The sequence below is a fragment of the Streptomyces aurantiogriseus genome, from assembly GCF_014649375.1.
In the GTDB taxonomy this organism is placed as follows: Bacteria; Actinomycetota; Actinomycetes; order Streptomycetales; family Streptomycetaceae; genus Streptomyces; species Streptomyces aurantiogriseus.
Map to the genome: position 1 here is coordinate 166,579 of NZ_BMSX01000003.1, position 113,499 is coordinate 280,077.

The window sequence follows — 113,499 nt, forward strand, 5'->3', positions numbered from 1 at the left end:
ACCAGGCCGAGCCAGAACAGCACGAGCGCGGTGTGCGCGAGCCAGGCCGCTCCCTCGGCCCGGGCAAGGGTCGCCCCCAGCACGGCCAGCCCCTGTGTGGCCACACAACACAGGAACACCGCCCCGGACATGCGCCGTCGCCAATGTCGCACGACGTCCACCAGCAGCACGGGCCACAGCACCGCCGCAAGCGCCAGCAGCGCCCCGGCGAGCTGCTGCCGGCCGAGCGCGGAGATCCGCGTGCCGAGCACAGTGGTCGCCGCGACGGCCGTGAGCGCCTCCGGCGTACCCGCCACGGTCCACCACCGCTCGCGCTCTCCCAGCAGCCGTACGACGAAGTCAGCCGCCAGCGCCACCCAGGCGGCGGCCGTCAGCGCCAGCGCGATGCGGGACAAAACCTCGTACCCCGCCAGATGCAGGCCGACCGACACGATGCCGCTCGCCAGGACAGCGGCCCCGGCCGCCGGCGTACGCCGCGCCCACCAGGTGCGAAAGGGGGAAGAGCCGGGCATACGGCCGATGCTAAGGAGCCCGGGACGGCTTGCGCGGGGGCACGCGCGCGGGGGTGAGGAAATACGCGCGGGCGCAGGACAGTGAAGAGGGCGTGGGGTGAGTGGTGTCAGCGGGGGCGGGGTGGAGTGCGCCGGTGCGGGCAGGAGCTGCAGGCGCCGGTGGTGCACTGCGGGGGCGGGCGCCGGGCGCGGGTGAGGGGCGCGTGGAGGGGGTGAGGGTGAGGGGCGCGTGGAGGGGGCGCGCGCCGCGCGCGGCAGCCCCTGCCGCACCGGAGCCACCCCGCCCACGCGCGCGCGTGCCCCTCCACCGACACGGCGCGACGACCGCCCGGCGCCGGCCGACCCTCAGGCCGGGCGCACCACGCTGTGGATCGACGACTCGCCGTCGTAGTACACCGACTCCTCGCGCACGTACGCGCCCGGCTTCGGGGCGTGGATCATCATGCCGTTGCCGATGTAGATGCCGACGTGGGTGACGTCGTCGTAGAAGAAGATCAGGTCGCCCGGGAGAGCGTCGGCGAGGGAGACGGTGGTGCCGGCGTTCACCTGGTCGTAGGTGGTGCGCGGGAGGGTGACGCCGGCGGCCTTCCAGGCGGCCTGGGTGAGGCCGGAGCAGTCGTAGGACTCGGGGCCGGTGGCGCCCCAGACGTACGGCTTGCCGATCTGCGCGCGGGCGAAGGCCAGCGCCTTCTCCGCCTTCGTGGTGTACGAGGTGTCCGTGGCGGGGGTGGACGAGGAGGGCGACGACGAGGACGTGTCCGCGCTCGAAGAGGTGCTGCTCTCCTGCTGCGCGGCCGCCGCCTGCGCAGCCTCCGCCGCCTGCTGCTGCTTCGCCAGTTCCGCCGCCTTGCGGGCGGCCTCCTGCTGCTTCTCCTTCTCGATGGCGGCGAGCCGCGCCTTCTCCTCCGCCGTCAGCTGCGACAGCAGCGTGCGTGCGGCGCTGAGCTTCTTCTGGACGGTGGCCTTGGCGGTCTTCAGGTCGTTCTGCGAGTCGGTGAGCGTCTCGAGGCTCTGCGTGGCCTCCTGGCGCTTCTTCATCGTCTCCGACTGCTCGGTGAAGTAGTCGTCGACCGCGCCCTTCTGGCGGTCCGTCAGACGCCCCATCAGCTGGGTCTGGTCGAAGTAGTCCTGCGGGGAGTCCGCGAGCAGGAAGGTCGCCGTGTCGGGCGCGGAGGCTCCGGTGCGGTACTGGGCGGCGGCGAAGGAACCCAGCTGCTCCCGTGCTTCGTTGAGCTTCTGGGCGCGCTGCGCGACGTTGTCGAGGAGGGCGTCGACGCGCTTGCGCTGCTTGGTCGTCTTCTCCTTGGCGGCGTTGTACTGCTCGGTCGCTGTCTCCGCCTGGCGATAGAGGTCGTCGACCTTCTTCTCGACCTCCTCCAGACTCGGCTTGTCGTCGGCGGAGGGCGCGGCGTTGGCCGTCTGGGAGAGCAGGGCCATCGAGGTGAGGGCGGCGGTGGCCAGGGCGGGCGTGCGTATGCCTGCTACGCGCGTACCCGAGGGGCGTGGCTTGCGGTGCTGCGACGCCAAGGGAGGCGACTCCTTCCATGTTCCGCCTACCGGGTTAGCTGTCGGGTTCGGGCGGGTGGTTCGGAAGGGTTGCCCTACGGCCTCGTCCCCGAAGGGGAGTCGGGCCGATTCACCCCAAGGTCTCGGTGGGTCCCCGGCTCCGGCTGCCGCGAGGGGGCGCGCCGGACTCGGCGGAGGCCGCGCGGCCCGGCGAGGTTCGCCGGTGGGGGTCGTACGGCCTGCCCGGCACGGTAGCCAACTGGTGTGGCCTCTGTGAAGGTTGATGGGTGATATGCCCGATACATTTTCGTGACCTTCGGTCAGGGCTTTGCGTACCGTTGCCGATCCGCAGCGATCTACGGCGATTTATGCGCGTTCGCCTGTGTGACGCCCTCTGCCCTCTTTCGGGGCTGTCGACTGGATCGTCCCCGACCATGACAAGCGCGACGCCGTGCAGGCCTCCCGTGCCCTCGGCCTCCACGGCGCGGTCCAGGTCCCGGCCCGGTCGGTCACGGCGCGCGACGGGCCGGTTCTGCACGGTGAGCGGACTCCGGGCGCCCGGCTCCGGAAGATCACCGGGTTCTGATCGGCCACTGAATCCGGGATGTTCTCGGGACGGCGGCGGGTTGTCAGTGAGGGCCCCTAGACTCGGAGAGCGATGAGCAGCCTCTTTGACGACAGCTTCCTGGCGGACCTCCAGGCCCCGCGTGGCCACGAGGAGGAACCTCCGCCGCCGCCCGAGGACGATCACGCTCCGGAGTCGCTTCCGGACGATCTGTTCGGCGGGAAGTTCGACGTGCCTCCGGACCGGGACGCCTACTACCGCGACGGCGCCCCGCGCCCGGCGATCGACCCGGCGGCGCTCCTGGAGGGGCTGAACGACAACCAGCGCGCCGCCGTCGTCCACTCCGGCGCCCCCCTGCTCATCGTCGCCGGCGCCGGCTCCGGCAAGACGCGCGTGCTCACCCACCGCATCGCCCACCTCCTCGCCGAGCGCCATGTCCACCCCGGCCAGATCCTCGCGATCACCTTCACCAACAAGGCCGCGGGCGAGATGAAGGAGCGCGTCGAGCAGCTCGTCGGCCCGCGCGCGAACGCGATGTGGGTGATGACCTTCCACAGCGCGTGCGTGCGCATCCTCCGGCGCGAGAGCAAGAAGCTCGGTTTCACGTCGTCGTTCTCGATCTACGACGCCGCCGACAGCAAGCGCCTCATGGCCCTGGTCTGCCGGGACCTGGACCTCGACCCCAAGCGCTTCCCGCCGAAGTCCTTCAGCGCCAAGATCAGCAACCTCAAGAACGAGCTGATCGACGAGGAGGACTTCGCCGCCCAGGCCGCCGACGGCTTCGAGAAGACCCTCGCCCAGGCCTACGCCCTGTACCAGTCGCGCCTGCGCGAGGCGAACGCCCTCGACTTCGACGACCTGATCATGACGACGGTCAACCTGCTGCGCGCGTTCCCCGACGTCGCCGAGCACTACCGCCGCCGCTTCCGGCACGTCCTGGTCGACGAGTACCAGGACACCAACCACGCCCAGTACGCCCTCGTCCGCGAGCTCGTCGGCACCTCCGAGCACCCCGTCGACGTACCGCCCGGCGAGGACGACGTCCCGCCGGCCGAGCTGTGCGTCGTGGGTGACGCCGACCAGTCGATCTACGCCTTCCGCGGCGCGACGATCCGCAACATCCTCCAGTTCGAGGAGGACTACCCGGACGCGACGACGATCCTGCTGGAGCAGAACTACCGCTCCACGCAGACGATCCTGTCCGCCGCCAACGCGGTCATCGAGCGCAACGAGTCCCGCCGCCCGAAGAACCTGTGGACCAACGCGGGCGCGGGCGCGCGCATCACCGGCTATGTCGCCGACACCGAGCACGACGAGGCGCAGTTCGTCGCCGACGAGATAGACCGCCTGACGGACGCGGGCGAGGCGAAGGCGGGCGACGTCGCCGTCTTCTACCGCACCAACGCCCAGTCCCGTGTCTTCGAAGAGGTCTTCATCCGCGTCGGCCTGCCCTACAAGGTCGTCGGCGGCGTCCGCTTCTACGAGCGCAAGGAGGTCCGGGACGTCCTGGCCTACCTGCGCGTCCTCGCCAACCCGGAGGACTCGGTCCCGCTGCGCCGCATCCTCAACGTGCCCAAGCGGGGCATCGGCGAGCGCGCCGAGGCGATGATCGACGCGCTCTCCCAGCGCGAGAAGATCAGCTTCCCGCAGGCCCTGAAGCGCGTGGACGAGGCGTACGGCATGGCGGCGCGGTCGACCAACGCCGTGAAGCGGTTCAACACGCTGATGGAGGAGCTGCGCACGATCGTCGAGTCGGGCGCCGGACCGGCGACGGTCCTGGAGGCGGTGCTCGAACGCACCGGTTACCTCGCCGAGCTGCAGGCCTCGACCGACCCGCAGGACGAGACCCGTATCGAGAACCTCCAGGAACTCGCCGCCGTGGCCCTGGAGTTCGAGCAGGAGTCGGGTGCGGGCGAGGCGTCCGGCTCGCTCTCCGACTTCCTGGAGCGGGTCGCGCTCGTCGCCGACTCCGACCAGATCCCCGACGAGGAGGAGGACGGCTCGGGCGTCATCACGCTCATGACCCTCCACACCGCCAAGGGCCTCGAGTTCCCGGTCGTGTTCCTGACCGGCATGGAGGACGGCGTCTTCCCGCACATGCGCGCCCTCGGCCAGACCAAGGAGCTGGAGGAGGAGCGCCGCCTGGCCTACGTCGGCATCACGCGCGCGCGGGAGCGGCTCTATCTGACGCGGTCCGCGATGCGCAGCGCGTGGGGGCAGCCGTCGTACAACCCGCCCTCGCGATTCCTGGAGGAGATCCCGGCGACGCATGTCGACTGGAAGCGGACGGGGGCGACCTCGCCCGTGTCCTCCGGTCCGGCGTCCGGGGTGGCGGCCTCGCTGTCCTCGTCCCGCTCGCGCTCCTCGGCGTCGGGTGCGTCCGGCTTCGCCACGCGGCGGACCTCGGAGAAGCCGGTCGTCTCGCTGGCCGTCGGCGACCGCGTCACACACGACCAGTTCGGGCTCGGCACGGTCGTCGCGGTGAAGGGCACGGGCGCCAACGCCGAGGCGACGATCGACTTCGGCGACACCAAGCCGAAGCGGCTGCTGCTGCGGTACGCGCCGGTGGAGAAGCTGTAGCACTCGGACGCCGAGGGCTCATGAAGAGCTCATGAGGTGCGGCCCGTGAAGTGAGCCCCCGCTCAACAGCGGGGGCTCGCGAGGGGATCGGGATCTACGTCGGGTCGAGACCGTGGCTGCGCAGCCACGACAGCGGGTCGATCGACGAGTTTCCGCCGGGCCGGACCTCGAAGTGCAGGTGCGGGCCGGTCGAGTTGCCGGAGTTCCCGGAGTACGCGATCGGCTCGCCGGCCTTCACCGTCGTACCGGAGGCGACGCGGTAGCTGGACAGGTGGCAGTACCAGGTCTCCGTGCCGTCCTTCGCCGTCACGATCATCATGTTGCCGTAGGCGCTGTTCCACTGCGTGCGGACGGTGCCGTCGGTCGCGGCCATGACCGTGGTTCCGTAGGAGACCGGGAAGTCGATGCCGGTGTGCGTGGACATCCAGTTGATGCCGGCCTGGCCGTAGTAGGCGCTGAGTCCGTGCGCGGCGACCGGCAGGGCGTACTTGGGGCGCAGTCGCTCCTTGCGGGCCGCCTCCGCCAGCGCCTTCTTCCTCTCGGCTTCCTGCTGCGCCTTGAGGTCGATACGTTCCTGCGTACGGCTGGCCCGGTCGGCGAAGTCGTCGGCCTCGGCGGTGAGGGTCTGGAGCTGGGCGTCCAGCTTGTTGTTGGCGGTGGACGGTTTCACCGCCTGCGCGTCCGAGGCGGTGGCCGAGGTGTCCTTGTCGTCGCCGGTCAGGGTGCCGACAGAGGCGGCGGCGATGCCGGCGACGCCCATGACGCAGGCCGAGGGCACGGCCACCGTCAGCAGCGCGGAGCGCCTCGCGGGCACGCGGCGCCGGGAGCGGTTCGCGTTGCGGGCGGCCACGCGCGAGGTGGGGGCCGGGGCGGCTTCCTCCTGGTCGTCGAGGAGGGGGAGCGGGGAGTCGGCGGCCGACTCACCGGTGGCGGCCGACTCGTCCTCGTCCGCGGAGTGTTCCTCGTACCCGCCGGGCTCGTCGTAGGCGGCCTGGTCGAACGTGGCCTGGTCGAAGACGACTTGCTCGAAGGTGGTGGTGGCCTGCTGGTCGAAGGGCAGCTCGGTCTGCTGCTGCGCGTACTCGTCCGAGCCGGGCGTGGCGGCGTCGCCGCCGTCGGAGTTCCACTGTGTGGCGTCGTAGGCCCCGGTGTCGAAGGCCTGCGTACCCCATTCCCACTGCTGCGTCTGGTCGGCGGCACCGCCGGACTGGTCGGGCTGCAGCCAGGCGCTCGCGTCCCACTGCCCGCTGGTGTCCATCACCGTGTTCTGGTGCGGAATGGCCGACAGTTGCTGGTGCTCCGCGGCCCAGGCGGTGGCGTCGTACGCGCCCGTGTCATAGGTGGCGTGGTGCTGGGCCGCGTACGGGTCGTAGTTCAGGGTCTGATGACCGTCCGTGGACCACTGCCCGGTGCCGTACGCACCCGTCGACGTGCCGTCGCCGGGGAGGTCGCCGAAGAGGGGGTCGGCCGTGAAGTGGTCGGTGGTGTGTGTGCCGGTGTCGTAGGCCGGGTACGTGGTGGAGTCGCCGTACGGGGCTTCCTGGGAGCCGTACGACGCGTAGTGCGCCGGTTCGGCGTCGGAAGCCGAGGTCGGGGTGGTCAGAGTCCCCGACGGGTGACGGTCGTTCACCAACTTCTCTCTCGCCTCGACAACAGGGGCTGCCAGAGCAGTGCGGTGACTGTACCCGGCGGTACGCGGGCACGACAATCTTCCGCAGGTTTCGTGCCCGCGGGAAAGGGGCATTCGGCCCTGTTTCGGGGGAGGGCGGGCGCGGGTTTTGGCCCTATGTTCGAAGAGTGTTCGATGGTGGAGGGCTGTCGAGGCGTTGTCGGGCCACTGTGGAGGCGCTGCGAGGACCGCTGTGCGGGCGGCGCACGTGGGGTCCGGTCGGGTCTCAGGCCACCGTCAGGTCGTCGGTGTGCGCGGCGGTACCCGCCCACTCGGCGTCGAGGGCCTGCCTTATACCGGTCGCGACGGTCGGGTGCACGGGCAGGGCGAGGTGGCCGATCCCGCTCACCTGCACGCTCTGTGCCATCAGGTCGGGGTGGTCGAGGCGGGCGGTCTCCAGCGGGTTCATCAGGTGGTCGAGGTCGCTCCAGAAGCTGACGAAGTGCGTACGGCAACCGGGTGCGGGCTGGGACAGCTCCTCGATGACCTCCGAGTCGGGGCGCATCTGGCGCACGATGGGGTGCGCGTTCGCCAGGGGGGCCACCCGGGTGCCCGCGTGCGGGGTGCCGAGCGTGACCAGCGTCCGTACGCGGGCGTCACCGCCCAGCCGCTGTACGTAGTACCGGGCGATCAGGCCGCCGAGGCTGTGCCCGACGACGTCGACCTGGGTGCTGCCGGTGCGCTCGCAGATCTCCTCGATGTGCCGGCCCAGCAGTTCGGCCGCGACGCGGATGTCGCAGATCAGCGGGGAGTAGTTGAGTGACTCCACTCGATGCCGGCCGTGCTGGGAGAGGCTGCGGCGCAGCAGGACGAAGACGGAACGGTTGTCGATGAAGCCGTGCAGCAGGACAACGGGGGGTGGGGCCTGCGTGGGCAGCTGCGCCGGGTCCTCGGTGCCGTCCGCGGCGGGGAGCGCGGGAACGGCCGGGCCGCGGCGCTCCTGGGCGATGCCGGAGGGATACAGGAGCAGGTGCCACGCGAGGATCGCGATGTCCAGGGCCGTCGCCTTCAGGAGGTTCACGGAGAGCCCGGCCAGCTTGGTTGGCAGCAGACGCTGACAGAACGGGAAGAAAGGCTGCAACATCCGCGTGACCTGCATGGCCGACCTCCTGTCGGCACGCCGGGGACGCCTCTGTCCCCCGTGTGCCCTCGTGGAAGTCGCGGCTGAGGAGGCCGGCTGCCTGTGCCGATGCGCCGCACCACCACGGCGCGCGGCCTGCGACGCGGCGGTGCGGCGACCTCGTTGCGGCTCCCGTTTGCGCGAGCTCCCCCCGAGTACCCCCTGTGGGGAGAAGGAACCGCGCGTGGTGAATGTGTCCCACTGTGTGATTTCCCCCTCGGTCCGCGCCGTAAAACTGCCGGTTGCGGGATGCTGGCGATAACGTTCGTTCACTTCCCCCGGCCGGTGTGGTGGTACCTCTCGGTACGCAGGGAATCGGTACGGATGGATGTAATCGCTTCATGGAGGCAGTGATGGGTGTGGCAGCCGGTCCGATCCGCGTGGTGGTGGCCAAGCCGGGGCTCGACGGCCACGATCGTGGGGCCAAGGTGATCGCGCGGGCGCTGCGCGACGCCGGCATGGAGGTCATCTACACGGGGCTTCACCAGACCCCCGAGCAGATCGTCGACACCGCGATCCAGGAGGACGCCGACGCGATCGGTCTGTCCATCCTCTCCGGGGCGCACAACACGCTCTTCGCCGCCGTGATCGAGCTCCTCAAGGAGCGGGACGCGGCGGACATCCTCGTCTTCGGCGGGGGGATCATCCCCGAGGCGGACATTCCGCCGCTGAAGGAGAAGGGGGTCGCGGAGATCTTCACCCCGGGGGCGACGACGGCTTCGATCGTGGAGTGGGTCCGGGCGAACGTACGGCAGCCTGCGGAGGCTTGAGCCGCGGGGCGTTGTGCGGGTGGTCTGGGGTGACCGGCCCCGGGGGCTCTGCCCCCAGACCCCCGTGCGGCCCTGAACGGGCCTCGTCCTCAAACGCCGGACGGGCTGGATCGCCCTGATCGGCGCTTGCAGGCAGCGGGATCTCCACCCACTGCTCCGAAGCCTGGTCCAGAAACGCGGTCCAGGGATGCCGGTCCGGAAAGACCGGTCTACGAAGCCCCCAGCTCCTCACTCATCACCGCCCGCAACCGCAGCGTCGTGCCCAGTCGCTGGAATGCCTCCGCCCAGTAGCCGCCGGCTCCGGGGGACGCGTCCTCCGGTTCGTCCGGTATCGCCAGCAGGGCGTCGAGGCGGCCTGCCTCGGCGGGGTCGAGGCAGCGTTCGGCCAGACCCATCACTCCGCTGAAGCTCCACGGGTAACTTCCCGCGTCCCGCGCGATGTTGAGCGCGTCGACCACGGACCGGCCGAGCGGCGGGGCCCACGGCACCGCGCACACCCCGAGCAGCTGGAACGCCTCCGACAGACCGTGGGCCGCGATGAACCCGGCCACCCACTCGGCCCGTTCGCCCGCCGGCAGCGTGCCGAGCAGCTTGGCCCGCTCGGCGAGGGAGACCGCGCCCGGGCCGCCCGCCTCGGGTGCCGACGGCACCCCGAGCAGCGCCCGCGACCAGTCGGCGTCCCGCTGCCGTACGGCGGCCCGGCACCAGGCCGCGTGCAGTTCGCTCAGCCAGTCGTCGGCCACCGGCAACGCGACGATCTCCTGCGGTGTACGGCCGCCCAGGCGCGCCTGCCAGCTTGCGAGCGGGGCCGCCTCCACCAACTGGCCGAACCACCACGACCGTTCGCCTCGACCGGACGGTGCCTTGGGCACCACGCCGTCGCGCTCCATGGCCGCGTCGCACTCGTGCGGCGCCTCCACGACGAGCGTCGGCGTGTCCTGTGTGTGGTCGACGGCCACGCACGCGCCGGCCCGCACCGCCATCCGCGCGGCGAGCGCCGAGCCGGGCAGCGCCGACAGCAACTCCGCCGCGGTGGCCCGGACGTTGCGGCTGCGGTCGGCCAGGGCCTGTTCCAGGAGCGGCTCGTCGCGGGGGCCGAGGCCGGTGCGTAGCGAGTCGAGGAACATCAGCCGGTCCTCGGCGCGCTCCGTCGGCCAAGTCGTCGCGAGCAGCTCGCGGGCGGCGTCAGGATCGCGGGACCGTACCGCCGCGAGCAGGGCGACCCGCTCGGCGAACAGACCCTCCTGCCAGAGCTGGTTGATCCGGTCGGTCTCCTCCGGGCCGGGCAGCACCGCGCCTCCGCCCGGGGTCGCGCGCAGGGCGAAACGCCAGTCCGGGTTGAGCCTGGCCAGCCACAGGGCGCGCGGGCCGGCGAACTCCAGCGCCGCCGGGCGCAGGTCCGTCCGTCCCCGGGCCGCGTCGAGCAGCGCGGGCAGGGCCTCGGCGGGCGCGGCGAAACCGCGGGAGTTCGCCGCCGCCAGCCACTGCGGCAGCAACTCCATGAGGTCCGGTGCGGTGCCCCTGCGGCCGCTTCCCCCGGAGCCGGGGCGGTCGGCCAGCAGCAGCCCGAGCCTGCGGACCGCGGCGGCGGGCAGAGCCGGGCGCGGGTCCTCGGGCGCCGGTTCCGGCCGGGGCGCCGCCCGCCCCGGGCGCAGACCGGCCCGACGCCGTACGGTCTCGGCGGCCGCCGCGTCCAGGAGGGCCGCCGGTGCGGTCCGGCCCGGGGGCGCTCCCGGGGGCGTACGCCGGTCCGTGCCGAGGAGGGCCGCGGTGACCAGGTCCTCCCAGGCGGGCGGCGGGGCGGCGGGGGGCGGGGTGCCGGTCATGAGGTTCCCTTCCGTCCCGTGGGGGCGTCTTCCGTCGGATGTGCCGGGGTGGGTGAGATGACGGCTCGGGCGGGCGCACGGGTGGGCGGGCAGGGCGCCGTCGCGGCCGTCGGCCGTGGGGCCGGTTGGACCGGTCGGGTTTCGTGTCGGGCGATCCGTGGGGCGGGTGAGCCGTCGCGGCCCGGCGCGGTCGGCATGGAGGAGGAACGGGCCCTCAGCACAGTCGTACCGCCTCTCCGGGGCCTGTGGGCCAGGCTGTGAGGGGGGTGAAGCCTCGGTGGCCGTGCTCGCCGAAGACCTTGATTGGGGTGCCGCCCGAGAGGGCGATCAGGCGCCACAGACCGGGGCGTGAGGTGGCGGTCGGGCTGAGGGGGAGGGCGGTGTCTTCTTCGGCGTCCGCCAGTTGCCAGGCGGTGCCGTCCGGGGTCGGTATGACGGCGTCCAGGGTGATGGGGACGGACTCCAGCCAGGGGTCCTCGCGGAGGGCGGCGCCGTAGCGGGCGGCCGCCTCGGTCGTCGTCACGCCCGGGGGGCGGGTGCTCGTGGGGGCGGGTGGGGCGAACTGCTCACCGAGGGAGGCCCGCTGCTGCCCGGCGCCCGGGTAGGCGGTCACCTCCGCGTCCAGGGTCAGGCCGACCGGGAGCGCGAGCTCGGGGGCGCGGCCGGCGGCGCCGTAGGAGAGGAGGAGAGCCGTGCGGCCGGAGGCCGTGCCGTGGAGCCAGATGCGGCGGGTCGTCAGTTTCGGGTCGGCCGTGTCGTACTGGGCGAGGACCAGCCAGTCGTCGCGCAGGGGCGGGCCGTCCGGTGACGTGGGCAGCCCGATGCGGGTGCGGACCGTCGCCGCCAGGGCGGGCGGCAGATGCTCGCGGTGCAGCCAGCCCTGGTCGAGGAGGTGGAGCAGCGCGCACTCCTCCAGCAGGCGCACCGGCCAGCCGGGGCCGGAGGACGGGATCGCCCCCAACTCCCGGACGCGGGCGGCCAGTCCGGGTGCCTGGGCGTCGACCATGCGGGCCGCCGTCTCCTCCCACAGTCCGTACCCCGCCTGCTCGGCCGTGGCCAGGCCGGACCGCAGGAGGTCGGCGAGACGCTGCTCCAGCTCCGTCGCTCCGGCTGTGACCCGCTCGGCGCGGCGCTCCGCTCTTCGGCGCGCCGCCTCCGGGTCAGCGGCCCCCGCACCCTGAGGGCCAGTCGTCTGCTTCTCCTGAGTCCGCCCGCGCCGTCCCGCGATCCACTGTTCGGCCCAGTCCGGTGCCTGTCCGGCCGGCACCGCCACCTCCCCGCCCGACCAGAGCAGCAGCAGCCCGAGCGCGTGCTTGCACGGGAACTTGCGGCTCGGACAACTGCACTTGTACGCCGGGCCCGAGGCGTCCGCGACGTCGACGACCGTCTGATACGGCTTGGTGCCGCTGCCCTTGCACAGCCCCCACACCGTCCCCTCGTCGGAACTCCCCGTCTCGGACCACGGACCGGCCGTGCCGAGTTTGCTTCCCGCTTTGCGTGACACGGCGTCAGGCGCCAGTGCCAGCACCTGGTCCGTGGTCCAGCGCACCCCCTGCTGAGTCATGTCGTCGACGGTAGATCCCCCCACTGACAATCGGCCCCGCGATCGCCGACGTGAGCACGTTTTCGCAGGTCAGAGTGGATTGTCAGTGGTGTGGTGCAGGGTGGACACCAGATCCGAACCGGCCGAGCTGGAGGGGGCCTCAGCCATGTCCGTCACCGCTGAACCGACGTCCGCCGAACCGAGCCAGCACCACTCCGCGCCCGCGAACGAGACGCCTGTGACCGAGTCGTCCGCGCAGGAGGCGCTGCGGCCGCACGCCGAGGACGCCTTCGCCGGCGAACTCGCCGCGCTGGCCGCCCAGGACGACCGCCCGCGCCCCGACCGCTGGAAGCTGTCGCCGTGGGCGGTCGCCACATACCTCCTCGGCGGAACCCTGCCGGACGGCACCGTGATCACGCCGAAGTACGTCGGCCCGCGCCGCATCGTCGAGGTCGCCGTCTCCACGCTCGCCACCGACCGTGCCCTGCTGCTGCTCGGCGTGCCCGGCACCGCCAAGACCTGGGTCTCCGAGCACCTGGCCGCGGCCGTCAGCGGTGACTCCACCCTGCTGGTGCAGGGCACGGCGGGCACACCGGAGGAGGCGATCCGCTACGGCTGGAACTACGCGCAGCTGCTCGCGCACGGGCCGAGCCGCGACGCGCTGGTGCCCAGCCCCGTCATGCGGGCCATGGCGCAGGGGATGACGGCGCGCGTCGAGGAGCTGACCCGTGTCCCGGCCGATGTGCAGGACACCCTCATCACCATCCTGTCGGAGAAGACGCTGCCGATACCGGAGTTGGGGCAGGAGGTACAGGCCGTCCGCGGCTTCAACCTGATCGCCACCGCCAACGATCGCGACCGCGGGGTCAACGAGCTGTCGAGCGCGCTGCGCCGCCGCTTCAACACGGTGGTGCTGCCGCTGCCGGAGAGCGTCGAGGCCGAGGTCGACATCGTCGCGCGGCGCGTCGACCAGATCGGCCGCTCCCTCGACCTGCCGGCCGGACCCGACGGCATCGACGAGATCCGCCGCGTCGTCACCGTCTTCCGTGAGCTCCGCGACGGGATCACGTCCGACGGCCGGACGAAGGTGAAGTCGCCGAGCGGCACGCTGTCGACGGCGGAGGCGATCTCCGTCGTCACCCACGGGCTCGCCCTGGCGGCGCACTTCGGCGACGGTGTGCTGCGGCCGGGCGACGTCGCGGCCGGAATCCTCGGCGCCGTCGTCCGGGACCCGGCCGCCGACCGGGTGGTGTGGCAGGAGTACCTGGAGGCGGTGGTCCGCGAGCGGGACGGCTGGACGGACTTCTACCGGGCCTGCCGGGAGGTGAGCGCGTGACCGGGGTCGAGGGCAACCAGGGGGAGTACGGGGCGGTGGCGCGCCGGGCACGGTACGCGCCGGGGGACGACGACACGACATGGACCCGTAGGCGAGGGGGGACGGGATGACCGACGGGGAGGTGAGTGGCGGCCTGAAGCCCGCCGTGCAGCAGCCGCTGCTGCTCGGCGTGCGGCATCACGGGCCGGGGTCGGCGCGGGCGGTGCGGGCGGCGTTGGAGGCGGCGCGGCCCCGGATCGTGCTGATCGAGGGGCCGCCGGAGGCCGACGTGCTCGTTCCGCTGGCCGCCGACGAGGACATGCGGCCGCCGGTCGCGCTCCTCGCCCACGCCGTGGACGAGCCGGGGAGGTCGGCGTTCTGGCCGATGGCCGAGTTCTCGCCGGAGTGGGTCGCCATCCGGTGGGCCTTGGAGCACGGGGTTCCGGTCCGCTTCATCGACCTGCCGGCCACGCACACGCTGGCGTGGGAAAGGGGCGAGAGCACGGGCGCCGAGGCGGAGCCGGCGGCCGGCGATCTCCGTGTCGATCCCCTCGCCGCGCTCGCCGGCGCCGCCGGTCACGACGACCCCGAGCGCTGGTGGGAGGACGTCGTCGAGCACCGGGGCGCGGGGCAGCGGGACCCGTTCGCGCCCTTCGCCGCGCTGGAGGAGGCGATGGGGGCCCTGCGGGAGACGTACGGCGACGCGGGCAGCGACCGCGACCCCGTGCGGGAGGCGTACATGCGGCTCCGGATGCGGGCGGCACAACGGGAGTTCGGGGACGCCGGCGTGGCCGTGGTGTGCGGGGCCTGGCATGTGCCCGCGCTGCGGCGCAGGACCGCTGTCGCGGCCGACCGGGCGCTGCTGAAAGGGCTGCCGAAGGTCAAGGCCGACCTGACGTGGGTGCCATGGACATACCGCAGGCTGGCGCGGGCCGGGGGGTACGGCGCCGGGATCGAGTCGCCGGGCTGGTACGGGCATCTGTTCGCCGCGCCGGACCGGCCGGTCGAGCGGTGGCTGACCAAGGTGGCGGGCCTGCTCCGCGAGGAGGACCGGATCGTGTCCTCGGCACACGTCATCGAGGCGGTACGGCTGGCCGAGACGCTCGCCGCACTGCGCGGGCGGCCACTGCCCGGCCTGGGTGAGACGACGGACGCCGTACGGGCGGTGCTGTGCGAGGGCTCGGACGTGCCGCTGGCGCTGGTGCACGACCGGCTGGTCGTCGGGGAGGTGCTGGGAGAGGTGCCGGCCACCGTGCCCGCGGTGCCGTTGCAGCGCGACCTCGACCGGCTGCAGCGCCGATTGCGGCTCAAACCGGAGGCGCTGGAGCGGGAAGTCGAGCTCGACCTGCGCAAGGAGAACGACGCCGAGCGCAGCAGGCTGCTGCACCGGCTGCGGCTGCTGCACGTCGAGTGGGGCGAACCGGTCGCCTCGCGCGGCAGCACGGGGACCTTCCGGGAGACATGGCGGCTGCGCTGGGAGCCGGAGCTGGCCGTGCGGGTGGCCGAGGCCGGCGTGTGGGGGACGACCGTGCTCGCCGCCGCGACCGCCAAGGCGGAGGCGGAGGCCGTCGCCGCGAGCGGCCTCGCCGAGGTGACCGCGCTCGCCGAGCGCTGCCTCCTGGCCGGCCTGCCGGACGCGCTGCCGACGGTGATGCGGGTCCTCGCCGACCGCGCGGCGCTCGACACCGACGTCGGCCATCTCGCCCAGGCCCTGCCCGCCCTGGTCCGCTCCCTGCGCTACGGCGACGTGCGCGGCACCGACACCGGCGCCCTCGCCGACGTCGCCGCGGGCCTCGCCGAGCGGGTCTTCGTCGGCCTGCCCCCGGCCTGCGCCGCGCTGGACGCCGACGCGGCCCAGGAGATGCGCGGCCATGTGGACGCGGTGCACGGGGCGGTGGGACTGCTGGAGGAGGCGGTCGGGCAGGGGGAGGAGGCGGTCGGGCAGAGGGAGGAGCAGCGGGGGGCGGGGGGCGTTTCCGGACAGGGAAGCGGAGATCTGGAAGACGGCGGTGGGGGTCCGGAAGCGGGGCGCGGAGATTGGGGGGAGGGAAGCGGAGATCTGGAAGAGGGGGGTGGGGGTCAGGAAGCGGGGCGCGGACATTCGGGGGAGGAGCGCGGGGATCCGGGCGACGGCAGCTCCGTACCGCAGCACGGTGATCTGCGGCACGGTGATCTGCGGGGGCGCTGGCGGGGCGTGCTGCGGGTGCTGTCCGTGCGGGACGCCGTGTCGGGTGTCATCCGGGGGCGGGCGGTGCGGTTGCTGCTGGACGAGGGGGAGCTGGACGGGGACGAGGCGGCGCGGCTCATGGGGCTCGCCTTGTCGCCCGGGACGCCGCCGGGGGACGCGGCCGCCTGGATCGAGGGCTTCGTCGGCGGCGGCGCCGGGGGCGGGCTGCTCCTCGTGCACGACGAACGGCTGCTCGGCTTGGTCGACGGGTGGCTGACGGGGGTGCCGGCGGAGGCGTTCACGGACGTACTGCCGCTGCTGCGGCGGACGTTCTCGGCGTACGAGACGGGGGTGCGCAGAACACTCGGGGAGCTGGTGCGACGGGGGCCCGGGGAGCGGGGGAGTGCGGCGGGGGCCGGTGCCGGGAGAGCCGGGTTCGCGGACGAACTGGACGCGGGGCGTGCCGACGCCGTTCTGCCCGTGGTGCGGCTGCTGCTGGGGCTCCACCCGGAAGGGGAGCGGCGGCCCGACTCCGACCCGCGGGACAACAGCGAGCGGCGTGACGACATCGACCGGCGAGACGACAACGACCTTGCGGGGGTGGGGAGATGACGACCGATCCGGCCGCGGCGACGGACCCGGCGCAGGAGCGGCTGCGGCGATGGCGGCTCGTGCTCGGGGGTGACGAGGCGGACGGCACCGGGTGTGCGCTGTCCGGGCAGGACGCCGCCATGGACGGGACGCTCGCCGCGCTCTACGGGAAGGGGGACAGAGCGCGGACGGGACGGGACCGTTCGGCGGGGCTCGGGGCGTCGGCGCCGTCGGTGGCGCGGTGGCTCGGGGACATCCGGACGTACTTCCCCTCCTCCGTCGTGCAGGTCATGCAGCGGGACGCCATCGACCGGCTCGGGCTGTCCACGCTGCTGCTGGAGCCGGAGATGCTGGAGGCGGTCGAGGCCGATGTGCACCTCGTCGGCACGTTGCTCTCGCTCAACAAGGCGATGCCGGAGACGACGAAGGAGACGGCACGGGCGGTTGTGCGCAAGGTCGTCGAGGACCTGGAGAAGCGGCTCGCCACCCGCACCCGGGCCACTCTCACCGGTGCTCTCGACCGCAGCGCGCGCATCTCCCGCCCCCGCCACCACGACATCGACTGGAACCGCACCATCGCCGCCAACCTCAAGCACTACCTGCCCGAGTACGGGACGGTCGTGCCGGAGCGGCTCGTCGGGTACGGGCGGGCGTCACAGTCGGTGAAGAAGGAGGTGATTCTCTGCATCGACCAGTCGGGGTCGATGGCGGCCTCGGTCGTCTACGCCTCCGTGTTCGGGGCGGTGCTGGCGTCGATGCGGTCGATCAGCACGCGACTCGTCGTCTTCGACACGGCGGTCGTCGACCTCACCGACCAGCTCGACGACCCGGTGGACGTCCTGTTCGGCACCCAACTCGGCGGCGGTACCGACATCAACCGGGCGCTCGCGTACTGCCAGTCGCAGATCACCCGGCCCGCGGAGACGGTGGTCGTGCTGATCAGCGACCTGTACGAGGGTGGCATACGGAACGAGATGCTGAAGCGGGTCGCGGCGATGAAGGCGTCGGGAGTGCAGTTCGTCACGCTGCTCGCGCTGTCGGACGAAGGGGCGCCCGCCTACGACCGGGAGCACGCGGCCGCGCTCGCGGCGCTGGACGCACCGGCGTTCGCCTGCACGCCCGATCTCTTTCCGGAGGTGATGGCGGCGGCGATCGAGAAACGTCCGCTTCCCATACCGGACAGGGATCGGTGAAACGGGACATGACTGCCCATCGGTAGTGGGGGGCTTGCGCAACCTCGGGACTCGCGTGCAAGGATCGACGCGCCTCGATTCGCCTTGTTCGTCGCACGGAGGTTCCTCCCTCTTGGCCTGGCCCGCCGCTCTTTCCGGTGCCGCTCTGCGCGTCCTGCGCACGGCGGCCGGGCGGCGTACGCTCCAAGGCGCGCTGCTGCTGGGCGGGTTGTTCGCGCTCGGGGTCCTCTTCGGAGGGCAGGCGCAGGCGGCGGACGGGGTGTCGACGTCCACGGCGACTTCCCTGTCGGCCCCAGCACCCGCATCGGCACCGGCCCCGGCCCCGGCATCGACGTCCGTGACCGCACCGGCATCGGAGTCCCTGACGGCACCGGCGTCCCGATCCGCAACCGCAACCGCAACGGAATCGACCTCCGCGTCCACACCGGCCTCGCAGTCACCCGCCGCCCCGGCCAAGTCGGCTCTCTCGGTTCCGCCGGCCTGGCAGGCTTCCGCGGTTCCCGTGGGTGACAAGGTCGTGCGGTCGGCCGGTGCGCTCGTGGAGACGGTGACCGAGGAGCGGGCGAAGGCTCAGGTGGATGCGCCGCCCGCGTCCTCGTTGCCGAGCCTCCCGACGCTGCCGTCGTGGTCCTCGCTGCCGGCCCTCCCGGGGCTGCCCGACGCTCCGTCCCTGCCGTTGCTGCCGACGCTCCCCGGGGACCAGCCGGCCAAGACGCTGACGGCGCCCGAGGCGGGCGCCGCTGTCACGCCGTCGGCGGACCCGCGCGGGTCCGCCGAGGCGTCGGCGCCCACGTCGTCGTACGGGCCGTGGGGTGCCGGGAGGCAGACCGGGGCAGGCGTGGCGGCGGACGGCGTCGGACACCGGGCCGCCGCGCAGGTCCGTCATGCGCCCGCGCATCGGGCGCCCGCCGGTGATCCGGACGGTGTGCTGGGCAACGCGCCGGTGGTGGACAGCGGAACGTCGCGGCACGGTGACGCGCACGCCGTGACGCCGTATCACCGGGTGCCGCTGTCGCTGATGCCCGGCAGTGCCGTGCGTACCGACGCGGCCGAGATCCAGGACAGGTACCGGGACATCCTCGTCTTCCCCGGCTAGGGCAGGCCTTCCCCCGCCAAGACCTGCCGCGCGGGGGCGGAGACAGGTCTGCCCGCCCGCCCCGGAGCCCCTTCCCCCTGCTCCGGCGCCGGGATGTCCCCAAGCCTTTCCGAAGTCTCGGAACCCTCAGGATCTGAAGGATCTGACGTACGCATGAACAAGAACCTCCGTCGTTCCATAGTCATAGCCGCCGGTGTCACGGGTGCGTGGGCACTCGGTTCGGCCGCGGCGAACGCCGACGAACTGCCCGCCTCGTCCCTCTCCCTGCCGGACGCGACCGCCGGGGCCGACGACACGCTCGGCACGGTCACCGACACCGTCTCCGACACCCTCGAGACCGCCGCCAAGACAGCTCAGACCGGCAAGGCCACCGCGACCACGGGCACCACCCAGGTCGCCGACACGGCGGGAGACACCGTGGACCAGGCCCGCGGCACGGCCGACGCCCAGGCCGACGTCCCGCAGGCCGCCTCCAGGATCCGGGGCGGGCAGGCCATCGAGGGTGCCCGTGCGGCACGGGCCGCCACCGCCGAGGTCAAGGCGAAGGTCCACGTCGAGGCCGCGTCCACGGCCCAGGCCGTGACCACGAAGGCCGACCGGACCACGGACACGGTGGCCACCGCCGTCTCCGGCACCACCACCCCGTCGGTTCCGACGGACGGCACCGCCGTCGACTACCTCTTCGGCCCGCTCTCCGTCTTCGCCCCGGAGCTGGAGCAGGCGCTCGCCGCCGCGCAGACGAAGCTCGCGGGCGTCCAGTCGGCGGCGCGCACGCAGGCGCAGGGCGTCGACGGTGTCGTACGGACGAAGGCCCGGCACGTGGTCGCGGGCGCGGGCCGTACGGCCGAGGGTGTGCGGGGGGCGGTGTCCGGCGTCGAGGGCCGGGCGGCCGACGCGGGTGCCACCGCCGTGGGCGTGGCCGGTGCCGGTGTGACCGCGGCTGACGCCGGTGTCTCCGCCGTGCCGAGCCATGTCCTCGGCACGGTCGCCGCCGTCCCCGGGACGGTCGCGCCGGTCGTGGACGAGACGGCCGCCGCGGTCGTTCCGCCGGTGGCCGGCTCCGCCGTGGACGGTGCGCTGCCGGTCGCCACCGGCGCGGTGCACGGGGTCACCCCGGTCGCCGGGCAGGCGGTGGCCGGTGTCACCCCCGCCGCCGAGCACGCCGTGGGCGCGACGACCGCGCTGGCCCAGGGGGCCGTCGCCGACGTCCGGACGGTCGCGGACGGGGCCGTGCAAGGCCTGCGGCCGGTCGTCGGGGGCGTCGTGGCCGACATACCGCCGTACGCCACCGGGCTGGCCGGCGAGGCCGCCCACGACACCACGGCGGCCGTCCTGCCGCCCGTCGCTCACACCGCCGTGCAGGGGGTCGTGCCGGTCGCCGGGCAGGCGGTGGCGGACGCCGGGGCGTTGGCGTACGGCGTCGGCGGCGACGCCGGCTCCTTCGCCCAGGACGTGACGGCCCCCTTCGGCCCCTTCGCCCACGGGGTGACCGGCCCGGTCGGCGGCCTCTCCCACGGCCTGACCGGCACCGTCGACGGCCTCGGCCACGACGTGAGCGGCACCGCTGTCGGTCTCACCCACGACCTGACCGGCACCACAGGCGGCTTCGCCCAGGACCTGACCGCTCCGGTCGCCCCGTTCGCGCAGGACGTCACGGCTCCGGTCGCCCCCTTCGCGCAGGAGGCGACGGCCCCGGTCGCCCCCTTCGTCCAGGAGGTCACGGCTCCGGTCGTCTCCCTCGCCCAGGACGTGACGGCTCCCGTGGGCCCCTTCGCCGAGGACGTGACCGGCACCGTGACGCCCTTCGCCCACGATGTGACCGGCACCGTCGCTCCCTTCGCCCACGGCGTGACCGGGACGGTCGCTCCCTTCGCCCACGGCGTGACCGGCACGGTCGACGGTCTCGGCCACGACGTGAGCGGCACCGCCGTCGGCTTCGCCCACGACGTGGCGGGCACCGCCGGTGGCTTCGCCCAGGGCCTGACCGCCCCCGTCACGCCCTTCGCGCAGGACCTGACCGGCTCGGCGGAGGGCTTCGCCCACGGCCTCACCGGCACCGTCGGAGCCACCGCCGAGCCGCTGGCCGGGCACGCCGTCACCGGAGTCGCGGGCGTCGCCGAGGCGGTCACCCCCGCCTACGCCCAGGACGCGGCGGACCCGGCGGGCGCGGCCGTACCCACGACGACCGCGACGGCCACGACGTACCGCATCTGAAGCCCGTCCCTGACTGAAGCAAGCTGCTCCCTTCGCCCGCGCACGCACTGAATGCGCGGGACCATGCCTCCGCGGGGCCGAACGACCCGGACGGCCGAAAGCCGTCGGTAGCGTCCGGGCGTACGCCCCGCGGATGGGGCCGGGTCGTCCTCATTGGGGTGAGGATGACCCGCCCTGAGCCCCTCCGGGGCTGTTCACGGGGTCTCACCGGGTCAACCCCAGCCCGGTGAGGCCCCTCACCCGCGGCACGGCGTGCCAGTGATCCCGGCATCATGTGACAGGTATCACCGCTCAGGTGTGACCCGCGATTTAGAGGGCCCCCGGAAGCAGCGATAACCTGCGAGACGGACATGCCGCGCGCTCGGACACCGTGTGCGCTTCCCTTGTGACACATGCGGTCGTCACGTTGCCCTTCGCGGCACGCCCACGCATCCAACGAACCGCGAGATCACTGATAGGGACGGAAGCGCGTGGACCTGTTCGAGTACCAGGCGAGGGACCTCTTCGCCAAGCACGATGTACCGGTGCTGGCCGGTGAAGTCATCGACACGCCTGAGGCGGCCCGCGCAGCCACCGAGCGCCTGGGTGGCAAGTCTGTCGTCAAGGCTCAGGTGAAGGTGGGCGGCCGTGGCAAGGCCGGTGGCGTGAAGCTCGCCGCCACCCCGGACGAGGCCGTCGCCCGCGCGACGGACATCCTCGGCATGGACATCAAGGGCCACACGGTCCACAAGGTGATGATCGCCGAGACCGCTCCGGAGATCGTCGAGGAGTACTACGTCTCCTTCCTCCTCGACCGTGCCAACCGCACCTTCCTCTCCATCGCCTCAGTCGAGGGCGGCATGGAGATCGAGGAGGTGGCGGCCACCCGTCCGGAGGCCGTCGCCAAGACGCCGATCGACGCCAACGAGGGTGTCACCCCGGAGAAGGCCCGCGAGATCGTCGCGGCCGCCAACTTCCCGGCCGAGGTCGCCGACAAGGTCGAGAACGTCCTGGTCAAGCTGTGGGACACCTTCATCAAGGAGGACGCTCTCCTGGTCGAGGTCAACCCGCTGGCCAAGGTCGCCTCCGGTGATGTCATCGCCCTGGACGGCAAGGTCTCCCTGGACGAGAACGCCGAGTTCCGCCAGCCGGAGCACGAGGCCCTCCACGACAAGGCCGCGGCCAACCCGCTCGAGGCCGCCGCCAAGGAGAAGAACCTCAACTACGTCAAGCTCGACGGTGAGGTCGGCATCATCGGCAACGGCGCGGGTCTCGTCATGAGCACCCTGGACGTCGTCGCCTACGCCGGTGAGAAGCACGGTGGCGTCAAGCCCGCCAACTTCCTCGACATCGGTGGTGGCGCCTCCGCCGCCGTCATGGCGAACGGCCTGGAGATCATCCTCGGCGACCCGGACGTCAAGTCCGTGTTCGTCAACGTCTTCGGTGGCATCACCGCCTGCGACGAGGTCGCCAACGGCATCGTGCAGGCGCTGAAGCTCCTCGAGGACCGCGGCGAGAACGTCACCAAGCCGCTGGTCGTGCGTCTGGACGGCAACAACGCCGAGCTGGGTCGTCAGATCCTCTCCGACGCCAACCACCCGCTGGTGCAGCGCGTGGACACCATGGACGGCGCGGCCGACAAGGCCGCCGAGCTCGCGGCTGCGAAGTAAGGGACGAGGGACACCACAGCCATGGCTATCTTCCTCAACAAGGACAGCAAGGTCATCGTCCAGGGCATGACCGGTGCCACGGGCATGAAGCACACCAAGCTCATGCTGGCCGACGGCACGAACATCGTCGGTGGCGTGAACCCCCGCAAGGCGGGTCAGTCGGTCGACATCGACGGCACCGAGATCCCGGTCTTCGGCACCGTCGCCGAGGCGATCGAGAAGACGGGCGCGAACGTATCCGTCCTCTTCGTACCGCCGGCCTTCGCCAAGGCCGCCGTGGTCGAGGCCATCGACGCCGAGATCCCGCTCGCGGTCGTCATCACCGAGGGCATCGCCGTCCACGACTCGGCCGCGTTCTACGCGTACGCCGTGTCGAAGGGCAACAAGACCCGGATCATCGGCCCGAACTGCCCCGGTCTCATCACCCCGGGCCAGTCGAACGCCGGCATCATCCCGGGCGACATCACCAAGCCGGGCCGTATCGGCCTGGTGTCGAAGTCCGGCACGCTGACGTACCAGATGATGTACGAGCTGCGGGACATCGGCTTCTCGTCGGCCGTCGGCATCGGTGGCGACCCGGTCATCGGTACGACCCACATCGACGCGCTCGCCGCGTTCGAGGCCGACCCCGACACCGACCTGATCGTGATGATCGGTGAGATCGGTGGCGACGCGGAGGAGCGGGCCGCGGCCTTCATCAAGGAGAACGTGAAGAAGCCGGTCGTCGGCTACGTCGCGGGCTTCACCGCGCCGGAGGGCAAGACCATGGGTCACGCCGGTGCGATCGTGTCCGGTTCTTCCGGTACGGCTGCTGCGAAGAAGGAGGCCCTCGAGGCCGCCGGCGTCAAGGTCGGCAAGACGCCGACCGAGACGGCGAAGCTGGCCCGTGAGATTCTGGCCGGCTGAGCGTTTGGCTGAGCCGTTCGGCTGAGCGTCGGTGGGCCCGTTCCCTTTGCTGGGGCGGGCCCACTGGCGTTTCTGAAGGTGCTGTTGCTCGAGACGGTGCCCTGCGCTGGTGGCTGTGCCCACCTTCCCCCGCTCTCGGTCGGGTGGTCACCGCGGTTCCGGGAGCAGTCTCTCCGGGCCGTGGGCTGTTGCCGAGCGGAGTTTGGACCGTAGGGAGAGTTCCGCGGCCGAGAGGGGGCCCGGGGCAGTTCGCGGGGGTACCCCCCGTACCGTTGCGCCCGGCGGGACCGGGGGCTCGTACTGGGCGGGGGCCGTACGCAGGGTCAGGGCGGTCGCGCCGATGAGGGCGAGCGTGAAGGCGATGGCCGCGCGGGTCCAGAAGCGGGCGCGGCGTTCGCTGTCCATGCGGACGGTGGGGGGTTTGGCGGCGTGGAGGCGTTCCGCGGAGGCCAGTTGCGCCAGCCGGCGGTGGAGTTCGGCGGGGTCGGCCAGGTGGGGGAGGCGGAGGGCGACGGCCGCGCGGGCGTGCAGCAGACGGTTCGCCGCCGCGGGTGTGCTCGCCTCCGTCTCCGCCGCGGTCTCCGGGAGGCCCAGGCCCACCCCGTCGTGCAGGAGCAGTGTGCGGCGGTAGGGCGGCGGAAGGGTCAGGAGTACGTCGAGCAGCGCGCGGCCGGCGGCGTCGGCGGGTGGGGGCTCGGGCTGCTGGAAGCGGGGGCGGAACTGGTGCCAGGGGGAGAGGGCGTACTCGTACGCCGTCGCCCGCACCCAGCCGGCCGGGTCGGGGTCGACGGCCACCTCGGGCCAGCGCTGCCAGGCGACCTGAAAGGCTCGTTCGACCGACTCGCGGGCGAGTTCGCGGCGTCCGGTGAGGAGGTAGGTCTGGCGTACGAGGGCGGGGGCGCAGAAGACGTAGAGGGCGTCGAAGGCCTGAGCGGGCGTCAGGAACGGGGAGCGACGGGGGCGTGAGGGCGGTGCGGGTCCGGCGGGGGGTGTGGGAGCGGTTGCGAGTGCGGGTTCGGTGGAGGGTGTGGGAGCGGTTGCAGGTGTGCGTTCGGTGGAGGGTGTGGGAGCGGTCGCGGGTGCGGGTTTCCGTGTTCGCTTCTCCGGACGGGCCGTCGCCTTCGGTTCTCCCGCCGCCGGGCGTGCCAGTGAGGTCAGCAGATGTGCGTACGCCTCCCGCTGCCGACCGCGCGGACTGGTGCGGCCGGTCTCCCACGCGCGGACCGTCGCCCGGCTGACTCCCAGCCGTTCGGCGAGCTGAGCCTGTGTCAGCGAGCCTGTCTCGCGCAGGCGTCGGCGCTCCTCGGGCGGGGGGAGCGGGGTGCCAGGAGCCTGAGTCACCGGACACCCCTCCGTACGGAAAGGTACATAAGCGTATATTGAGCGACACGGCGGAACTTCGCCTGTTACGGCCGAAAAGCGCGTGTCGTTGGGAGCATGACGGGCATGATCCGCATGACCGCTCGACGGCCGTCGCTGTCGCCCCTGCTCACCCGGATGCGCGACCGTTCGCCCGGACTCGGAGGCGGCCTCCTCGACGGGGTGCTGGCGGCCGGGCTGGGGCTCGGTTCGTTCGCCGCGCTGGTCATGATGCTGTGGGTCAGTTCTCCGTATCCCGACAGCGGTCCGGGCGGGGCGCTGCATGTCGCTGCCGCGCTGTGGCTGTTGGCCCATGGCGCGGATCTGGTGCGCGCCGACACGTTGTCCGGGGTGCCGGCGCCGGTCGGCGTCACGCCGTTGCTGCTGCTCGCTCTGCCGGTGTGGCTGGTACACCGGGCCGGGCGGGACGCGGTGTACGGGGGCTGCGGGGGCGGGGAGGAGGACGCTCCGCTGGTGGCGGCGCGGACGGCGTGGGTGGGAGTGGTCGTCGGGTATCTCGCCGTCGGAGTGGGCGCGGCGGTCTATGCGGCGGGTGGCGTGTTGCGGCCCTCGTGGGTGTGGACGGTGGTGTGCCTGCCGGTCGTCGCGGTGGGGGCGGCGGGGGCGGGTGTGTGGACCGCGTACGGGCGTCCGCGTGGGCCTGTGGACCGTGTGCTGCTGGTGCTGCCCCGGTGGGTGCGGCGTCTTGCGGCGGGAGTTGAGGGGCGGGAGCGGATGGGGGTGGTGGTGCGGGCGGCGCTGGCCGGGGTGGCTGCGCTGGTCGGGGGTGGGGCGATGCTGGTGGCGCTGTCGTCGGTGTGGCATTTCGGGGCGACGCGGGCGGCGTTTCTGCAGCTGACGGAGGGGTGGTCGGGGCGGTTCGCGGTGTTGTTGCTGTGTGTGGCGCTGGTGCCCAATGCGGCGATGTGGGCTGCGGCGTACGCGGTCGGGCCCGGGTTTGTGCTGGGGGCGGGGCATGCGGTGGGGCCGTGGGCGTCGGATCCGGCGCCGTTGTTGCCGCCGTTTCCGTTGCTCGCGGCGGTGCCGGAGGCGGGGGCTGCGGGGCCGTGGAACTGGGCGGCCGGGGTGGTGCCGGTGATCGCCGGCGTGACGATGGGGGTCTTTGTGGGGCAGGCAGGGGTGAGGTGGTCGCTGGGGGCGGCTGTGGGGGTGGTGGTGTCGGCGGGGGTGATGTGTGGGGCGTTGGCCGGGGTGCTGGGAGGGATGGCGGGTGGGCCGTTGGGGGTGGCGGCGTTGGGTCGTTTCGGGCCGGTGGGGTGGCAGGTGGCGGTGGCGGTGGCGGGGTGGATGGTGGTGTTGGGGGTGCCGGTGGTTTGGGGGGTGCGGGGGTGGTTGGGGCGGGAGAGGAGGGTGGATGCGGGGTCGGCGTCGCCGTCGGCGGTGGTTTCGGGGGCGGCGGTGGCTTTGGCTTCGGCTTCGGCGCCGTCGGCGGCGGGGGCTTTCGAGGTCGGAGGAGGGGATGTGGACTTCGACTTCGGGGGTGAGCCGTATGACTTTGAGCGGGTGGAGGCTGCCGCGGGGGTGGAGGCGGGGTGGTACGGGGAGGACGCGCGGGAGGTGCGGTGGGCGGCCTTGCGGGAGGCGGGGGAGGGGTCTGAGGAGAGGGAGGGTGGCGGTGAGGGTGGGGGCCCGGAGTCGCCGTGACCGGCAAGGGGGTTTTCGCCCCCGCCGCCCCTACCCTTCCCGTCCCCCAGGGGCTCCGCCCCTTCGACCCCGCCAGGGGGCTCCGCCCCCTGAACCCCCGATCGGCCCTGAACGGGCCTCGTCCTCAAACGCCGGACGGGCTGATCTTGGTCACGGCACTCGGCCCCGGCTCAGCTGTTGACGCCCAGAATTCCGCGCAGTTCCTTCGGCAGCAGGTCGCTGCAGGACTGCTTGGCCTCGTGCGTCAGGGCGTCGTTGGTGCAGGTGTAGTAGTCGCGGTAGACCAGCTGTGCGGTGAAGGTGACCGCGACCAGGGCCAGGGCCAGGGAGGCCGTGACCAGGCCGCTGATGGCGGCGGTGGTCTGGGGGCGGCCGGTTTCGGGGGCGGGCGGGGTGTTCGGGTCGGGCGTGCGGGGCTTGCCGCGGAGGGCGCTGATGCCCCAGTGGAGGGCGAGGGCGCCGAGCAGCAGGGCCACGTACGGCCAGCCGAAGAGGGCGAAGAAGAAGGCCCACATGCCGCACAGCAGGGCGTACCGCGCGCGGCGCTGGGCGGGGTCCTTCGGGTCCCAGCGAGGGGTCGGGGGCGGGCTGCCGGGGCCGCCGCCCTCGGGGCGCTCGCCGAAGCCGCCGGGGGAGCGGCCGGGCTGGCGGTCGCTCCACTGGCTGCCCCACGGGGCGCCGCCGTCCTGGCCCCCGCCGGAACTGCCGTCGCCCGGTGCCGGACGGCGGGGCTGCCACGGGCGGTCGGGAGTGCCCTCCGGCGGCGGGGCGAAGGGGTTGTCGTCCTGCTGGTCGCCCGAGGCGCCCTCGTCGCCGTTCCCGCGGCCCGAGGGCGCGTCGGGCGGGGACGCTGGGCGCTCCCGCAGCAGCACGGCGCCGCGCTCCCCTCCCTGCGGTGACTGCGGGGGGAGCGTGAGGAGTCGCAGACTGCGGTCCGGCATCAAGAGAGCGTCTTCCCCTAGGTGATACGGCTGTCTGGTGTCTGGCGTGAGCTGTCACTTCGGGAACGTGCCGCACGGCGACCGCGTTCCCGAGTCCGTTCCTCCCAGACGCTACCTTCCGGCCACGCCCCCGTCCCGTCTGGGCCGTCCGGAGTGCCGGTATCGTTGCTGACGGTCGGCCGCTTCGTAGACTTCCCTGTATCCCGGGGCGCGAAGCATTCGTACGACCGTACAAACGCACCCCCGAGAAAGGGCCCCGCCGTGGCCGCCAAGTCCGTGGCCAAGCGCCTCGTCGTGCTGGTCTCCGGATCCGGTACGAACCTTCAGGCGCTGCTCGACGAGATCGCCGCCATCGGAGCCGAGACCTACGGCGCCGAGATCGTGGCCGTCGGCGCCGACCGTGAGGGCATCGAAGGGCTCGCGCGGGCCGAGCGGGCCGGGATCCCCACCTTTGTGCGGAAGGTCAAGGACTTCGGGACGCGGGAGGAGTGGGACGCCGCCCTCGCCGAGGCCGTCGCCGCCTACGAGCCCGACCTCGTCGTGTCCGCCGGGTTCATGAAGATCGTGGGGAAGGCGTTTCTGGCGCGGTTCGGCGGGCGGTTCGTCAACACCCATCCCGCCCTGCTGCCCAGCTTCCCGGGAGCCCACGGCGTCCGTGACGCCCTCGCGTACGGCGCCAAGGTCACCGGTTGCACCGTCCACTTCGTCGACGACGGCGTCGACACCGGGCCGATCATCGCTCAGGGCGTGGTGGAGGTCCGGGACGAGGACGACGAGAGCGCGCTGCACGAGCGCATCAAGGAAGTCGAGCGAAGGCTGCTCGTCGAGGTCGTGGGGCGGATCGCCCGCAACGGCTATCGCATTGAGGGACGAAAGGTAGTTATCCAGTGACCGCCCAGAGCACGGACAGCGGCAAGCGGGCCATCCGGCGCGCACTCGTCAGCGTCTATGACAAGACCGGGCTCGAGGAGCTCGCCCGCGGGCTGCACGAGGCCGGTGTCGCACTCGTCTCCACCGGGTCCACCGCCTCCCGTATCGCCGCCGCCGGCGTCCCCGTCACCAAGGTCGAGGAGCTCACCGGCTTCCCCGAGTGCCTGGACGGCCGTGTCAAGACCCTCCACCCCAAGGTCCACGCCGGCATCCTCGCCGACCTGCGGCTCCCCGAGCACCAGCGCCAGCTGGAGGAGCTGGGCGTCGAGCCGTTCGACCTCGTCGTCGTCAACCTCTACCCGTTCCGCGAGACGGTCGCCTCCGGCGCCTCGCCCGACGAGTGCGTCGAGCAGATCGACATCGGCGGGCCGTCGATGGTGCGTGCCGCCGCCAAGAACCACCCGTCGGTCGCCGTGGTCACCAGCCCGGCGCGGTACGCCGACGTCCTCGCGGCGGTCGGCAACGGCGGCTTCGACCTCGACACCCGCAAGCGGCTGGCCGCCGAGGCCTTCCGGCACACGGCCGAGTACGACATCGCGGTCTCCTCCTGGTTCGCCTCCGTCTACGCCCCGGCCGACGACTCGCAGTTCCCGAGCTTCCTCGCCACCAGCCTGGAGCGCGCGCACACCCTGCGCTACGGCGAGAACCCGCACCAGCCCGCCGCCCTCTACACCGCCGGCACGGGCGGTCTGGCGGAGGCCGAGCAGTTGCACGGCAAGGAGATGTCGTACAACAACTACACGGACACGGACGCCGCCCGCCGTGCCGCGTACGACCACGACGAGCCGGCTGTGGCGATCATCAAGCACGCCAACCCGTGCGGCATCGCGATCGGCGCGGACGTCGCCGAGGCGCACCGCAAGGCGCACGCCTGCGACCCGCTGTCCGCGTTCGGCGGCGTGATCGCCGTGAACCGGCCCGTCAGCAAGGAGATGGCCGAGCAGGTCGCGGAGATCTTCACCGAGGTCATCGTCGCGCCGGACTACGAGGAGGGGGCCCTGGAGGCCCTCACCAAGAAGAAGAACATCCGCGTGCTGCGCTGCCCCGACAGCCCCGCCCACCCCGTCGACGTCAAGCCGATCGACGGCGGCGCCCTGCTCCAGGTCGCCGACCGCCTCCAGGCCGACGGCGACGACCCCGCCAACTGGACCCTGGCGACCGGCGAGGCGCTCTCCGCCGACGAGCTGCGTGAGCTCGCCTTCGCCTGGAAGGCCTGCCGGGCCGTGAAGTCCAACGCCATCCTGCTCGCCAAGGACGGCGCCTCCGTCGGTGTCGGTATGGGCCAGGTCAACCGGGTCGACTCCGCGAAGCTGGCGGTCGAGCGGGCCGGTGCCGAGCGCGCGCAGGGGTCGTACGCGGCCTCCGACGCGTTCTTCCCCTTCCCGGACGGGCTGCAGATCCTGATCGACGCCGGGGTGAAGGCCGTGGTCCAGCCCGGCGGGTCCGTCCGTGACGAGCTGGTCGTCGAGGCCGCTCAGAAGGCCGGTATCACGATGTACTTCACCGGGACTCGGCACTTCTTCCACTGAGTCCGATGACGTGAGAGGGCCCGCCGACCGTCACCGGTCGGCGGGCCTCCGCGCTGTCTTGCGACGTCGGACGGTCAGCTCGCAGGTTTGAGTGTCATGAATCCTCCTCGTCCTCGTCTCGGAGGGCGCTCAGTCGCAGGTGTTGAGGTTGTATCCCGCGTACTTCGCGGTGCCGGTGTCCTTGTCACCGGTGCTGTAGAAGATGTAGTAGCCGTCGTCGGCGGTGCGGAGCAGGTCGAGGTCGTGCAGCGCGCCGTCGTACCGGACCCTGAGGTACTCGCCGGAGGCCGTGCTGCCCGACACGTAGCGCAGCTTGCTGTCCGCGTAACCGAACGTGTTGGTGCCGACCTTTCCGTCGGCGTCGTTGAACGAGTCGGCCAGGCCCCAGCTGACCTGAAGCCTCTTGGTGGCGTGCTGCGTGTTGGACCCGAAGAGGCCGTCGGCGTCCGAGAGGTCGAAGTCCGTGCCGTCCGACTCGTTGGCGCCCTCGGCCCACAGGATCTGCTGCCACAGGCACGTGACGTTCGAGCTGTTGTACGACGACGTCGACAGGAGCCCCTCGTCGCCGAAGTCGTCCGTGTACGTGCCGGCGCCCCTGACGTACCCGTCGGACGCCGCCGCTGACGCCGGCGAGGCACTGATCGCCAGGGCGCCGGCGGCGAGTGCGGCGACGACTCCGGCGGCGAGGCGAGTGCGGGTCGTACGAAGGCTCATGAGGGTTCCTCCCCGTTGATGTGGTGCTTTGGCGTCTTGCCGTGACCATGCTGGGCGAGGGGAGGGAACGGGGGTACCTATCACGTTTCAGGTATCAGATATCAGGTGTGCGGCTCGCACCACACCGTTGTGCCGGCGGGCGTGAGCCATACACCCCAGCGGCGGGTGATTGCGTCGAGGAGCAGCAGGCCCCGGCCCGTTTCGTCGTCCCCGCCTGGTTCGCCTTCATCACCTCCCTGAAGGCGTAGCCCGAGCCGCCCCCCCCAAGACCAGCAGGGCGTTGGGCCTGGCGATGACGGAGTTGTCGCGCGGGCCTGTCTCATTGAGCCGGGGCACCGTCTCGGTCGCGAAGGCCACCCCAGGATCGCCGTCGCCGAGCCGGACGACCCGGGTGTTCTGTGGGTCGTTGTAGCTGTTCAGCGCGAGCATTCCGTCGCGGTGCGGGAAGACGAAGCCGCTGCGCAGGGGCGCGGGCTGGTGCCTTCGCGGATCGTCTGGGCGTATCCCGCCCAGCGTTGCCACACCGCCCTGGTGTCGTCGTAGGCGTCACCGAGGCGGAGGGCCGGACCACGGGCGGCGCCGCGGGGCGAGGGGGACGCACAGCAGCGTCAGCGCCGGGGGAGCGGTGGGACGCAGCTCCACCTCCCGGAACGGGCCCGCGTCGGCCGGGCCGTGCCAGGTCAGATACCGCACCAGGCCGACGACCCCCGCCGACGCCGCCAGCACGACCGCCGCGACCGCTCCGCCTCCCGGCCGACGGCACCAGGACGACGGACGCGCAGGCCGCCGTCGCCCGCGCGAACCAAGGTGCCGTGCCGAAGTCGTCGGACTGCGGGCCGGGCAGCACGAACGTGAGGGGAAACGCGGCGCACCACGTGAGCACGGCCGCACAGCCCAGCGCGAGCGCGAGGCCGGGCCGCGCGGCGATCGGTTCCCGTTCGTGCCCGGCCAGAGCGCCCCCCCGTATGGCTGACTCCCCGGTGCGTTCATTCTGGGGCAACGGCGGACGGTCCGCTCAGGGCGATGGATCCTGTGACTTTTCAGGTTCTGTCGAAGGTGTTCGGTCGCCGCTGTCGCCACAGTGCTCGATGAGCCGGTGGGACAGGGGTGCGTAGGTGCCCGCCAGATTGCCCTGGGCGTGCTGGCTCGTGCAGCCGGTCCGCATACGGGAGTTGGGGCGGGTGATGTCCTCGCCGACGGGGGTGTAGTCGCGGCCCCGGAAGTAGGCGACGCCGCCCAGGCCCGTCGACTCGTCGCCGTTGTAGAAGATCGATCTCACCGGACGGTCGGCGGTCCACATGCAGGTTTCCCTCCCCGACAGCCAGTCGGGGTCGTCCCCCTCCCAGGCGCACATGTCGCCGTTGCCGTTCTGCTCGCTGAAGAAGCAGACGGATCTGAACGGGCAGCGGTGATAGCCGTACGACGGCCCGTCGTCCCGCATGATCGCGTACGTCACCGTCACGGCCCCCGCCAGGAGCGCCGCGGCGACGGCGGTCACCAGGGCGGGGCGGCGCCACCTGCGCGGGCGCAGGCGCGGCAGGCGGGCGGAGCCGGTGACGCCCGCGGCCTCCTCCACGCGGCGCAGGAGCGTGACCGTGTCGTGCGCGGCCCGCTGCTGATGGGTGGGGGACAGACAGTCGGCGATGATCTGCTGCCAGACGGCGGGAAGCCGGGGCGAGAGACGGAGTTCCTCGGCGCCCCGGGCGTAGCGCATCGCCGCGTCGGCTCGGGCCTCGGTCGTGGAGCCCGGCAGCGGGTACGTGCCGGTGAGGACCACGTGCGCCAGGACCCCGTAGGCCCAGATGTCGGCGGTGGGGCGGATGCGGGTGCCGCGTTCGCTGACCTCGGGCCAGAGCAGCTCGGGTGGGGTGTAGTCGGGGGTGGCGAAGACGGGGGAGTAGGCGTGGGTGCCTTCGAGTTCGGCGGCCGTGTTGAAGTCGGCCAGGCGTACCGAACCGTCCTTCATCAGCAGGACGTTGCCGGGCTTGAGGTCGCCGTGAACCCAGCCGGCGTGGTGCAACTGGTTCAGGCCCTCGCAGATCTGGGCGAGCAGCGCGGGGCCGGAGGCGGGGGCCGGGGCCTGGTCGAGCAGGATGTCCAGGGAACCTTCGGCCCGCTCCAGGACGAGGACGGTGGCGCCGTCGAGTTCGGGGTGATCCGGGTCTTCGACGGTGAGGGCCTCGTGCATGCGGATCAGCCGGGGTGCGCGCAGCCGTTTGAGCAACTCGACCTCGCGCTCGGCCAGTTCACGCAGGTGGTGCAGTTGGCGCGGAGTGCGTGTGCCCGTCGGCAGGAACTTCAGCGCCGCACTCGGCGGCAGTTCGGCGCCGGGCAGCGTGTTCCTGGCCGCGTAGACGGTCGCGAACGCGCCGGACGCGAGGGGCTCGCGCACCTCCCAGCGGCCGACCCGGTAGCCCTTCGGTACGGGGACGGCGTACGGCTGCCCGTGCGTGGACCCGGTCATGACACCGCCTTGCTGGGCACGGGGGCGGTGAGCAGCAGCAGGTCCTCCTCGCGTACGAGGTCGAAGCGGAGGGCCAGCGAGACCAGGGACTCCTTCTTGCCGTTGAGGCGCTGGCCGGGTACCGGGGTGTCCGGGCCGGGTCTGAGACGGAGCTTGACGGCCAGGTAGTCGATGTTCCAGGAGACGGCGGAGCGGCTGGCGGCGGGCCAGGAGGGACGCAGCCGCTCGACCACCTCGTCGACGGTGGGCAGCGGGGCGTGTGGCGCACGGCGCAGACGGGGCTCGCACAGGGCGGCCAGTACGGCGAAATACCGTTTGGTGCGGTCGAGCGCGAACGCCGGGGCCGTGGCGGCGCCGGGAGCCCCCGGGCCGGCGGCGCGGGCGCGGAAGCCGTGGCACGGCGCCCACACGTCGAAGCTGAGCAGGTCGCCGGCGGCGGGCAGGACCACCCGGGAGAACTCGAACGGGATGGGCGCGTCCTGGCGGCCGGGAGCGACCTTGACGTGCTCGCCCGCCCCTTCGGGGTTCTCCACCACGTAGGTCTGATGGGCGCTGTGGTTGCTCAGTATCCAGAACGCGCGATGTGCGGTGATCTCCCCGGCCACCCGGGACACCCCGTCGTGCGCGATCACCAGGTCGTTGCCCGGCGTGGTCCGGCCGAACGCGAGTCGCTCGCCCGGACCGATCCGCAGATGACTGCCGGGCCCTTCGCAGTCCGGCGGTACGACGATGATGCTGTGCATCGACACGGCCATCGGCCTCCCCCCTGGTCCGACGAGTCAGAGTAAGGGCTTGCTCCCCTGACTCCCGTGCCTTTGCCCGGCATGTCGGACCGGAAGGGAGGCGTCACCGCACACCGTTCACGGAGTATTAAGTTCCTGTTTGCAGAAAGTTCTCCTGGAGGCCGGTCGGGGTTGTGTGGGCCGGATCAGTAACGCGGGCGGCGGAACCAGTCCGCCGTGGCGCGCTTCGCCGAGAAGACGATCAGCAGGACGGCGACGGCGATGATGATCAGGCCGAGCCCCCAGGCCGCGATCATGAAGATGCCGGTGACGATCGCGAACGAGCCGTAGACGATCGAGCACACACGCACGCCGTTGCCGCCCTTGGCGTACTGGAGCAGCAGCACCACGCCGAGGATCGTGAACACGGTGGCCAGGCACAGGAAGAAGACGACGACGCCCTTGCCGAGGTCGGCGAACCGCTCCGCGTCCGGGTCGCCGGTCACCCCCGCCTCGACCATCTCCTCGTCCCACCGGGACAGGACCCAGAGGTAGGAGCCCGCGACGATCGCGTGGGCCAGGGCGATGACGCCCAGCAGGATCCGAGCGGCGCGGGTGATGCCCGGCATCGTCAGCGGGCCGCCCGGGTAGCCGCCCTGGAACTGCGGGTCGCCCGGGTACTGCGGATACGGCTGCTGCCCGTACTGCTGCTGCGGGTAGGGCGGGGCCTGCGGGACGCCGTAGCCCTGCGGCGGAGCGCCGGGCGGCGGGCCCTGCTGCGGGTAGCCGTAGCCGGGGCCGGCCGGGGGTTGCTGGGGGGCCGGGGGCTGCTGGGGCGGCGGCCCGTAGGGGTTGTTCGGCTCGCCGAAACTCATGGCGGTCCTTCCTCCGTGTGCACTCGGGTGCGGGGACGACGCGCGGCACGGTGCGGAGGAAGTTGTTACAGATGCGGTCCGTCCCCCCGGTACTGCCCGCGGCACTGTGCGTCAATCGTTCTGCAGTGGCTGGTTTGTTGTCCAGCCGCATTCCGCAGGAAGTTGTGCAAGTGCAACCTCGTCGATCATGTCCGGAAACGATCAGCGGGCCGGGGAGGGGAAGGGCCCCTCGCTGCCGGGTCACCCGGATTGGAACCGGGAGGCCGTCATCCGGGAGGATGGGACCATGACCGCCCAGATTCTCGATGGCAAGGCCACCGCAGCCGAGATCAAGTCGGATCTGACCGCCCGCGTGGCGGCGCTGAAGGAGAAGGGCGTCACGCCCGGCCTCGGCACGATCCTCGTCGGGGACGATCCCGGCAGCCAGAAGTACGTCGCCGGCAAGCACCGCGACTGCGCCGAGGTCGGCATCGCCTCCATCCAGCGGGAACTGCCCGGCACGGCCACGCAGGAGGAGATCGAGGCGGTCGTACGGGAGCTGAACGAGGATCCGGCCTGCACCGGTTACATCGTCCAGCTGCCGCTCCCGAAGGGCATCGACGAGAACCGCGTCCTGGAGCTCATGGATCCGGCCAAGGACGCCGACGGGCTGCACCCGATGAACCTCGGGCGGCTGGTCCTCAACGAGCCCGCGCCCCTGCCCTGCACGCCCAACGGCGTGCTCACGCTCCTGCGCCGCCACGGCGTCGAGATCAAGGGCGCCGAGGTCGTGGTCGTCGGCCGTGGCGTGACCATCGGGCGCTCGATGCCGCTGCTGCTGACCCGGCGCAGCGAGAACGCCACGGTGACCCAGTGCCACACGGGCACCCGGGACCTCTCCGCGCACCTGAAGCGGGCGGACATCATCGTCGCCGCCGCCGGTTCGGCCCATCTGGTCCGGGCCGAGGACGTCAAGCCGGGCGCGGCCGTCCTCGACGTCGGCGTCTCCCGCAACGCCGAGGGGAAGATCGTGGGCGACGTCCACCCGGACGTCCGCGAGGTCGCCGGCTGGATCTCCCCCAACCCGGGCGGGGTCGGCCCGATGACCCGGGCGCAACTGCTCGTCAACGTGGTCGAGGCGGCGGAGCGCAGTGTCGGCTGAGCCCCGGGACACCCCCGGCGAAACCGAGGACGTCAAGAACATCGACGACATCGACGACATCGAGGTACGCGACCCCGTCAGCGCGCCCGACGCCGACGGCGTGCCGCGGCGCACCACGCGCCGCTTCCCGCTGTTCACCCGGGACACCGCGCGCCCCGAGGGCGGCGGCCGCGCCGCGCCCGGCGACGCCCCGGCGCCGGCCCGGCAGTGGCCGATAATCGCCGTCCTGGGCCTGGTCGCGCTCGGTCTGCTGCTGACCACGTTCGACCAGTTCCGGATCGGCACGATCCTCATCGGCGTGGCCCTGCTCGGTGGTGCGGTCCTGCGCTGGCTGCTGCCCGGCGTCGGCATGCTCGCCGTCCGCTCCCGCTTCACCGACATCGCGACCTACGGCGTGCTGGGCGCGGCGATCGTCCTGCTGGCGCTGATGGCCCAGCCGAATCCGTGGCTGCAGATCCCGTTCCTGAAGGACACCCTGCACTTCACGGTCGACAGCTGACCCTGTGGCGAAGCCACACACGTACGGCGGCCCGTCCTCTCCCCCGAGCCAGGACGGGCCGCCGACGCGTTCCACGCTCCCGCACGGTCGGCGGGCTGTTCAACGGCTGTCCGTGCGCTGTGGCACAGCGGTGACCGTTCCGCCACCGTGTGCGCGCCCCGCCACAGTCCCCGCCGGTCCGGGAACCGTCCGCCGCGCGGACGTCGTCCCTTGAGCGGACCGAAGGCGTGGGCCCGTGGATCGAAGGGGAGCTGGGCGATGAGCACGTGGCAGCCGCTGCCGGACGATCTGCCGTCGGAGGTACGGCACTTCGTGGAGCAGTTGCGGCAGCTGAAGGACGGCACCGGCCTCAGCCTGGCCGCGCTCGGCGCCCGCACCGCGTACAGCAAGTCCTCGTGGCAGCGCTACCTCAACGCCGTGCAGCCACCGCCCCGGCAGGCCGTCGCCGCGCTGTGCCGGGTCGCGGGCCTCGCCGGCGCGGACGCCGAACGCCACTGCGTGCGCTGGGAACTGGCCGTGGAGGCCTGGCCCCGGCCGGCACCGCCGCCGACGGACGCGGGGGCCGCGGGGGCGGCGGGGGACACCGCCGAGTACGAGGACGACCCCACGCTCCCCTGGTGGGAGCGTCTGGAGGAACCACCGCCCCGGCCGGCCGCCGGACGACGCCTCCTCCTCTCTGCGGTCCTGCTCCTGCTCGTCCTGCTGGTCGCCGCGGTGGGGGGAGCCGTGGCGTTCGGCTGAGCGCTAACGTGGCCAACAGGGGACACGGTGGAGGAAGGGGGGATCGATGCCTCGCTGGAAGAACCTGCCCGACGAACTCGACCCGCAGGTCAAGGAGTTCGCCCGTCAGCTGCGCCAGGTCGTGGACCGCAGCGGCCTGAACGTCACACAGCTCGCCGACCGCACGCACTACGGCAGGGCGTCCTGGGAGCGCTACCTCAACGGCCGGCTCCTCGCTCCCAAGGGCGCGGTCGTCGCCCTCGCCGAGGTCACCGGCGCCGACCCCGCCCATCTGATCACCCTGTGGGAGCTGGCCGAGCGCGCCTGGAGCCGTGCGGAGCTGAGGGACGACCTGGGATCCGAGGCCGTACGTCTCTCCCGTGCCCGCACGGTGACGACCCCGGCCACCGGCCGCGCCGGCCCCACGGACGTGTCCCCGACGTCGCCGCCGCCGCCACCGCCGGTGCCGGTGCCGGAGGATCCCGGCGGGACGTCCCCCGAGGGCCCCGGCGCGACGTCCCCGGAGGGCCCCGGCCCTGCCACCCCGGGTCGCCGCGCCCGGCGTCCCGCGCTCTTCCTCGCCGGTGTCGCCGGCGTCGCGATCGTCACCGCGGGCGCCTTCTTCCTCGACGGCGGCGCGCCCGAGCAGAACAGGACGACCGCCGGCCCGCCCTCCCCGTCCGCCAGCCCCCACCCCTCTCTTCCGCCCGGCGTGCACTGCCACGGCGCCGACTGCGAAGGCAAGGACGCGGAGCAGATGGGCTGCAGCGGCAACCTCGTCACCACGGCGAAGAGCGCGACCGTCGGCACGACCCTCGTCGAGGTCCGCTACAGCAGGACGTGCGGGGCGGCGTGGGGGCGGATCACCCAGGCCGGGGTGGGGGACGTGGTGCGGGTGACGGTCGGTTCCACCCGCCGGACGGGCGACATCACCACGGCCGGCGACACCATCGCGTACACCCCGATGGTGGCGGTGAAGGAGGCGGCGGAGGCACAGGCGTGCGCGGTGCTGGCGTCGGGGCAGCAGGGGTGCACGCCGTAGAAGGCCGCAGAAGGCGTCGGGGAGCAGGGCCGCACGCCGCAGGAGGCGCAGGAAAACGGCGGCCGCCGGTCCGGGAGAGGTGGAACCGACGGCCGCCGGGTGGGGGTAACCGGGTGGTGCCGGACTCCCGTGGGGGTACGGTTCGCGTGCCCGGGTTGGGGAGCGGTATTCCTGTGAACGCCGGGTTTTTTTGTGGGCCCGGCACTACAGGGAGACCCACACTCTGTGGGACGGGCCACACGGCCCCGGACGTCCGGGATCCCGGATGCGCGATAGCCTGACCGCTGGATCTCTCTTGACGCCAAGAGATCGATCAAACGTCCGGGGCAGGGACGCCCCACCGCCAGCTGTCATACGGAGAACGCCATGACCCGCACTCCCGTGAACGTCACCGTCACCGGCGCGGCCGGCCAGATCGGTTACGCCCTGCTCTTCCGCATCGCCTCCGGCCAGCTGCTCGGCGCGGACGTGCCGGTCAAGCTGCGCCTCCTGGAGATCACCCCGGCGCTGAAGGCCGCCGAGGGCACGGCCATGGAGCTGGACGACTGCGCGTTCCCGCTGCTCCAGGGCATCGACATCACCGACGACCCGAACGTCGCCTTCGACGGCGCCAACGTCGCCCTCCTGGTGGGCGCCCGCCCGCGCACCAAGGGCATGGAGCGCGGTGACCTGCTGGAGGCCAACGGCGGCATCTTCAAGCCGCAGGGCAAGGCCATCAACGACCACGCCGCGGACGACATCCGGGTGCTGGTCGTGGGCAACCCGGCCAACACCAACGCGCTGATCGCCCAGGCTGCCGCGCCGGACGTACCGGCCGAGCGCTTCACCGCGATGACGCGTCTGGACCATAACCGCGCGCTGACCCAGCTGGCGAAGAAGACGGGCTCCACGGTCGCCGACATCAAGCGTCTGACCATCTGGGGCAACCACTCCGCCACGCAGTACCCGGACATCTTCCACGCCATCGTCGCCGGCAAGAACGCCGCGGAGGTCGTCAACGACGAGAAGTGGCTGGCCGAGGACTTCATCCCGACCGTCGCCAAGCGTGGCGCGGCGATCATCGAGGCCCGTGGCGCCTCGTCGGCCGCCTCCGCCGCCAACGCCGCCATCGACCACGTCTTCACCTGGACCAACGGCACCGCCGAGGGCGACTGGACCTCCGCCGGCATCCCGTCGGACGGTTCCTACGGCGTCCCGGAGGGCCTCATCTCCTCCTTCCCGGTCACCGCGAAGGACGGCAAGTTCGAGATCGTCCAGGGTCTGGACATCAACGAGTTCTCGCGGGCGCGGATCGACGCGTCCGTGAAGGAGCTGGAGGAGGAGCGGGACGCGGTGCGCTCGCTCGGTCTTATCTGAGTCACCTGACTCAACGGTTTCCGGTCTGATCCCCGGGTGGCGTGGGCTGCCTGGGGATCAGTGCGTTTTCGCTCCGCGGGGGTGCGGGAGCGGATGCGGTCGGGGTGGGTGCTGCTGGTTGCCGGGTGCGGGTCCGTTGTGGCTGGTCGCGCAGTTCCCCGCGCCCCTTTAGGTCGGTTGGGCAGCCGCATGCTGCAAAGCGCCGCCCCTGCCGTCACCGCCGCCCCCGCCGCCCCCGCCGGCCCCGTCGTCCACGTCGGCGCCGGCCCCGCCGGCCCCGCCGCCACCGGCCCCGCCGCCACCGGCCCCGTCGTCCACGTCGGCCCCGGCCCCGCCGGCCCCCGAAGTGTGCTCCGCCGCCGACAGCAGGCGTTGGCCCAAGTTTCTTGCCGCCTCCTGGAGTTCCCTCGGTCCGAGGATTCTGAACGGGGCGTTCAGGGCGGTCAGTTGGCGTACGTACCACTCCGGTTCGTCCGTCGTGGCCAGGAGGCGGGTCGTATGGGCGTCGAGGGGTTCGAGGCGGCCCAGGGTGCGGGGGAGGTGGCGGGCGACCTGGGTGGCGGGGGCGTCGATGACGACCTCGACCTCGTACGTCCAGCCCTCCGCGAGGTGTTCCTCCAGGGTCGTGAGGGCGTCGAGGTCCTCCGGCGGGGTGAACGTGGTGTCGAGGGTGGTGACTTCGGTGACGCGGTCCACGCGCAGGACGCGGCGGGCGTCGCGGGTGTGCGACCAGCACAGCAGGTACCAGCGGCCGTGGTGGACGACGACCGCCCACGGGTCGACCTCCATCGTGCGGACACCCTTCGCGCCCAGGTGGTAACCGAGGCGCAGTCCGCGGTGGGCGGCGCAGGCCTGGACGAGGGTGGCGGTGGTGGCGGGGGCGGGGGTCGTCGTGTCGCCTTGGGCGCGGACGTGGCGGACCGCTTCGGCGGGGGCGGCCACCGGTTCCGGCAGCACCCGCAGCAGCTTGTCCAGGGCGCCGCCCACCGGACCGGCCGGGTCCGCCGCGTCGTGGTGGCCGTCCAGGACCGCCATCACCAGGCCGAGCGCCTCGGCGGCCGTGAACATCAGCGGGGCCGGGCGCAGGCCGCGGCCGAGGCGGTAGCCGCCGTAGGGGCCGCGGGTCGACTCGACGGGGATGCCGGCCTCCCGCAGGATGCCGACGTACCGGCGGGCGGCCCGCTCGGAGACGCCGAGGCGGGCGGCGAGGCGTTCGGCGGTGATGCCGGGGCCGGCCTGGAGCAGTTCCAGGGCGAGCAGGGCGCGGGCGGTGGGGCTTTCGTCGTGCCGCATGATCTCCTCGATGATTCCGGCAGTGGATCGTCCGGAACGGACCGTAGCCTGCGGCACATGAGCGAGAACACCGAATCTCCCCTGCTCCGGGAGCCGCCCGTCGCGGGCAGCGAGGCCGACACCCTGATCGGCTCCCTGGAGCGGCAGCGCAGGACCCTGGCGTGGAAGTGCGAGGGCCTGGACGCGGACGGCCTGAACGCACGCCTCGCCCCCTCCTCGATCACCCTGGGCGGTCTGCTGAAGCATCTGGCCCTGATGGAGGAGGAGTACTTCTCCCGGCGGCTGCTCGGGAAGGAGCTGGGCCCGCCGTGGAACGCCGTGGACTGGGACGCGGACCCGGACTGGGAGTGGCACTCGGCCGCCTCCGACACCCCCGGGCAGCTGTACGCGCTGTGGGAGAACGCCGTCGCCGCCTCGCGGGCGAACCTGCGCCAGGTGCCGGCCGAGGGCGGCCTCGACACCCTGGCCCGCCTCGCCTGGCCCGACGGGCGCGCACCCAGCCTGCGGCGCATCCTGGTCGACCTCGTCGAGGAGTACGCCCGTCACGTCGGCCACGCCGACCTCGTCCGGGAGTCGATCGACGGCCGGGTGGGGGAGGACCCGCCCCGGTGAGCGACGCCCCCATCCCGCCCGAGGCCCTGGACGTCCGCCCCGCCAACGAGGCCTCCTGGGACGACCTCCAGGCAGTCTTCGGCACGACCGACTACCCGGGTCGCTGCCAGTGCCAGCGGTACAAGGTCCCCGAGCACGACTGGGCTTCGGCCACCCCCGAGGAACGCGCCGCACGCCTGCGCGAGCAGACCCGCTGCGAAACTCCGGACGCCGACGCGACGACCGGCCTGCTCGCCTACTTCGACGGCACCCCCGTCGGCTGGGCCGCCGTGGAACCCCGCGCCGCCTACCCCCGGCTGCTGCGCACCCGCGTCCCCTGGACCGGCCGCAAGGAGGACCGCGCCGACCCCGGCGTCTGGGCGGTGACCTGCCTCCTCACCCGCCGCGGCTTCCGCCGCCGGGGCATCACCTACGGCCTCGCCCGCGCCACGATCCCCTACGCCCGCACCCACGGCGCCCGCGCCCTCGAGGCGTACCCGATGATCACGACACCGGGGGTGGAGATCACCTGGGGCGAGCTGCATGTGGGCAGCCGTGAGGTGTTCGCGGAGGCGGGGTTCGTGGAGGTGAGCAGGCCCACGCTGCGGCGGGTGGTGATGCGGGTCGACTTCTGAGGCCTGCCGGCTTCCGGGATCTCGACGGCGTTCAGCCGCCCAGCAGCTCCTCCCGCACCTGGTCCACGTCCACCGACTCGTCCGCCGAGGGCGTCTGTGACGGCACCGGCTCGTCGTAGTCCGAGAAGGTCACCTTCGTGTCGGTGCCGTCGGCCTTCTGTGTGATCGCGACCAGGCGGTGCGGGCGGTCCGAAGTGACGTACAGGGTCGACGGTTTGCCGTCCTCCTCGCCCTTCAGCGGGACGACCTCGGCGCCGTCGACCGTCGTCTCCTCGCCCTTCGTCAGGGACTTGTCGTCGGACGACAAGCCGGATCTGCCGAACTCCTCCTGGTAGGTGTCCAGGTCGCAGGCCTTGACCACGTCCTTGAGCAGAGCGTCGTCGGAGGACCCGCGGATGTAGCGGTTCCTGACGAACTCGGCCGCCGTGTCGCCCTGGCTGCCGGGCAGCTGCGCCTTCCAGAACGCGGTGTCCGGCTTCAGCCACACCTCTTCGCCCCGTCTGACGATCTCGAGGCTGCCGCCGTTCGCGCCCAGCTCCAGCGTGCCGACGCAGTTGCCGTCCCGGTCGAGGAACAGGTCCATGAAGGTCGGCGCGGTCTTGCTGCTGATCGTGCTCGCGCTGCGATCCGCCAACTTCAGGCGGACGGACTGCGCGTCCAGGAAGGTGTCCTTCGCCTGCTCGGCCAGTTCCCGGGCGCTCAGGTCGTCCGCGTCCGAGGACGCGGCGAGGGTGGGCGACAGGAGCAGGGCCGCACTCGTCGCCACGCAGATCAAGGCTCTCCTGGGCATGGCGTCACCTCACCCTTCAGCCTAAGAATTGCCTGATTTGTCCGCATTTTCAGTGAGGCAGCGCACTTTCGGCCATCGATCGCGCATGCAACCGGAGGTCGGGGGCAGGCGCTCACGGTCCCGGTGAGTGACACGCGTGTGACACAGGGGCAGTGAACAGGAACGGAAGGCAAACCCGATCATGGCGGACACACCAGAACTCCAGGCGCGGAAGACCATCCACGTGGAGGGGGAATGGCGCGATGCCGTCTCCGGTGCCACGCGCGAGATCCTCGACCCCGCGGACGCCCTGCCGTTCGCCGCGGTGGCCGAGGGGGACGAGAAGGACACCGACCTGGCGGTCGCGGCGGCCCGCCAGGCCTTCGACCACGGCCCGTGGCCGCGGACCCCCGCCGCCGAGCGGGCCGCGCTGCTGCGTCGCGTGGCCGACCTCCTCATACGCGACCGCGAAGAACTCGGCCTGCTGGAGAGCCGGGACGCGGGCAAGACCGTCGAGGAGGGCCGGGTCGACATCGACTGCGTCGCCGACGCCTTCCGCTACTTCGCGGACCTCGTCGCCGCCGAGGCCCCCGGCCGGGTCGTCGACGCGGGCTCGCCCGACATCCACAGCGTCGTCGTCCACGAACCCGTCGGGGTGTGCGCGCTGATCACCCCCTGGAACTACCCCCTCCTCCAGGCCAGCTGGAAGATCGCCCCCGCCCTCGCCGCCGGCAACACCTTCGTCGTCAAGCCGAGCGAGATCACTCCCCTGACGACCGTCGCGCTCATCGACCTGCTGGCCGCGGCCGGCCTCCCCGCCGGCGTCGCGAACATCGTCACCGGGCCCGGCCACTCGGTCGGCGCCCGCCTCGCCGAGCACCCCGACGTCGACCTCGTCTCCTTCACCGGCGGCCTGCTCAGCGGCACCAAGGTCGCCCAGGCCGCCGCCCCCACCGTCAAGAAGGTCGCCCTCGAACTCGGCGGCAAGAACCCCAACGTCGTCTTCGCCGACGCCTGCGCCACGGAGGAGGGCTTCGACACCGCCGTCGACCAGGCCCTCAACGCCGCCTTCATCCACAGCGGCCAGGTCTGCTCGGCGGGCGCCCGCCTGATCGTCGAGGAGCCGGTCCGCGACCGTTTCGTCGCCGAACTCGCCCGCCGGGCCGACCGGATCCGCCTGGGCCGTGGCACCGAGGACGGCGTCGAGTGCGGCCCGCTCGTCTCCGAGCAGCAGCGCGCCAAGGTGGAGGCGTATGTCGAGTCCGCCCTCAAGGAGGGCGCGGTGCTGCGCTCCGGCGGCAGGCGGCCCGAGCCGTCCGCCGGGCGGCCCGCCACCGGCTACTTCTACGAGCCGACCGTCCTCGACCACTGCCACCGCGGGATGAGGGTCGTCCGGGAGGAGGTCTTCGGGCCCGTCCTCACCGTCGAGACCTTCCGCACGGAGGACGAGGCCGTCGCCCTGGCCAACGACACCGAGTACGGCCTCGCGGGCGCCGTCTGGACCGCCGACGCCGGCCGGGCGCGCCGGGTCGCGGCCCGTCTGCGCCACGGCACCGTCTGGATCAACGACTTCCACCCCTACCTCCCGCAGGCGGAGTGGGGCGGCTTCGGCAGGAGCGGAGTGGGCCGCGAACTCGGCCCCGCCGGACTCGCCGAGTACCGCGAGACCAAGCACATGTACCAGAACCTCGCGCCGAAGCCGGTGCGGTGGTTCGCGGGCTGAGCCCCCAGCCCCTACGAGCCCCCGGCCGGCCTCGACAGCCGGCACCCCACAGGTCCCCCGACTCCACCGACTTCACCGACTTCACCGACTTCCCCCCAACCCCCCTTCAAGCGCCCCCACTTGGAGACCTCCCCATGTCCCAGTCCCCCCACGTCTACGACTATGTCGTGATCGGCGGCGGCACCGCCGGCTCCGTCATGGCCTCCCGTCTCACCGAGAACCCCGACGTCACGGTCGCCGTCATCGAGGGCGGCCCCAGCGACGTCGGCCGCGACGACGTCCTGACCCTGCGCCGCTGGACGGGCCTGCTCGGCGGCGAACTCGACTACGACTACCCGACCACCGAACAGCCGCGCGGCAACTCCCACATCCGGCACAGCCGCGCCCGCGTCCTCGGCGGCTGTTCCTCCCACAACACGCTCATCGCCTTCAAGCCGCTCCCGTCCGACTGGGACGAGTGGGAGGCGGCCGGCGCGGAGGGCTGGGGCGCGGTCCCCATGGAGGCGTACTACGCGCGGCTCCTGAACAACATCGTCCCGGTCGACGAGAAGGACCGGAACGCCATCGCCCGCGACTTCGTCGACGCGGCGCAGGCGGCACTCGGCGTCCCCCGCGTCGAGGGCTTCAACAAGAAGCCGTTCGACGACGGCGTCGGCTTCTTCGACCTCGCCTACCACCCGGAGAACAACAAGCGGTCGTCGGCCTCGGTGGCGTATCTGCACCCGGTCATGGACGAGCGCCCGAACCTCCACATCCTCCTGGAGACCTGGGCGTACAGGCTGGAGCTGGACGGCACGCGGGCGGAGGGGGTGCACGTCCGCGCCAAGGACGGCGAGGAGTTCCTCGTACAGGCCCGCAACGAGGTCCTGCTCTGCGCGGGAGCCGTCGACTCGCCCCGGCTGCTGCTGCACTCCGGCATCGGACCCAAGGCCGACCTGGACGCGCTCGGCATCCCCGTCGTCCACGACCTGCCCGGCGTCGGCGAGAACCTCCTCGACCACCCCGAGTCGGTGATCGTCTGGGAGACCCACGGCCCGCTCCCCGAGAACTCCGCGATGGACTCCGACGCGGGCCTGTTCGTCCGCCGCGACCCCGACCACGCGGGCCCCGACCTGATGTTCCACTTCTACCAGGTCCCCTTCACGGACAACCCGGAGCGACTGGGCTACGAACGGCCCCCGTACGGCGTCTCCATGACCCCGAACATCCCCAAGCCGCGCAGCCGCGGCCGCCTGTACCTGACCAGCGCCGACCCGGCCGTCAAGCCCGCCCTCGACTTCCGCTACTTCACCGACGAGGACGACCACGACGGCCGCACCCTCGTCGACGGGATCAGGATCGCCCGCGAGATAGCGAAGACCGAGCCGCTGGCCGGCTGGCTCAAACGCGAGGTGGCCCCCGGCCCGGACATCACCGGCGACGAGGAGCTGAGCGAGTACGCCCGCAAGGTCGCGCACACCGTGTACCACCCCGCCGGCACCTGCCGTATGGGCGCGGCCGACGACGAACTGGCCGTCGTCGACCCACGGTTGCGCGTGCGTGGCCTGACCGGCCTCCGGATCGCAGACGCCTCGGTCTTCCCGACGATGACCGCCGTGAACCCGATGATCGGGGTGCTGATGGTCGGGGAGAGGGCGGCCGACCTGGTGCGAGGTGACGCGCGATGACCACGATCACCGACACCCCGGTGTTCTCCGTCGAGGGCCTGTGGAAGGTCTTCGGCCCGAAAGCCGAACGCGTCCCGGCCGACCCGGAGCTGGCGTCCCTCCCGGCCGCCGAACTCCGTTCCCGCACCGGCTGCACGGCCGCCGTGCGGGACGTCTCCTTCGACGTGCGCAAGGGCGAGGTCTTCGTCGTCATGGGCCTGTCCGGCTCCGGCAAGTCCACGCTGGTGCGCTGTCTGACCCGGCTGATCGAGCCGACGGCCGGCACGATCGCCGTCGACGGCGAGGACGTCCGCGCCATGGACCGCACCCGCCTGCGCGAACTGCGCCGCCACCGCGCCGCGATGGTCTTCCAGCACTTCGGCCTCCTCCCGCACCGCACGGTCCTCGACAACGTGGCCTACGGCCTGGAGATCCAGGGCGTCGGCAAGTCCGAACGCCGGACCCGGGCCCGCGAGGTCGTCACCAAGGTCGGCCTGGAGGGCATGGAGCAGCGCAGGCCGGGCCAGCTGTCGGGCGGTCAGCGGCAGCGGGTGGGGCTGGCCCGGGCGTTGGCGGTGGACCCCGAGGTCCTCCTGTTCGACGAGCCGTTCAGCGCGCTCGACCCGCTGATCCGGCGGGACATGCAGGAGGAGGTGATCCGCCTGCACCGCGAGGAGGGCCGCACGATGGTCTTCATCACGCACGACCTCAACGAGGCGCTCAAGCTCGGCGACCGCATCGCCCTGATGCGCGACGGCCGCGTCGTCCAGCTCGGCACCCCGGAGGAGATCGTCGGTTCCCCCGCCGACGACTACGTACGCGAGTTCGTCCGCGACGTACCCCGCGAACAGGTCATGACGGTCCGCACGGCCATGCGCACGGCGTCGATGGAGGAGGCCGGCAACGGCCCGGCGGTCTCCCCGAACGCCACGGTCTCCCAGGCCATCGAGGCAGTGGCGAGGTCGGGCGCACCGGCACGGGTGGTGGACAGGGGCCGCTGCGTGGGAGTGGTGGACTCCGACGCCCTGCTGGGCGTGGTCGCCGGAACGACCCCCGTGGACGCGGACAACGACACCGACGCAACGGCGGGCGACCAGGCCGCCGCAGCCGTGGGCGGCGACTCCGCAGCGGGCAGCCAGGCCGCCGTAGCTGCGGGCAGTCGTGCCGCTGGGGCGGCGCCCGTCCCGGGGAAAGCGGCACCCCGTACGCGCGGGCAGGCGCCCCAATCCCCCGGCACCGACTCGGGGGCGCTGTGATGGCAACGATCACCGCACCCGCCCTACGTGTCACCGTCCCCGGCTTCCTGAAACACCGAGCCGTCCACAAGCTCCTCGCACTGGCCCTGGCCGCAGCGGTCCTCGTACCGATCGCCCACGCCCACTGGCCCGGCACCACATGGCCGGACGCCCTCACCATCGACCTCTCCGACCCCCTCACCCGCGTCAGCGACTGGATCATCGACAACCGGGACAGCCACCCCCTGTTCCTCTACTTCTTCGGCCACATCAGCAACGCCGTGGTCCTCTCGGTCCGCGCCGTCTACCTGGTCCTCCTCGGCCTGGGCTGGGCCGGCGTCACGGCGCTCGGCGCACTCGTCGCCTGGCGAGTCGCGGGACCGAGGCTCGCCGTCGGCACCGCCGTCGCCTTCCTCACCTGCGGCCTCCTCGGCATGTGGGTGCCGACCATGCAGACGCTCGCCCTCATGGTGGTGGCCGTTCTCGCCTCCGTCGCCGTGGGCGCGCTCCTCGGTCTCGCCGCCGGCCTCTCCGACCGGATGGACCGAGCCCTGCGCCCGGTCCTGGACACCATGCAGGTCCTCCCGGCCTTCGCCTACCTCCTCCCCGTCGTCCTGGTCTTCGGCATCGGCGTCCCGGCGGCCGTCCTGGCCACCGTCGTCTACGCCGCCCCGCCCATGGCCCGCCTGACGTCACTGGGCCTGCGCGGTGCGGACAAGGAGGTCCTGGAGGCGGTGGAGTCACTGGGCGCCACCGCACGCCAACGTCTGCTGACCGCCCGTATCCCGCTGGCCCGCAAGGAACTCCTCCTCGGCCTCAACCAGACGATCATGATGGCGCTGTCGATGGCCGTCATCGCGTCGGTGATCGGCGGTGGCGGCCTCGGTGACCGCGTCTACCAGGCGCTGGCCTCGGTCGACGTGGGCGCGGCCCTCACGGCCGGCATCCCGATCGTGCTGCTGGCGGTCGTCCTGGACCGGGTGACGGCGGCGGCGGGCCGCGGCACCGGCGAGTCCCGCCGCACCCGGGGGACGTACGCACTGCTCGCCGCCACCGCGGCCGTGGCCGTGCTCGGCCGGCTCACCGGCCGCCTCGACTGGCCCGAGACCTGGACCCTCGGCATCGCCGAGCCGGTCAACCGTGCCGTCGACTGGATGACCGAGCACCTCTACTCCGGCGTCCCCGTCGTGGGCGGCACCGCCGACTGGGCGGCCCACTTCACCACCTGGGTGCTGGACCCCCTCCGCGACGGCCTGCAGTGGCTGCCCTGGTGGTCGGTCCTGCTCCTCGTCGCCGCGCTCGCGTGGCTGATCGGCACCTGGCGCACCGCGCTCACCGCCGTCCTCGCGATGGCCGCGATCGGTGTGCTCGGTGTGTGGCAGCCGTCGCTCGACACCCTGTCCCAGGTGCTCGCGGCCGTGGCCGTCACCCTCGTCCTGGGCTTCGCGACCGGCGTCGCGGCGGCGCGCAACGAACGCTTCGAGCGGCTGCTCCGCCCCGTCCTGGACGTCTTCCAGACGATGCCGCAATTCGTGTACCTGATCCCGGTCGTCGCGCTGTTCGGCGTGGGCCGCGCCCCGGCGGTCGCCGCGGCCGTCGTCTACGCGCTGCCCGCCGTCGTCCGGATCACCACCCAGGGCCTGCGCCAGGTCGACGCGGCCGCCCTGGAGTCGGCGCGCTCGCTCGGCGCGACCGGCGGCCAGCAGCTGCGGCAGGTGCAACTCCCGCTCGCCCGCCCGGCGTTGCTGCTCGCCGTGAACCAGGGTGTGGTGCTCGTCCTCGCCGTCGTCATCATCGGCGGCCTGGTCGGTGGCGGCGCCCTCGGCTACGACGTCGTCTTCGGCCTCGCCCAGGGCGACCTCGCGACCGGTCTGGTGGCCGGCGCCGCGATCGTCTGCCTCGGCCTGATGCTCGACCGGGTGACCCAGCCGGCCGACCGGCGCGCGAAGAAGGGAGCGTGACATGCGAGTGCGTATGACGGCTGCCGCAGCGGGCCTGGTACTGCTCACCGGCTGCGGCGCCGCCGACATGACCAAGCAGGCCTCGCCCTTCGCCAACGCGCAGGGCGCGAAGACGGTGACCCTGTCCGTGCAGTCCTGGGTGGGCGCGCAGGCGAACGTCGCCGTGGCGCAGTACATCCTGGAGCACGAGCTGGGCTACCGCGTGGACACCGTCCAGGTGGACGAGGTCCCCGCCTGGGACGCGCTCAGCCAGGGCCGCGTCGACGCCATCCTGGAGGACTGGGGGCACCCCGAGCAGGAGCAGCGCTACGTCGACGACAAGAAGACCATCGCGCGCGGCGGCGACCTCGGGGTCACCGGGCACATCGGCTGGTACGTCCCCACGTACTTCGCCCAGCAGCACCCCGACGTCACCGACTGGAAGAACCTCGACAAGTACGCGCCGCTGTTCCGTACCGCAGAGAGCGGCGGCAAGGGCCAGCTGATGGACGGCTCCCCGTCGTACGTCACCAACGACAAGGCGCTGGTGAAGAACCTGAAGCTGGACTATCAGGTGGTGTTCGCCGGTTCGGAGGCCGCGCAGATCACGCAGATCAGGCAGTTCGCCAAGGAGAAGAAGCCCTTCCTGACGTACTGGTACGCCCCCCAGTGGCTGTTCAAGAAGGTCCCGATGACGGAGGTGAAGCTGCCCCCCTACAAGGAGGGCTGCGACGCCGACCCGGAGAAGGTGGCCTGCGGCTATCCGCACACCCCGCTGGAGAAGTACCTCAACGCGGACTTCGCGAGGACGGGCGGCAGGGCGGCGGCCTTCCTGAGGAAGTTCAAGTGGACCACCGAGGACCAGAACGAGGTCTCCCTGATGATCGCCGACCAGAAGCTCACCCCCGAGGAGGCGGCGAAGAAGTGGGTGGACAGCCACGAGTCGACGTGGCGGGCGTGGCTGTCGTAGATCCCCCTGTCCCTGTCCTTACCCCTGCCCCTGTTCCTGCCTCAGGCGTGCGGCGATCTCCTTGGCCGCCGCCGTCGCCCGCCGTTGCAGCCCCGGACCGAAGGTGACGCGGGTGGCCCCGAGTCCGCCGAGCTCGGCGGGCGTCGGGCCCTCGCCGACCTTCGCGGAGACGTTGAGGGGTCCCTGGATCCCGGACCGCAGTAACGGCAGTACGGCGACCGGGGCGCCGATCGGGTACACACAGTCGGCGCCGGCGGCGACGTACAGCGCGGCCCGCTCGATGGCCCGTGCGGGGTCGGTGACGCCCTGGGCGAAGGTGTCGATGCGCGCGTTGACGAAGAGCCGGTCGGCGGCCGCAGACCGCACCTCGGCGAGCCAGTCGGCGTGGGCCCGCGGGTCCTTGAGGACACCCCCGTTGGAGTCCTCGAGGTTGCAGCCCACGGCTCCCGCCTCCAGCAGCCGCTCGACCAGCTCCTTCGGCGGCAGGCCGTAGCCGTCCTCGACGTCCGCGGACACCGGCACGTCCACGGACCGCGCGATCCGCGCGACCGCCGCGAACATCTCCTCCGCCGGGGTCCGGCCGTCCGCGTACCCGAGCGAGGCCGCGACTCCGGCGCTCGGCGTGGCCAGTGCGGGGAAACCGGCGTCGGCGAAGGCGCGGGCACTGGCCGCGTCCCAGGGGCCGGGCAGGACCAGGGGCTCCTCGGGGGAGGGCCGGCGGTGGAGGCGGCGGAACGTCTCGACCCCGCTCACGGCGTGTACTCCCCGGGCGCGACGCGGCGGCCGACCATCACCCGGTTCCAGTTGTTGATGGCGACGACCAGACCGATGAGGTGGGCGAGTCGCGTGTCGTCGAAGTGCGCGGCGGCCCGCTCGTACACCTCGTCGGGCACGAAGCCGTCCGTGAGGACCGTGACCGCCTCCGTCAGCGCGAGCGCCGCCCGTTCCCGCTCGTCGTAGACGTCCCCGGCCTCCTCCCAGGCGTCGAGCAGGTCCAGCTGCTTCTCGCTCACCCCGTGCTCGCGGGCGAGGGCGAGGTGCATGTCGAGGCAGAAGGCGCAGTGGTTGAGCTGCGAGGCACGGATCACGACCAGTTCGGCGAGCGCGGGGTCGCCGAGCCCCTTCTTCGCGACCGCGCTGAGGCGGGACATGGCCTGTCCGACTTCCTGGTCCAGGAGCTTCGTACGAGCCGTCACCCGAAGTCCCCCACCTGGTAGTGGCCCGGCACCGCGCGCGTGGTCACCCCGAACCGGTTCCACGCGTTGATCACCGTGATCGTGGCGATGAGCTGGGCCAGCTCGGCCTCCTCGAAGTGCGCGGCGGCCCGCTCGTACACCTCGTCGGGCACGAAGCCGTCCGTGAGGACCGTGACCGCCTCGGTCAGCTCGATCGCCGCGAGTTCCTTCTCCGTGTAGAAGTGCTTCGACTCCTCCCAGGCGGCCAGCTGCACGATGCGCTGGACGCTCTCACCCGCCGCGAGTGCGTCCTTGGTGTGCATGTCGAGACAGAAGGCGCAGTGGTTGAGCTGGGAGGCGCGCAGCCGTACCAGCTCCACCAGCGTGGGGTCGAGGCCCTGCTGGGCGGCCGCGTCCAGGCGGACCATCGTCTTGTAGACCTCGGGGGCGTGCTTGGCCCAGCGCATCCGGGCCGGTTGTTCGGGGGCGTACTCAGGGGTCGTCACGGTCGTCGTGCTGTCGTCGCCGTTCGTCATGTCCTCGACCCTAGGAGGAAGGCAGCCCACGGGTATGGTCCATTTCCATGGCGAAATCCTGGGCAACTTTCGGTGTCGACCTGCATCTGGAACCGACCGGTGGCGGCCTGCGCCGCGGGCTGACCGACGCCCTGCGCGAGGCCGTCCGCACCGGCCGCCTGGCCCCCGGCACCCGGCTGCCCTCCTCCCGCTCCCTCGCCGCCGACCTGGGCATCGCCCGCAACACGGTCGCCGAGGCCTACGCCGACCTCGTCGCCGAGGGCTGGCTCACCGCCCGCCAGGGCTCGGGCACACGGGTCGCCACGGGGGTCCCGGCCACGTCCTTCGGGCAGTGGACGGCGCCGCCGCCGGGCGCGGTCCCCGGCCTCCGTGAACCCGACCAGCCCGCCTTCGACCTGCGCCCCGGCATGCCCGACCTCGCCTCCTTCCCGCGCACGGAGTGGCTCAGGGCCGCCCGCCGCGCCCTGACCTCGGCCCCGTACCACGCGTTCGGCTACGGCGACCCCCGCGGCCGTATCGAACTGCGCACCGCGCTCGCCGGCTACCTCGCCCGGGCGCGGGGCGTGCGCACCGACCCCGGCCGCGTCCTGGTGTGCGCGGGCATCTCCCACGGCCTGAAGATCCTCGGCACGGTGCTGCGGGCGCGCGGGGTGCGCACGGTCGCCGTCGAGTCGTACGGACTCGACATTCACCGCAGGCTGCTGGAGGCGGCCGGTCTGCGCACCGAGCCCCTGGCGTTCGACGAACTGGGCACCGACCCCGAGGGGTTGGGGGACGTGGGCGCCGTGCTGCTCACCCCCGCCCACCAGTTCCCGATGGGCATGCCGCTGCACCGCGACCGGCGGGCGGCCGTCGTGGAGTGGGCGCGGCGCACCGGCGGCCTGGTCCTGGAGGACGACTACGACGGCGAGTTCCGCTACGACCGCCAGCCCGTCGGCGCCCTCCAGGGCCTGGACCCCGACCACGTCGTCCACCTGGGCACCGCGAGCAAGTCCCTGGCCCCCGGCCTGCGGCTGGCCTGGACGGTGCTGCCGCCCGCCCTGGTGCGGGAGGCCGCGGCGGCGAAGGGCGGCATCGACACCTGCGGGGTGCTGGACCAGCTGACGCTCGCGGAGTTCATCACCTCGGGCGCCTACGACCGTCACATCCGCGCGGCCCGCCTGCGCTACCGGCGCCGCCGGGACGCCCTGGTGGCCGAGCTGGCCCGGCGGGCTCCCTCGGTCCGGGCCACCGGCATCGCGGCCGGCCTGCACGTGGTCCTCCGGCTGCCGCCGGGCACCGAACAGGCGGCGCTGCGGGCGGCGGCCTGGCAGGGGCTGGCGGTGGACGGGCTGCACCGCCACCGGCACCCCGACGCGACCGCCGAGCCGTGCGACGCGCTGGTGGTGGGGTACGCGACCCCGCCGGACCACGCCTGGGCGGGGACGCTGGACGCGTTGTGCGCGGTGCTGCCCGAATAATCGCACCGTGAATCGGGGGTTCTTGTTTCCGGAAATCCGATACTGCGGTTAGAGTCACCCCATGAGCACTAGTGATTCCATATCCCGCGTCGCCCTGAAGAAAATCACCCCCGACGTGTCGGCGGCGATGGGTTCCCTGCATGGCGCCGCCGTTTCCGCCGCCCAGGACGCCAAGGTCGAACCGGAAATCCTGGAACTGATCAGGATCCGTGCCTCGCAGATCAACGGCTGCGCGTTCTGCCTCGACATGCACACCAAGGACGCCCGCGCCCAGGGCGAGACCGAGCAGCGCGTCTACGCGCTGAACGCCTGGCGGGAGACCCCCTTCTTCACCGAACGGGAGCGCGCCGCACTGGCGTTGACCGAGGCGGTCACCCTGGTGCACGACGGTCACGTCCCGAACGCGGTGTACGCCGAGGCCGCGGAGGTCTTCGACGAGGAGCAGATCGCGGCACTGATCTGGGCGGCCACCGTCATCAACGCCTACAACCGGATCGCCATCGCGACCCGCATGGTTCCGGGGGCTTATCAGCCCGCTCAGAAGAAGAGCTGAACGAAGAACTCGACGCAGCGCCGCACCATTAACTGAATCAGGGCAGCGGAAAATGCGCCGGGTCGAATCGAAGTCGTATCGAATTCGATCCGGCGCATCTTTCTGTGCGGAAACCGATGGGTCCGGCACGGAAACATGGTCCGGTGCGGAAACATGGGTCCGGTACGGAAACATGGGTCCGGTACGGAAACTCAGTGGGCCGGCAGCGGCTCTGCCAGATCGTCCAGCCACTGCCGCCATTCCGGGGCGCGCACCGCCGGCCCCGCCGCCATCGGCCGTCCCGTCCACTCCGTCACCGGCCGGATGCCGTGCAGCGCGTTGACCAGCCACACCTCACGGCCGTCCAGCTCGGCCACCGTCCGTTCCCGGTGGGCGACGCGGATGCCGTGGTGCCGGGCCCGCTCCTCGATGAGGCCGAGGGTCACGCCGGGCAGGACGGGCAGCCGCGGCGAGGGCAGGCACAGGGTGTCCTCCTCCCACCACAGCACGCTGGCGGTGGTCGCCTCCAGCACCGCGCCGGAGGCCGCGATCAGCACCGCCTCCTCCGCCCCCGCACCGGACGCCCGCCGCCGCACCCGGGCCAGGGCCTCCAGGTCCGGTCCCTTGCGGCGCGGGACGGTGCGCGGATCGGACTGCCCCGCCGCCCAGACCCGGATCCCGGTGCCGAGCGGGGGCGCGGGCCGCAGCAGCAGCCGCAGCTCCAGGGAGCCGGCCGCCAGTTCCACCCGCGGGAACCACTCGCCCGTGCGCGGCAGCGCGTCCGTCATGTCCCGCCAGAACTCCACGAGCCGGCGCGGCGACGGCCCGCCGCACTCGCCGCAGGCCCGCGCGAAGCGCTCCCGGTGCCGGTCGAGACCCCGCACCCGGCCGTCGCGCACCAGCCACGAGTCCGCCACGAGCAATCGCCCGCCGGCCCCCGCACCGGACGCCAGGCCCCGGCCGGGCGTCCACGCCAACAGTTCCTCCACCGTCCCCGGTTGTGCCACCGACGTTCCTTTCTCAGTACTTGCGGCCCGCGAGCGCCGGCGCCCCGTGCCGTGGCCCGTACGGCGCGTGCTCCAGCCACGAGCCGCACCACGGCACCACCGGCGCGAGCGCCGCAGCCGCGCGCTGCTTGACCCGCACGATCCGGCGCTTGGGCCGCAGGTGGTCCAGAGCGGTCGCGGCGGCCGAGCTGTTGAACAGGGCCGCCGCACGCCGGGACGCGTCGAAGTAGGCGACCGCCTCCGCCGACCCGGCGGCGATCGCCTCCGCGGCCGCCGCCGCGTCCGCGATCCCACTGTTCATGCCGCGCGCGCCGAACGGCGGGAAGAGATGCGCCGCCTCGCCGACGAGCAGCACCCGCCGGTGCGGATCCGTGAACGAGGCCGCGACCTTGTGCAGGAAGCGGTACGTCGACACCCACAGGATCCGCTCCGCGTACCCGTCCCCGACCACCGCGGGCAGCCAGGCCCGTACGGCCTCCTCGGTGCCGTACGCCTCCCGGGTGTCGTCGTCGCGGCACTGCAGGTCGACCTGGAAGCCCCCGGTGAACGGCACCCGCATCACGCTGCGCCCGCCCACCCCCGGATGCTCGTAGTGGAAGACCCGCTCCAGCGGCAGCTCGGCGCCCGGGACGTCGGCCACGTCGACGACGACGTGGAACCCCTCGGCGTGACTGCCCTCCATGGCGATGCCCAGGGCGTGCCGGAGGGTGGAGCGGGCGCCGTCGGCGGCGACGGCGTACCCGGCGGTCCAGTTGCGCCCGTCCTCGCCGGTCAGTACGACACCCGTCTCCGTGACGTCCACGTCCCGCACCCGGGCGTCCCACACGAACTCCACCCCCGCCCGCTCGCAGGCGGCCCGCAGGAAGCGCTCGGTGTCGAGCTGGCGCAGGCTGGTGAAGGGCGGCGGTCCCGAGGGCGGCGGGAAGGTCCGGGAGTACACCTCACGCCCCCGGTAGAAGGTCCGCTTGGTCTGCCAGGTCCGCCCGTACGAGGCGATCTCGGCGGCGAGCCCCGGCTGCATCCCGTCGAGCAGGCCGAGGGTCTCCCGGTGCACGAACAGGGCGCGGCTGCCCGGCCGCTCGCGGTCCTCCGGGTCGGCTTCCAGCAGGACGACGTCCAGCCCGCGGGCCCGCAGCGCGAGCGCTGCCGACAGGCCCACGGGACCGGCGCCGACCACCACGACCTCGTTCACGCGCGCGCACCTTCGGCCAGCATGCGGCTGATCTCCACCCGCTTCACCTTCCACGTGGCGGTCATCGGCAGCTCCTCGAACCGCCACTGCCGCGGCTCGGCCATCGCGGGCAGGTCGGCCGTGGCCTCCCGCCAGCGCTCCGGATCCAGCGGCCGTTCGCCCCGGACGCACACCACCGGCACCGGCTCCCGGTCCGCGCCGGGCACGATGACGACCTCGCGCAGCTCCTCCAGGCGGTCCATCAGCGTGTCCTCGACCTCGAGGTTGCTGTGCACGGAGTCGATCTGGTCGATCTCACGGTCGATGAGATGCAGGGCGCCCAGACGGCTCCGGTAGCCCATGTCGCCCATCTGCCACCACTCGCCGTCGAGTTGCCGCTCGTACTGCTCCCGGGCGCCGAGGTAGGTGAGGATGCGGCCCCTGGTGCGGGCCTCGATCCGGCCGGGCGTGCCGGGCGCGGTCCGCCTGCCGTGGTCGTCGGTGACCCGGACCCGGGTGAAGCCGGGTATCCCGATCCCGACCCGGCGGCCGTCCGCGCGGGCGGCACTGCGCCGGGTGAACCACTGGAACGCCACCGGCCCCGTCTCGCTCTGCCCGTACAGCTGGATCAGCCAGGGCGAACGACGCTTCGAGGCGTCCAGCAGCCGCCGTACGGTGCGCGGATGGATCGCGTCGAAGGTGGAGCCGTAGGACCGCACCCGGGACAGCGGCGCTCCGGGAGCGTCGGCCAGCTCCTCCCACAGCACGAACGTGTTGGGGTGGGTCTCGACGATGCCGGGCCGGTGCCGGGCCAGCAGCGGTCCCACCGAGGCCGGCTCCGGGTCGGTGATCAGCACGAGCGGACTGCCGAAGTGCAGCAGGACACCGAGCAGATGGTAGAAGCGCGAGTGCACGAAGGACATGTGCAGGGCGGCGGTCTCGCCACGGGTGGGCCAGCCCATCGCCTGCTGCGGCACCAGCCGGTTCCACATGCTGTTCGCGCAGTGCACGGCCAGCTTGGGAACACCGGTGGTGCCCGAGCTGTGGGTGATCAGGGAGGGCTCGCGGGGGTGCAGCCGGACGGGCGCCGGCGGTTCGGCGCCGGCGTACTTCTCCAGGGAGACGGCTCCGGGTGCGTTGTCCACGGACAGCGTCCCCCGTACGAGCGCGGCGACGTCGACGTCCTGCAGCGGGCCGTCCAGCCTGGCGCGGTCGGTGATCAGCCAGGGCCGGCTGAGCCGCCCGAGCAACTGCCCGACGACCGGGCCGGCCAGGGCGGGCGACAGCAGCACCGGCACGGCGCCGACACGGGACACGGCACAGGCCAGCAGCATGATGTCGACGTTGTCCGTCTTGTGGACGACCACCTGTTCCGAGGGCCGTACCCCGGCCTCCCACAGGCGGCCGGACAGGTCCTCGACCAGGTCCGCCAGCTCGGGGTAACCGAGATCGACGCCGAGCGCGGGGGCGACGTCCAGCGGGCGGTCCAGGGTGACCGGAACGGAGCCGTGACGGTCGGCCGCCTGGCGGAACACCGGGCCGAGATAGAACGCGCGGTCGCTGAAGAGGGACTGCTGGGGCATGGGACCGCTCCTTTCTGTAGGGCTCACCACGCGCCCCGGCGGACCAGGTGGCGGCGGAGCTTTCCGGTGGGGGTCCGCGGCAGCGACGTCACGAAGCTGACGCTGCGGGGGACCTTGAAGGCGGCGAGACGGTCGCGGGCCAGGCCGAGGAGTTCGTCCTGCAGGCGGGCCGCCGGCTGGGCCACGGGTACGACGAAGGCGCGCAGCCGGCTGGCGCCGCGTCCGTCGGTCACGGCCGCGACCGCGACCTCCTTCACCGCCGGGTGGGTGCGCAGCACGGCCTCCACCTCCAGCGGGGAGACGGTGATGCCGCCGACCATCTCCATGTCGTCGCTGCGGCCGAGGTGCCGGTAGGTGCCGTCCGGTTCGCGGCAGGCCCGGTCGTGGGTGGCGAGCCAGCCGCCGACCAGGGTGCGGGCCGTCTCCTCGGGCCGGTTCAGGTAGCCGGGCGTCACCGTCGGCCCGCGCACCCACAGTTCGCCCTCCACGCCGTCCGGCACCGGGCGCCCGGCACGGTCGCGCAGTTCCACCTCGAAGCCGGGTACGGGGCGGCCGACGGTGCCCGGGTGGTTGTGGTCGACGCCGTTGGCGCAGAAGGCGTGCCCGGCCTCGGTGGAGCCGATCTGTTCGAGGACCGGCGCGCCGAGCAGCTCGCTGACCTGCCTCCCGAGCTCCACCGGCAGCCCTTCGCCGGCCGACACCGCGGCGCGCACCGAGGCGAAGCAGGCCTCGTGCCCGCTGCCCCGGTCGGCGACCAGCGCGGCGTAGGCGGACGGCACGGAGTAGAGCAGGGTCACCCGGTGCCGGGCGACGAGTTCGTCGACGGCGGCGGGGGTCGGCCGGCGGTCCACCAGCACGGCGGAGGAGCCGGAGAACAGTGGGAAGACGAAGGCGTTGCCGAAGCCGTAGGCGAAGTACAGCTTCGAGACCGACAGGGTCACGTCGTCGGGGGTGATCCGCAGCAGCCGCCGGCCGATCAGGTCGTGGTACGTCTTCGGGTCGGCGTGCGTGTGCACGACCCCCTTGGGGCGGCCCGTGGTGCCGGAGGTGTACTGGATGTACAGGGGAGCGTGCGCGTCGACCTGATGGGCGTCGGCCGGCTCGGCGGTGGCACAGAGCGCGAGCAGCTGGTCGGCGCCGAGGCCCGCCCGGTCGGCGAACCTGTCCTCCAGGCCCGGTCCCGTCACGCACAGCACGGCTTCGCTGTCCTGCGCGATGAACGCGTGTTCGGCGGCGGGGAGTTCCGGGTTGACCAGCACCGCCACGGCCCCGAGACGGGCGATGCCGAGGAAGGCCGTCACCCAGGCGACCCCGTCGGGCAGCGCGAGCACCACCCGGTCACCGGGACGCACACCGTGCTCCCGCAGCACGGAGGCCGCCCGAGCCGCGAGCGTGTGCACCTCCCCGTGGGTCCAGACCCGATGCCCCTGACGAAACGCGACCCGCTCCGTCCACCCCCGCAACGCGGCCAACGCGGCGAGCCCGGCGGCGAGATTGCCGGGGGCGGCCTCCTCGGCGGTGGCCGGGCGCGCAGCCTTGGCGGCCGGCGAAGCGACCGTGACGCCCCGAGCCGTCGTGGCTCGGGGAGCGACGGAGCCGCGCGGGGCCGGTGGGGCCGTGGGCCGTGCGGCCGTGGTGGTGCGCTCGCACTTCATCGGTCGGCCTCCTCGGCGAGGGCCTGGCGCGCAGCCTTGTCGGCCAGCGGGACGACGGTGACGCTCCGAACCGTCGTGGCTCGGGGAGCGACGGAGTCGCGCGGGGCCGGTGTGTCCGTGGGCCGTGCGTCGGTGGTGGGGTGCCGGGTGTTCATCGCGTGGCCTCCTCAGGGGTGGCCGGGACGGGGGTGGCGTCGCTGCGGGAGCCGGACCGGGCCGGTGCGGGGACGGCGGCCCGGACACCGGGCGTGGGCTGCACGCTCCGCAGGGCCCGCATCTGGGCCGCTGTCTTCAGCAGCATCTCGTCGTACTCCGCGGCCGGATCGGAGTCGAGGACGATCGCGCCACCGGCACCCAGGTGCAGCAGACCGTCGGCGAGGACGGCCGTGCGGATGACGACGGCCAGGTCGGCGCCGCCGCTGCACCCCAGGTAGCCGAGGGCGCCGGAGTAGACGCCGCGGGCCTCGGTCTCGAGGGAGTCGATGATCTCCAGGGTGCGCAGCTTCGGCGCGCCGGTCATCGACCCGGCGGGGAAGCAGGCGCGGACACAGTCCACCGCGTCCGTGCCCTCGCGCAGCCGGCCCTCGACGGTGGAGACCAGCTGGTGCACGGTGGCGTACGACTCGGTGGCCATGAGCCGGGAGACCCGCACCGTCCCGGTCCGGCAGACCCGGCCCAGGTCGTTGCGGAGCAGATCGACGATCATCAGGTTCTCCGCACGCGTCTTGGCGTCGGCCGCCAGCGCGTCCCGCAGCCGGGCGTCCTCCTCCGGGGTGTCGCCGCGCGGCGCGGTTCCCTTGATCGGCTTGGCCTCGGCGACGCCGTCCCGGGTGATCCGCAGGAAGCGCTCGGGGGAGGAACCGGCCACGTCGAGCTCCCCGAATCTCAGGAAGGCCGCGTACGGCGCGGGGTTGGCGCGGCGCAGTTCCCGGTAGAAGCCGTACGGGTCGGACGGGGCGGGCAGACGCGCGGCGTCGGTCAGGCAGATCTCGTAGCTGGTGCCCGCCCGCAGTTCCCGCTTGCAGGCCTCGATGTCCGCGAGATACGTCGCCCGGTCGCGGACCAGCCACGGCTCGGCGGCACCGAGGTCGGGCTCGGCCGGCCCCGTCTGCGGCGCCCGGTCCGGATCCGGGGACACGAAGGTGAGCTGGGCCACCGCGCTCTCGAGCCAGTCGGCCGCCTCCCTCGCGGCCTGCGGGGTGTCCTCCGCCAGGCAGACCGCGTAGGTGAGGCCCTCCTCGTGGTCCACCGCGATCAGCCGGTCGGCGAACAGCCAGCAGGCGTCCGGCGTGGTGGCCCGGTGGCGGTTGGGGGAGCCGCAGTCGGCCTTCGTCTCGTAGCCGAAGTAGCCGACGTATCCGCCGGTGAAGTCGAAGGGCAGCCCGGTGGCGTCCACCCGGCGGTTCGTCAGCTGCCGCTTGAGGTAGTCGAACACGCTCGCCGCGACCTTGCGCGGGGGCCGCCCCGCCCGCTCGATCTCACAGCGGCCGGTGTCGACGTCGTACCGGACGAACTCGGCGAGCGGGCCGCTGTCGTCGCCGAAGAAGGAGAAGCGGGAGAGCCCCCGCTCGACCCGGGAGCTGTCCAGCCAGAACGCCCGTGGCGAGGAGCCGTACATGCGGGTGAAGGCGGCCTCCGTGTCGACCGCGGTGGCGATACGGCGGGTGTGCAGACGGTAGGCCGGGCCTTCGGGGCGCCGGGGCCGCGGGACGGTCACGCCCGACGGGGCGTCCGCGGAGCCGACGGCCGCGGGGCGGTGGACCGCGGGGCGGGGAACCGCGGGGTGGGGGATCGCGGCCGCGGACGGGGTGACGGCGGTGTTCTTCGTACGCGGCTTGCGGGCCAACTCGGCTGTGATATTACGGAAGTTGACCAGCATGCGGTGGCCGTGGTCGGTGAGGACGGACTCCGGATGGAACTGCAGTCCCCACAGGGGCCGGCTGCGGTGCCGCAGCCCCATCAGGACACCGTCCTCGGACCACGCCGTGGCCTCCAGCGTCGCGGGCAGCGGCTCGCGCACGGCGAGGGAGTGGTAGCGGACCGCGGTGAAGCCCTGGGGCACTCCCTGGAACAGGTCCCGCCCGTCGTGCCGGACCGTGGACAGGTGCCCGTGCCGCGGCTCCGGCGCCGGCCCCACCTCGGCTCCCTCGCCCAGGGCGACTCCCTGATGGCCCAGGCAGACGCCGAGCACGGGGATCGTGGCGGCCGCGAGCACCCGCGCGCTGATGCCGAAGTCCCGCGCGTCGGCCGGGTGCCCGGGACCGGGTGACACCACCACGTTGTCGAACCGGGCTAGGTCGGGAATCGCGTCGGCCGGGGTGTCATTGAGGACCACCACCGGCTCCTCGCCGTTGACCTCGGCGATCAGCTGGAACAGGTTGTACGTGTACGAATCATAATTGTCGATGAGCAGGGTCTTCACCCGCCCACCTCCCTTTGGTCGTTCTCGGGCCTATGCGGTCCGTCGCCTGTGGCGTCCCCGCAGCGCCTGGAGCGGCGGATACAGCCATTTCTTGAAGAAACGCTGAAGCCGCGGCATGAGAATCCAGGTGACAAGCGCTGTCACACACAGACACAAGAGCAGCGTACGGACGAACGGATTGAGGCCGCCGAGATAGGGGAGTACGATCACATTGAACCCGAGCACCGGTGGGAACACGGCGCTCATATTCACGAACCACAACTTCCATTTCTTCGGCGGTGCGGGCGCGGCGGGTTGCGCGGTCTGGGACTCGAACCAGATCTGGGAGCCCCGCACGCTCCTGCGCCCCGTCCGCCGGGCGAGCCTCTCGACCCGGCTGTCCCACTCCATCCGGGCGGTCGAGTCCTCCCACGCCCGAGCCATGCCTTCGCTGGCGAAGCGATAGACCACATGCCACTCCGCCTCTCGGTCGACGAGGACACCACCCCCCAGGAAGCCCGGTTGCCGCGCGCTCGCGCCCAGCATGGCCCACCCCCAGGAGTGGAAGTCGGCCTCGTGGCCCGGCGCCACCTGATAGGCCAGGGTGACGGTGACGGGATTACTGGTCACGGCGTTGAGTACGGAAGGGAACGGCCCCGCGTTCACAGTTCGTTCAAACTTCTACGACTGTCCGAATCGTGACCCTTGGCGGCTTTTTCGATGGACTTGGCATCTTCTGTCGAGCGATACTGCGGGTAACTTTTCCCGGAATTCCTGGAAGCGCTTGCCGGCAAGTCCGAGAAAGCCGACGATCGGCCTTCCGGACCATGGGGGATTCATGTCCGAGTGCGACCGGAATCGGCCGACGAGGGAATCGATCGGGCTCGTTCCGAGATCGAAACGGGCGCCGGAACCGCCCTCACGGCGTGATCCGGATCAACCGAAGTGCGGCCGGCCCGGACAGGACCGACAGTGCCGAAGCCGCGTCGAAGCCGACCACCGCACCGAGGGACCACACCGTGCCGAGCGGCGCAAACGGACTGCGGACGAACGGCCGGACCAGGGGGCCGTGGACCACGCTCCCACACCCCTCTCTAGGCTGACCGCCGGAAACCAGGCACAACCTGCAGCACACAACGGGGAGACAGAACATGGCGGACGCACGGAGGCAACTTCGCTCGGGCACGGTCGTACTCGGAAGTGTGGGCGTGCTCGCCGCGGCCCTCACCGCCTGCTCCTCCGACCCCGACAAGCGCTGCGTCGACAGCGACAGCTACACCCTCGGCAAGGGATACAAGGTCGTCTCCGACAAGAACTGCAAGTCCACGAAGACCACGACCGGCGGCGCCTGGTACTACGGCGGCAAGAAGAGCGGATCCTGGGTCAACGGCGGCTCCTTCACCAAGCCCGGCAAGGGATCCGGCGGTTCGAGCAGCAGCAGCGGCGGCAGCAGCAGCGGCGGTGTCGACCGCGGGGGCTTCGGCAGCGACGGCGGCAGCTCCGGCGGCTGACGAGGAACCCCACAGGACACGCCGTATGGAACGCCACACCATCGAGCCCCGCCCCGGCTGGCAGCAGACCGTCGAGGAACAGGGGCTCGTCTACCCGCTCACCCGCCACCCCGACGGCACCCTGCGCCCCTACTGGGACGAGAGTGCCTACTACAGTTTCACGCTCGCCGAGGTCGAGGCACTGGAGGAGGTGGTCGAGGAACTCCACCGCATGTGCCTGGCCGCGGCCGAGCACCTCGTCTCCGAGAACCGCCTCGCCGACCTCGGCATCACCGACCCGCGCGTCGCCGAGGCGGTCACCGAGGCATGGCACCGCCGCGCCGAACTCCCGTCGGTGTACGGCCGCTTCGACCTGCGCTACGACGGCACCGGCCCGGCCAAGCTGCTGGAGTACAACGCCGACACCCCCACCTCCCTGGTCGAGGCGGCGAGCCCCCAGTGGTTCTGGATGGAGGAGCGGTTCCCCGGCGCCGACCAGTGGAACTCCCTCCACGAACGCCTCGTCGACGCCTGGCGGAAACAGGCCCCGCTCCTCCCGCCCGGCAGCCCCCTCTACTTCGCGCACTCCACCGCCGACGAACTCGGCGAGGACCTCATGACGGTCGCCTACCTCAAGGAGACCGCCGAGCAGGCCGGCCTGGACACCGCCTGGATCCCCATGGAGGACATCGGCTGGGACCGGCTCTCCGGCCGCTTCGTCGACCACCAACTCCGCTTCATCCGCAGCTGCTTCAAGCTCTATCCCTGGGAGTGGCTCACCACCGACCGCTTCGCCGGCCACGTCCTCGACACCCTCGACAACGGCGGCGGCACCGGCACCACCCTGTGGATCGAGCCCGCCTGGAAGATGCTCCTCAGCAACAAGGCGCTCCTGGCCGTCCTGTGGGAGCTGTACCCCGGCCACCCGAACCTCCTCCCCGCCTACCTCGACGGGCCGAGAGAACTGGCGGGCACCACGGGCTACGTCGCCAAGCCGCTCCTCGGCCGCGAGGGCGCCGGCGTGACCGTCCACGAACCGGGTGCCGCCCCCGCCGTCAACGAGGCAAAGCCGTCGGGCACACGCGAAGAGCCCTGCTGCTACCAGGAGTTGGCTCCGCTGCCCGCCTTCGACGGCAACCACGTCGTCCTGGGCGCGTGGGTCGTCGAGAACGAGTCCGCCGGTCTCGGCATCCGCGAGTCCTCCGGCCTGATCACCGACGAGTACGCCCGCTTCCTGCCCCACGTGATCCTGTAGGCCGGGAGACCCTGGAGGCCGGGAGACGCTGCAGGCCGGGAGACGCTGCAGGCCGGGAGACCCTGGAGGCCGGGAGACCCTAGAGGCCGAGCACCGCCCGCAGCTGGTCCAGCCCCCAGTCCAGATCCTCCCTGCTGATCACCAGCGGAGGAGCGATCCGGATCGTCGGCCCGTGGGTGTCCTTCACCAGCACCCCCCGGTCCATGAGCTTCTCGGAGATCTCGCGCCCGGTCCCGTACCCGCGCGCGAGGTCGACGCCCGCCCACAGCCCGCGCCCGCGCACCTCGGCCACCCGCCCGGTGCCGGCCAGCGCCCCCAGCTCCCGCAGCAGATGCTCCCCGAGCTGTGCCGCCCGCTCCTGGAACTCACCCGACCGCAGCATCGCGATCACCTCCAGCGCCACCGCACAGGCCAGCGGATTCCCGCCGAACGTCGACCCGTGCTCCCCGGGCCGGAAGACACCGAGGACGGCCTCACTGGACACCACCGCCGACACCGGCACGATCCCGCCGCCCAGCGCCTTCCCCAGCACGTACACGTCCGGCACCACCCCCTCGTGCTCGCACGCGAACGTCCGCCCGGTCCGGCCCAGCCCCGACTGGACCTCGTCGGCGACGAACAGCACGTTCCGCTCCCGCGTCACCTCCCGCACCGCCGCCAGATAACCCGCCGGCGGCACCAGCACCCCCGCCTCGCCCTGGATCGGCTCCAGCAGCACCGCCACCGTGTTCTCGCTCACCGCCGCCCGCAGCGCCGTCACATCCCCGTACGGCACGATCTCGAATCCCGGCGTGTACGGCCCGTAGTCCGCCCGCGCCTCCGGGTCCGTGGAGAAGCTGATGAGCGTCGTCGTCCGGCCGTGGAAGTTGTTGCCCGCGACGACGATCTTCGCCATCTCCGCCGGCACGCCCTTCACCCGGTACCCCCACTTGCGGGCCGTCTTCACCGCCGTCTCCACCGCCTCCGCCCCGGTGTTCATCGGCAGCACCATCTCCATCCCGCACAGTTCCGCCAGTTGAGTGCAGAACGCCGCGAACCGGTCGTGATGGAACGCCCGCGAGGTCAGCGTCACCCGCTCCAGCTGCGCCTTGGCCGCCTCGATCAGCCGCCGGTTGCCGTGCCCGAAGTTCAGCGCCGAATAACCCGCCAGCAGATCCAGATACCGCCGCCCCTCCACATCCGTCATCCACGCCCCGTCGGCCGTGGCGACGACCACCGGCAGGGGGTGGTAGGTGTGCGCGCTGTGCGCGTCGGCGGCGGAGATGAGCGCTTCGGTCGTGCTCACGGGACCTCCCGGAGATGCGGCTGCCCCCTTCTTATCGTCGCTCGCATGGTGGACGCGGCACCTTCGCCGTCCGGCGCGCCCGGTAGGCTTCCGAGCAGGCCGTGACTGGCGCGCTGGGATGGGACGGACCATCGGGGAGCGGCCTTGAGTGACAACAGTGCCGTGCGCCTGGGCCGAACCGTGAAACCGTGACCGCTCTCCAGCACCCACGCCACCCGGAGGCCGACGACATGTCAGAGCAGCAGCCCCTCTCCACCGAGTCCACCGCCTTCCGCGCCGCCCTCGACGTGATCCGCGCCGTCGAGCCGCGCGTCGCCGACGCCATCGGCCAGGAGGTCGCCGACCAGCGCGAGATGCTCAAGCTGATCGCCTCCGAGAACTACGCCTCCCCGGCCACCCTCCTCGCGATGGGCAACTGGTTCAGCGACAAGTACGCCGAGGGCACCGTCGGCCGCCGCTTCTACGCCGGCTGCCGCAACGTCGACACCGTCGAGTCCCTCGCCGCCGAGCACGCCAAGGAGCTCTTCGGCGCCCGCCACGCCTACGTCCAGCCGCACTCCGGCATCGACGCCAACCTCGTCGCCTTCTGGGCCGTCCTCGCCCAGCGCGTCGAGGCCCCCGCCCTGGAGAAGGCCGGCGTCCGCCAGGTCAACGACCTCTCCGAGGCCGACTGGGCCGAGCTGCGCCGGGCCTTCGGCAACCAGCGCATGCTCGGCATGTCCCTGGACGCCGGCGGCCACCTCACCCACGGCTTCCGCCCGAACATCTCCGGCAAGATGTTCGACCAGCGCTCCTACGGCACGGACCCGGCGACCGGCCTCATCGACTACGAGGCGCTGCGCGTGTCGGCCCGCGAGTTCAAGCCGCTGATCATCGTCGCGGGCTACTCCGCGTACCCCCGTCTGGTGAACTTCCGGATCATGCGCGAGATCGCCGACGAGGTCGGCGCGACCCTGATGGTCGACATGGCGCACTTCGCGGGCCTCGTCGCCGGAAAGGTCCTGACCGGCGACTTCGACCCGGTCCCGCACGCCCAGATCGTCACCACCACCACCCACAAGTCCCTGCGGGGCCCGCGCGGCGGCATGGTCCTGTGCGACGACTCCCTCAAGGACCAGGTCGACCGCGGCTGCCCGATGGTCCTCGGCGGCCCCCTCCCGCACGTCATGGCCGCGAAGGCGGTGGCCCTGGCCGAGGCCCGGCAGCCCGCCTTCCAGGACTACGCCCAGCGCATCGTCGACAACTCCCGCGCGCTGGCCGAGGGCCTGATGCGCCGCGGCGCGACCCTGGTGACCGGCGGCACCGACAACCACCTGAACCTGATCGACGTCGCCACCTCCTACGGCCTCACCGGCCGCCAGGCGGAGGCCGCCCTCCTCGAGTCGGGCATCGTCACCAACCGCAACTCCATCCCCGCCGACCCGAACGGCGCCTGGTACACCTCGGGCATCCGCATCGGTACCCCCGCCCTGACCACCCGGGGCCTGGGCACGGCGGAGATGGACGAGGTCGCGGGCCTGATCGACCGTGTGCTCACGACGACCGAGCCGGGCACCACCAAGTCGGGCGCCCCGTCCAAGGCCGCCCACGTCCTGGACGAGAAGGTCGCCGACGAGATCGCCCGCCGGGCGACGGACCTGGTGGCGGGCTTCCCGCTGTACCCGGAGATCGACCTCGGCTGAGTGGCGCATCTGAGCCCCGTGTCCCGTAAGGGGCGCGGGGCTGTGCCGACACGCGGCCGCTGCCGTGTGGGCGCGACCGGCCCACCGGCATGCGGCTCCCCACGCACCGAAACCACCCCCACCCCTCTGCGACAATGGGTCGCATGGCCTCTGATCGACCCCGCGTGCTCTCCGGAATCCAGCCCACCGCAGGCTCGTTCCACCTCGGCAACTACCTCGGCGCCGTCCGCCAGTGGGTGGCCCTGCAGGAGTCCCACGACGCGTTCTACATGGTCGTCGACCTGCACGCGATCACGGTCCCGCAGGACCCGAAGGAGCTCAGCGCCAACACGCGGCTGGCCGCCGCACAGCTGCTGGCGGCCGGGCTCGACCCGGACCGCTGCACGCTCTTCGTGCAGAGCCACGTCCCCGAGCACGCGCAGCTCGCCTGGGTCATGAACTGCCTCACCGGCTTCGGCGAGGCGTCCCGCATGACGCAGTTCAAGGACAAGTCCGCCAAGCAGGGCGCCGACCGCGCGAGCGTCGGCCTGTTCACGTACCCGATCCTCCAGGTCGCCGACATCCTGCTGTACCAGGCCAACGAGGTGCCCGTCGGCGAGGACCAGCGCCAGCACATCGAGCTCACCCGTGACCTCGCCGAGCGCTTCAACGGCCGCTTCGGCGAGACCTTCACGATCCCGAAGCCGTACATCCTCAAGGAGACGGCGAAGATCTACGACCTGCAGGAACCGTCGATCAAGATGAGCAAGTCGGCGTCCACGCCGAAGGGCCTCATCAACCTGCTCGACGAGCCGAAGGCCACCGCCAAGAAGGTCAAGAGCGCGGTCACCGACACCGACACGGTCATCCGCTACGACGTCGAGAACAAGCCGGGCGTCAGCAACCTGCTCACCATCTACTCGACCCTGACCGGCACGAGCATCCCGGAGCTGGAGCAGCAGTACGAGGGCAAGCTCTACGGCGCGCTCAAGACGGACCTCGCCGAGGTCGTCGTCGACTTCGTGACGCCGTTCCGGGACCGCACCCAGCAGTACCTGGACGACCCCGAGACGCTCGACTCGATCCTGGCCAAGGGGGCCGAGAAGGCGCGCGCCGTCGCCGCCGAGACGCTCTCCCAGGCCTACGAGAAGGTGGGCTTCCTGCCCGCGAAGCACTGAGCGGGCGCCGCGGACGCCCCGCGGGCGCACCACCGCACACAAGTTCCTCGGGCGGAGCGCTGCACATCACTCCGCTCGCGCCTGCCCACAACACAGCCATGGCCGTACAGTCGATAGCCGTACGACTGAGTACGAACCCGGCACGGCATCCGGCAGTACAGCAGACAGCCCTTCCGGTACGACGACAGGAGACGACGTGGGGACCGTAACGATCGGCGTGTCGATCGCGGTCCCGGAGCCTCACGGCAGCCTGCTCCAGGAGCGGCGCGCGGGCTTCGGCGACGCCGCTGCTCACGGCATCCCCACGCATGTCACCCTGCTCCCGCCGACCGAGGTCGACGACACCGAGCTGCCCGCCGTCGAGGCGCATCTCACCGAAGTCGCCTCGACGGGCCGCCCGTTCCCCATGCGGCTCTCCGGCACGGGCACCTTCCGGCCCCTGTCACCGGTGGTGTACGTCCAGGTCGTCGAGGGCGCCGAGGCCTGCGCCTGGCTGCAGAAGCAGGTCCGCGACGCCTCGGGGCCCATCGCCCGCGAACTGCAGTTCCCCTACCACCCGCACGTCACCGTGGCGCACGGCATCGACGACGCGGCGATGGACCGCGCCTTCGAGGAACTCGCCGACTTCGAGGCCGAGTGGTCCTGCACCGGCTTCGCCCTCTACGAACAGGGCGCCGACGGCGTCTGGCGCAAGCTCCGCGAGTACGCCTTCGGCGGGCCGATGGTGCCCCCACAGGCCGCCCACCTGGACCGCGGCTCGCTCCCCACCCGGTAGACCGGCCCTGGACCAGCCCTAGACCGGCAGCCTGCGGAACACCGCCCGCGGCACGTGCCGCAGCGCCGACATCACCACCCGCAGCACTCCCGGCACCCACACCGTCTCCGAGCGGCGCCGCAGCCCCAGTTCGACGGCCGCCGCGACCGCCTCGGGGGTGGTCGCCAGCGGTGCCTCCGCCAGCCCGGCGGTCATCTTCGAGCGCACGAACCCGGGTCGTACGACCATGACGTGGACGCCCGTGCCGTGCAGCGCGTCACCGAGGCCCTGGGCGAAGGCGTCCAGGCCGGCCTTGCTGGAGCCGTAGATGAAGTTGGCGCGGCGGGCGCGTTCGCCGGCGACGGAGGAGAGGACCACCAGGGAGCCGTGGCCCTGGGACTGCAGGGCGCGGGCGGCGACCAGTCCGGACGAGACCGCGCCCGTGTAGTTGGTCTGCGCGACACGGACGGCGGCCACCGGGTCGCGCTCGTCGTGGGCCTGGTCGCCGAGGACGCCGAAGGCGAGCAGCACCAGGTCGATGTCGCCCTCCGCGAAGACCTTGCCGAGCACTGTCTCGTGGGACTCGGGGTCGAGGGCGTCGAAGGCGACGGTGCGCACGTCGGCGCCGAGGGCCCGCAGATCCGCGGCGGCCGACTCCAGCGCGGGCGAGGGGCGTCCCGCGAGGCAGACGGTGCGGGTGCGGCGGGCGATCAGGCGGCGCGCGGTGGCCAGCGCGATCTCGGACGTACCACCGAGGACGAGAAGGGACTGGGGGAGACCGAAGGCGTCCTTCACGACAGCTCCTAGAGGGAGAGACGGCGGGCGAGGTCGGACACGAACACCCCGCGCGGGTCCAGTTCCGCGCGCAGGGCGCGGAAGTCGTCCACGCGCGGGTACATCGCGGTGAGCAGGTCGGGTCGCAGCCGGGAGTCCTTGGCGAGGTAGACACGTCCGTCGGCCGCGGCGACCTCCTCGTCCAGTTCGTCGAGGAAGGCGCCGAGGCCGGGCAGGGCGGCCGGGATGTCCAGGGCCAGGGTCCAGCCCGGCCGGGGAAAGGAGAGCCAGCCGGGGTCGGCCTCCCCGAAGCGCTTGAGGACGGCCAGGAAGGACGGGCACCGGCGCCGCGCGATGCGGCCCACGATCCGGCGCAGGGCGTCCTCCTCGCCGTGGCCGACGACGAACTGGTACTGCACGAAGCCGCTGCGGCCGTAGACGCGGTTCCAGTGGGGGACGCCGTCGAGGGGGTGGAAGAAGGCGGAGAGCCTCTGGAGTTCGCCGGTCCGTGCGCGGGGTGCCTTGCGGTACCAGACTTTGTTGAACAATCCCACGGTCCGCCGGGTGAGCAGGCCTTCCGGGACGAAGGCGGGGGCGGGCGGGAGCCGGGAGGGACGGAAGGACAGCGGGGCGCTCCGCGCGCGTGCGGGCAGTGCGGCGAGGGGCGCGTGGTCGCCGCGGGTCAGGACGGCGCGTCCGGTGGCCGCTCCGCGCGCGAGGAGGTCGATCCAGGCGACCGAGTAGCGGTAGAGGTGGTCGGTGGCCGTCAGCCGGGCCATGAGGTCGTCGAGATCACTCGCGCGCTCGGTGTCGACCGCCATGTAGGTCGTCTCGACCGGCTGGAGGCGGACGGTGGCCGTGAGGATCACCCCGGTGAGGCCCATGCCGCCGGCGGTAGCGTCGAACAGGGGCGTGCCGTGGCCGACCGTGCGGACCGAGCCGTCGGCGGTGAGCAGCTCCAGCGACAGGACGTGACGGGAGAAGGAGCCCGACCCATGGTGGTTCTTGCCGTGGATGTCGGCGCCGATCGCGCCGCCCACGGTCACATAGCGGGTGCCGGGCGTCACCGGCACGAACCAGCCGAGCGGCAGCAGGACCTCCATGAGGCGGTGCAGGGAGACGCCCGCGTCGCACAGGACGGTCCCGTCGGCCGCGTCGATGGCATGGACGCGGTCCAGGCCGGTCATGTCGAACACCGCCCCGCCGGCGTTCTGCGCCGCGTCCCCGTACGCCCGCCCCAGGCCCCGGGGAATGCCTCCGCGTGCTCCGCAGCCCCGGACGGCGCCCACGGCCTCCTCGTACGACCGGGGGCGGATCAGACGGGCGGCGGAGGGAGCGGTGCGGCCCCATCCCGTGACGGAAACGGTCTCGGAAGCGGTCTCGGCAGGCATGTCGGCGACCGTATCGTCCCTTTGTGGGTGATTAGTTTTGAAACATTCCACTCTCCCCGAAATGGGTGATTAATGGGATGTCGCTCAATATTGCCGGTGCTCCGGCGGGGTCGGCATGAACAGTGAGTCCACATGGACCACCACCCGGACCACCACACCGACCACCGCCCAGACCACCACACGGACGACATCGACCACCGCATCCTGGCGGCGCTCCGCGCACGTGGTGCGGATCCGCGCGTGGCGGGGGCCGCGCGCGCCCTCTCGTGGGCGGGCGAGCACGGCGCGCTGTGGATCGCGGCGGGGCTCGTGGGGGCCGCCGTGGACGGCGCTCGGCGCGGCGCGTGGCTGCGCGCGACGGCGCTCACAGCGGGCGCGCACGTCGCCAGCATGGGCGTGAAACGGATCGTGCGCCGTCCGCGCCCCGCGCACGTCGAACCCCTGGTGCGCACCGTCGGCCGGCACTCCTTCCCCAGCTCGCACGCGACCTCCGCGGCGGCCGCCGCCGTCGCCTACGGCGCCCTCGGGGCGCACCCCGTGCCCCCGCTCGCCGCCGCGATGTGCCTCTCGCGCCTGGTCGTCGGCGTCCACTACCCCTCCGACGTGGCCGCGGGCGCGGCCCTGGGGGCGCTCACGGCGCGCCTGGGAGCGCGCTGGATGAGAGAGGGCGCGCGCGGCGTGCGCGGCGTGCGAAGGGGGCGTGCATGACTGAGGCCGCGCCCGTGACGGGCGTCGCCGACGTCCCGGAAGCCGCCCTCCACCAGCAGCGCACCCGGCGCGACCGGTCGCACCGGCCTCGGCCCGCGCCCCCGCGCAGGAGCCCCGGCACCCTCCTCACCGGCCTCCTGCGCACCGCCCGCCCCAAACAGTGGGTCAAGAACGTCCTCGTCGTGGCCGCCCCCGCAGCCGCGGGCAGGCTGTTCTCCTGGCACACCCTCACCGAACTCGCCCTGGTCTTCGCGCTGTTCACCGCCTGCGCCGCCGCCGTCTACCTGATCAACGACGCCCGCGACGCCGATGCCGACCGTGCCCATCCCACCAAACGGCACCGCCCGGTCGCCGCCGGACAGGTCCCGGTGCCCGTCGCGTACGCCGTCGGAGGCGCCCTGGCGGTCCTCGCGCCGGCCGCCGCGGCCTGGCTGACCCAGCCCCTCGTCGCGGCCCTCCTGACGGCGTACCTCGGCATGCAACTGGCCTACTGCGTCAGCCTGAAGCACGTCCTGGTCGTCGACCTCGCCGTCGTCACGACCGGGTTCCTGATGCGGGCGATGGCCGGCGGGCTCGCGCTCGGTATCCCGCTGTCGCGCTGGTTCCTGATCACCACCGGGTTCGGGGCGCTGTTCATGGTGTCGGCCAAGCGCTACTCCGAGGCCGTGCAGATGGCCGGGAAACAGGGCGCCACGCGCGCGTTGCTCACCGAGTACACCCCCGGATACCTGCGCTTCGTATGGCAGCTGGCGGCCGGGGTCGCCGTGCTCGGCTACTGCCTGTGGGCCCTGGAGGAGGGCGGTGTGCCGCACACGAGCGTGCTGCCCTGGCGCCAGCTGTCGATGGTCGCCTTCATCCTGGCGGTCCTGCGCTACGCCGTCTTCGCCGACCGCGGCACCGCCGGCGAACCCGAGGAGGTCGTCCTCGGCGACCGTGCCCTCGCCCTCATCGGGCTGGTGTGGCTGGCGATGTACGGGCTGGCGGTGGCCAATTGGTAGGTGGCCGGCGTGAACTCCTGGGCTTCGCCGCCGTGGGACTCCTCGCCTACGCCGCCGACCTGGCCCTCTTCACGTACCTGCGCGGCCCGGCCGGTGCGGGCCCGCTCACCGCGAAAGCCCTGTCCTTCCTCGCCGGCTGCACGATCGCGTACACGGGCAACGCGCTCGGCACGTACCGGCACGCGCGCGTGAAGGGACTGCGCCCCTACGCCGTGTTCGTCGCGGTGAACATCGCCGGGGCGCTCGTCCAGCTCCTCTGCCTCGCCGTGAGTCACTACGGCCTCGGCCTCACCTCACAGCGCGCGGACACCGTCTCCGGCGCGGGGATCGGCATGGCACTGGCCACTGTCCTGCGGTTCTGGGGTACACGGACATGGGTGTTCGGCAGCGGCCGGAGCGTCGGCCGGACTTCCGATCGACGTGTCGGTCGGAGCGTCGGCGGGGGTGTCGGCCGGAGTATCGGTCGGATCTGACGAGGGCAGGGGTGGATCATGGACTGGCTGAAAAAGCTCCCCGGAATCGGGCCGTACGCCACGCGACTGATGGCCACGCACGCGTGGCGATCGTACGAGCGGCTGGACCGGGTGAAGTGGACACGGCTGGCCGCGGCGATGACGTTCACCAGTTTCGTCGCGCTCTTCCCGCTGCTGACCCTGCTCGCCGCGATCGCCGCCGCCACGCTGAGCACGGAGCGGCAGAACACCCTCGAGGACAAGCTCGCCGAGCAGGTTCCCGGCATCTCCGACCAGTTGAACGTCGACGGCCTGGTGCAGAACGCCGGCACCGTCGGCCTCATCGCCGCCGCCGTCCTGCTGTTCACCGGCGTCGGCTGGGCGGACTCGACGCGCGACTGCCTGCGCGCGGTGTGGGAGCTGCCCGACGAGGAGGAGAACCCGGTCCTGCGCTACGCCAAGGACCTGGGCATCCTCGTCGGACTCGGCGGCGCCGTCCTCGTCACCCTCGCCACCTCCACCGTCGCCTCCGCGCTGGTCGGCTGGATCACCCGGCAGCTCGGCATCGACGAGGCCGGCTGGGGCGGCGTCCTGCTGCGGATCGCCGCCTTCGTCGTCGCCGTCCTCGCCGACTTCCTGCTGCTCCTCTACGTCCTGACGCTGCTGCCCGGCGTCGAGCCGAAGCGCCACCGCCTCTTCGTGGCCGCGATGACCGGCGCGGTCGGCTTCGAGCTGCTGAAACTGCTGCTCAGCGGCTATCTGCAGGGCGTGGCCGCGAAGAGCATGTACGGCGCGTTCGGTGTGCCCATCGCCCTGCTGCTGTGGATCAACTTCACCGCGAAGCTGGTCCTGTACTGCGCCGCCTGGACGGCGACGGGGAGCAAGGCCACCGACGAGGGCACCGCCGGCGTCAGCGACGACGGCGTACCAGATCCGGCAGCGGCCAGCGGCGGTTGACCAGGAACGCGGCGCCCGCGAGCAGCACCAGCACGCCGCCGGTGATCGCCAGGGCGATGCCCATGCCCCCGGAGCCTTCCTCGGTCACCGCGCTAGCCACGGGCTTCTCGGACACGTTCCCGGCGCCGCCGGCCTCCCCGGAGTCCTCGGCCCCCTCGGTGGGGTCGTTGGCGCCGGGCTGGGCGCTGGCCTGCGCGCTCTTCGGCGGGACCAGCTCGCCCACCGGCCGCACCTTGCCGGCGGCCTGGAAACCCCAGTCGAACAGGGCGGCGGTCTCCTTGTAGACCTCGTTGTGGTCGTCCTTCTCCGGGTTCATCACCGTGACCAGCAGCACCCGCCCGTTGCGCTCGGCGACGCCGGTGAAGGTGGCGCCGGCGTTGGTGGTGTTGCCGTTCTTGACGCCGGCGATGCCCGGGTACTGGGAGATGTCGTAGTCGCCGCGCAGCAGCCGGTTGGTGTTCTGGATCTCGTACGTCCCGCGGGTCGTCTTGCCCTTCTTGTCCTTCTTCGTCTCGCCCGGGAACTTGGCCCGCACGGTCGAGCAGTACTCGCGGAAGTCCTTCTTCTGCAGCCCGGAGCGGGCGATCAGCGTCAGGTCGTACGCCGAGGACACCTGGCCGGAGGCGTCGTAGCCGTCGGGCGAGACCACGTGCGTGTCGAGGGCCTGGAGCTCCTCGGCATGCTCGTTCATCTCTGCCACCGTCTTGTCGATGCCGCCGTTCATCGACGACAGGACGTGCACGGCGTCGTTGCCGGACATCAGGAACACGCCCATCCACAGGTCCTGGACGGAGTAGGTTTCGTTCTCCTTTATGCCGACCATGCTGGAGCCGGAACCGACACCCTCCAGGTCCTTCGGCTGGACCTTGTACTGCTGCGTCTTCGGGAACCGCGGCAGCACGGTGTCGGCGAAGAGCATCTTCAGCGTGCTCGCCGGGGGCAGCCGCCAGTGCGCGTTGTGCGCGGCGAGCACGTCCCCGGACTCGGCGTCCGCGACGATCCACGACCGGGCGGTCAGGTCCTTCGGCAGCACCGGCGCGCCGCCCGCGAGGTCCACCTGCGTCCCGGCCTGCCCCAGGCGGGCGCCGCCGACGCTCGACATGTTCGCCGGGGGAGTGGCCGTCGGCTTGCCCGAAGCCGAAGCCGACGGCTTGGCGGACGACGACGGCTTGACCGACGGCGACGGCGACGGCTTGGCCGAGGCCGACGCGGACGGCGTCGGGCTCGGGGCCGCCAGGGACACGGGCGCGGTCAGCGCGAGGGACGCGAGGGTCGCGGAGGTGACCAGCAGGGCTCGCCTGGCGGTCTTCAAGGGTGCGGGCACGACGGAGAAAGTACCTGGCAGACGGCGGGAAGTCCCGCGCCCCTCCCCACCCCGGTCACGGAACCGGACACCGGGCGGTGATACTGAATTCATGAAGCTCAGCCGCCCGGTGTCCTGGTTCCTGCTCGCCTTCGGGGTGTGGAGCTGGGTCATCTGGGTCACTTTCGTCAAAAACCTGGTCAAGGACAGCAGCGGGCTCGCGTTCGAGGACGGCGATCCCACGGCGTACTTCTGGGTCCACCTGACGCTCGCTGTCGTTTCCTTCGTATTGGGGACGGTCATCGGGGTCATCGGGTTGCGCGGACTGCGCGCCCTGCGCCGCAAGTCATAGCCGGACCGATCGAGTCGACAGCGGGGATTACGACACCGTGGCCATCCTTTTCGTGCTGCTCGCCCTGTCCGTCCTCGTGACGGCCAACTGGTACCTGTGGCGCCGCCTGTTCCGCGACACCACCCGCGCGCCCGGCTGGGTCCGCCGAGGCGGCGCCGCACTGATAGCGGGCGGCTGGGCCCTGGCCGTGGGCGCCCTCGTCGCCGAACGCACGGGAGCCCCCTTCTGGCTCCAGCGCACCCTGGCCTGGCCGGGCTTCATGTGGCTGGCCCTGTCGATCTACCTGCTGCTGGTGGTGCTCGCGGGTGAGCTGGTACGACCGCTGCTGCGGCGGTACCTGGAGCGACGCAGGCCCACCGGCGTGGCCGTACGCCGCCCGGAACCGATGCCGTCGGGCGCACCCGACGAGGAGACGCGGTCCGTGCCGGCGGACCGGCCGGGTGAGGAGACGGCAGCGGGAGCGGGCGGGGCGTCCGAGCAGACCGTTTCCGCAGGCCGGGCGGCGTCCGAGGGAACCGTTTCCGCGGCCGTGGCACCGGAGGGATCCGTCGCGCCGGGCGCCCGGTCCGGAGGGGCCGGCGCGACAGGCGCCGGGGCCGAGGGGGCCAAGGGGCCGGAGGACGCCGACTCCGGCTCCTCCCCGCTGCTTGTCGCCGCCCCCTCCCGCCGGCTCTTCGTCTCCCGTGTCATCGCCGGTACCGCGGCCGTGGCCGCCGCCGGGACCGTCGGTTACGGCACGTACGGCGTGCTGCGTGGGCCGCAGGTGAAGCGGGTCACCGTTCCGCTGGCCAAGCTGCCGCGGGCGGCGCACGGCTACCGGATCGCGGTCGTCAGCGACGTCCACCTGGGGCCGGTGCTCGGCCGGGGCTTCGCCCAGAAGGTCGTCGACACGATCAACGGCACGCAGCCGGACCTGATCGCGGTCGTCGGTGACCTGGTCGACGGCAGTGTGAAGGACCTGGGCCCGGCGGCGGCCCCGCTCGCGCAGCTGAAGGCCCGTCACGGCAGCTTCTTCGTCACCGGCAACCACGAGTACTTCTCCGGCGCCGAGCAGTGGGTCGAGGAGGTGCGCCGGCTCGGCCTGCGCCCGCTGGAGAACGCCCGCACGGAACTCCCCTGGTTCGACCTCGCCGGTGTCAACGACGTCGCGGGCGAGAGCGAGGGCCAGGGCCCCGACTTCGCCAAGGCGCTCGGCGACCGCGACACCGCGCGCGCGTGCGTGCTCCTCGCCCACCAGCCGGTCCAGATCCACGACGCCGTCGACCACGGCGTCGACCTCCAGCTCTCCGGCCACACCCACGGTGGCCAGCTCTGGCCCGGCAACCTCCTCGCCGCCGCCGCGAATCCGACCGTCGCGGGCCTGGAGCGCTACGGCGACACCCAGCTCTACGTCTCCCGTGGCGCCGGCGCCTGGGGCCCGCCCACGCGCGTGGGCGCCCCGTCGGACATCACGGTCATCGAACTGGCAGCGAAGCAGGCCTGACGGCCCCGTCCCGGCAAGGCCCTGCGGCTCCGCCGAAGCAGAGTTGACGTGCGGTCAGATCGGTTACCGAGGCCTATAGCACCCCTTTAACTCCCCTTGAAAATAACCTGAGAAGGAGCTGTGAAATTCGGCCGAAACAGCCGGTCGGTAAGTTCTTTCCCATCTCGCCAGAATCCTCTTCCCCCAGCTGAAACACGTGTGATTAGGTGAGCCCGCCGCCAAGGGGAGTGGCACGTGAAGTGCTGGGCCCCGAGGGCCCGGGAAGGGCAGGGCACCACCATGCGCTCGGTTCGCATGCGCATCCTCGTGACGCTTCTGGTTCTCGCGGTCGTCGCGGTGGGCGGCTGGCAGTTGCTGCCGTCGCAGAGCAAGTCCGGCAAGACCATCAGGGTCGGCACGACGGACACCGTCACCTCGCTCGACCCGGCCGGCGCCTACGACGCCGGGTCCTGGGCGCTGTTCAGCAACGTGTTCCAGTCGCTGCTGACGTACGAGCCGGGCGGCGCCACCCCCGTGCTGGACGCGGCCAGGAGCTGTTCCTTCGAGGGCAGCCTGCTGACCACGTACGTGTGCGAGCTGCGCGACGACCTCACCTTCCCCAGCGGCCGAAAGGTCGACGCGCAGGACGTGAAGTACTCCTTCGACCGGGTCAAGAAGATCAACTCCGATGTCGGCCCGGCGTCCCTGCTCTCCACCCTGAAGTCGGTGGACGCCAGGGGCGCGACCGTCACCTTCCACCTGTCGTCGCCGGACGCCACCTTCCCGTTCAAGGTGGCCACCGGGGCGGGCTCGATCGTGGACCGCGAGCGCTACCCCGCGAACGCCCTGCGCACCGGCAACCAGGTCGACGGCACCGGACCGTACGAACTCACCGGCTACAGCAAGGGCAAGCGGATCGACCTCGCGCCCAACTCCCGCTACAGGGGCGCCGTCGGCACCGGCCGGCCCGTCGAACTGCGCTACTACTCCGACCCGGCGGAGCTGGACAAGGCCTGGAAGGCCAAGGACGTCGACGCCGCCACGCGTCAGCTCCCGCCGAGCGTCCTCGCCGCCCTCGACCCCAGCGATCCGGACCAGCGCGTCACCGAGGTCGACAGCTCCGACACCCGCAACCTGTACTTCAACACCCGCGCGGGCTCCCCGCTGCACGACGCCGACGTCCGCAAGGCGATGGCCTGGCTGATCGACCGCGAGCAGTTGGCGGCCACCGTGTACAAGGGCACCGTCGACCCGCTGTACTCGCTGATCCCGACCGGCATCACCGGCCACACCACCTCGTTCTTCGACGACTACCCGGACCAGAACCCCGAGAAGGCCCGCAAGCTCCTCGAGAAGGCCGGCGTCAGCATCCCCGTCAGCTTCACCTACGGCTACGGCCTGGGCAGTGGTGCCGCGGCCGACGAGGCCCAGGAGCTCAAGCGGCAACTGGAGGCCAGCGGTCTGTTCCAGGTGACGGTCAAGGGCTACGAGTGGACCGACTTCCAGAAGCGCTGGGCGTCCGGCAAGCTCGACGCGTACGCCGTCGGCTGGGTCGCCGACTACCCCGACCCGGACACCTTCGCGGGCCCGCTCGTCGGCACCGACTCCACCATGAACACCGGCTACAGCAGCAAGGTCGTCGACAGGTGCATCCAGAACAGCCGGCAGTTCGCCGACCGTGGCCGCGCCGCCGACGACTTCCGCGACGTGCAGGAGGTCATCGCCGACGACGTGCCGGTCATCCCGCTGTGGCAGCGCAAGGAGTACGTCCTGACCAGCGTGGACGTCGGCGGCGGCCAGTATCTGGCGGACGGCAACGGCGTGTTCCGGCTGTGGAAGCTGAACTGGATCTGAGCCGGCCGGGGCATGCCCCCGCGTGCCACCGGGCAGTCACCCGACGGGGAACCATGTGGCGGAGGTGTGCACGGGGTGAGGAGCAGACGTGGTGCGACGCAACTCCTTCCGGTTGCCCCGGCACCCGGCGTCCGTCGGCCTGGCCCGGCACAGGGTCCGTGACCACCTGTCCGACTGGGGCCACGCCCCCGAGGACCCGGCCCTCGAGGACGCGATCCTGCTCGTCTCCGAACTGGCCACCAACGTCGTACGCCACGGCCCCCTCCGCGAGCGCGAGTTCGAGGTGGCCGTCACCGCCCTCGCCGACGGCTCCTGCCTCATAGAGGTCTCCGACGAGGGCCACCACGAGCCCCGCCTCCGAGCCGTGGCCGACTGGGAGGAACACGGCCGGGGCCTCCACCTCGTGGAGCACATCGCCGCCGCCTGGGGCGTGTGGAGCAGGGGCCGCCACGGCAAGACGGTGTGGGCCCTGGTGACCGCGGCGAGCGAATCCTGACGACGGCCCGCCACAGCCCCGCCCGTGCGCCTACCCACACCCCTCCAGCCGCTCCGGCAGCTCCACCGTCACCGCCATCCCCTCGCCCGGCGCCGTCTCCACCCTCACCTCGCCGCCATGGGCCTCCACCACCCCCTGCACGATCGCCAGCCCCAGCCCGCTGCCCGCACCCCCGCCGGCGCGGAAGAAGCGGTCGAAGACACGCGCCGCGTCATCCGGCGGCAGCCCCGGCCCCTTGTCCGCCACCAGCAGCCGTACGACACCGTCGGCGCGCTCCACGGCGAGCCGCACCGGCACATCGGCAGGCGTGTGCGTGCGCACGTTGGCCAGGAGGTTGCCCAGCACCTGCCGCAGCCCCGACTCGTCGGCGCGGACCAGGACGGCACCGTCGGCATCGACGGCGAGCGGCCGACCGGGCTGCTGGGCGCGCAGATCCTGCGCCGCGTCCCGCACCAGACGGCTCACGTCGACGTTGCGCAGCCGCAGCTCGGGCCGCTGGTCCAGCCGGGCCAGGGTGAGCAGCTCGTCGACGAGCCGGCCCATACGGTCCACCTCGCCGTTCATCCGGTCCCAGGCGCGCCGCCGCTCCCCGGGATCGCGCAGCATCCCCTGGTCGTACAGCTGGAGGTAGCCGCGGATCGCGGAGAGCGGGGTGCGCAGCTCGTGCGAGGCGTCGGCGACGAAGCGGCGCAGCTGGGCCGCGCTGCGCTCGCGCGTGCGGTACGCCGTCTCCACCTGGTGGAGCATGGAGTTCAGGGCGAGCCGCAACTGCTCGACCTCCAGGGTCGGGTCGCTGCTGGAGGGGACGCGCCGGGTCAGGTCGCCCTCGGCGATCGCCGACGAGGTCTCCACCATGTCCACCAGCGGCCGCATGTGGCGCCGCACGCTGAACATCGTCAGACAGCCGAGCAGGGCCAGCAGCAGCGCACCTATGGCGAGGTCGAGCCGGACGGCCTTGCCGACGCCCGTGTGGAGGCCGTCGGTGGAGGTGGCGAGCAGAATGTAGGTGCCGTCGGCGAGCCGGGTGGCGGTGGCCCGGTAGGCGGCGCCGCGCACCTGGACGTCGTGCGGTTCGGGGTCCTTGATCAGCGCGTCCGGGTCGTCGACCGCCTTCGCCAGTGCGCGCTGGGCGTCGGTCGGCTGGAATCCGAGCAGGCCCACGGGCTCGCCCCGCTCGTCGACGGCGGTGAAGATCGAGTCCGGCCGTGGCTCCTGCTCGGGCGGGTCGAGCCGGTCGCGGACGAAGCCCAGCACGCTCAGCGAGTCGATCTCCCGCAGGGTGAGCCGCGAACCGCCCAGTGAGTCACGGGTCTTGGTCAGCTCGGCGTCGATCTGGTCGAGCAGGTAGTACCGCATCCCCATCACGCTCACGGCCGTCGCCGCGACGATGCCGACCGCGAGCAGCGCCACGTTCGCCACCGTCAGCTTGACGCGCAGGGAGCGGACGCGGTCGCAGCGAAGCTTCGGGAACCTCATGCCAGCCCGTATCCGACACCCCGCCGCGTGGTGATCACCGGCGGTCCCAGCGCGTCCAGCTTGCGCCGCAGATAGCTGATGTAGGTCTCGACGACGGTCGACTCGGGCGGGGTGTGCTCGTACTGCCAGACGTGGCGCAGGAGTTGCTCCTTGGGCACGATCCGGCCGCCGTTGCGCACCAGGAAGCGCAACAGCGCGTACTCGGTGGGGGTGAGCTCGACCGTGCGGCCCGCGCGGTGCACGCTGTACGTCGTCTCGTCCAGCTCCAGGTCGCCGTAGCGCAGCGGCGGCCGCTGCGGGAGGACGTCGGCCGGGCGCGTACGCCGCAGGACCGCCGTGATCCGGGCGACGACCACGTCGATGTCGAACGGCTTGGTGATGTAGTCGTCGCCGAAGCCGAGGGCACCGACGATCTCGGCCGGCGCGTCCCGCGCGGTGAGGAAGACCAGGGCCAGATCGGGCCGCTGCGCGCGCAGTTCACGGCCCAGTGCCCGGCCGTCCCCGTCGGGCAGCATCACGTCCAGCAACGCCACGTCGATGGGGGTCCCCCCGCGCGAGCCTGTTCGAGCGTGGGGGAGGGTCCGCCCGGCGAGGGAGAGGGCCTCGCGGACCGTGCCCGCGATCATGACCTCGAAGTGGTGGAAGCGCAGGGCGATGGCGAGCACGTCCGCGATGCTCGGCTCGTCCTCCACGACCAGCACGGTGCCAGGAGCCGTCGTCATGCCCCCAGTATCGGCGGGCCCACTGACAACGGGGTGGGTTCGGCACTTTGGAGTTCCTTGAGAGTCATGGCCGTTCGGCTCCACACGCGTGTGCCGCCGCCAATTCTGGTGCCCAGGACCTGGGGGACCGACCGATCCGACTTTCGACGAAGGAGCTCGAGCGTGGCGGCATTGGCACGATGGTGCTATCGGCACCGGCTGGTGGTCCTGTTGCTGTGGGTGGGGGCGCTGTTCGGCCTGGGATTCTCGGCCTCGACGGCGGGCACGGACTACGCGAACGTCTTCTCCCTCCCGAACACGGACTCCAAGAAGGCGTACGACCTGATGGAGAAGGCGTTCCCCGCGCGCGCGGGGGACACCGACACGGTCGTCTGGAAGGTCGACGAGGGCACGGTCCGCGACTCGGACGTACGGTCCCGGATCCAGCCCGCACTCGACGAGATCGCGAAGATGAAGGGCGTCGGCAGTGTCGCCGGCCCCTACGCGGGACCCGAGGGCGCGGCGCAGATCAGCCGTGACGGGCGGATCGCGTACGCCCAGGTCACCTTCACCGACCAGGCGAACGCCGTACCCAAGGAGCTCGTCGAGGACGTCGTCGACACGGCGCAGGGCGCCGAACGCGACGGCTTGGAGGTCGAGTTGGGCGGCCAGGCGATCCAGCGCGTGCAGGAGCCGCCCGCCGGCCTCGCCGAGATGGTCGGTCTCGCCGCCGCCGCGATCGTGCTGTTCCTCGCCTTCGGCTCGCTGTTCGCGATGCTGCTGCCGATCGGCGTGGCCATCTTCGGCGTCGGCACCGGCATGTTCTCCACGCAGCTCCTCAGCCATGTCACCGACATCCCCGACCTGGCCCCGCTGCTCGCCTCCCTGATCGGTCTGGGTGTCGGCATCGACTACGCCCTGTTCATCGTCACCCGGCACCGCAAGGGCATCCTGCGCGGCCTCGACCCCGAGGAGTCGGCGGTCATCGCCCTCAACACCTCCGGCCGGGCCGTGCTGTTCGCGGGCGGCACGGTGTGCATCGCCCTCGCCGGGATGCTGGTGACCAACCTGCGCTTCCTGGACGGTGTGGTCATCGGCACCTCGCTCACGGTCGTCCTCAGCGTCCTGGCCGCCACGACGCTGCTGCCGGCGCTCCTCGGCTTCCTCGGCCCGCGCGTGCTGAGCCGCAGGCAGCGCCGCCGGCTCGCCGCTGGGGGTACCTCCCGCTCGAGCGAAGCCGAGAGTGGGGGAGGGCCGGAGGAGGAGAAGGCGAGCGGTCTCGCGGCCCGCTGGTCGACGGGCGTGCAGCGTCGGCCCCGTACGATCGCGGTGCTCGCGCTGGCCGTCATGGCCGTCCTCGCCCTGCCCGTGCTGTCGCTGCGCCTCGGCGCCACCGACCAGGGCAACGACGACACCACCACGACCACCCGGCAGGCCTACGACCTGCTCGCCGAGGGCTTCGGCCCGGGCTTCAACGGCCCCCTCCAGGTGGTCGTGTCCGACGGCGACACCACGGCCCTGGTGAAGGACATCGAGGACACCGCGGGTGTCGCCCGGGTCGCCGCGCTGCCGCCCGCCCAGGGCGTCACCGTGATCCAGGTGGTCCCCACCACGTCACCCCAGTCCGAGGAGACCGACACCCTCATCGACACCCTCCGCGACGACGTGATCCCGGACGCCGGGGCCGAGGCGCACGTCGGCGGCGTCACCGCCGTCTCCAAGGACTTCGCGACGGTCACCGGCGACCGCCTGCCGCTGTTCATCGCGACGATCATCGGCCTGGGCTTCCTGCTCCTGCTGGTCGCCTTCCGCTCCCTGGTGGTGCCGCTGACGGCCGCCGTGATGAACCTGATCGCCGCGGCGGCCTCCTTCGGCGTCCTCGTCGCGGTCTTCCAGTGGGGCTGGGGCCTGGACCTGCTCGGCCTCGGCAAGGAGGGCCCGATCAACGCCTTCCTGCCCGTGATCATGCTGTCCCTCCTCTTCGGCCTGTCGATGGACTACCAGGTGTTCCTGGTCAGCCGGATGCACGAGGAGTGGGTGCACACGCGCGACAACGCGCGCGCGGTGCGCGTCGGGCTCGCCGAGACCAGCCGGGTCATCAACTCCGCGGCCCTGATCATGGTCTGTGTGTTCCTGGCGTTCGTGCTGAGCGGCGACTCGGGCGGGGCGATGGCGGGCGTGGGCCTCGCGGCGGCGGTCGCCCTGGACGCCTTCATCCTCCGTACGGCCCTCGTACCGGCCGCCATGCACCTGCTCGGCAACGCCAACTGGTGGCTGCCCGACCGGCTGGAGAAGCGGCTGCCGCATCTGGCGGTGGAGCCGAAGGAGGAGCCGACGGCTGCGGAGGAACCCGCGCGCGGGGAGGGTGGTTCCGCCTCGGTCGTCCACGGCTTCGTACGGGACCCTGACGGCCACCCCGTCGAGGGCGCGGCGGTCACCCTGATGTCCAAGGGCGGACGTCAACTGGACCGCGTCACCTCCCTCGCCGACGGCTCCTACATCCTCTCGGTCCCGTCCCCGGGCACGTACCTGCTGTCGACGACGGCCCCGGCGTACGCCTCCCGTGCACGGCAGTTGACCGTGGCGGACGAGCCGCTGGTCCTCGACGTGGAGCTGGCGGACCTCTCCGAGGACGGGGTGGACGCGGTCAACTAGCTCTCGGACTGCTTCCGCCGACCCTCCGGATCCGGCGTGCTCTTCTTCTTCGCCGGGTCCGGAAGGGCCTTCGTCATCCCGGGCAGGAAGTCCGTGAACAGCTCGTGCACCTCGTGGACGAGCGGCCGCAGCACCCGGAAGCGGGACAGGGCGACCCCGCGCGCGGTGAGGCGCGCGCCCCGCTCCGCGAGCCGGTAACTGCGCTCACGGCCCTCCGTGCGGTCGAAGATCCAGTACAGGACGAGACCCATCTGGGCGAGCCACATCAACTCGGGCAGCGCCTCCCGCAGTTCCTCGGGCACCTTCGCCCGGGAACCCGCGAGCACCTCCTTCTGGACGCCGATCGCCTCCACGCGCGCGTGCTCCGACTCCGGGGAGAAGGGGCTGAGCGGGCTGTCCGGGTCGGCGGCGTTCTTGAAGAACTGCACCGCGAACTCGTGGTACGGCGTGGCCACGTCCAGCCACGTCCGCAGAACGCCCGCCAGCCGCGCCTCCAGGCTCGTCTCCCGCGCCAGAACCTCCCGGACCGCCTCCCGGTGCTCGGCGGCGAGACGGTCGTAGAAGCCCTGGATGAGGTGTTCCTTGCCGGCGAAGTAGTAGTACGCGTTGCCGACGGAGACCCCGGCCTCCTGCGCGATGGCCCGCATCGTGGTCTTGTCGTAGCCGCGCTCCTGGAACAGTCGCATCGCCGTCTCCAGGATCAGCGCGCGGGTCTGCTCCGACTTGGACCGGGCGGCGGCCTCGTGGGGCTCGTTCGGGGGACCGGCCTCGGCGGGGCCGTCGTTGTTCGCGGGCACGGACAGAGAGCCTAGCCAGTGGGGCGGACGCCGTGGTCACAGGCCGAGCGGCCGGCTACGTCCGCCCCAGCTCCGGCCGCTTGGAGTAGTCCGTGAACCCCAGGACGTTCCCCCAGGGGTCGGCGACCTCGACGGTCCAGCCGGTGGCCACGGAGAACGGCTCGTCCAGCGGCGTGACACCGGCGCCCGCCAGCCGCCGCGCCGCCGCCCGGGCGTCCGGGACCTCCAGCCAGACGCGCGGGGAGGGCCACGGCGGCGGCCGGCGCCCCAGCCCGTGCTCCTCCCGCAGCAGGATCCCGGGCGTCTCGCCCCCGACCCTCAGCAGCGCGATCCCGGCCTCGTCGAGCCGGAACGCCACCGCGAACCCCGCCCGCTCGTAGAACCCCACGGCCTCCCCGAGGGCCCCTACGGGCAGCAGCACGTTGTCGAACCCGAGCAGGTCGTACGACTGGTCGTCTGACATGCCGTCAGATTAGGTACGGCCCACGCCCCGAACGGTCTTCGACGCAAAGAGCGCCCCATTTTTCCACCACGTGCGTCCGGTGGCGCCACAGTCGTCATCAGCCCGGCTTCTCACAGACCGCCCTTCTCCTGCAAGATGACCTGCACTCACCTCTTTGTGTCGTACATCCGATCATCTGGCCTCGGGAGAAACCACCTTGTCCGAACAGCCGCAGCAGCCGCAGCAGCCCCCTCAGCCCGGGTACGGGTACCCCCAGTCGGGTTCCAACCCGTACGCGGGCGGCCAGCCCGGCCCCTACGGGTACCCGCAGGCCGGCCAGCCCGGTCAGCCCGGCCAGCCCGGTCAGCAGCCGGGTTACCCGCAGGCCGGCTACCCCGCCCCGGGTGCCTACCCGCCCCCCGGTGGTGGCTACCCCGGCGGGGACCCCAACGCGCCCTACGGATACGACCCGTACGGGCGCCCCTACTCCGACAAGTCGAAGATCGTCGCGGGCATCCTCCAGCTCTTCCTGGGGACCTTCGGCGTCGGCCGGTTCTACATCGGCCACGTCGGTCTGGGCCTCGCCCAGCTGTTCACCTGCGGCGGCCTCGGCATCTGGGCGCTGGTCGACGGCATCATCCTGCTGACGAGCAACGACAAGACCGACGCCCAGGGGCGGATCCTGCGTGGCTGACGCGGTGGGCGGGGAGCGTACGTCCCCGCTGCGGCACCCGGCGGCGGCACCCCTCGCGGTGCTCGCCGCCGGGACGGCCGGCTCCGCCTACCTCTACGTCACCGATCCCCACGAGCCCGGGCACCTCCTGCCCCAGTGCCCGTTCCGGCTCGTCACCGGCCTGCTCTGCCCCGCCTGCGGCGGCACCCGCATGGCCTACGACCTGATGCACGGCCACTTCGCCGAGGCCTGGCTCGACAACCGGGCCCTGCTGCTCGCCTCGCCGTTCGCACTCGCCCTGCTCGGGCGGTGGATGTGGGAGGGACTGCGCGGCCGCAGCTGGCGGCCCGGCCTCGGCCGGCCGGCCCAGGCCGTCATCCTCGGTCTCGCCGTCACCTGGACCGTCCTGCGCAACCTCCTCTAGCCCCGCACGGCTGACCGGAATGACACGTGCAGTGGCGCGATTTGATCACGGAATAGGAACGATCGTTCCCCCGCATTCCCTTCGCCCCACCACTCTCTCTAGGCTCACGGGTCACAGGGGGGACGTTCCGGCATGTCCATGCACGGTCGGTGCGTACGTGAGGTTTCTCGTCGCATCCCTCCTGGACTCCCCATTCGTAGTCATTCCAGGAGCAGTACTCATGACCGTCCCCACCCCTGACGCCCCCTACGGTGTCGACCCGCTCGGCCGCCCGTACTCCGACAAGTCGAAGATCGTCGCGGGTATCCTCCAGCTCTTCCTGGGCACCCTCGGCATCGGCCGCTTCTACGTCGGCTCCGTCGGCGTGGGTGTCGCCCAGCTCCTCACCTGCGGTGGCCTCGGCTTCTGGGCGCTGATCGACGGAATCCTGTTCCTCACCAGCAACGACCGCACCGACAAGCAGGGCCGCATCCTGCGCGGCTGAACCAGGTGCCACACGCCGAGGGCCCCGCTCCTGCAGGAGCGGGGCCCTCGGCGTCGTTGGTGCGAGCCGGTGGTCAGAAGCGGCGCGTGATCAGCGCCCGCTTGACCTCCTGGATCGCCTTCGTGACCTCGATACCGCGAGGGCAGGCGTCCGTGCAGTTGAAGGTCGTGCGGCAACGCCACACGCCGTCCTTGTCGTTGAGGATCTCCAGGCGCTGCTCGCCGGCCTCGTCACGCGAGTCGAAGATGAAGCGGTGCGCGTTGACGATGGCCGCCGGACCGAAGTACTGGCCGTCGTTCCAGAAGACCGGGCACGAGGACGTGCAGGCGGCGCAGAGGATGCACTTCGTGGTGTCGTCGAAGCGCTCGCGGTCCTCGGCGGACTGCAGCCGCTCACGCGTGGGCTCGTTCGTGTCCTTCGTGATGAGGAAGGGCATGACGTCCCGGTACGCCTGGAAGAACGGCTCCATGTCCACGACCAGGTCCTTCAGGACCGTGAGGCCCTTTATGGGCTCGATCGTGATCGGCTTCTCGGGGTTGATGTCCTTGATGAGGGTCTTGCAGGCAAGACGGTTCTTGCCGTTGATCCGCATCGCGTCGGACCCGCAGATGCCGTGCGCGCAGGAGCGGCGGAAGGTCAGCGTGCCGTCGACGTCCCACTTGATCTTGTGGAGGCCGTCGAGGACGCGCTCCTTCGGGTCGATCTCCAGCTGGAAGTCTTCCCAGGTCGCCTCCGCCGAGACCTCCGGGTTGAACCGGCGGACCCGGAAGGTGACGGTGATGTACGGAGAGGCCGCGGACCCCGCGTCGGGAGTCTCGGCCTTGTCCATGACAGGGGTAGCCATCAGTACTTACGCTCCATCGGCTGGTAGCGGGTCTGGACGACCGGCTTGTAGTCGAGGCGGACGGTCTCGGTGCCGTCGTCGCCGACCTCGCGGTACGCCATGGTGTGGCGCATGAAGTTGACGTCGTCGCGGTTCGGGTAGTCCTCGCGGTAGTGACCGCCGCGGGACTCCTTGCGGGCCAGCGCCGACACGGCCATGACCTCGGCCAGGTCGAGCAGGTTGCCCAGTTCGATGGCCTCCAGCAGGTCGGTGTTGAACCGCTTGCCCTTGTCCTGGATCGCCACGTTCTTGAAGCGCTCGCGCAGCTCGGTGATCTTCTCGACGGCCGTCTTGATCGTCTGCTCGGTGCGGAACACCATGACGTTGGCGTCCATGGTCTCCTGCAGCTCGCGCCGCAGCGTCGCCACCCGCTCGGTCCCGGTCGAGGTGCGCAGCCGCTCGATCTGCTCCTCCACCAGGGACGCCGGGTTCTCGGGCAGCTCGACGAAGTCGGCCTTCTGGGAGTACTCGGCGGCGGCGATGCCCGCGCGGCGGCCGAACACGTTGATGTCCAGCAGCGAGTTGGTGCCCAGACGGTTGGCGCCGTGCACCGACACACAGGCGACCTCGCCGGCCGCGTACAGGCCCGGGACGACCGTGGTGTTGTCGGCGAGCACCTCACCCTCGACGTTCGTCGGGATGCCGCCCATCGCGTAGTGCGCGGTGGGCTGGATCGGGATCGGGTCCGTGTACGGCTCGATGCCCAGGTAGGTGCGGGCGAACTCGGTGATGTCCGGGAGCTTGGCGTCCAGCTGCTCCGGCGGGAGGTGCGTGAGGTCCAGGTAGACGTGGTCGCCCTCGGGACCGCAGCCGCGGCCCTCACGGATCTCCGTGTAGATGGAGCGGGAGACGACGTCACGGGACGCGAGGTCCTTCATGACCGGCGCGTACTTCTCCATGAAGCGCTCGCCGTCCTTGTTGCGCAGGATGCCGCCCTCACCACGGGCGCCCTCCGTCAGCAGGATGCCCATGCGCCAGATGCCGGTCGGGTGGAACTGGAAGAACTCCATGTCCTCCAGCGGCAGCCCGCGCCGGTACACGGCCGCCTGGCCGTCACCGGTCAGCGTGTGCGCGTTGGACGTCACCTTGAAGAACTTGCCGCAGCCGCCGGACGCGTAGATCACGGCCTTCGCCTGGAAGACGTGGATCTCACCGGTGGCCAGCTCGTAGGCGACCACACCGGCGGACTTCTTGATGCCGTCCTCTTCGGTGATCAGCTGGTCGAGGACGTAGAACTCGTTGAAGAACTCGACGCCCTCCTTGACGCAGTTCTGGTACAGCGTCTGGAGGATCATGTGACCGGTGCGGTCGGCCGCGTAGCAGGAGCGGCGGACCGGGGCCTCGCCGTGGTTGCGGCTGTGGCCGCCGAAGCGGCGCTGGTCGATCGTCCCGTCGGGCGTCCGGTTGAACGGCAGGCCCATCTTCTCCAGGTCGAGGACGGAGTCGATGGCCTCCTTCGCCAGGATCTCGGCGGCGTCCTGGTCGACCAGGTAGTCACCGCCCTTGACCGTGTCGAAGGTGTGCCACTCCCAGTTGTCCTCCTCCACGTTGGCCAGCGCGGCGGCCATGCCGCCCTGCGCGGCGCCCGTGTGGGAGCGGGTGGGGTAGAGCTTCGTCAGGACAGCGGTGCGGCTGCGCTTCGTCGACTCGATGGCCGCGCGCATACCGGCGCCACCGGCGCCGACGATGACGGTGTCGTACTTGTGGATCTTCATGATTCTCGCAGCCCCGTGCCTAGCGGATGTTCGGGTCGAAGGTGAAGATCACCAGCGTGCCGAGCAGGATGGTGAACACCGTGGCCGTGTAGAGCAGGCCCTTCAGCCACAGCCGGGTGTTCGGGCGCTCGGCGTAGTCGTTGATGACCGTGCGCAGGCCGTTGGCACCGTGCAGCATCGCCAGCCACAGCATCAGCAGGTCCCAGACCTGCCAGAACGGGGACGCCCAGCGGCCGGCCACGAAGGCGAAGCCGATCTTCGAGACGCCGCCGTCCAGGACGAGCTGGATCAGCAGGTGGCCGATGACCAGGACGACCAGCACGATGCCGGACAGGCGCATGAACAGCCAGGCGGCCATCTCGAAGTTGCCCCGGGTCGACTTCGGGGTCTTCTTGGTGCGCTTGCGCGGGGCCTCGATCAGGGGCGCCGGGTTGTCGACGGAGTAGCCGGTGTCGCCCTCGACGGGGCCGATCCCGGACGCGGTGGTTTCAGTGGTGGCCATCTGCCTCAGCTCCCGAAGACTTCACGAGCGGCGTGGCCGAGGACGGGGTAGATCGCCCCGAGCATCAGCGCACCCCAGACGATGGCAACGGCCCAGAACATCTGCTTCTGGTAGCGCGGGCCCTGCGACCAGAAGTCGACGGCGATGACGCGCAGGCCGTTGAGCGCGTGGAAGAGGATGGCGGCGACGAGGCCATACTCCAGCACGGCGACGAGCGGGGTCTTGTACGTGGCTACGACCTTGTCGTAGTCCTCGGGGGAGACACGCACGAGTGCGGTGTCCAGCACGTGTACGAACAGGAAGAAGAAGATGAGGACGCCGGTGACTCGGTGAGCCACCCAGGACCACATTCCTTCCCGGCCGCGGTACAGCGTTCCAGCCGGCACGGAAGAACCCTCCGGGAGCGGGGACTGGGGCCTGCCGGCTTCGGTGTCGGACGGGCCCGGCCGGGTACGGTCCACCGGCCCCCAGCATCGTAGCGACGCGCTGGCGCTGGGCTTAGCGGGGGTCTAACGGTGTGATCAAAGTGGCACGCGGATGGGTGAGCGGGGGCGGCATCCGGGGTGATGTGTCCTGTTATGTGCCGTCTGTGGAAGCGTTTGGGCTGGTCGCGCCGTTCCCCGCGCCCCTGAGCAGGTCCACCAGACGTCTTCTTGCGAGGCGCCGTAGCTCCTCTGACGCCTGCTCCCGCTCCCTCTCCGGATCGTTCGTCAATCGTGACCGGATGGCTTCGAGGAGGTGGTCGAGGGTTTCCTCGGGGGGAGTGTCGCCCAGGTAGAGGACGAAGGCGTGGCCGAAGCGGGACTCGTAGGCGGTGTGGGCCGCGTCGAGGGCCGTGTGGGCCGCTCCGTACGCGTCGGCCGGCAGGGCGGGGAGAGGCTCGCCCGCCAGGGCTTCCACCAGGTCACCGGGGGTCAGGTCGTAGGACGCCTCGTCGGACGCGGCGAGGAGGGCGTCGACGGTGGGGTAGGGGCGGTGGGCCGTGATGCGCTGGGCCCAGTGGTGGCTGCCGAGGCAGGTGAGGAGGGTGCGGTGGGCCGCTTCGGCGGGTGCCCTGTTGAACGCCTCCAGCGGGGTCGGAGAGGTCCGGGTCTGCTCCGGGAGCGTCGGTATGGCGGCTCGGCCCGGAAGGTGGGAGAGACGGTGCGCAGGCAGCGTGGAATCCTCGCGTCACGTGTGGTGTGGCAGGGGATGCGGTGAAAGGTGTGGCGTCACGTTATCGAGAGTGGTCATGACGTGTCCGACGCTTGCCCGAATTTCACACGAAAGAGAGAGTTTCAGAAGGTGCGGTGGACCCCTTCCGCGCGCTTCGATCGGGATGCGGTCGTAGGTTGGCTGGGTGAGCAGGCACAGGCACCGGCGCCGCGCGCCGGAGAGGAACCCGCAGCAGAAGGTGGTGCGGCGGGCCCTGCTGGCCGGTGGTCTCGTCGTCGTTCTCGGGGCAGGCGTGGGGGTGTGGGCCTCCGGCGACGAGGACGTCCGGACACCGGCGGGGTCGGCTGCGGCACGGCAGACCAGCGACGGCGGATCCGCGCCGGAGAAGGGCGATCAGGCCGGGACCGGGACGGCGGCCGGCCCGACGCCCACCCGGTCGTACGCCCTCTCGCAGGCGCCGCAGACCATCCCCGCCGTCCGCGCGCACACCCCGGCGCGTGGTCCGGGGTGGCGGCCGGCCGCCCAGCACCGGGTGGTGGTGAGCGACGCGGACCTCGCCGACGAGGGGCGGCTGATCGCCGGTGAGCTGGGGATGGCGTACGCGGGGGAGCGGGACGACGTACGGGCCGGGGATCTGCGGCTGGCGCTGAACGACGACGAGGGGGCGAATCCGGAGTCGTACACCATGACCGTGCGCGGGGGCCGGGTGACCGTCAGCGGGCCGTCGGACGCCGGGGTGTTCTACGGGACCCGGACGCTGAAGCAGGAGGTGCACGGCGGGGGTACCGCGCCGGAGGGAGTCGTGCGGGACGAGCCCGCCAAGGCGCAGCGCGGGTTGATGCTGGACATCGCGCGCAAGCACTTCACGGCCGACTGGATCGAGGACCGGATCCGGGAGCTGGGCGACCTGAAGTTCAACCAGCTCGGACTGCACTTCTCCGACGACCAGGCCTTCCGGATCGAGTCCGACACGCACCCCGAGATCGTCTCCCCGCAGCACCTGACGAAGGCGCAGGTGAAGGGGATCGTCGACCTCGCGGCGAGCCGGCACATCACCGTCGTGCCCGAGATCGACTCGCCCGGACACCTGGGCGCCGTCCTCGCCGCCCACCCCGACCTGCAGTTGCGCAACGCGCAGGGCGTGCCGACGCGCGGGGCGATCGACATCTCCAAGGACGCCTCCGCGGCCCTCCTGGACGACCTGCTGGACGAGTACGCCGGGCTGTTCCCCGGCGGGCAGTGGCACCTCGGCGGCGACGAGTACCAGGCCCTGACGGTCTCCGATCCGGAGGCCTCCTACCCGCAGCTCGCCGCCGCCGCCCGTGAGCGGTACGGCTCCGGAGCGACCGTCGCCGACCTCGCCACCGGCTGGCTCAACGACCGCGCCGACACCGTCCGCCCCCACGACCGGACCATGCGGGCCTGGAACGACGGCTTCTTCCGGGGAACGTCGGTGAAGGCCGCCGACGACCTGGTGGTCGCCTACTGGACGGGCAAGGAGATCGGGGCGCGGCCGCCCGTCGAGTACCTGAGCGCGGGCCGCAAGGTCGTCAACTACAACGACGAGTACCTGTACTACGTCCTCGGTGAGCCGCAGACCTTCGTCTACCCGACCGGCGAGCGCATCTACGAGCAGTGGACCCCGCGGATCCTGCGCGGCACGACGCCCGTCCCGGCCCGGTACGACGACCAGATCCTCGGCGCGACCTTCGCCGTCTGGTGCGACCTCGCGAACTCCCAGACCCAGGACCAGGTCGCGGCCGGCATCCGGATGCCGCTGCGGGCGACCGTGCAGAAACTGTGGGACCCGGGACAGCCGTCGCTGACCTGGGCGCAGTTCAGGGCGCTGGCGGACCGGCTGGGCTGAGTCCGGTGCCGGCCGGGCCGCTCGTTGGCCGAAAGCCGACCTTGTCTACGCTGTGACACTCCCGGACTGTCGCACGCAGTAAGGGGAAGTGCGGGCTCCGTAAGGATGGCGCCCTGGACAGGGAGGCGTGAATGAGCCTGGTGGACCTCATAGCACGGGCCGACGAAAGGGGACTGGCCGCGAGCGGGCTGGCTTGTTTGGATCGGTGCGTGCCCCTCCTGGGCGGCGACGACGAGATCCTGCGCCCGCTGTGGGGGAACCTCACGGACGTGTCCGACGCGGCCGAGTGGGGCGGGCTGCTGGAGCAGGCGCGCGGCAAGCTGGACGCCGGCGCGGACGTCTCCGGCGAGGACGGCGACGAGGCCGTGCTGCTCGCCCGGCGGATGCTCGAAGCGGCCCCCGCCGAGCGGTCCGCCGCCGGCCTGCGGATCTGGGCCGACGCCTGCTCGGTCGCCTCGCTCCAGATCCACCGGCTCCTCGACCCCGCCGACGACCCGTCCCCGCTCGACTCCCGCCGTACGGGCGCCACGGAGGGCATGCCGCCGCTCGTCGCCGCCGAGCTGCGCCGCCAGGTCACCGTCCTGGAGGTCCTCGCCGGGCACGGCGCGGCCGGGCTGCGCCGGGCCCTGGAGGTGTCCACGGAGGGGCGGCGCGTGCTGCGGGCGGTGGTGTCGCGGCGGAACCGCGGGCGGCGGTGACCCGGCGGTTCACGTGCGGCGGCTCAGCAGGGCGCCGGGGTGAGCAGCCACTTCACCACCGCGTCGCCGTACCGCGCGGTCGTCGTGTAGAAGGCCGTCAGATCGCGGTGGGCCGAGGCGAAGGCGGCCCGTGTGCGGGGTTCCTCGGCGGGGCCGCCGTAGCGGGGGAGCAGCTCGGCGCGGGCCGGGCGCCACAGCTCCTCGAAGTCGGCCTCGGCCAGGTACGTGGCCACCCTTGCCGTCTGGGCCGCCGTGAGCAGCAGGAACGGCGGCTGCTTCGGCTCGGTGGCGAACACCCGCTGGCCGCCGAGGACCACATGGGCGCCGGGACCCGCGTCGACATGTTCGGGCGGGGCGTCGGCGTAGAGGAGCTGGTGGTCGTGGTAGCGGTCGTCCAGGACCTCCTCGCGGTGCCGGTCGATCCGGTCCCGCACGGTGTCCTCGTCGTCGGCGAAGAGCCTTCGCAGCCAGGTCGTGCTGTTGCGCAGTGCCGGGGACGGCACGGCACGGAGGTGGAGGTACGCGCTCATCACTGGGGGAGCGCACGGGGGCCCGGAAGTGTCACTCCCGTGTCCCTCCCGCGGGGGAGGTGAGGCGGTCCTGCGCCGGTCCTGGGGAAGACCCTACGCGTGGGTAATAGATCAAGGAGGGGCGACGCTGTTCCCTGTATGACTGCCTATCCCACGACTGCGACGACCCAGCAGACCCAGCAGGGCCGGCCCCACGCCGCCGCGAAACCCGTGCGATGGGCGGCGGACGCCGTCGCCACGCTCCGCGAGGGCGCGCGGCTGCACCTCGACCATTCGGCGCAGAGCCTGTGGCGCGTCGACCGGTTCATCGAGGACCTGCGGCGCGAGGACACGCCGTACGCAGCCGTGGAGGGCGTACTGCGCGGGCTCGGGGCGTACGCCGGTGAGGTGATCGTCCGGCAGACCGGCGCCGAGTGGTGGGCGACGGGCGGCGACCACTGGGTCCGCACCCCCGACGGCCGCCTCTGGGACCCCCTCGACGAGGCCCGCCGCTGCTTCGCCGGCCACGGCTCCCTGCGCCTGCTGTGCCGGGACGCGACGGGCGGGGGCCGGAGATGACACGTTCCCGGGCCTCGGCCGGCTCCCGCGTGTCGGCGGTCCTCGCGGAGCCCTCCGGCCACCGCCTTTCTGCTGCTGTACTCGTCGCTGAGCGGGTCGCGGTGGGGCGCCACCTGAGGCTCGGCGACCGGCGGCAGGGGCTGCACGACAGGCTGGTGGACAGCGTGGTCGTGCTACGGCGCCGCTGACCCTGTGGAACGGAGAGGGCCCCCGTGCGGGATGCGCGGGGGCCCTCTCCGTGTCCGGTGCCGGAGGCTACGGCGTCAGCAGCTGGCCCAGGCGGGCGGCCGCCGGAGTGCCCAGGGTCGTCCTGCTCAGGACCAGCGTGTGCGCGTAGTCGAGCCCCGTGCTGCCGCTCGGGACGTGCGTGAGCAGGCCGTTGCCGGTGTCCTCGCCCTCCGCGCCGAAGGTGAGGTCGGCGCGGCCGTAGCCGGACAGGTCGGTCAGCGTGACCGCCGAGCCGAACTTGTCGCTGGCCTCGGTGGAACCGGGGACGCCGCTGGTGTCCTGCGAGACACGGATCGAACCGGAGCCGGTGAGGCCGGAGGCGGTGCCCTTGAAGAGGTATCCGTCGCCCGCGTCACCACGGTTCGCGCCGTCGCGGGTCAGGTCCTCGCCGGGGGCGCCGACGAGGGCGTCGGCGAAGCCGTCGGCGTTGAAGTCGCCGACCGAGACCGAGGCGCCGAGCAGGTCGCCGGACTCGTTGACCTCCGACACGTAGGCCGTGTCCTGGTGGATCACGGTCATGCCGGTCGTGGTGAACCCGGTGGAGGTGCCCTGGAGCATCGTCACCTGACCGCCCGACTTGGCGCCGGACTCGGTGGCGACCGGCTGGCCGATGACGATGTCGTCGTAGCCGTTGCCGTTGATGTCACCGGCGGCGATCGACCGGCCGCCCTTCACGGAGATCACGCCGACCTTGGTCAGGCCGGTCTTCGAGCCGGCGAAGCGGACCACGCGGCCGATGCCCCCGGTGTCGCGGTAGTTGAGGGCGACGTCGGCGTAGCCGTCCCGGTTGAAGTCGCCGGTCGCGGCGTCCAGGTAGGCGACCGCGCCGGTGGCGGCGGTGAGCGTGCCGTACTGGGTGGCGCCGCCGGTCAGCTTGACGTTCCAGTTGCCGCCCTTGCCCGCGCCGGCCGCGAACACGTCGGCCTTGCCGTCGCCGTTGAAGTCGCCGACGGTGACGGCCGAGCCGAGCTTGGCACCGGCCGCCGTGACGCCCGTGGTGGCGTACGAGAAGCCGGTGTTGAGGCCCGGGCCGTACAGCACGGTGACCGAGCCGCGGTCGGTGCCGGCGGTGTCGTCCTCGCCGGGCGCGCCGATCGCGAGGTCCGCGCGGCCGTCGCCGTTGACGTCGCCCCACGCGGTCGAGGCGCCGAAGTTGTCACCGGACTCGGTGGCGCCGGGGACGCCCGCGCTGTTCTGGGTGATGGTCAGCTTCTTCGCCGCCGCCGGGCCGGTGAGGCTGCCCGGGACCACCGTCACCGAGTTGGCGCGCGGGGTGCCGGCGACCAGGTCGGCGATGCCGTCCCGGTTGTAGTCGGCGGTGGGCAGGGCGTGCGAGATGCCCGGGGTCTTGGCGAGCGCCCTGATCAGGCCCAGCTTCGGGTACAGGTTCTTGCCCGGGCAGGCCGTGGCGTTGGTGTCGCGGTGGCCGAGGACGCGCGGGACGGTGATCGAGGTGCCCTTCTCGACGAGGTTGCCGTCGACGCCCTTGGCGCTGCCGGAGGTCAGCGTGACCGTGCCGGCCGGGTCGATGCCGTACATCCCGAACTTCCACGCGACGATCCGGGCGATCGCGTCGAGGCCGGCCCGGCTGGGGGTGGCCGTCTCGTAGTTGCCGAGGTAGGAGATGCCGACCGTGTTGGTGTTGAAGCCGATGTCGTGCGCGCCGATCACCGGCAGATCGACGCCGCCGCTGCGGCCCTCGAAGACCTGACCGCACTTGTCGACGATGAAGTTGTAGCCGATGTCGAAGTAGCCCTGGGCGATGTGCGCCTGCTGGATGGAGCGCAGCCGGGCCGCCGACTCGGCGCAGGAGATCGTGTTGTCGCTGCTCACACCGGTGTGGTGGATGACGGCGGCCTTGATCTCGGTGCCGTAGCTGGGCGTGCCGTCGTAGTTCGTGCCGGCCCCCCACTGCGCCTGCGTGATGATCGGCGGCTTCACGACCGTGGAGGGGCGGGGCGCCGGGATCGTGGCGGTGGGTGAGGGGGAGGCGGAGCCCGACGGCGAGCCGGAGGCGGACGGGGAGGTGCTGTCGCTGGGGCTGGCGGAGTCGGTCGGCGAGGCCGAGTCCGTCGGCGGGACAGAGTCCGTCGGCGAGGCGGAGTCGCTCGGCGAGGCGGAGTCGGTGGGCGTGCCGCCGTCGCTCGGCGACGCGGAGTCCGACGGCGAGGTGGAGTCCGTCGGCCCGGCCGTCCCCTCCGCCACGAAGGCGGCGGGTGCCAGGGCGGACGTACCCACACCCTTCGGGTCGGTGCCGGGATCGATCAGGCGGATGTCCATGCCGGCGGGCTGGCCGGGAGCCTCGGTGCCGTCGGCGTTCACGACGCGCACCTCGATGCCGTCGGCGTCACCGGTCCACAGCGACTCGGTGGCGCCGCGCAGGGCCGCCCGCTCGCCCTCGGCGCCGTCGGCCTGGTTCGGCTCCGCGGGCAGCTTCTGCCAGGCGGACCAGGCGCCGGTCTCCAGGTCCCGGGTGCGGACCTCCGGCGTTCCCTTCGCCTTGGCGTGCTCGTCGTCCCAGGTCACGACGACGGCGCTGAAACGTTCCGTCTCCCGCTGTCCCAGACCCTTGCGGCCGCCGCCGTGGTCCTTGAGCTTCAGTGTGCGGGTGACCGGCTTGCGGGCTGCCTCCTGGCCGCCGGACTGCGTACCCGGATCGGCCATGGCGTACGTGACGACACCGGCGCCGCTCAGGACGACCGCCCCCGCGGTGAGCCAGGCTCTGCGCTTCAGGCCCATGGGTCTGTACGCACGGGTGCTGCGTGGACTCAACTACCCCACCCCTAGAAAAAGTGCACAATGACGCCGCCTGTCACACAGGCGGCACTTGTTCAGCGCACAACCACCCCGGAGCGTCACTCCGGGGATGAGACGACCGTGGAACGGGGGAGTGGACGTTGACGCGTCACACGTACGGAAGCCTTCTTCAGGCAGCCGTGGGAGCAATGAGAGCGCTGCTCGGCGTGTTCGCGCTGGTCGCCGGCCTGCTCGTGACGGCGGGCCCGGCACAGGCTGAACCCGCGCCCGCCCTGCCCGGCGGCAAGAAGAACTGGGTCGTGTCGGTGGGCGGCCTCGACACGGCGGCGGGGAACGACTACCGCAACTGGGTACGCCTCGGGTACTACGAGTTCCACTCGGACGGCACCGTCCTCACCCACTACTGGAACTGGTCCCAGCGGGACCAGCCGGTCCGGGTGAACGCCATGACCGCCACCTGCGGCGGCGATGTGCCGACCTGCCCCGTCCGCACGGTCGAGGGCTTCGCGGGCTCCCCCACGGGAGAGTTCCAGGGCGTCTTCACCCACCTCGCCGACGGCAGGCTCCAGGTGACCTGGCAGAAGGGGACCGGCGGGGCGGACCTCGCCAAGGACCTCGTCGAGTACTGGCAGGTCGAGACCGGCCTGGCCGCCGACGGCGTTGCCCGGATCACCAGCCCCACGTACTACGGGGCGTATATGGCTCAGGGCGTCGAGGTGCCCACACCCACCTCGGCGTCCCCCTTCTCCAACTACAGCGCCACGTTCGGCGTCGGCTACGGCAGCAACGCCGAGCTGGGCGCGGACACCCGCGCGTCCATGAGCGAGCTGCTGACCGACCCCGCCTACAGCACCGAGCGCTACCGGGGCGCGTTCGTCGTGGCCAAGCAGGGCGTCGTGGGCCGCGAGGGGGCGGGCGGCGACTGGACGTTCGGCGGCGGCGACGGCGGGGACAACCCGGCCGACCCGTGGAAGCGGTGCTCGGGCGCGGCCTGCATCGGCTATCTCCAGCCCGGAGCCGCCACCTGCGCGAAGAACGGCGTCGACGACTTCGACCGCGTCCGCTACATCGGCGAGGTCGGCGGGGGCCGGCGCAACACCGAGGAGTACTGGTGCCAGGGCCTGGCCGGGGCCGCCGACTGCTACGCCTACAACTCCCACCCGCGCCCCATGCTCCAGGTCGTCGACGACTCCGGCCGCTTCCAGGGCTGGGTCGGCGTCGAGGCGTTCACCCACGTGTCGACGAGCACCGGTCTGCCGGATGGCCCCGACGGCCACTGGGACGAGGGCTACTGGGGCGTCTTCGACATGGTCTCGATCTCCCGGCTGCGCCCCGGCATCCCCGCCTCGTCCGTGAACCCCTTCTCCAAGTTCACCGTGCCCTACGGCAACAGCTCCGTCTCGGGCGCACTGCGCTGGTACGGCACCCAGGTCTCCTTCCTGGGCACCAACCACGTCGTCAGCGGCTGCCGGTACGCGGAGGCGCTGATGTTCATGGCCGACGGGACGACGCAGCGGCTCACGACGAGCCCGTTGTGCGTCGGCATGGAGGAGGACGGGAAGCGAACCTTCGACCAGAAGGTCACGTTCGCGGAAGGGGCCGGGCCCAGTCGGGTCCAGGTCAGGTACTGGGTGGCGGCCGGGTCGTCCGGGCCGTACAGCGCCGCGGGGACTGTTCTTCAGTGCAGTCGGACCGGGGGCTGTGTCTGACAGCCCGGCCCGGCGACGTGCGCCGAAGCTCAGTGCGCGGGCGGACGGCTGCCCCGGCGGGGCAGGTGGCGGTCGAGTATGCCGCGCAGCCGGTCGGTGTCGTCCCTGCCCATGGCACGCTTCGGCAGATAGTGCACGACGAGCAAATACGGCGCAGGCGTCAGCAGGACGAATCCGGCGGCGGACTCCACGTACCCGCCGAGGCTCTGCCAGCCCCGCCGTAGCTCCATGTCCGTGCCCGCGAAGCGCACAGCGTCGTCGGAGTCGGCGACGGTCACGGTCCAGGGCCCCAGCGGGGCGGTCATCCTGGCATGCCGCGCGGCCAGGACGCCCGACCTGACGACGAAGCCGAACAGACTGCCGAGCATGGTGGCTCCCGCGACCAGGACGCTGTCGGTGAGCCACCACGCCGTCACCGCGAAGAGCACCGGCAGGAGCAGTCCTCGCAGCCGGCCCTTGATCCCCTGTGCCCGGACGCGTGCCCGGAGTGCGTCGGACCAGTCCGGCTGTCTCAGCTCGTATCTCAGCTCGACGACGGCACCCGCCGCCGCGCTCCGTCCCTCTGCCATGGCCCCTCCCGGTGCTGCTCGGTGACGGGCCGGGATCGTAGCGGGTGGGTGACCCTCAACCCAGGTCGAGGACATTCAGCTCATATGGCACCGCGACTTCAGCCTGCGATGGGGCCCGCGTAAGCCGTCGGGAGGCATTCGGATGGTGATCCGGTGGATCACCACCAACGATGGTCTTCAGTGCCCCGGTGACGGTCGAAGGAGACGCCGTGAGACCTGATGGCGATGACCAGGCGAAGAGTTCCCCTTGGTCCGGCGTCGGCTCGCGTCTGCGGGCGTTACGACCCCCGGCGAGTCCCCGAGGGTCACTGGCGGTCATGGTGGCGATCCTGCTGGTCCTCCTCCTGTCGGCCTTTCTGATGGGCCGGTTCGGCGTCGAGAACCTCAGCTGGGCCCTGACCTACACGGGGCGCATCACCGGTGCCATCCTCATCGTGGCCTCGATCACCACGGTGTTGGGCGCTGCCGCGGTCGTGGACCACTGGTACTGGAACGGCTTCCCCTACTCAGGACTGGTCGCGCTGATCGGCACGGTCGTGGCATTGCTGGCCAACGTGCTGCTCCTGCTCCAGACATTCGAGGGAGATTCCACGGCCTACCGAGTGCTGTGGGGCCTGCTCACGGCGGGTTGCCTGTGGGCCGGCTTCGCGCTGTGGCGGACATCGGTCGTGATCCCCGCTCCCAAGCGGGTGGCCGCGGCAGTGGTCGTCTCCTCGGCTCTCGCGCTGGCCAATTTCGGCTATCAGACCCTTTACAAGCCGTACCAGCACGGGGCCAAGCCGGTCATCAAGATGACCGTGGGGGAGCCGATGCTGAGTCAGGACCGCAAGGCGTTCTCAGTGCCGGTCGACATCAAGCTCGAGAACCAAAGCGATCTGGGGTTCTATGTGCTCGGCGCCGAGTTCCACGCCATGGGGGAACGGGTGCCGCTGAGCGCGAGAGACCGGCTCCGCATGCAGTGGCGTGCCGATGCCGAGCAGTGGAGCAATTCCTCGTTCCGGGAGACACACCCGCTTTCCCGTAGGGAAATCCACCAGCCCGGCCAGTTGGTGGCGGCGCAGCCATGGATGCCCACCGGACACTGGATCGAGTCAAATGACGAGTTCGTCACTCGAACAGTTGTACAACTGCCCATCAATGCGCCGTACGACCAGTTGGCGTTCTACGCCACCGCGAGCTTCGCGCGCAAGGACCGGCTCGGCCTGGAGAGGGTCTCCCCGAAGGGGAACTCCTGGTCCGGCGGCAGGGTGCCCCAGTGGATGAAGGCGCAGAAGGATGTCGACTCCGTCATCTTCCGCGGCAGGGTGCGCGAGAACAACGCGATTGACGAATTGACGAGGGATCCACGCTTCGTCACTGTCTATTGGATGTTCGGCCCGCACGGCGCAGATGTGATCGAAACCATCACGCGAAAGGGCGAGGAAGACCACGTCATAAGCGACGCGGAATCGCGCGAATTGGTGAATCGGTACGGAATCGTCGAGGCCCAGACGGGCCCGTTCGAACAGACGCTGTGGGACATCAAGGCCCAGCGATGACCGGCACGGCCGCGCCCTGCACGCGGCAGCGCTCGTCCAATCGCTCCAGCCACGCCACCAGGGCGAGAGAGCTGTTCACGCGATCCCAGGAGTTGGCGTTTCCCACGCCGAGCTGCGCCTCCCGCACCGCCCGGCACAGCGTCTCGACGTCGAACATCTCCGCGACCAGCGGATGCCGTGCGGTGCGGCAGAGGTCCATGAGTTCCTCGCCGTGTGTCCGCAGGCCGCGGGCGTAGACCTCGTCGAAGGGAACCTTGACCGTCCGGCCGTGGATCCCGGGCGGGAGCAGATCTGCCATGGCCTCGCGCAGTACCGCCTTCGGACGGCCCGGACGGAAGGTGGCGTCGGCGGGGAGGCGGCGCATCGTGGCGACCACCTCCGGGTCGAGGAAGGGGTGCGAGAGGAAGAAGCCGTCCTGCCGTGCGTGGTGCCAGGAAAACGGGTCGGGAGCGGCGAGGTAGTTGGCCGCGTCGTAGAGGGATTGTTCGGGCGCGCGCCCGAACGCGAAGCGGCTCTCCGCGAGGCATGCCTCACGGTAGTCGTGAGCCCGCGCGAATTCGGGTCGCAGCCATGGAGGGCGGGCGAAGGTGCCGAGGCCGCCGAGCACCGTTCCGCGACGGCGGACGAGCGCTGTGACGCGTTCGGCTGCCAGCGGCAGAGTCGGCTGCACGACGTAGGCGGAGACGACGTCCCGCAAGCCCCGCTCACTGCCCGCGGCCCAGGCCCGCGCCTGCTTCGTCATCTGCCGGAGCTGTCCTGTGCGGGCCAGCCCGTGCAGGTGAAGCGGGTTGGCGTCCGCGATCGGATCGGCTCCGCAGCCGGTCAGGAGGATGTCACAACCCAGTTTCGCCGCAGCGGCGTGCAGCCTGCTCCAGAACGGGGCGCGGAAGGCGTGCGCACAAGGCTCGTCCGGATCTCCCGCGTGACGCTGGAAGTCGTCGAAGTCGGCCACGTCGTCGACATCGACGACGACGGGGCGCGCCGCGGGTGCGTGACGGCGGATCTCCTCCATCGCCTCGTCGAGGTACGGCTGCTCCCCGGCAAGTTCTCCCGTGCCGAAACGCCCGGCGAGCAGGACAAGGCCCCTGCGGTCGCCCTGTCCCGCGGCCGACTGACGCGCTGCGAGCAACGCGACGCTGGTGGAGTCGGTGCCACCGGAGACATGGCATGCCGTCATCTCGCCCATACGGCGCCCGACAGCGTTCTCCAGTGCGAGGCGCAGGTCCTTCGCGGCCCCGCTCAAGCCGCGTCCGTTCGATTCCGGCGACAACGGGTCGTCGGCCTGACGGGCGCGTCGCGACCCCCGACCGCGTAGCTGCCCCGTGAGCGAGAGTTCCACCACCTCGCCGCCGAGGACGCGGTGCACCCCGGCGAAAGGGGTGAGTTCCGAGTGCGGTTGGGCCATGTTCCCCGTCAGGTACCGGCAGAAGTAGCGAGGTTCCAGCTCTGCGGCGTCGCCCAGGCGGCGTGCCGAGGTGCTCACCTCGCTCACCCGGCCACCGGACTTCCTGAAGAACAGGGGGATGCGTGCCTGCTCGTCCCGCATCAGCAGGATGCGGTCGCGGCACACCAGGACAGCCGCGTAGTCGCCGGTCGGCAGAGGCGGTGCGGCTCCCGGTGGGCCGAAGTCGTCGAGGAGGCGGCGCGCACCCGCCACACGGTCGCGGTACGAGCCGACCCAGCCGACGACCACCGCGGTGCCGGCCGGTGAGGAGACCGTCGTCACGAGTCCCTGCCGTGCCATGGCCTCGGCTGCCCAGAGCTTCGGCGCACCCTCGGCCCATTCGAGGCCGAGCGCCTCCACGTCACTGCCCTCCGCCGTCGATCGAGAGAACCGGCGTGAACGCGTGCCCGCGCGGATCGGCGTCAGGGATGCACAGGCCGGCCGACGAGGTCCAGGCATGCAGGGCGAACGGGTGCTCGCGCACACCGACGTGCAGTACGGCCTTCAGGCCACGCCGCCGCAGCAGGACGAACGCCGTCACAGCCTCGGCCTTGCAGTCGTCGTTGACGAACCAACTACTGCGGGCATGAGACGTCACCGCTCGCTTCAGCCGTGCGACGTCCTCCGCGGAGGGGGAATCAGCACGGGCGTACTCCGGGGCCACCAAGGACAGGAGCCGAAGGACGCGTCCGAAACCCATGGTGCGGATCAGCAGGTTCACTCCGCGCAGCCAGAGCCCGACCTCGGCGTCGGAATGCTCCCTCGGGCGGGCCGTGGCACACCCGGCACGTATGAGACCGGTGACGAGTTCCGCGCGTTGCTCGGCAGGGCTCCCGTCAGCGAATTTCTGGACGTCTGCGGTCGCCATTCCAAGAAAACGCGTCCGCTTCCAGTCCGCGATCAGCGCTCCGCTCGACATCCTGGTGACACGGCAGTGCGGTGACAGGATCCGCGTCATGGCTACCAGGGCATGTGTGTCCTCTGCCACCGCACATCCTCCAGGGGTGTGGAGTCAGCCCATGTATCCGTGACCGTCGTACATGCTGCCGCTGGCGCCCCGGATCAGACCGCCCTTGCCGAGCAGGACAAGCCCACGCGGCATACGACGGCGCAGCAGTCGGAGAAACATCGCCTACCTCCAGAATCAGGCAGCCGTCGATCAATTTCAGGCTACTCCGCCCCGGATGCCCCGCAACCGCAGGTCAGCGGCGGGAGCTCTGCTTCAGGGCCTCGATGAAGGTGGTGAAGACGTCGGCCGGGAAGGTGAGGGTGGCGCGCGACGGGGCTTTGGAGTCGCGGATGGCTATGAGGGGGTTCAGATCCGCGACCTCGACGCAGTCGTTCCCCTCACCGCCGCCGGAGAAGGAAGACTTCTTCCATGGGATGGGGGCGGTCATGCTGCTCCTCACAGTTCCTTGGCCAGCTCGTGGATGAGGTCACGCGATCGCTCCGGGGTGAGTGACCCCTTCTTCACCCTACGGAAGAGCTTGCGAAAATGCTCCAGTTGGGCTTCGGAGTCGACGAAGGCCGTGCCGTGCGGAGCATCGCGGACCACGGTGTCCAACCGGGGGACCGCTCCACCCACGTGCACCATCGTGCTGCCGGCGCCCGGGAAGTCGTCGAGGGCGAAGGGGACAACCCGAACGGTGATGTGGTCGAGCTCCGACATATCCAGGATGCGCGTCAGTTGGGCCTGAGTCGCGGCTCGTCCGGCCACCCTGATGCGGAGGGCAGCCTCATGGATCACGGTCTCGTACGGGATGGGGTCGGGGCCCTCGATGACGACTTTGCGCTTCATCCTGTGAGCCACTCGCAGCTCCACCTCGCCCTCCGGGAACTCCGGGTTCATGTAGGCGAAGAGGGCCCGGGCGTAGTCCTCCGTCTGGAAGAGGCCCGGGACATGGATGACGGCCACGTCGTGTCGGAACCTTGCGTGGTGATCCAGCTCGGCGATGTCCAGATAGGCGGCGGGCAGGATGCCTCGGTATTCCTCCCACCAGCCACGGGTTCGGTCGGTCGCCAAGGCCACCAGGGCGTCGATGAACTCGCCGTCGGAACAGGCGTAGTTGGCTGCGAGGCGGCGTAGCCGTTCCTCGCTCACGCCCGCCAGTCCGGATTCGATGTGGCTCATCTGGACGCGGCCCGTTCCGAGCAGCGCTGCTGCCTCGCGAGCGGTGAGTCCGGCCGCCTCACGGAGTCTGCGCAACTCGACTCCCAGGCGCATCTGGCGTGCCGTTGGTTCGCGCCTCAGGACCATCGATTGCTCCTCGTTCAACACGCCCGCCGCCGCGGCCCGTTCGGAGCCAGATTACGGGATCGGCTTGCTCGGGATGACAGGTTAGCCCTACCGTCAGTGACGCGACGCACACGCTGCGGAAACGCCGGGAGCCCGGAAGCGCACCGCCCCGTCCTGCCGTGACGGCTGCGGCAATGACACCGCCCGCCGACAGCAACCCCCCACCACCTCAACGGAGTTGACCCATGCCCGAAAACCAGCCCGACCAGCTCACCGACTCCTGGGAGTACTGCCTCTACATCCCCAACGACCCCCGCGCCGTCACCGTCAGTCGCCGCACCCTCCGTCTCGTCCTCACCCTGCACGGCCTCATCGGCCTCGTCGACACCGCCGAGCTGCTCGCCGCCGAGCTGGTCGGCAACGCCGTGCGGCATCAGAAGGGGCCCGCCGCGCTGAGGGTGCGGTGGCGGGAGGGGGTGTTGCGGATCGGGGCGTGGGACGCGGATCCGGAGCCGCCCGAGCCGCCGGGGAGGTTCGAGGAGCTGGAGGGTGCGGAGGAGGGGCGGGGCTGGCCCTCGTGCGGGCCTGTTCCGATCTCTGGGGATGGCAGCCGCTGTCCAGATTCGGCAATCGGGGCAAGGTCGTGTGGTGCGAGATCGGCGCCCCGGGGATGCGTACGCCTGTGTGACCAGTGACACAGGTGTGACCCGTGATGCCGACGGCGTCCCATCCGCTGGGGCAGGCGGGGGGAACTGGCAGTCCGTTCCCCCTACCCGGACGAGGGGGGACGGACCTATGGAAGACGCGGGTGGGATGAGAGCGTGTGCGGCCGGATTCGTCGCGCGGGTCACCGTGCGCAACCGGCTGCCGTTGGACTACTCCGTCGCCAGCCTGCGTGTCGTCGACTTTCTGGTCGACGGGTTGCGTAAGGGCGGCGCGGACCGGGAGCGCGCGCACGACACGCTGGTCGGGCTGGGGGCGTACGTCGGTGAGGTGCTCGTCCGGCGGGCCGGTGCCGAGTGGGTGGATTTCGACGCGTACCAGCAGGCGTATTTCGGCCAGCCGGTCGGGGTGCGGATGCCGGACGGGCGGATCTGGAACCCCCTCGGGAAGGTCGTCAACCGGTTCGAGGTGGGCGGGGCCGAGGAATCCCTGCAGACCTTCTACCTGACTCTGCACGGCAGGGCCCGCAGGGCGCCGGCCAGGAGGGCGGCGGCCTGACCGGGGTGCACGCCGCCGGTACCGGCACGGTCCCACGAGGGTGGACCGCGCCGGAGCCGCCGCTGCCCTGTGACACATCTGTGAGCCGTGACGCTGATGACCGTGGGGGCGTGGACGCGGCCGGAACGTGTTCACGGAGCGGCCGTCACGCACCCGCCACGAACTCCGCACGAACGAGGACAGTCTTGGGCCAGGGAGGGGAACCCCGGCGCGCGCACGCGTACGACGGGGAACTGGGCGCGGCCGTAGCACGGGCTCAGGACGGTGACGAGGCCGCGTTCGCGGTCGCGTACCGGATCGTGCAACCGGGACTGCTCGGCTATCTGCGCGGGATCGTCGGCGACGACGCCGAGGACGTCGCCTCCGACGCCTGGCTGGAGATAGCCCGGGACCTCGGGCGGTTCAAGGGCGACGGGGCGGGCTTCCGGGGCTGGACGGCGACCATCGCCCGGCACCGGGCGCTGGACCATCTGCGCAGGCTGCGGGTACGGCCCCGGTCGGCGGCGCTCGAACAGGACGTGCTCGACCTGCCGGGGGCGTACAGCACCCACGACCAGGCCCTGGAGACCCTCTCCACGGAGCGGGCCATGGAGCTGGTGCGGGGGCTGCCGCGCGACCAGGCCGAGGCCGTGCTGCTGCGGGTCGTGGTCGGGCTGGACGGGCCGGCCGCCGCCCGCGTCCTCGGCAAGCGGCCCGGCGCGGTCCGTACGGCCGCCCACCGGGGGCTGAAGCGGCTCGCCCGGCAGCTGGGCGTCGAGGGTGTGACGGATGACGGCCGCCGGACGCTGGGGGATTCGAAATGAACGGTGACGGCCGCGGCCCGTATGGATCAGGGGCGGCGGACGTTCCCGAAGGCAACAACTCGATCGAAGAGTCGAGCACGCGAGACAGGCGGAAACGGACATGGGTGAACGGATGAGCGGCGGCGGGGATCGCGGCCGTCGGCGTGCGCACCCTGGTGCCTCCGTTTCCGGATCCCACGGCGCGGGCGACGACACCGCGGTCGAGGAACTGCTCGCGGCCGCCCTGCGGACCGGCACCACCGCGGACGCCGACGAGGGCGAGCGGCGGGCCGTCGCCGCCTTCCTGGCGGCCCGCGACTCCGGCGCCCACCATGCCCGTACCCGGCGCCGGGACGACTGGCGTCCCCGTGGGCAGCGGCACGCCTCACGTTCGCTGAAGGCCACGCTCTCCGTACTCGTCGCAAGCCTCACCCTGGGCGGGGTGGCGGTCGCCGCGATCGGTTCCGCCGGGTCCTCCACGGACGCCCGTGACGACACCGGGCGTCAGCGGCAGTCGGCGAGCGCGTCCCAGAAGCCGGAGGCCGCGCCCTCCGTCACGCCGTCCCCCTCCGCTTCCTCCTCCACGGACCGGGACCGGCCGGTGAACGCGCAGGACACCGAGGCGCACTGCCGGGCCTACCAGCAGGTCAAAGGGCGGGGCAAGGCGCTGGACGCCACGGCCTGGGAGCGGCTGGTGACCGCTGCGGGCGGCGAGGAGAACGTCACCGCTTTCTGCGCGGCGCAGACCGCGTCCGCGTCCGCTTCCCCGTCTTCCGGCACCCCTTCTTCGGGCAGTGGCCAGGACAAGGGCGACAAGGCGGGCGAGGACTCCGGCAACGGGAGCGGTCAGCAGAAGCCCGAGGCCGAGAAGACCCCCGAGGCCGAGAAGACCCCCGAAGCCAAGGGCAAGAACCAGTAAGCGGCAAGAACCAGTAATTCAGGCCGGGCTCATCAGCCCCAGGGGCTCAGCAGCAGCCCAGCCGGTCCCAGAAGCCCGTCAGCCGGTCCCGTAGACCCTGCACGGCAGGCGGCGCCACAGCAACGGCCGGGGCCGCCACCCCCCACAGGAGAGGCCCCGGCCGTCGCGCGGCACGGGCCGCGCGGCGACCCGTACTTCCTACAGCGCCGAGAGTGCGTTTTCTGTCACACCCCGGGTCGGCAAATCCTGTCCCGAGTTGGTTGCATCTTGTACGGACATGGACGACCAGCGGTTTCAGGTCGTAACGTGCCTTTCGCGCCGGACGGCGGAGCGGCTGGAGCAGCATGACCACTGCGGCCCCACGACCACCGGGCAGCATGACCACTGCAGCACCGTGACCAACCGCGGGCCCCGACCGTTGAGGGCCGGGACGCTGTGCGGTCGGTGACACCGCAACCATCAACCGAGGAACCACGACGTGGGGGACGACGCGGAGCTGACAGCCGCGGTGCTTGCGGCACAGGACGGAGACGAGACCGCGTTCCGTGCTGTGTACCGCGCGGTGCACCCGCGGCTCCTCGGCTATGTCCGCACGCTCGTCGGCGACCTCGACGCCGAGGACGTCGCCTCCGAGGCCTGGCTGCAGATCGCCCGTGACCTGGAGCGGTTCAGCGGCGACGCGGACCGCTTCCGCGGCTGGGCCGCCCGTATCGCCCGTAACCGCGCCCTCGACCACGTCCGTATGCGCGGGCGGCGTCCCGCGATCGGCGGCGACGAGACGGAGCTGACCGGGCGGGCCGCCGAGTCCGACACCGCGGGCGAGGCCATCGAGGCGCTCGCCACCGGCCGGACCCTCGACCTCATCGCCCGGCTGCCGCAGGACCAGGCCGAGGCCGTCGTCCTGCGGGTCGTCGTGGGCCTGGACGCCAAGACCGCTGCCGAGACGCTCGGCAAACGGCCCGGTGCGGTACGGACGGCCGCGCATCGTGGACTGAAGAAGCTCGCCGAGCTGCTCGGTGAGGATCCGGAAACGGCCGGCGTGCTCGACGCACTCCCGCCCCAGCGAGGACCGCGCTCGGGCGCGGTGACGTCCGCCGGTGTGACGCATGCGTGCGCGCGGACGCAGAAGGACATGTGATGGCCGACGAGCGCTGTGTCTTCCCGGAAGATGCGGAGTCCCAGGACGCGGATTCCCCCGGCGGCTCCGCCGCGGGCCGGGCCCGCGGCCGGTGGCTGGACCGGGCGACCGCCGAGCGTCTGCTGAGCGGGGAGATGTCCGACAACGCTGTCGCCCCCGCCCACCGCGCCGAGGCCGAGCGCCTCGCGGGCACCCTGAACGCCCTCGCCGCCCTCTCCGCCGACCCGACCCCGCCCGACGAGGAACTCCCCGGCGAGGCCGCAGCTCTGGCCGCGTTCCGCAAGGCGCGCGCCGAACGCGCCGACAGCGCCGCTGGGCCGGTGATCGCCGCCCGGGAGGGAAGCGCTGGGGAGGGGGCCGCGCTCGCGGCTTTCCGCAGGGCCCGCGGTGCGCGTGCGGCGGAGCCGGTGGCAGGCGAGGACTTCGGCGAGGACCGACCCGGCGAGTCGGCCGCGCTCGCGGCTTTCCGCGCGGCGCGCGCCGGGCGTGCCGACCGTGATGCCGAGCCGAGCGCACCCGACGCCGACGCCGGGCTCGTCCGCATCGACGGCCGGGCGGCGGCCGGTGCCCGCCACCGTTGGAAGCGGCCCGCCCGGCTGGGGCTGGCCGCCGCGCTGGCCGTCGGGATGGTCGGCGGGGTAGCCGTCGCCGCCGGGACCGGCGTGTTGCCGACACCGTTCGACCGGGCCGAGCCGGAACCCGCGGCCTCCGTGTCGGCCGCCGCCACGCCCGACTCCAACCGGCCGTTCGTCTCGCCCACACCGGGCGCGACCACCGGGGACGGCGAGGGTGAGGCGACTCCCGACGGCGCACCGAGCGCGACACCGGCGCCGAACGCCGAGGGGAACGCGAAGGGCGGCCCCGACGACGACCCGGCCGCCCGCGACGGCGGCGGGGTGCCGAGCGGGGTGGCCTCGGCCTGCCGGGACGTCCGCGACGGCAAGACGCTGAACGGCGAGCGCCGCCGCACCCTGGAGGGCGCGGCGGGCGGCTCCTCGCGCGTGCCGGCGTACTGCGCGCAGGTCCTCGATCCGGTCGACGGCCGGCTCGGCGGCGTCACGGGCGGGCAGAGCGGCCCCGACGAGCAGAGCGGCGGCTGGAACGGCGGGGACAGCCAAAGCGCCACCGGTGGCAAGGCCGGAAAGGACGGCAAGGGAGAGACCGGCGGGAAGACCGGGAAGCCCGGCAACGGCGGGAAGAGCGAGAAGGACGACGCCTCCGGCGGCACGTCCGGCGGCTCCGGCGGCAGCCAGCACCCGAAGGGGATCGCCGCACCCTCCACCCCGTCCGCCTCCTCTCCGTCCACCTTCTCCCCCCTGCCCAAGCGGGCCCCCGAGACGGGCCCGTCGCCCGAGCCGACGTACAGCGCACTCTGAGCCGTCTGCGCGCCCCCTCTGACCTGCGGTTTTGGAAGTCGCCGAAATTTCTTCGCGACAGGTGTGACGTTTTCGGCGCCCCAGGCGCAGTAAGAAGTGAGCCGACTGGTCATCGGCCCTCGCACTGAGCCGGGGTTCCCCCCGTACCCACGGCTCGTGCACCTGGCGCGGGCGGGACACGTTCCCCCGGTCCCGCCCGCGCCCCAGAACCTCACCAGGAGACGACGACCTTGTCGCCGTTCCTCACCTCCGCGAACAGCTCCGCGATCGCCGCCTCGTCCCGTACGTTGACGCAGCCGTGCGAGGCCCCGGCGTATCCCCGGGCCGCGAAGTCCGACGAGTAGTGCACCGCCTGCCCGCCGCTGAAGAACATCGCGTACGGCATCGGCGAGTCGTAGAGCGTGGACACATGGCGGCGGGACTTCCAGTAGACGTGGAACACGCCCTCCCTTGTGGGCGTGTACTGCGAGCCGAAGCGGACCGACATCGTCGACAGGGTCCGGCCGTCGATCATCCAGCGCAGCGTCCGGCTCGTCTTGTCGATGCACAGCACCCGCCCGGTCAGGCAGCGCGGATCGGGCTCGGCGGCCGGCTGACCGCCCATCAAGTACAGCTCCCACTGCCCCGGCTCGTACGTCATCCCCAGCAGCCGCTCCCAGGTGACGGCGTCCGTCCGCCCGGTCTGCGGCAGCCCCCGCTTGCCCTGGAAACCGCTCACCGCCTCCTCGGTCGCTTCGTCGTACGTCCCCGTCGGCCCGTCGAACAGCCAGGACACCTGCCGCAGCCGGGCCTGGAGCTCACGGACCTCGCGCCCGGTGTCGCCGCGGGACCAGAGGACGGGCGGAGGCTCGGGCGGCTCCGGGGGCTCGGAGGTGGTGGGGGCGGCGTCGGACGCGCCGTCGCCGCGCGTCGCAGGGGCCGTAGGGGCCGTAGGGGTTGCACGGCTCCCGTGGGCCGTAGGGCTGACGTCGATATGGACGGGCGGGCGTCCCTTGTCCTCCGCGCCGGTCGTCTGCACCGTGCAGCCGCACACCGTCACCAGAGCCGCCGTGCCCGCCGCGACGGCGAGTGATCTTCGCATCGTCATGCCCGAGATGTTCCCCCCGGACGGCGGCTCGCGAACGGACCCGACGTGGTGTGCCCTGGACTTGTGACGGTCACCGCAATCACTCTGTGAGGAAGGTCCCAGCGTGCTCCCCTCCACCGGGTGCACGCCCGCCGCTACAGTCCGTCGAAGAGTCGGTCTGTACTGGCGAGTAACTGGCGAGTAACTCGAGCAACTGCTGAGCGGGAGGCATCACACCATGGCGCGCGAGTCGGAGTCCGGACTGCCCATCGAGCCGGTCTACGGGCCGGACGCTCTGCAGGGCTGGGATGCGGCCGACAAGCTGGGTGAGCCGGGGTCGTACCCGTTCACGCGGGGTGTGTATCCGTCGATGTACACCGGCCGTCCCTGGACCATGCGCCAGTACGCGGGCTTCGGGACGGCGGTGGAGTCCAACGCCCGGTACAAGCAGCTGATCGCCAACGGCACGATGGGGCTGTCGGTCGCCTTCGACCTGCCCACCCAGATGGGCCACGACTCCGATGCCCCGATCGCGCACGGCGAGGTCGGCAAGGTGGGCGTGGCCATCGACTCGGTGGACGACATGCGGGTGCTGTTCGGCGGGATCCCGCTGGACAAGGTGTCGACGTCGATGACGATCAACGCGCCGGCCGCGCTGCTGCTGCTGATGTACCAGCTGGTCGGCGAGGAGCAGGGCGTCCCCGCCTCCCAGCTGACCGGCACGATCCAGAACGACGTGCTGAAGGAGTACATCGCGCGGGGGACGTACATCTTCCCGCCGAAGCCGTCGCTGCGGCTGATCGCGGACATCTTCAAGTACTGCAAGGCCGAGATCCCGAAGTGGAACACCATCTCGATCTCCGGCTACCACATGGCCGAGGCGGGCGCCTCGCCCGCGCAGGAGATCGCGTTCACGCTGGCGGACGGGATCGAGTACGTGCGCACGGCGGTCGCGGCCGGCATGGACGTCGACGACTTCGCCCCCCGGCTGTCCTTCTTCTTCGTCGCCCGGACGACGATCCTGGAGGAGGTCGCCAAGTTCCGTGCCGCCAGGCGTATTTGGGCGCGGGTGATGCGGGACGAGT

Annotated in this window: 101 protein-coding genes, 1 pseudogene and 2 riboswitches (2 of these 104 cut by a window edge); of the genes and pseudogenes, 56 read left to right on the forward strand and 46 right to left on the reverse strand. The window is 71.9% G+C overall.

Translation table 11 applies throughout. The features are described 5' to 3' along the window. Positions 1–512 carry the 5' portion of a tellurite resistance/C4-dicarboxylate transporter family protein gene (locus IE263_RS07345; protein WP_189933506.1) on the reverse strand. It extends 463 nt beyond the left edge of the window, so only the first 512 of its 975 coding nucleotides appear in the window; its start codon is at positions 510–512; the stop codon falls past the left edge of the window. A 345-nt stretch (positions 513–857) separates the two neighbouring features. Then, positions 858–2,039, reverse strand: coding sequence for a C40 family peptidase (locus IE263_RS07350; RefSeq protein ID WP_189933509.1), 1,182 nt, complete (start codon positions 2,037–2,039; stop codon positions 858–860). Positions 2,040–2,047: 8 nt separating this feature from the next. Continuing rightward, positions 2,048–2,208: riboswitch (cyclic di-AMP (ydaO/yuaA leader) on the reverse strand. Between the two features lie 468 nt (positions 2,209–2,676). Here IE263_RS07350 and pcrA point away from each other — a divergent pair. Further along, positions 2,677–5,163: a DNA helicase PcrA gene (gene pcrA / locus IE263_RS07355; protein WP_189933511.1), complete on the forward strand. Its 2,487-nt coding sequence runs from the start codon at positions 2,677–2,679 to the stop codon at positions 5,161–5,163. Between the two features lie 94 nt (positions 5,164–5,257). Here the strand turns inward: pcrA and IE263_RS07360 are convergent, their stop codons facing one another. Beyond that, the gene (locus IE263_RS07360) at positions 5,258–6,793 is read right to left on the reverse strand and encodes a M23 family metallopeptidase (RefSeq protein WP_229910834.1); all 1,536 of its coding nucleotides are present in this window, start codon (positions 6,791–6,793) and stop codon (positions 5,258–5,260) included. Positions 6,794–7,058: 265 nt separating this feature from the next. Further along, positions 7,059–7,931: an esterase/lipase family protein gene (locus IE263_RS07365; protein ID WP_189933515.1), complete on the reverse strand. Its 873-nt coding sequence runs from the start codon at positions 7,929–7,931 to the stop codon at positions 7,059–7,061. Between the two features lie 374 nt (positions 7,932–8,305). Here IE263_RS07365 and icmB point away from each other — a divergent pair, with 374 nt between their 5' ends. Then, on the forward strand, positions 8,306–8,722 hold the full coding sequence (gene icmB / locus IE263_RS07370) for a coenzyme B12-dependent isobutyryl CoA mutase small subunit (protein WP_189933517.1): 417 nt from the start codon (positions 8,306–8,308) through the stop codon (positions 8,720–8,722). Positions 8,723–8,931: 209 nt separating this feature from the next. Here icmB and IE263_RS07375 read toward each other — a convergent pair whose 3' ends face one another. Next, on the reverse strand, positions 8,932–10,548 hold the full coding sequence (locus tag IE263_RS07375) for a DUF5691 domain-containing protein (protein WP_189933519.1): 1,617 nt from the start codon (positions 10,546–10,548) through the stop codon (positions 8,932–8,934). 214 nt (positions 10,549–10,762) lie between these two features. Continuing rightward, a complete protein-coding gene (locus tag IE263_RS07380) occupies positions 10,763–12,112 on the reverse strand; it encodes an SWIM zinc finger family protein (protein WP_189933521.1) in 1,350 nt (449 codons plus the stop codon). Positions 12,113–12,257: 145 nt separating this feature from the next. Here IE263_RS07380 and IE263_RS07385 point away from each other — a divergent pair, with 145 nt between their 5' ends. The 7 genes from IE263_RS07385 (at position 12,258) to sucD (ending at position 23,222) form a co-directional block, all read left to right on the forward strand. Further along, positions 12,258–13,427 (forward strand): ATP-binding protein, encoded by a 1,170-nt coding sequence (locus tag IE263_RS07385; RefSeq protein ID WP_189933524.1) that lies wholly within the window; start codon positions 12,258–12,260, stop codon positions 13,425–13,427. Positions 13,428–13,533: 106 nt separating this feature from the next. Beyond that, positions 13,534–16,185: a DUF5682 family protein gene (locus tag IE263_RS07390; protein ID WP_189933526.1), complete on the forward strand. Its 2,652-nt coding sequence runs from the start codon at positions 13,534–13,536 to the stop codon at positions 16,183–16,185. Beyond that, a complete protein-coding gene (locus IE263_RS07395) occupies positions 16,182–17,357 on the forward strand; it encodes a VWA domain-containing protein (RefSeq protein WP_189933528.1) in 1,176 nt (391 codons plus the stop codon). The genes IE263_RS07390 and IE263_RS07395 overlap by 4 nt, the downstream gene beginning before the upstream one ends. Positions 17,358–17,859: 502 nt before the next feature. Further along, entirely contained in the window at positions 17,860–18,453 is a 594-nt protein-coding gene (locus tag IE263_RS48300; protein ID WP_229910835.1) for a hypothetical protein, read from the forward strand. A gap of 153 nt (positions 18,454–18,606) precedes the next feature. Continuing rightward, positions 18,607–20,667, forward strand: a complete 2,061-nt coding sequence (locus IE263_RS07405; protein WP_189933533.1) for a hypothetical protein — start codon at positions 18,607–18,609, stop codon at positions 20,665–20,667. Between the two features lie 470 nt (positions 20,668–21,137). Further along, positions 21,138–22,316: an ADP-forming succinate--CoA ligase subunit beta gene (gene sucC / locus IE263_RS07410; RefSeq protein ID WP_189933535.1), complete on the forward strand. Its 1,179-nt coding sequence runs from the start codon at positions 21,138–21,140 to the stop codon at positions 22,314–22,316. Positions 22,317–22,337: 21 nt separating this feature from the next. Further along, entirely contained in the window at positions 22,338–23,222 is an 885-nt protein-coding gene (gene sucD / locus IE263_RS07415) for a succinate--CoA ligase subunit alpha (RefSeq protein WP_189933537.1), read from the forward strand. 147 nt (positions 23,223–23,369) lie between these two features. Here the strand turns inward: sucD and IE263_RS07420 are convergent, their stop codons facing one another. Continuing rightward, complete coding sequence (locus IE263_RS07420) at positions 23,370–24,563, reverse strand: helix-turn-helix domain-containing protein (protein WP_189933539.1); 1,194 nt, start codon at positions 24,561–24,563, stop codon at positions 23,370–23,372. A gap of 96 nt (positions 24,564–24,659) precedes the next feature. Between IE263_RS07420 and IE263_RS07425 the strand changes: the two genes are divergently transcribed. Continuing rightward, the gene (locus tag IE263_RS07425) at positions 24,660–26,246 is read left to right on the forward strand and encodes a cell division protein PerM (protein WP_229910836.1); all 1,587 of its coding nucleotides are present in this window, start codon (positions 24,660–24,662) and stop codon (positions 26,244–26,246) included. 170 nt (positions 26,247–26,416) lie between these two features. On the opposite strand, the gene IE263_RS07430 is transcribed toward IE263_RS07425, so the two are convergent. Then, positions 26,417–27,187 carry a hypothetical protein gene (locus tag IE263_RS07430; RefSeq protein ID WP_189933544.1) on the reverse strand — a complete coding sequence of 257 codons (771 nt, stop codon included), beginning with the start codon at positions 27,185–27,187 and terminating at the stop codon, positions 26,417–26,419. A gap of 261 nt (positions 27,188–27,448) precedes the next feature. Between IE263_RS07430 and purN the strand changes: the two genes are divergently transcribed. Together purN and purH are read left to right on the forward strand one after the other, a co-directional pair. After that, positions 27,449–28,078 (forward strand): phosphoribosylglycinamide formyltransferase, encoded by a 630-nt coding sequence (purN, locus tag IE263_RS07435; protein WP_189933546.1) that lies wholly within the window; start codon positions 27,449–27,451, stop codon positions 28,076–28,078. Beyond that, positions 28,075–29,646: a bifunctional phosphoribosylaminoimidazolecarboxamide formyltransferase/IMP cyclohydrolase gene (purH, locus tag IE263_RS07440; RefSeq protein ID WP_189933548.1), complete on the forward strand. Its 1,572-nt coding sequence runs from the start codon at positions 28,075–28,077 to the stop codon at positions 29,644–29,646. Before purN ends, purH begins: the two co-directional genes overlap by 4 nt. A gap of 129 nt (positions 29,647–29,775) precedes the next feature. On the opposite strand, the gene IE263_RS07445 is transcribed toward purH, so the two are convergent. The 5 genes from IE263_RS07445 to IE263_RS07465 all read right to left on the reverse strand — a co-directional run bounded on the left by IE263_RS07445 (position 29,776) and on the right by IE263_RS07465 (position 34,421). Then, the gene (locus IE263_RS07445) at positions 29,776–30,360 is read right to left on the reverse strand and encodes a peptidoglycan-binding domain-containing protein (protein ID WP_189933550.1); all 585 of its coding nucleotides are present in this window, start codon (positions 30,358–30,360) and stop codon (positions 29,776–29,778) included. A 546-nt stretch (positions 30,361–30,906) separates the two neighbouring features. Then, positions 30,907–31,086: a hypothetical protein gene (locus tag IE263_RS07450; RefSeq protein ID WP_189933552.1), complete on the reverse strand. Its 180-nt coding sequence runs from the start codon at positions 31,084–31,086 to the stop codon at positions 30,907–30,909. 289 nt (positions 31,087–31,375) lie between these two features. Beyond that, a complete protein-coding gene (locus IE263_RS07455) occupies positions 31,376–32,824 on the reverse strand; it encodes a serine/threonine-protein kinase (protein ID WP_189933554.1) in 1,449 nt (482 codons plus the stop codon). Continuing rightward, complete coding sequence (locus IE263_RS07460) at positions 32,821–33,567, reverse strand: FHA domain-containing protein (protein ID WP_189934287.1); 747 nt, start codon at positions 33,565–33,567, stop codon at positions 32,821–32,823. The genes IE263_RS07455 and IE263_RS07460 overlap by 4 nt, the downstream gene beginning before the upstream one ends. Positions 33,568–33,752: 185 nt before the next feature. Then, positions 33,753–34,421: a hypothetical protein gene (locus IE263_RS07465; RefSeq protein ID WP_189933556.1), complete on the reverse strand. Its 669-nt coding sequence runs from the start codon at positions 34,419–34,421 to the stop codon at positions 33,753–33,755. 286 nt (positions 34,422–34,707) lie between these two features. Between IE263_RS07465 and IE263_RS07470 the strand changes: the two genes are divergently transcribed. The 5 genes from IE263_RS07470 (at position 34,708) to IE263_RS07490 (ending at position 39,179) form a co-directional block, all read left to right on the forward strand. Further along, positions 34,708–35,562, forward strand: a complete 855-nt coding sequence (locus IE263_RS07470; protein ID WP_189933558.1) for a bifunctional methylenetetrahydrofolate dehydrogenase/methenyltetrahydrofolate cyclohydrolase — start codon at positions 34,708–34,710, stop codon at positions 35,560–35,562. Between the two features lie 49 nt (positions 35,563–35,611). Further along, positions 35,612–36,061: a DUF3017 domain-containing protein gene (locus IE263_RS07475; protein WP_189934289.1), complete on the forward strand. Its 450-nt coding sequence runs from the start codon at positions 35,612–35,614 to the stop codon at positions 36,059–36,061. 258 nt (positions 36,062–36,319) lie between these two features. After that, positions 36,320–36,802, forward strand: coding sequence for a helix-turn-helix domain-containing protein (locus IE263_RS07480; protein WP_189933560.1), 483 nt, complete (start codon positions 36,320–36,322; stop codon positions 36,800–36,802). Positions 36,803–36,848: 46 nt separating this feature from the next. Beyond that, positions 36,849–37,823 (forward strand): helix-turn-helix domain-containing protein, encoded by a 975-nt coding sequence (locus IE263_RS07485; protein WP_229910837.1) that lies wholly within the window; start codon positions 36,849–36,851, stop codon positions 37,821–37,823. A gap of 366 nt (positions 37,824–38,189) precedes the next feature. Continuing rightward, complete coding sequence (locus IE263_RS07490) at positions 38,190–39,179, forward strand: malate dehydrogenase (protein ID WP_189933562.1); 990 nt, start codon at positions 38,190–38,192, stop codon at positions 39,177–39,179. A gap of 168 nt (positions 39,180–39,347) precedes the next feature. Here IE263_RS07490 and IE263_RS07495 read toward each other — a convergent pair whose 3' ends face one another. After that, positions 39,348–40,472 (reverse strand): helix-turn-helix transcriptional regulator, encoded by a 1,125-nt coding sequence (locus IE263_RS07495; RefSeq protein ID WP_189933564.1) that lies wholly within the window; start codon positions 40,470–40,472, stop codon positions 39,348–39,350. Positions 40,473–40,529: 57 nt separating this feature from the next. On the opposite strand from IE263_RS07495, the gene IE263_RS07500 reads away from it, so the two are divergent. Continuing rightward, a complete protein-coding gene (locus IE263_RS07500; protein WP_189933566.1) occupies positions 40,530–41,084 on the forward strand; it encodes a DinB family protein in 555 nt (184 codons plus the stop codon). Beyond that, positions 41,081–41,698, forward strand: a complete 618-nt coding sequence (locus IE263_RS07505; protein ID WP_229910838.1) for a GNAT family N-acetyltransferase — start codon at positions 41,081–41,083, stop codon at positions 41,696–41,698. The genes IE263_RS07500 and IE263_RS07505 overlap by 4 nt, the downstream gene beginning before the upstream one ends. A 31-nt stretch (positions 41,699–41,729) precedes the next feature. Here IE263_RS07505 and IE263_RS07510 read toward each other — a convergent pair whose 3' ends face one another. Then, positions 41,730–42,488 (reverse strand): LolA-like protein, encoded by a 759-nt coding sequence (locus IE263_RS07510; protein WP_189933567.1) that lies wholly within the window; start codon positions 42,486–42,488, stop codon positions 41,730–41,732. Positions 42,489–42,669: 181 nt separating this feature from the next. Between IE263_RS07510 and IE263_RS07515 the strand changes: the two genes are divergently transcribed. The 5 genes from IE263_RS07515 (at position 42,670) to IE263_RS07535 (ending at position 49,981) form a co-directional block, all read left to right on the forward strand. Then, the gene (locus IE263_RS07515) at positions 42,670–44,190 is read left to right on the forward strand and encodes an aldehyde dehydrogenase family protein (protein WP_189933569.1); all 1,521 of its coding nucleotides are present in this window, start codon (positions 42,670–42,672) and stop codon (positions 44,188–44,190) included. Between the two features lie 134 nt (positions 44,191–44,324). After that, positions 44,325–45,857: a GMC family oxidoreductase gene (locus tag IE263_RS07520; RefSeq protein WP_189933571.1), complete on the forward strand. Its 1,533-nt coding sequence runs from the start codon at positions 44,325–44,327 to the stop codon at positions 45,855–45,857. Next, on the forward strand, positions 45,854–47,092 hold the full coding sequence (locus IE263_RS07525) for a quaternary amine ABC transporter ATP-binding protein (protein WP_189933573.1): 1,239 nt from the start codon (positions 45,854–45,856) through the stop codon (positions 47,090–47,092). Before IE263_RS07520 ends, IE263_RS07525 begins: the two co-directional genes overlap by 4 nt. After that, positions 47,092–49,032 (forward strand): ABC transporter permease, encoded by a 1,941-nt coding sequence (locus IE263_RS07530; protein WP_189933576.1) that lies wholly within the window; start codon positions 47,092–47,094, stop codon positions 49,030–49,032. The genes IE263_RS07525 and IE263_RS07530 overlap by 1 nt, the downstream gene beginning before the upstream one ends. A 1-nt stretch (position 49,033) precedes the next feature. Next, a complete protein-coding gene (locus IE263_RS07535; protein ID WP_189933578.1) occupies positions 49,034–49,981 on the forward strand; it encodes an ABC transporter substrate-binding protein in 948 nt (315 codons plus the stop codon). A gap of 18 nt (positions 49,982–49,999) precedes the next feature. On the opposite strand, the gene IE263_RS07540 is transcribed toward IE263_RS07535, so the two are convergent. Genes IE263_RS07540 through IE263_RS07550 form a run of 3 tightly spaced genes read right to left on the reverse strand, consistent with a single transcriptional unit; the run spans position 50,000 to position 51,692 of the window. Continuing rightward, positions 50,000–50,734 carry an isocitrate lyase/PEP mutase family protein gene (locus IE263_RS07540; protein WP_189933580.1) on the reverse strand — a complete coding sequence of 245 codons (735 nt, stop codon included), beginning with the start codon at positions 50,732–50,734 and terminating at the stop codon, positions 50,000–50,002. After that, complete coding sequence (locus IE263_RS07545; protein ID WP_189933582.1) at positions 50,731–51,177, reverse strand: carboxymuconolactone decarboxylase family protein; 447 nt, start codon at positions 51,175–51,177, stop codon at positions 50,731–50,733. The genes IE263_RS07540 and IE263_RS07545 overlap by 4 nt, the downstream gene beginning before the upstream one ends. Continuing rightward, positions 51,174–51,692 carry a carboxymuconolactone decarboxylase family protein gene (locus IE263_RS07550; protein WP_189933584.1) on the reverse strand — a complete coding sequence of 173 codons (519 nt, stop codon included), beginning with the start codon at positions 51,690–51,692 and terminating at the stop codon, positions 51,174–51,176. Before IE263_RS07550 ends, IE263_RS07545 begins: the two co-directional genes overlap by 4 nt. A 47-nt stretch (positions 51,693–51,739) precedes the next feature. Between IE263_RS07550 and pdxR the strand changes: the two genes are divergently transcribed. Both pdxR and IE263_RS07560 read left to right on the forward strand, forming a co-directional pair. After that, complete coding sequence (gene pdxR / locus IE263_RS07555; protein ID WP_189933586.1) at positions 51,740–53,152, forward strand: MocR-like pyridoxine biosynthesis transcription factor PdxR; 1,413 nt, start codon at positions 51,740–51,742, stop codon at positions 53,150–53,152. Positions 53,153–53,213: 61 nt separating this feature from the next. Further along, entirely contained in the window at positions 53,214–53,705 is a 492-nt protein-coding gene (locus tag IE263_RS07560) for a carboxymuconolactone decarboxylase family protein (RefSeq protein WP_189933588.1), read from the forward strand. A gap of 191 nt (positions 53,706–53,896) precedes the next feature. Here the strand turns inward: IE263_RS07560 and IE263_RS07565 are convergent, their stop codons facing one another. Genes IE263_RS07565 through IE263_RS07595 form a run of 7 tightly spaced genes read right to left on the reverse strand, consistent with a single transcriptional unit; the run spans position 53,897 to position 62,131 of the window. After that, complete coding sequence (locus tag IE263_RS07565) at positions 53,897–54,691, reverse strand: aminotransferase class IV (protein ID WP_229910839.1); 795 nt, start codon at positions 54,689–54,691, stop codon at positions 53,897–53,899. 13 nt (positions 54,692–54,704) lie between these two features. Beyond that, positions 54,705–55,883, reverse strand: coding sequence for an FAD-dependent oxidoreductase (locus tag IE263_RS07570; RefSeq protein WP_189933590.1), 1,179 nt, complete (start codon positions 55,881–55,883; stop codon positions 54,705–54,707). After that, entirely contained in the window at positions 55,880–57,445 is a 1,566-nt protein-coding gene (locus tag IE263_RS07575) for a class I adenylate-forming enzyme family protein (protein WP_189933593.1), read from the reverse strand. Before IE263_RS07575 ends, IE263_RS07570 begins: the two co-directional genes overlap by 4 nt. A 23-nt stretch (positions 57,446–57,468) precedes the next feature. Then, positions 57,469–59,100 carry a benzoate-CoA ligase family protein gene (locus tag IE263_RS07580; protein WP_189933595.1) on the reverse strand — a complete coding sequence of 544 codons (1,632 nt, stop codon included), beginning with the start codon at positions 59,098–59,100 and terminating at the stop codon, positions 57,469–57,471. Further along, positions 59,097–59,255: a hypothetical protein gene (locus tag IE263_RS07585; protein ID WP_189933596.1), complete on the reverse strand. Its 159-nt coding sequence runs from the start codon at positions 59,253–59,255 to the stop codon at positions 59,097–59,099. Before IE263_RS07585 ends, IE263_RS07580 begins: the two co-directional genes overlap by 4 nt. Next, positions 59,252–61,522 carry an aminodeoxychorismate synthase component I gene (gene pabB, locus IE263_RS07590; RefSeq protein WP_189933598.1) on the reverse strand — a complete coding sequence of 757 codons (2,271 nt, stop codon included), beginning with the start codon at positions 61,520–61,522 and terminating at the stop codon, positions 59,252–59,254. The genes IE263_RS07585 and pabB overlap by 4 nt, the downstream gene beginning before the upstream one ends. A gap of 30 nt (positions 61,523–61,552) precedes the next feature. Then, complete coding sequence (locus tag IE263_RS07595; RefSeq protein WP_189933600.1) at positions 61,553–62,131, reverse strand: antibiotic biosynthesis monooxygenase; 579 nt, start codon at positions 62,129–62,131, stop codon at positions 61,553–61,555. 521 nt (positions 62,132–62,652) lie between these two features. Between IE263_RS07595 and IE263_RS07600 the strand changes: the two genes are divergently transcribed. Beyond that, positions 62,653–63,012, forward strand: coding sequence for a hypothetical protein (locus IE263_RS07600; protein ID WP_189933602.1), 360 nt, complete (start codon positions 62,653–62,655; stop codon positions 63,010–63,012). A gap of 25 nt (positions 63,013–63,037) precedes the next feature. After that, complete coding sequence (locus IE263_RS07605; RefSeq protein WP_189933604.1) at positions 63,038–64,246, forward strand: glutathionylspermidine synthase family protein; 1,209 nt, start codon at positions 63,038–63,040, stop codon at positions 64,244–64,246. Between the two features lie 79 nt (positions 64,247–64,325). On the opposite strand, the gene rocD is transcribed toward IE263_RS07605, so the two are convergent. Beyond that, positions 64,326–65,531, reverse strand: a complete 1,206-nt coding sequence (rocD, locus tag IE263_RS07610) for an ornithine--oxo-acid transaminase (protein WP_189933606.1) — start codon at positions 65,529–65,531, stop codon at positions 64,326–64,328. 91 nt (positions 65,532–65,622) lie between these two features. Next, a riboswitch (ZMP/ZTP riboswitch) is annotated at positions 65,623–65,712 on the forward strand. A gap of 49 nt (positions 65,713–65,761) precedes the next feature. Here rocD and IE263_RS07615 point away from each other — a divergent pair. From IE263_RS07615 to IE263_RS07625, 3 genes are all read left to right on the forward strand, one after another. Next, the gene (locus IE263_RS07615; RefSeq protein WP_189934298.1) at positions 65,762–67,213 is read left to right on the forward strand and encodes a glycine hydroxymethyltransferase; all 1,452 of its coding nucleotides are present in this window, start codon (positions 65,762–65,764) and stop codon (positions 67,211–67,213) included. A 143-nt stretch (positions 67,214–67,356) separates the two neighbouring features. Beyond that, entirely contained in the window at positions 67,357–68,370 is a 1,014-nt protein-coding gene (gene trpS / locus IE263_RS07620; RefSeq protein WP_189933608.1) for a tryptophan--tRNA ligase, read from the forward strand. Positions 68,371–68,566: 196 nt separating this feature from the next. Beyond that, positions 68,567–69,145 (forward strand): 2'-5' RNA ligase family protein, encoded by a 579-nt coding sequence (locus IE263_RS07625; RefSeq protein ID WP_189933611.1) that lies wholly within the window; start codon positions 68,567–68,569, stop codon positions 69,143–69,145. Positions 69,146–69,163: 18 nt separating this feature from the next. Here IE263_RS07625 and dprE2 read toward each other — a convergent pair whose 3' ends face one another. Together dprE2 and dprE1 are read right to left on the reverse strand one after the other, a co-directional pair. Next, positions 69,164–69,919: a decaprenylphospho-beta-D-erythro-pentofuranosid-2-ulose 2-reductase gene (dprE2, locus tag IE263_RS07630; RefSeq protein ID WP_189933613.1), complete on the reverse strand. Its 756-nt coding sequence runs from the start codon at positions 69,917–69,919 to the stop codon at positions 69,164–69,166. Between the two features lie 8 nt (positions 69,920–69,927). Beyond that, the gene (dprE1, locus tag IE263_RS07635) at positions 69,928–71,289 is read right to left on the reverse strand and encodes a decaprenylphosphoryl-beta-D-ribose oxidase (protein ID WP_189933616.1); all 1,362 of its coding nucleotides are present in this window, start codon (positions 71,287–71,289) and stop codon (positions 69,928–69,930) included. Positions 71,290–71,421: 132 nt separating this feature from the next. Here dprE1 and IE263_RS07640 point away from each other — a divergent pair, with 132 nt between their 5' ends. Genes IE263_RS07640 through IE263_RS07655 form a run of 4 tightly spaced genes read left to right on the forward strand, consistent with a single transcriptional unit; the run spans position 71,422 to position 74,404 of the window. Then, positions 71,422–71,997, forward strand: coding sequence for a phosphatase PAP2 family protein (locus tag IE263_RS07640; RefSeq protein ID WP_189933618.1), 576 nt, complete (start codon positions 71,422–71,424; stop codon positions 71,995–71,997). After that, entirely contained in the window at positions 71,994–72,995 is a 1,002-nt protein-coding gene (locus IE263_RS07645; RefSeq protein ID WP_189933620.1) for a decaprenyl-phosphate phosphoribosyltransferase, read from the forward strand. The genes IE263_RS07640 and IE263_RS07645 overlap by 4 nt, the downstream gene beginning before the upstream one ends. Then, complete coding sequence (locus IE263_RS07650) at positions 72,989–73,468, forward strand: GtrA family protein (RefSeq protein ID WP_189933622.1); 480 nt, start codon at positions 72,989–72,991, stop codon at positions 73,466–73,468. The genes IE263_RS07645 and IE263_RS07650 overlap by 7 nt, the downstream gene beginning before the upstream one ends. Positions 73,469–73,486: 18 nt before the next feature. Further along, positions 73,487–74,404, forward strand: a complete 918-nt coding sequence (locus tag IE263_RS07655) for a YihY/virulence factor BrkB family protein (protein WP_189933624.1) — start codon at positions 73,487–73,489, stop codon at positions 74,402–74,404. On the opposite strand, the gene IE263_RS07660 is transcribed toward IE263_RS07655, so the two are convergent. Then, entirely contained in the window at positions 74,358–75,728 is a 1,371-nt protein-coding gene (locus tag IE263_RS07660; protein ID WP_229910840.1) for a D-alanyl-D-alanine carboxypeptidase family protein, read from the reverse strand. The two genes, IE263_RS07655 and IE263_RS07660, sit on opposite strands and share 47 nt — an antisense overlap. Before the next feature lie 91 nt (positions 75,729–75,819). Here IE263_RS07660 and IE263_RS07665 point away from each other — a divergent pair, with 91 nt between their 5' ends. From IE263_RS07665 to IE263_RS07680, 4 genes are all read left to right on the forward strand, one after another. After that, the gene (locus IE263_RS07665; RefSeq protein WP_189933628.1) at positions 75,820–76,059 is read left to right on the forward strand and encodes an SCO4848 family membrane protein; all 240 of its coding nucleotides are present in this window, start codon (positions 75,820–75,822) and stop codon (positions 76,057–76,059) included. Between the two features lie 37 nt (positions 76,060–76,096). Beyond that, complete coding sequence (locus IE263_RS07670) at positions 76,097–77,542, forward strand: metallophosphoesterase (RefSeq protein ID WP_189933630.1); 1,446 nt, start codon at positions 76,097–76,099, stop codon at positions 77,540–77,542. 279 nt (positions 77,543–77,821) lie between these two features. Continuing rightward, positions 77,822–79,375: an ABC transporter substrate-binding protein gene (locus IE263_RS07675; RefSeq protein ID WP_189933632.1), complete on the forward strand. Its 1,554-nt coding sequence runs from the start codon at positions 77,822–77,824 to the stop codon at positions 79,373–79,375. A gap of 88 nt (positions 79,376–79,463) precedes the next feature. Next, positions 79,464–79,871 carry an ATP-binding protein gene (locus IE263_RS07680; RefSeq protein WP_189933634.1) on the forward strand — a complete coding sequence of 136 codons (408 nt, stop codon included), beginning with the start codon at positions 79,464–79,466 and terminating at the stop codon, positions 79,869–79,871. A 30-nt stretch (positions 79,872–79,901) separates the two neighbouring features. Here IE263_RS07680 and IE263_RS07685 read toward each other — a convergent pair whose 3' ends face one another. Together IE263_RS07685 and IE263_RS07690 are read right to left on the reverse strand one after the other, a co-directional pair. Next, the gene (locus IE263_RS07685) at positions 79,902–81,347 is read right to left on the reverse strand and encodes a sensor histidine kinase (protein WP_189933636.1); all 1,446 of its coding nucleotides are present in this window, start codon (positions 81,345–81,347) and stop codon (positions 79,902–79,904) included. Next, positions 81,344–82,069 (reverse strand): response regulator transcription factor, encoded by a 726-nt coding sequence (locus tag IE263_RS07690; protein ID WP_189933639.1) that lies wholly within the window; start codon positions 82,067–82,069, stop codon positions 81,344–81,346. Before IE263_RS07690 ends, IE263_RS07685 begins: the two co-directional genes overlap by 4 nt. Positions 82,070–82,240: 171 nt before the next feature. On the opposite strand from IE263_RS07690, the gene IE263_RS07695 reads away from it, so the two are divergent. Next, positions 82,241–84,703: an MMPL family transporter gene (locus IE263_RS07695; protein ID WP_189934300.1), complete on the forward strand. Its 2,463-nt coding sequence runs from the start codon at positions 82,241–82,243 to the stop codon at positions 84,701–84,703. Here IE263_RS07695 and IE263_RS07700 read toward each other — a convergent pair. Next, positions 84,700–85,500 carry a TetR/AcrR family transcriptional regulator gene (locus tag IE263_RS07700; RefSeq protein ID WP_189933641.1) on the reverse strand — a complete coding sequence of 267 codons (801 nt, stop codon included), beginning with the start codon at positions 85,498–85,500 and terminating at the stop codon, positions 84,700–84,702. The two genes, IE263_RS07695 and IE263_RS07700, sit on opposite strands and share 4 nt — an antisense overlap. Positions 85,501–85,555: 55 nt before the next feature. Then, positions 85,556–85,963, reverse strand: coding sequence for a VOC family protein (locus IE263_RS07705; RefSeq protein ID WP_189933643.1), 408 nt, complete (start codon positions 85,961–85,963; stop codon positions 85,556–85,558). Positions 85,964–86,159: 196 nt separating this feature from the next. Here IE263_RS07705 and IE263_RS07710 point away from each other — a divergent pair, with 196 nt between their 5' ends. From IE263_RS07710 to IE263_RS07720, 3 genes are all read left to right on the forward strand, one after another. Further along, a complete protein-coding gene (locus tag IE263_RS07710; RefSeq protein WP_189933645.1) occupies positions 86,160–86,636 on the forward strand; it encodes a TM2 domain-containing protein in 477 nt (158 codons plus the stop codon). Continuing rightward, complete coding sequence (locus IE263_RS07715) at positions 86,629–87,039, forward strand: DUF2752 domain-containing protein (RefSeq protein ID WP_229910841.1); 411 nt, start codon at positions 86,629–86,631, stop codon at positions 87,037–87,039. Before IE263_RS07710 ends, IE263_RS07715 begins: the two co-directional genes overlap by 8 nt. Before the next feature lie 220 nt (positions 87,040–87,259). Continuing rightward, on the forward strand, positions 87,260–87,523 hold the full coding sequence (locus IE263_RS07720) for a TM2 domain-containing protein (RefSeq protein ID WP_189933647.1): 264 nt from the start codon (positions 87,260–87,262) through the stop codon (positions 87,521–87,523). Positions 87,524–87,596: 73 nt separating this feature from the next. Here the strand turns inward: IE263_RS07720 and IE263_RS07725 are convergent, their stop codons facing one another. The 5 genes from IE263_RS07725 to IE263_RS07745 form a co-directional block, all read right to left on the reverse strand. Next, the gene (locus IE263_RS07725) at positions 87,597–88,367 is read right to left on the reverse strand and encodes a succinate dehydrogenase iron-sulfur subunit (protein ID WP_189933649.1); all 771 of its coding nucleotides are present in this window, start codon (positions 88,365–88,367) and stop codon (positions 87,597–87,599) included. Then, positions 88,367–90,121, reverse strand: a complete 1,755-nt coding sequence (gene sdhA, locus IE263_RS07730; protein ID WP_189933651.1) for a succinate dehydrogenase flavoprotein subunit — start codon at positions 90,119–90,121, stop codon at positions 88,367–88,369. Before sdhA ends, IE263_RS07725 begins: the two co-directional genes overlap by 1 nt. Positions 90,122–90,140: 19 nt before the next feature. Continuing rightward, positions 90,141–90,623 (reverse strand): succinate dehydrogenase hydrophobic membrane anchor subunit, encoded by a 483-nt coding sequence (locus tag IE263_RS07735; protein WP_189933653.1) that lies wholly within the window; start codon positions 90,621–90,623, stop codon positions 90,141–90,143. A gap of 5 nt (positions 90,624–90,628) precedes the next feature. Continuing rightward, positions 90,629–91,009, reverse strand: coding sequence for a succinate dehydrogenase, cytochrome b556 subunit (gene sdhC / locus IE263_RS07740; RefSeq protein WP_189933655.1), 381 nt, complete (start codon positions 91,007–91,009; stop codon positions 90,629–90,631). Between the two features lie 190 nt (positions 91,010–91,199). Beyond that, positions 91,200–91,778, reverse strand: coding sequence for a 2-oxo-4-hydroxy-4-carboxy-5-ureidoimidazoline decarboxylase (locus IE263_RS07745; protein WP_189934304.1), 579 nt, complete (start codon positions 91,776–91,778; stop codon positions 91,200–91,202). Positions 91,779–92,034: 256 nt separating this feature from the next. Here IE263_RS07745 and IE263_RS07750 point away from each other — a divergent pair, with 256 nt between their 5' ends. Both IE263_RS07750 and IE263_RS07755 read left to right on the forward strand, forming a co-directional pair. After that, positions 92,035–93,645 carry a beta-N-acetylhexosaminidase gene (locus tag IE263_RS07750; RefSeq protein ID WP_373311922.1) on the forward strand — a complete coding sequence of 537 codons (1,611 nt, stop codon included), beginning with the start codon at positions 92,035–92,037 and terminating at the stop codon, positions 93,643–93,645. A 131-nt stretch (positions 93,646–93,776) separates the two neighbouring features. Next, positions 93,777–94,343, forward strand: coding sequence for a hypothetical protein (locus tag IE263_RS07755; RefSeq protein WP_189933657.1), 567 nt, complete (start codon positions 93,777–93,779; stop codon positions 94,341–94,343). 23 nt (positions 94,344–94,366) lie between these two features. On the opposite strand, the gene IE263_RS07760 is transcribed toward IE263_RS07755, so the two are convergent. Further along, positions 94,367–94,873, reverse strand: a complete 507-nt coding sequence (locus tag IE263_RS07760) for a DUF1877 family protein (RefSeq protein WP_189933659.1) — start codon at positions 94,871–94,873, stop codon at positions 94,367–94,369. Between the two features lie 138 nt (positions 94,874–95,011). Between IE263_RS07760 and IE263_RS07765 the strand changes: the two genes are divergently transcribed. Both IE263_RS07765 and IE263_RS07770 read left to right on the forward strand, forming a co-directional pair. After that, positions 95,012–95,431, forward strand: coding sequence for a hypothetical protein (locus tag IE263_RS07765; RefSeq protein WP_189933661.1), 420 nt, complete (start codon positions 95,012–95,014; stop codon positions 95,429–95,431). Further along, on the forward strand, positions 95,428–95,619 hold the full coding sequence (locus IE263_RS07770) for a hypothetical protein (RefSeq protein WP_189933663.1): 192 nt from the start codon (positions 95,428–95,430) through the stop codon (positions 95,617–95,619). Before IE263_RS07765 ends, IE263_RS07770 begins: the two co-directional genes overlap by 4 nt. Before the next feature lie 67 nt (positions 95,620–95,686). On the opposite strand, the gene IE263_RS07775 is transcribed toward IE263_RS07770, so the two are convergent. Beyond that, positions 95,687–98,398 carry an FG-GAP-like repeat-containing protein gene (locus IE263_RS07775; RefSeq protein ID WP_189933665.1) on the reverse strand — a complete coding sequence of 904 codons (2,712 nt, stop codon included), beginning with the start codon at positions 98,396–98,398 and terminating at the stop codon, positions 95,687–95,689. A gap of 206 nt (positions 98,399–98,604) precedes the next feature. Here IE263_RS07775 and IE263_RS07780 point away from each other — a divergent pair, with 206 nt between their 5' ends. Next, positions 98,605–100,125: a hypothetical protein gene (locus IE263_RS07780; protein WP_189933667.1), complete on the forward strand. Its 1,521-nt coding sequence runs from the start codon at positions 98,605–98,607 to the stop codon at positions 100,123–100,125. A 29-nt stretch (positions 100,126–100,154) separates the two neighbouring features. On the opposite strand, the gene IE263_RS07785 is transcribed toward IE263_RS07780, so the two are convergent. Continuing rightward, complete coding sequence (locus tag IE263_RS07785) at positions 100,155–100,694, reverse strand: hypothetical protein (RefSeq protein WP_189933669.1); 540 nt, start codon at positions 100,692–100,694, stop codon at positions 100,155–100,157. Positions 100,695–101,011: 317 nt separating this feature from the next. Between IE263_RS07785 and IE263_RS07790 the strand changes: the two genes are divergently transcribed. Continuing rightward, positions 101,012–102,232, forward strand: a complete 1,221-nt coding sequence (locus tag IE263_RS07790; protein ID WP_229910842.1) for a hypothetical protein — start codon at positions 101,012–101,014, stop codon at positions 102,230–102,232. Here the strand turns inward: IE263_RS07790 and IE263_RS07795 are convergent. The 4 genes from IE263_RS07795 to IE263_RS07810 form a co-directional block, all read right to left on the reverse strand. Beyond that, positions 102,216–104,036, reverse strand: coding sequence for an asparagine synthase-related protein (locus tag IE263_RS07795; protein ID WP_189933671.1), 1,821 nt, complete (start codon positions 104,034–104,036; stop codon positions 102,216–102,218). The genes IE263_RS07790 and IE263_RS07795 overlap by 17 nt on opposite strands. A 1-nt stretch (position 104,037) precedes the next feature. Further along, complete coding sequence (locus IE263_RS07800) at positions 104,038–104,634, reverse strand: lasso peptide biosynthesis B2 protein (protein WP_189933673.1); 597 nt, start codon at positions 104,632–104,634, stop codon at positions 104,038–104,040. A 244-nt stretch (positions 104,635–104,878) separates the two neighbouring features. Beyond that, on the reverse strand, positions 104,879–105,073 hold the full coding sequence (locus IE263_RS07805) for a DUF397 domain-containing protein (protein WP_189933675.1): 195 nt from the start codon (positions 105,071–105,073) through the stop codon (positions 104,879–104,881). Between the two features lie 8 nt (positions 105,074–105,081). Then, complete coding sequence (locus IE263_RS07810) at positions 105,082–105,933, reverse strand: helix-turn-helix domain-containing protein (RefSeq protein ID WP_189933677.1); 852 nt, start codon at positions 105,931–105,933, stop codon at positions 105,082–105,084. A gap of 224 nt (positions 105,934–106,157) precedes the next feature. Between IE263_RS07810 and IE263_RS07815 the strand changes: the two are divergent. The 6 genes and pseudogenes from IE263_RS07815 to IE263_RS07840 all read left to right on the forward strand — a co-directional run bounded on the left by IE263_RS07815 (position 106,158) and on the right by IE263_RS07840 (position 111,348). After that, positions 106,158–106,600: pseudogene (locus tag IE263_RS07815) on the forward strand (ATP-binding protein). A 125-nt stretch (positions 106,601–106,725) separates the two neighbouring features. Further along, the gene (locus tag IE263_RS07820; protein WP_189933679.1) at positions 106,726–107,133 is read left to right on the forward strand and encodes a hypothetical protein; all 408 of its coding nucleotides are present in this window, start codon (positions 106,726–106,728) and stop codon (positions 107,131–107,133) included. 185 nt (positions 107,134–107,318) lie between these two features. Then, the gene (locus tag IE263_RS07825; protein WP_189933681.1) at positions 107,319–107,936 is read left to right on the forward strand and encodes an RNA polymerase sigma factor; all 618 of its coding nucleotides are present in this window, start codon (positions 107,319–107,321) and stop codon (positions 107,934–107,936) included. A gap of 100 nt (positions 107,937–108,036) precedes the next feature. Beyond that, positions 108,037–108,834, forward strand: coding sequence for a hypothetical protein (locus IE263_RS07830; RefSeq protein WP_189933683.1), 798 nt, complete (start codon positions 108,037–108,039; stop codon positions 108,832–108,834). Positions 108,835–109,312: 478 nt separating this feature from the next. After that, the gene (locus IE263_RS07835; protein ID WP_189933685.1) at positions 109,313–109,972 is read left to right on the forward strand and encodes an RNA polymerase sigma factor; all 660 of its coding nucleotides are present in this window, start codon (positions 109,313–109,315) and stop codon (positions 109,970–109,972) included. After that, positions 109,972–111,348 carry a hypothetical protein gene (locus tag IE263_RS07840; RefSeq protein WP_229910843.1) on the forward strand — a complete coding sequence of 459 codons (1,377 nt, stop codon included), beginning with the start codon at positions 109,972–109,974 and terminating at the stop codon, positions 111,346–111,348. Before IE263_RS07835 ends, IE263_RS07840 begins: the two co-directional genes overlap by 1 nt. Before the next feature lie 211 nt (positions 111,349–111,559). Here the strand turns inward: IE263_RS07840 and IE263_RS07845 are convergent, their stop codons facing one another. Continuing rightward, on the reverse strand, positions 111,560–112,435 hold the full coding sequence (locus IE263_RS07845; RefSeq protein ID WP_373311904.1) for a L,D-transpeptidase family protein: 876 nt from the start codon (positions 112,433–112,435) through the stop codon (positions 111,560–111,562). A gap of 217 nt (positions 112,436–112,652) precedes the next feature. Between IE263_RS07845 and IE263_RS07850 the strand changes: the two genes are divergently transcribed. Then, positions 112,653–113,499 carry the 5' portion of an acyl-CoA mutase large subunit family protein gene (locus IE263_RS07850; protein ID WP_189933687.1) on the forward strand. Its footprint extends 734 nt past the window's final position, so the window shows 847 of its 1,581 coding nt (coding positions 1–847); it begins with the start codon at positions 112,653–112,655; its stop codon lies beyond the right edge, outside the window.

What these genes read in the sequence shown, in the direction of transcription:
- pcrA (WP_189933511.1), top strand. Translation starts at nt 2,677, where the DNA reads ATGAGCAGCCTCTTTGACGACAGCTTCCTGGCGGACCTCCAGGCCCCG.
- IE263_RS07365 (WP_189933515.1), bottom strand. Translation starts at nt 7,931, where the DNA reads ATGCAGGTCACGCGGATGTTGCAGCCTTTCTTCCCGTTCTGTCAGCGT.
- icmB (WP_189933517.1), top strand. Translation starts at nt 8,306, where the DNA reads ATGGGTGTGGCAGCCGGTCCGATCCGCGTGGTGGTGGCCAAGCCGGGG.
- IE263_RS07375 (WP_189933519.1), bottom strand. Translation starts at nt 10,548, where the DNA reads ATGACCGGCACCCCGCCCCCCGCCGCCCCGCCGCCCGCCTGGGAGGAC.
- IE263_RS07380 (WP_189933521.1), bottom strand. Translation starts at nt 12,112, where the DNA reads ATGACTCAGCAGGGGGTGCGCTGGACCACGGACCAGGTGCTGGCACTG.
- IE263_RS07385 (WP_189933524.1), top strand. Translation starts at nt 12,258, where the DNA reads ATGTCCGTCACCGCTGAACCGACGTCCGCCGAACCGAGCCAGCACCAC.
- IE263_RS07390 (WP_189933526.1), top strand. Translation starts at nt 13,534, where the DNA reads ATGACCGACGGGGAGGTGAGTGGCGGCCTGAAGCCCGCCGTGCAGCAG.
- IE263_RS07395 (WP_189933528.1), top strand. Translation starts at nt 16,182, where the DNA reads ATGACGACCGATCCGGCCGCGGCGACGGACCCGGCGCAGGAGCGGCTG.
- IE263_RS07405 (WP_189933533.1), top strand. Translation starts at nt 18,607, where the DNA reads ATGAACAAGAACCTCCGTCGTTCCATAGTCATAGCCGCCGGTGTCACG.
- sucD (WP_189933537.1), top strand. Translation starts at nt 22,338, where the DNA reads ATGGCTATCTTCCTCAACAAGGACAGCAAGGTCATCGTCCAGGGCATG.
- IE263_RS07425 (WP_229910836.1), top strand. Translation starts at nt 24,660, where the DNA reads ATGACGGGCATGATCCGCATGACCGCTCGACGGCCGTCGCTGTCGCCC.
- IE263_RS07430 (WP_189933544.1), bottom strand. Translation starts at nt 27,187, where the DNA reads ATGCCGGACCGCAGTCTGCGACTCCTCACGCTCCCCCCGCAGTCACCG.
- IE263_RS07445 (WP_189933550.1), bottom strand. Translation starts at nt 30,360, where the DNA reads ATGAGCCTTCGTACGACCCGCACTCGCCTCGCCGCCGGAGTCGTCGCC.
- IE263_RS07455 (WP_189933554.1), bottom strand. Translation starts at nt 32,824, where the DNA reads ATGACCGGGTCCACGCACGGGCAGCCGTACGCCGTCCCCGTACCGAAG.
- IE263_RS07460 (WP_189934287.1), bottom strand. Translation starts at nt 33,567, where the DNA reads ATGCACAGCATCATCGTCGTACCGCCGGACTGCGAAGGGCCCGGCAGT.
- IE263_RS07465 (WP_189933556.1), bottom strand. Translation starts at nt 34,421, where the DNA reads ATGAGTTTCGGCGAGCCGAACAACCCCTACGGGCCGCCGCCCCAGCAG.
- IE263_RS07470 (WP_189933558.1), top strand. Translation starts at nt 34,708, where the DNA reads ATGACCGCCCAGATTCTCGATGGCAAGGCCACCGCAGCCGAGATCAAG.
- IE263_RS07480 (WP_189933560.1), top strand. Translation starts at nt 36,320, where the DNA reads ATGAGCACGTGGCAGCCGCTGCCGGACGATCTGCCGTCGGAGGTACGG.
- IE263_RS07485 (WP_229910837.1), top strand. Translation starts at nt 36,849, where the DNA reads ATGCCTCGCTGGAAGAACCTGCCCGACGAACTCGACCCGCAGGTCAAG.
- IE263_RS07490 (WP_189933562.1), top strand. Translation starts at nt 38,190, where the DNA reads ATGACCCGCACTCCCGTGAACGTCACCGTCACCGGCGCGGCCGGCCAG.
- IE263_RS07495 (WP_189933564.1), bottom strand. Translation starts at nt 40,472, where the DNA reads ATGCGGCACGACGAAAGCCCCACCGCCCGCGCCCTGCTCGCCCTGGAA.
- IE263_RS07500 (WP_189933566.1), top strand. Translation starts at nt 40,530, where the DNA reads ATGAGCGAGAACACCGAATCTCCCCTGCTCCGGGAGCCGCCCGTCGCG.
- IE263_RS07510 (WP_189933567.1), bottom strand. Translation starts at nt 42,488, where the DNA reads ATGCCCAGGAGAGCCTTGATCTGCGTGGCGACGAGTGCGGCCCTGCTC.
- IE263_RS07515 (WP_189933569.1), top strand. Translation starts at nt 42,670, where the DNA reads ATGGCGGACACACCAGAACTCCAGGCGCGGAAGACCATCCACGTGGAG.
- IE263_RS07520 (WP_189933571.1), top strand. Translation starts at nt 44,325, where the DNA reads ATGTCCCAGTCCCCCCACGTCTACGACTATGTCGTGATCGGCGGCGGC.
- IE263_RS07525 (WP_189933573.1), top strand. Translation starts at nt 45,854, where the DNA reads ATGACCACGATCACCGACACCCCGGTGTTCTCCGTCGAGGGCCTGTGG.
- IE263_RS07530 (WP_189933576.1), top strand. Translation starts at nt 47,092, where the DNA reads ATGGCAACGATCACCGCACCCGCCCTACGTGTCACCGTCCCCGGCTTC.
- IE263_RS07535 (WP_189933578.1), top strand. Translation starts at nt 49,034, where the DNA reads ATGCGAGTGCGTATGACGGCTGCCGCAGCGGGCCTGGTACTGCTCACC.
- IE263_RS07550 (WP_189933584.1), bottom strand. Translation starts at nt 51,692, where the DNA reads ATGACGAACGGCGACGACAGCACGACGACCGTGACGACCCCTGAGTAC.
- pdxR (WP_189933586.1), top strand. Translation starts at nt 51,740, where the DNA reads ATGGCGAAATCCTGGGCAACTTTCGGTGTCGACCTGCATCTGGAACCG.
- IE263_RS07560 (WP_189933588.1), top strand. Translation starts at nt 53,214, where the DNA reads ATGAGCACTAGTGATTCCATATCCCGCGTCGCCCTGAAGAAAATCACC.
- IE263_RS07575 (WP_189933593.1), bottom strand. Translation starts at nt 57,445, where the DNA reads ATGCCCCAGCAGTCCCTCTTCAGCGACCGCGCGTTCTATCTCGGCCCG.
- IE263_RS07580 (WP_189933595.1), bottom strand. Translation starts at nt 59,100, where the DNA reads ATGAAGTGCGAGCGCACCACCACGGCCGCACGGCCCACGGCCCCACCG.
- IE263_RS07585 (WP_189933596.1), bottom strand. Translation starts at nt 59,255, where the DNA reads ATGAACACCCGGCACCCCACCACCGACGCACGGCCCACGGACACACCG.
- IE263_RS07600 (WP_189933602.1), top strand. Translation starts at nt 62,653, where the DNA reads ATGGCGGACGCACGGAGGCAACTTCGCTCGGGCACGGTCGTACTCGGA.
- IE263_RS07605 (WP_189933604.1), top strand. Translation starts at nt 63,038, where the DNA reads ATGGAACGCCACACCATCGAGCCCCGCCCCGGCTGGCAGCAGACCGTC.
- IE263_RS07615 (WP_189934298.1), top strand. Translation starts at nt 65,762, where the DNA reads ATGTCAGAGCAGCAGCCCCTCTCCACCGAGTCCACCGCCTTCCGCGCC.
- trpS (WP_189933608.1), top strand. Translation starts at nt 67,357, where the DNA reads ATGGCCTCTGATCGACCCCGCGTGCTCTCCGGAATCCAGCCCACCGCA.
- dprE1 (WP_189933616.1), bottom strand. Translation starts at nt 71,289, where the DNA reads ATGCCTGCCGAGACCGCTTCCGAGACCGTTTCCGTCACGGGATGGGGC.
- IE263_RS07640 (WP_189933618.1), top strand. Translation starts at nt 71,422, where the DNA reads ATGGACCACCACCCGGACCACCACACCGACCACCGCCCAGACCACCAC.
- IE263_RS07645 (WP_189933620.1), top strand. Translation starts at nt 71,994, where the DNA reads ATGACTGAGGCCGCGCCCGTGACGGGCGTCGCCGACGTCCCGGAAGCC.
- IE263_RS07655 (WP_189933624.1), top strand. Translation starts at nt 73,487, where the DNA reads ATGGACTGGCTGAAAAAGCTCCCCGGAATCGGGCCGTACGCCACGCGA.
- IE263_RS07665 (WP_189933628.1), top strand. Translation starts at nt 75,820, where the DNA reads ATGAAGCTCAGCCGCCCGGTGTCCTGGTTCCTGCTCGCCTTCGGGGTG.
- IE263_RS07675 (WP_189933632.1), top strand. Translation starts at nt 77,822, where the DNA reads ATGCGCTCGGTTCGCATGCGCATCCTCGTGACGCTTCTGGTTCTCGCG.
- IE263_RS07685 (WP_189933636.1), bottom strand. Translation starts at nt 81,347, where the DNA reads ATGAGGTTCCCGAAGCTTCGCTGCGACCGCGTCCGCTCCCTGCGCGTC.
- IE263_RS07690 (WP_189933639.1), bottom strand. Translation starts at nt 82,069, where the DNA reads ATGACGACGGCTCCTGGCACCGTGCTGGTCGTGGAGGACGAGCCGAGC.
- IE263_RS07705 (WP_189933643.1), bottom strand. Translation starts at nt 85,963, where the DNA reads ATGTCAGACGACCAGTCGTACGACCTGCTCGGGTTCGACAACGTGCTG.
- IE263_RS07720 (WP_189933647.1), top strand. Translation starts at nt 87,260, where the DNA reads ATGACCGTCCCCACCCCTGACGCCCCCTACGGTGTCGACCCGCTCGGC.
- IE263_RS07725 (WP_189933649.1), bottom strand. Translation starts at nt 88,367, where the DNA reads ATGGCTACCCCTGTCATGGACAAGGCCGAGACTCCCGACGCGGGGTCC.
- sdhA (WP_189933651.1), bottom strand. Translation starts at nt 90,121, where the DNA reads ATGAAGATCCACAAGTACGACACCGTCATCGTCGGCGCCGGTGGCGCC.
- IE263_RS07735 (WP_189933653.1), bottom strand. Translation starts at nt 90,623, where the DNA reads ATGGCCACCACTGAAACCACCGCGTCCGGGATCGGCCCCGTCGAGGGC.
- IE263_RS07755 (WP_189933657.1), top strand. Translation starts at nt 93,777, where the DNA reads ATGAGCCTGGTGGACCTCATAGCACGGGCCGACGAAAGGGGACTGGCC.
- IE263_RS07760 (WP_189933659.1), bottom strand. Translation starts at nt 94,873, where the DNA reads ATGAGCGCGTACCTCCACCTCCGTGCCGTGCCGTCCCCGGCACTGCGC.
- IE263_RS07765 (WP_189933661.1), top strand. Translation starts at nt 95,012, where the DNA reads ATGACTGCCTATCCCACGACTGCGACGACCCAGCAGACCCAGCAGGGC.
- IE263_RS07770 (WP_189933663.1), top strand. Translation starts at nt 95,428, where the DNA reads ATGACACGTTCCCGGGCCTCGGCCGGCTCCCGCGTGTCGGCGGTCCTC.
- IE263_RS07775 (WP_189933665.1), bottom strand. Translation starts at nt 98,398, where the DNA reads ATGGGCCTGAAGCGCAGAGCCTGGCTCACCGCGGGGGCGGTCGTCCTG.
- IE263_RS07780 (WP_189933667.1), top strand. Translation starts at nt 98,605, where the DNA reads ATGAGAGCGCTGCTCGGCGTGTTCGCGCTGGTCGCCGGCCTGCTCGTG.
- IE263_RS07785 (WP_189933669.1), bottom strand. Translation starts at nt 100,694, where the DNA reads ATGGCAGAGGGACGGAGCGCGGCGGCGGGTGCCGTCGTCGAGCTGAGA.
- IE263_RS07790 (WP_229910842.1), top strand. Translation starts at nt 101,012, where the DNA reads ATGGTGGCGATCCTGCTGGTCCTCCTCCTGTCGGCCTTTCTGATGGGC.
- IE263_RS07800 (WP_189933673.1), bottom strand. Translation starts at nt 104,634, where the DNA reads ATGACGCGGATCCTGTCACCGCACTGCCGTGTCACCAGGATGTCGAGC.
- IE263_RS07805 (WP_189933675.1), bottom strand. Translation starts at nt 105,073, where the DNA reads ATGACCGCCCCCATCCCATGGAAGAAGTCTTCCTTCTCCGGCGGCGGT.
- IE263_RS07810 (WP_189933677.1), bottom strand. Translation starts at nt 105,933, where the DNA reads ATGGTCCTGAGGCGCGAACCAACGGCACGCCAGATGCGCCTGGGAGTC.
- IE263_RS07820 (WP_189933679.1), top strand. Translation starts at nt 106,726, where the DNA reads ATGAGAGCGTGTGCGGCCGGATTCGTCGCGCGGGTCACCGTGCGCAAC.
- IE263_RS07830 (WP_189933683.1), top strand. Translation starts at nt 108,037, where the DNA reads ATGGGTGAACGGATGAGCGGCGGCGGGGATCGCGGCCGTCGGCGTGCG.
- IE263_RS07840 (WP_229910843.1), top strand. Translation starts at nt 109,972, where the DNA reads ATGGCCGACGAGCGCTGTGTCTTCCCGGAAGATGCGGAGTCCCAGGAC.
- IE263_RS07845 (WP_373311904.1), bottom strand. Translation starts at nt 112,435, where the DNA reads ATGACGATGCGAAGATCACTCGCCGTCGCGGCGGGCACGGCGGCTCTG.